98 protein-coding genes and 2 tRNA genes (1 of these 100 only partly in view) are annotated in these 113,177 nt (G+C 68.2%); 66 read left to right on the top strand and 34 right to left on the bottom strand.

Going from position 1 to position 113,177, the window contains the following annotated elements:
- Positions 1-71 precede the first annotated feature (71 nt).
- Both rho and trxA read right to left on the bottom strand, forming a co-directional pair.
- Entirely contained in the window at positions 72-1,334 is a 1,263-nt protein-coding gene (gene rho, locus ACK4ZD_RS01015; RefSeq protein ID WP_409657476.1) for a transcription termination factor Rho, read from the bottom strand.
- A 258-nt stretch (positions 1,335-1,592) separates the two neighbouring features.
- Positions 1,593-1,922 carry a thioredoxin TrxA gene (gene trxA / locus ACK4ZD_RS01020; protein ID WP_409657479.1) on the bottom strand — a complete coding sequence of 110 codons (330 nt, stop codon included), beginning with the start codon at positions 1,920-1,922 and terminating at the stop codon, positions 1,593-1,595.
- Positions 1,923-2,045: 123 nt separating this feature from the next.
- Here trxA and ACK4ZD_RS01025 point away from each other — a divergent pair, with 123 nt between their 5' ends.
- The 10 genes from ACK4ZD_RS01025 (at position 2,046) to ACK4ZD_RS01070 (ending at position 18,413) form a co-directional block, all read left to right on the top strand.
- Positions 2,046-4,667, top strand: coding sequence for a PD-(D/E)XK nuclease family protein (locus tag ACK4ZD_RS01025; protein ID WP_409657482.1), 2,622 nt, complete (start codon positions 2,046-2,048; stop codon positions 4,665-4,667).
- Positions 4,664-7,975, top strand: a complete 3,312-nt coding sequence (locus ACK4ZD_RS01030; RefSeq protein ID WP_409657485.1) for a UvrD-helicase domain-containing protein — start codon at positions 4,664-4,666, stop codon at positions 7,973-7,975. Before ACK4ZD_RS01025 ends, ACK4ZD_RS01030 begins: the two co-directional genes overlap by 4 nt.
- Positions 7,976-8,060: 85 nt before the next feature.
- Positions 8,061-10,466, top strand: a complete 2,406-nt coding sequence (locus tag ACK4ZD_RS01035) for a protein kinase domain-containing protein (protein ID WP_409657488.1) — start codon at positions 8,061-8,063, stop codon at positions 10,464-10,466.
- A gap of 116 nt (positions 10,467-10,582) precedes the next feature.
- Positions 10,583-12,865 carry a serine/threonine-protein kinase gene (locus ACK4ZD_RS01040; RefSeq protein ID WP_409657492.1) on the top strand — a complete coding sequence of 761 codons (2,283 nt, stop codon included), beginning with the start codon at positions 10,583-10,585 and terminating at the stop codon, positions 12,863-12,865.
- Positions 12,866-12,905: 40 nt separating this feature from the next.
- Positions 12,906-12,997 (top strand) — tRNA-Leu (locus ACK4ZD_RS01045).
- Positions 12,998-13,080: 83 nt separating this feature from the next.
- Positions 13,081-14,382 (top strand): MFS transporter, encoded by a 1,302-nt coding sequence (locus tag ACK4ZD_RS01050; protein WP_409657495.1) that lies wholly within the window; start codon positions 13,081-13,083, stop codon positions 14,380-14,382.
- Positions 14,383-14,411: 29 nt separating this feature from the next.
- Positions 14,412-16,250, top strand: coding sequence for a DNA polymerase III subunit gamma/tau (gene dnaX / locus ACK4ZD_RS01055; protein WP_409657498.1), 1,839 nt, complete (start codon positions 14,412-14,414; stop codon positions 16,248-16,250).
- Between the two features lie 60 nt (positions 16,251-16,310).
- Positions 16,311-16,637, top strand: a complete 327-nt coding sequence (locus ACK4ZD_RS01060) for a YbaB/EbfC family nucleoid-associated protein (RefSeq protein ID WP_409657501.1) — start codon at positions 16,311-16,313, stop codon at positions 16,635-16,637.
- An 18-nt stretch (positions 16,638-16,655) separates the two neighbouring features.
- The gene (gene recR, locus ACK4ZD_RS01065; RefSeq protein ID WP_409657504.1) at positions 16,656-17,243 is read left to right on the top strand and encodes a recombination mediator RecR; all 588 of its coding nucleotides are present in this window, start codon (positions 16,656-16,658) and stop codon (positions 17,241-17,243) included.
- 87 nt (positions 17,244-17,330) lie between these two features.
- Positions 17,331-18,413 carry an ABC transporter substrate-binding protein gene (locus ACK4ZD_RS01070; protein WP_409657507.1) on the top strand — a complete coding sequence of 361 codons (1,083 nt, stop codon included), beginning with the start codon at positions 17,331-17,333 and terminating at the stop codon, positions 18,411-18,413.
- Here ACK4ZD_RS01070 and ACK4ZD_RS01075 read toward each other — a convergent pair.
- Positions 18,394-20,013 (bottom strand): transglycosylase SLT domain-containing protein, encoded by a 1,620-nt coding sequence (locus tag ACK4ZD_RS01075; protein WP_409657510.1) that lies wholly within the window; start codon positions 20,011-20,013, stop codon positions 18,394-18,396. The two genes, ACK4ZD_RS01070 and ACK4ZD_RS01075, sit on opposite strands and share 20 nt — an antisense overlap.
- Complete coding sequence (gene gloB, locus ACK4ZD_RS01080; RefSeq protein ID WP_409657513.1) at positions 20,010-20,780, bottom strand: hydroxyacylglutathione hydrolase; 771 nt, start codon at positions 20,778-20,780, stop codon at positions 20,010-20,012. Before gloB ends, ACK4ZD_RS01075 begins: the two co-directional genes overlap by 4 nt.
- Here gloB and ACK4ZD_RS01085 point away from each other — a divergent pair.
- From ACK4ZD_RS01085 to ACK4ZD_RS01100, 4 genes are all read left to right on the top strand, one after another.
- Positions 20,779-21,645 (top strand): class I SAM-dependent methyltransferase, encoded by an 867-nt coding sequence (locus tag ACK4ZD_RS01085; RefSeq protein WP_409657516.1) that lies wholly within the window; start codon positions 20,779-20,781, stop codon positions 21,643-21,645. The genes gloB and ACK4ZD_RS01085 overlap by 2 nt on opposite strands.
- 30 nt (positions 21,646-21,675) lie before the next feature.
- The gene (rnhA, locus tag ACK4ZD_RS01090) at positions 21,676-22,128 is read left to right on the top strand and encodes a ribonuclease HI (RefSeq protein WP_409657519.1); all 453 of its coding nucleotides are present in this window, start codon (positions 21,676-21,678) and stop codon (positions 22,126-22,128) included.
- Between the two features lie 110 nt (positions 22,129-22,238).
- Positions 22,239-23,468 (top strand): efflux RND transporter periplasmic adaptor subunit, encoded by a 1,230-nt coding sequence (locus ACK4ZD_RS01095; RefSeq protein WP_409657521.1) that lies wholly within the window; start codon positions 22,239-22,241, stop codon positions 23,466-23,468.
- Positions 23,469-23,492: 24 nt separating this feature from the next.
- The gene (locus tag ACK4ZD_RS01100) at positions 23,493-26,561 is read left to right on the top strand and encodes an efflux RND transporter permease subunit (RefSeq protein WP_409657524.1); all 3,069 of its coding nucleotides are present in this window, start codon (positions 23,493-23,495) and stop codon (positions 26,559-26,561) included.
- Between the two features lie 21 nt (positions 26,562-26,582).
- Here the strand turns inward: ACK4ZD_RS01100 and glp are convergent, their stop codons facing one another.
- The 6 genes from glp to ACK4ZD_RS01130 all read right to left on the bottom strand — a co-directional run bounded on the left by glp (position 26,583) and on the right by ACK4ZD_RS01130 (position 31,103).
- Positions 26,583-27,857 carry a gephyrin-like molybdotransferase Glp gene (gene glp, locus ACK4ZD_RS01105; protein ID WP_409657527.1) on the bottom strand — a complete coding sequence of 425 codons (1,275 nt, stop codon included), beginning with the start codon at positions 27,855-27,857 and terminating at the stop codon, positions 26,583-26,585.
- Positions 27,858-27,870: 13 nt separating this feature from the next.
- Positions 27,871-28,419, bottom strand: coding sequence for an N-acetyltransferase family protein (locus tag ACK4ZD_RS01110; RefSeq protein ID WP_409657530.1), 549 nt, complete (start codon positions 28,417-28,419; stop codon positions 27,871-27,873).
- Positions 28,406-28,993, bottom strand: a complete 588-nt coding sequence (gene mobA / locus ACK4ZD_RS01115) for a molybdenum cofactor guanylyltransferase MobA (protein ID WP_409657533.1) — start codon at positions 28,991-28,993, stop codon at positions 28,406-28,408. Before mobA ends, ACK4ZD_RS01110 begins: the two co-directional genes overlap by 14 nt.
- The gene (locus ACK4ZD_RS01120) at positions 28,983-29,279 is read right to left on the bottom strand and encodes a hypothetical protein (protein WP_409657536.1); all 297 of its coding nucleotides are present in this window, start codon (positions 29,277-29,279) and stop codon (positions 28,983-28,985) included. Before ACK4ZD_RS01120 ends, mobA begins: the two co-directional genes overlap by 11 nt.
- Before the next feature lie 2 nt (positions 29,280-29,281).
- On the bottom strand, positions 29,282-30,397 hold the full coding sequence (gene moaA, locus ACK4ZD_RS01125; RefSeq protein WP_409657539.1) for a GTP 3',8-cyclase MoaA: 1,116 nt from the start codon (positions 30,395-30,397) through the stop codon (positions 29,282-29,284).
- A gap of 115 nt (positions 30,398-30,512) precedes the next feature.
- Positions 30,513-31,103, bottom strand: coding sequence for a C40 family peptidase (locus ACK4ZD_RS01130; RefSeq protein ID WP_409657542.1), 591 nt, complete (start codon positions 31,101-31,103; stop codon positions 30,513-30,515).
- A gap of 373 nt (positions 31,104-31,476) precedes the next feature.
- Between ACK4ZD_RS01130 and ACK4ZD_RS01135 the strand changes: the two genes are divergently transcribed.
- The 7 genes from ACK4ZD_RS01135 (at position 31,477) to zapE (ending at position 44,315) form a co-directional block, all read left to right on the top strand.
- On the top strand, positions 31,477-33,378 hold the full coding sequence (locus ACK4ZD_RS01135) for a propionate--CoA ligase (protein ID WP_409657545.1): 1,902 nt from the start codon (positions 31,477-31,479) through the stop codon (positions 33,376-33,378).
- A 154-nt stretch (positions 33,379-33,532) separates the two neighbouring features.
- Positions 33,533-34,822, top strand: a complete 1,290-nt coding sequence (locus ACK4ZD_RS01140; protein ID WP_409657548.1) for an HD-GYP domain-containing protein — start codon at positions 33,533-33,535, stop codon at positions 34,820-34,822.
- The gene (locus tag ACK4ZD_RS01145) at positions 34,819-37,260 is read left to right on the top strand and encodes an EAL domain-containing protein (protein ID WP_409657551.1); all 2,442 of its coding nucleotides are present in this window, start codon (positions 34,819-34,821) and stop codon (positions 37,258-37,260) included. Before ACK4ZD_RS01140 ends, ACK4ZD_RS01145 begins: the two co-directional genes overlap by 4 nt.
- Positions 37,261-37,484: 224 nt before the next feature.
- Complete coding sequence (locus ACK4ZD_RS01150) at positions 37,485-40,343, top strand: 2-oxoglutarate dehydrogenase E1 component (RefSeq protein WP_409657554.1); 2,859 nt, start codon at positions 37,485-37,487, stop codon at positions 40,341-40,343.
- 105 nt (positions 40,344-40,448) lie between these two features.
- The gene (odhB, locus tag ACK4ZD_RS01155) at positions 40,449-41,708 is read left to right on the top strand and encodes a 2-oxoglutarate dehydrogenase complex dihydrolipoyllysine-residue succinyltransferase (RefSeq protein ID WP_409657557.1); all 1,260 of its coding nucleotides are present in this window, start codon (positions 40,449-40,451) and stop codon (positions 41,706-41,708) included.
- A 10-nt stretch (positions 41,709-41,718) separates the two neighbouring features.
- A complete protein-coding gene (lpdA, locus tag ACK4ZD_RS01160) occupies positions 41,719-43,146 on the top strand; it encodes a dihydrolipoyl dehydrogenase (RefSeq protein ID WP_409657560.1) in 1,428 nt (475 codons plus the stop codon).
- A gap of 68 nt (positions 43,147-43,214) precedes the next feature.
- Positions 43,215-44,315, top strand: coding sequence for a cell division protein ZapE (zapE, locus tag ACK4ZD_RS01165; RefSeq protein WP_409657563.1), 1,101 nt, complete (start codon positions 43,215-43,217; stop codon positions 44,313-44,315).
- 40 nt (positions 44,316-44,355) lie between these two features.
- Here zapE and ACK4ZD_RS01170 read toward each other — a convergent pair whose 3' ends face one another.
- The gene (locus tag ACK4ZD_RS01170) at positions 44,356-45,123 is read right to left on the bottom strand and encodes a PP2C family protein-serine/threonine phosphatase (RefSeq protein WP_409657566.1); all 768 of its coding nucleotides are present in this window, start codon (positions 45,121-45,123) and stop codon (positions 44,356-44,358) included.
- Between the two features lie 78 nt (positions 45,124-45,201).
- Between ACK4ZD_RS01170 and ACK4ZD_RS01175 the strand changes: the two genes are divergently transcribed.
- Positions 45,202-45,405: a DUF465 domain-containing protein gene (locus ACK4ZD_RS01175; protein ID WP_409657569.1), complete on the top strand. Its 204-nt coding sequence runs from the start codon at positions 45,202-45,204 to the stop codon at positions 45,403-45,405.
- Between the two features lie 42 nt (positions 45,406-45,447).
- Positions 45,448-47,448, top strand: coding sequence for an ATP-dependent DNA helicase (locus tag ACK4ZD_RS01180; protein WP_409657572.1), 2,001 nt, complete (start codon positions 45,448-45,450; stop codon positions 47,446-47,448).
- Between the two features lie 30 nt (positions 47,449-47,478).
- Here the strand turns inward: ACK4ZD_RS01180 and ACK4ZD_RS01185 are convergent, their stop codons facing one another.
- On the bottom strand, positions 47,479-48,270 hold the full coding sequence (locus ACK4ZD_RS01185) for an outer membrane protein assembly factor BamD (RefSeq protein ID WP_409657575.1): 792 nt from the start codon (positions 48,268-48,270) through the stop codon (positions 47,479-47,481).
- A 68-nt stretch (positions 48,271-48,338) separates the two neighbouring features.
- On the opposite strand from ACK4ZD_RS01185, the gene ACK4ZD_RS01190 reads away from it, so the two are divergent.
- The 20 genes from ACK4ZD_RS01190 to ACK4ZD_RS01285 all read left to right on the top strand — a co-directional run bounded on the left by ACK4ZD_RS01190 (position 48,339) and on the right by ACK4ZD_RS01285 (position 68,648).
- The gene (locus tag ACK4ZD_RS01190; protein WP_409657579.1) at positions 48,339-49,382 is read left to right on the top strand and encodes an RluA family pseudouridine synthase; all 1,044 of its coding nucleotides are present in this window, start codon (positions 48,339-48,341) and stop codon (positions 49,380-49,382) included.
- Between the two features lie 204 nt (positions 49,383-49,586).
- Positions 49,587-50,459: an SMC-Scp complex subunit ScpB gene (gene scpB, locus ACK4ZD_RS01195; protein ID WP_409657582.1), complete on the top strand. Its 873-nt coding sequence runs from the start codon at positions 49,587-49,589 to the stop codon at positions 50,457-50,459.
- Positions 50,449-52,119 (top strand): pseudouridine synthase, encoded by a 1,671-nt coding sequence (locus ACK4ZD_RS01200; RefSeq protein ID WP_409657585.1) that lies wholly within the window; start codon positions 50,449-50,451, stop codon positions 52,117-52,119. Before scpB ends, ACK4ZD_RS01200 begins: the two co-directional genes overlap by 11 nt.
- A 90-nt stretch (positions 52,120-52,209) precedes the next feature.
- On the top strand, positions 52,210-52,635 hold the full coding sequence (gene ndk, locus ACK4ZD_RS01205; protein ID WP_409657588.1) for a nucleoside-diphosphate kinase: 426 nt from the start codon (positions 52,210-52,212) through the stop codon (positions 52,633-52,635).
- 41 nt (positions 52,636-52,676) lie between these two features.
- Entirely contained in the window at positions 52,677-53,825 is a 1,149-nt protein-coding gene (gene rlmN / locus ACK4ZD_RS01210; protein ID WP_409657591.1) for a 23S rRNA (adenine(2503)-C(2))-methyltransferase RlmN, read from the top strand.
- On the top strand, positions 53,822-54,634 hold the full coding sequence (pilW, locus tag ACK4ZD_RS01215) for a type IV pilus biogenesis/stability protein PilW (protein WP_409657594.1): 813 nt from the start codon (positions 53,822-53,824) through the stop codon (positions 54,632-54,634). The genes rlmN and pilW overlap by 4 nt, the downstream gene beginning before the upstream one ends.
- A complete protein-coding gene (locus tag ACK4ZD_RS01220; RefSeq protein WP_409657597.1) occupies positions 54,627-55,472 on the top strand; it encodes a helix-turn-helix domain-containing protein in 846 nt (281 codons plus the stop codon). The genes pilW and ACK4ZD_RS01220 overlap by 8 nt, the downstream gene beginning before the upstream one ends.
- Before the next feature lie 5 nt (positions 55,473-55,477).
- A complete protein-coding gene (gene ispG / locus ACK4ZD_RS01225; protein WP_409657600.1) occupies positions 55,478-56,785 on the top strand; it encodes a flavodoxin-dependent (E)-4-hydroxy-3-methylbut-2-enyl-diphosphate synthase in 1,308 nt (435 codons plus the stop codon).
- 56 nt (positions 56,786-56,841) lie between these two features.
- Entirely contained in the window at positions 56,842-58,128 is a 1,287-nt protein-coding gene (gene hisS, locus ACK4ZD_RS01230) for a histidine--tRNA ligase (RefSeq protein WP_409657604.1), read from the top strand.
- 48 nt (positions 58,129-58,176) lie between these two features.
- Positions 58,177-58,842 (top strand): YfgM family protein, encoded by a 666-nt coding sequence (locus tag ACK4ZD_RS01235; protein WP_409657607.1) that lies wholly within the window; start codon positions 58,177-58,179, stop codon positions 58,840-58,842.
- Complete coding sequence (gene bamB / locus ACK4ZD_RS01240) at positions 58,842-59,957, top strand: outer membrane protein assembly factor BamB (protein ID WP_409657610.1); 1,116 nt, start codon at positions 58,842-58,844, stop codon at positions 59,955-59,957. Before ACK4ZD_RS01235 ends, bamB begins: the two co-directional genes overlap by 1 nt.
- Before the next feature lie 23 nt (positions 59,958-59,980).
- Positions 59,981-61,330 carry a ribosome biogenesis GTPase Der gene (der, locus tag ACK4ZD_RS01245; RefSeq protein ID WP_409657613.1) on the top strand — a complete coding sequence of 450 codons (1,350 nt, stop codon included), beginning with the start codon at positions 59,981-59,983 and terminating at the stop codon, positions 61,328-61,330.
- Between the two features lie 68 nt (positions 61,331-61,398).
- Positions 61,399-61,641 carry an RNA chaperone Hfq gene (gene hfq, locus ACK4ZD_RS01250; RefSeq protein ID WP_409657616.1) on the top strand — a complete coding sequence of 81 codons (243 nt, stop codon included), beginning with the start codon at positions 61,399-61,401 and terminating at the stop codon, positions 61,639-61,641.
- Between the two features lie 63 nt (positions 61,642-61,704).
- Positions 61,705-62,916, top strand: coding sequence for a GTPase HflX (gene hflX / locus ACK4ZD_RS01255; RefSeq protein WP_409657800.1), 1,212 nt, complete (start codon positions 61,705-61,707; stop codon positions 62,914-62,916).
- A 2-nt stretch (positions 62,917-62,918) separates the two neighbouring features.
- Positions 62,919-64,304: an FtsH protease activity modulator HflK gene (gene hflK, locus ACK4ZD_RS01260; protein WP_409657619.1), complete on the top strand. Its 1,386-nt coding sequence runs from the start codon at positions 62,919-62,921 to the stop codon at positions 64,302-64,304.
- Between the two features lie 27 nt (positions 64,305-64,331).
- Positions 64,332-65,225 (top strand): protease modulator HflC, encoded by an 894-nt coding sequence (gene hflC / locus ACK4ZD_RS01265; RefSeq protein ID WP_409657622.1) that lies wholly within the window; start codon positions 64,332-64,334, stop codon positions 65,223-65,225.
- Between the two features lie 4 nt (positions 65,226-65,229).
- The gene (locus ACK4ZD_RS01270) at positions 65,230-65,415 is read left to right on the top strand and encodes a DUF2065 domain-containing protein (protein WP_409657625.1); all 186 of its coding nucleotides are present in this window, start codon (positions 65,230-65,232) and stop codon (positions 65,413-65,415) included.
- Between the two features lie 95 nt (positions 65,416-65,510).
- Positions 65,511-66,674: an ATP phosphoribosyltransferase regulatory subunit gene (locus ACK4ZD_RS01275; protein WP_409657628.1), complete on the top strand. Its 1,164-nt coding sequence runs from the start codon at positions 65,511-65,513 to the stop codon at positions 66,672-66,674.
- Between the two features lie 49 nt (positions 66,675-66,723).
- Complete coding sequence (locus ACK4ZD_RS01280) at positions 66,724-68,055, top strand: adenylosuccinate synthase (RefSeq protein ID WP_409657631.1); 1,332 nt, start codon at positions 66,724-66,726, stop codon at positions 68,053-68,055.
- A gap of 71 nt (positions 68,056-68,126) precedes the next feature.
- Positions 68,127-68,648, top strand: a complete 522-nt coding sequence (locus ACK4ZD_RS01285; RefSeq protein WP_409657634.1) for a phosphoribosyltransferase — start codon at positions 68,127-68,129, stop codon at positions 68,646-68,648.
- Positions 68,649-68,816: 168 nt separating this feature from the next.
- Here the strand turns inward: ACK4ZD_RS01285 and ACK4ZD_RS01290 are convergent.
- A tRNA-Leu gene (locus tag ACK4ZD_RS01290) sits at positions 68,817-68,901 on the bottom strand.
- 111 nt (positions 68,902-69,012) lie between these two features.
- On the opposite strand from ACK4ZD_RS01290, the gene rnr reads away from it, so the two are divergent.
- The gene (gene rnr / locus ACK4ZD_RS01295) at positions 69,013-71,214 is read left to right on the top strand and encodes a ribonuclease R (RefSeq protein WP_409657637.1); all 2,202 of its coding nucleotides are present in this window, start codon (positions 69,013-69,015) and stop codon (positions 71,212-71,214) included.
- Positions 71,215-71,245: 31 nt separating this feature from the next.
- Here rnr and ACK4ZD_RS01300 read toward each other — a convergent pair whose 3' ends face one another.
- Both ACK4ZD_RS01300 and ACK4ZD_RS01305 read right to left on the bottom strand, forming a co-directional pair.
- Positions 71,246-72,766, bottom strand: a complete 1,521-nt coding sequence (locus tag ACK4ZD_RS01300; protein ID WP_409657640.1) for an NAD(P)H-hydrate dehydratase — start codon at positions 72,764-72,766, stop codon at positions 71,246-71,248.
- Positions 72,767-72,856: 90 nt separating this feature from the next.
- Positions 72,857-74,224 carry an amidase gene (locus ACK4ZD_RS01305; protein ID WP_409657643.1) on the bottom strand — a complete coding sequence of 456 codons (1,368 nt, stop codon included), beginning with the start codon at positions 74,222-74,224 and terminating at the stop codon, positions 72,857-72,859.
- 199 nt (positions 74,225-74,423) lie between these two features.
- On the opposite strand from ACK4ZD_RS01305, the gene rpsB reads away from it, so the two are divergent.
- The 16 genes from rpsB to ACK4ZD_RS01385 all read left to right on the top strand — a co-directional run bounded on the left by rpsB (position 74,424) and on the right by ACK4ZD_RS01385 (position 89,331).
- The gene (rpsB, locus tag ACK4ZD_RS01310) at positions 74,424-75,167 is read left to right on the top strand and encodes a 30S ribosomal protein S2 (protein WP_409657646.1); all 744 of its coding nucleotides are present in this window, start codon (positions 74,424-74,426) and stop codon (positions 75,165-75,167) included.
- 115 nt (positions 75,168-75,282) lie between these two features.
- Complete coding sequence (gene tsf / locus ACK4ZD_RS01315; protein ID WP_409657649.1) at positions 75,283-76,179, top strand: translation elongation factor Ts; 897 nt, start codon at positions 75,283-75,285, stop codon at positions 76,177-76,179.
- A gap of 60 nt (positions 76,180-76,239) precedes the next feature.
- Complete coding sequence (pyrH, locus tag ACK4ZD_RS01320) at positions 76,240-76,950, top strand: UMP kinase (protein WP_409657652.1); 711 nt, start codon at positions 76,240-76,242, stop codon at positions 76,948-76,950.
- Positions 76,951-76,964: 14 nt separating this feature from the next.
- Positions 76,965-77,525: a ribosome recycling factor gene (frr, locus tag ACK4ZD_RS01325; protein ID WP_409657655.1), complete on the top strand. Its 561-nt coding sequence runs from the start codon at positions 76,965-76,967 to the stop codon at positions 77,523-77,525.
- A gap of 58 nt (positions 77,526-77,583) precedes the next feature.
- Positions 77,584-78,294, top strand: coding sequence for a polyprenyl diphosphate synthase (uppS, locus tag ACK4ZD_RS01330; RefSeq protein ID WP_409657803.1), 711 nt, complete (start codon positions 77,584-77,586; stop codon positions 78,292-78,294).
- Positions 78,295-78,296: 2 nt separating this feature from the next.
- Complete coding sequence (locus ACK4ZD_RS01335) at positions 78,297-79,133, top strand: phosphatidate cytidylyltransferase (RefSeq protein ID WP_409657658.1); 837 nt, start codon at positions 78,297-78,299, stop codon at positions 79,131-79,133.
- 2 nt (positions 79,134-79,135) lie between these two features.
- The gene (gene ispC / locus ACK4ZD_RS01340) at positions 79,136-80,320 is read left to right on the top strand and encodes a 1-deoxy-D-xylulose-5-phosphate reductoisomerase (protein ID WP_409657662.1); all 1,185 of its coding nucleotides are present in this window, start codon (positions 79,136-79,138) and stop codon (positions 80,318-80,320) included.
- Positions 80,317-81,687 (top strand): RIP metalloprotease RseP, encoded by a 1,371-nt coding sequence (gene rseP, locus ACK4ZD_RS01345; protein ID WP_409657665.1) that lies wholly within the window; start codon positions 80,317-80,319, stop codon positions 81,685-81,687. The genes ispC and rseP overlap by 4 nt, the downstream gene beginning before the upstream one ends.
- A gap of 88 nt (positions 81,688-81,775) precedes the next feature.
- Entirely contained in the window at positions 81,776-84,016 is a 2,241-nt protein-coding gene (bamA, locus tag ACK4ZD_RS01350; protein WP_409657806.1) for an outer membrane protein assembly factor BamA, read from the top strand.
- Positions 84,016-84,531, top strand: coding sequence for an OmpH family outer membrane protein (locus tag ACK4ZD_RS01355; RefSeq protein ID WP_409657668.1), 516 nt, complete (start codon positions 84,016-84,018; stop codon positions 84,529-84,531). The genes bamA and ACK4ZD_RS01355 overlap by 1 nt, the downstream gene beginning before the upstream one ends.
- Positions 84,528-85,559 (top strand): UDP-3-O-(3-hydroxymyristoyl)glucosamine N-acyltransferase, encoded by a 1,032-nt coding sequence (gene lpxD, locus ACK4ZD_RS01360; protein ID WP_409657671.1) that lies wholly within the window; start codon positions 84,528-84,530, stop codon positions 85,557-85,559. The genes ACK4ZD_RS01355 and lpxD overlap by 4 nt, the downstream gene beginning before the upstream one ends.
- Entirely contained in the window at positions 85,556-85,999 is a 444-nt protein-coding gene (fabZ, locus tag ACK4ZD_RS01365; protein WP_409657674.1) for a 3-hydroxyacyl-ACP dehydratase FabZ, read from the top strand. The genes lpxD and fabZ overlap by 4 nt, the downstream gene beginning before the upstream one ends.
- A 15-nt stretch (positions 86,000-86,014) precedes the next feature.
- Positions 86,015-86,809 carry an acyl-ACP--UDP-N-acetylglucosamine O-acyltransferase gene (gene lpxA / locus ACK4ZD_RS01370; protein WP_409657677.1) on the top strand — a complete coding sequence of 265 codons (795 nt, stop codon included), beginning with the start codon at positions 86,015-86,017 and terminating at the stop codon, positions 86,807-86,809.
- A gap of 2 nt (positions 86,810-86,811) precedes the next feature.
- Entirely contained in the window at positions 86,812-87,963 is a 1,152-nt protein-coding gene (lpxB, locus tag ACK4ZD_RS01375) for a lipid-A-disaccharide synthase (protein WP_409657680.1), read from the top strand.
- Entirely contained in the window at positions 87,935-88,561 is a 627-nt protein-coding gene (gene rnhB / locus ACK4ZD_RS01380; RefSeq protein ID WP_409657683.1) for a ribonuclease HII, read from the top strand. Before lpxB ends, rnhB begins: the two co-directional genes overlap by 29 nt.
- On the top strand, positions 88,558-89,331 hold the full coding sequence (locus ACK4ZD_RS01385) for a TrmH family RNA methyltransferase (protein ID WP_409657686.1): 774 nt from the start codon (positions 88,558-88,560) through the stop codon (positions 89,329-89,331). The genes rnhB and ACK4ZD_RS01385 overlap by 4 nt, the downstream gene beginning before the upstream one ends.
- Here ACK4ZD_RS01385 and ACK4ZD_RS01390 read toward each other — a convergent pair.
- The 19 genes from ACK4ZD_RS01390 to ACK4ZD_RS01480 form a co-directional block, all read right to left on the bottom strand.
- Positions 89,308-90,396: a tetratricopeptide repeat protein gene (locus ACK4ZD_RS01390; RefSeq protein WP_409657689.1), complete on the bottom strand. Its 1,089-nt coding sequence runs from the start codon at positions 90,394-90,396 to the stop codon at positions 89,308-89,310. The genes ACK4ZD_RS01385 and ACK4ZD_RS01390 overlap by 24 nt on opposite strands.
- 23 nt (positions 90,397-90,419) lie before the next feature.
- A complete protein-coding gene (locus tag ACK4ZD_RS01395; RefSeq protein ID WP_409657692.1) occupies positions 90,420-91,364 on the bottom strand; it encodes a type II secretion system F family protein in 945 nt (314 codons plus the stop codon).
- Positions 91,365-91,401: 37 nt separating this feature from the next.
- The gene (locus ACK4ZD_RS01400) at positions 91,402-92,373 is read right to left on the bottom strand and encodes a type II secretion system F family protein (protein WP_409657695.1); all 972 of its coding nucleotides are present in this window, start codon (positions 92,371-92,373) and stop codon (positions 91,402-91,404) included.
- Positions 92,374-92,390: 17 nt separating this feature from the next.
- A complete protein-coding gene (locus tag ACK4ZD_RS01405; protein WP_409657809.1) occupies positions 92,391-93,722 on the bottom strand; it encodes a CpaF family protein in 1,332 nt (443 codons plus the stop codon).
- A 60-nt stretch (positions 93,723-93,782) separates the two neighbouring features.
- Positions 93,783-94,946: a CpaE family protein gene (locus ACK4ZD_RS01410; RefSeq protein WP_409657698.1), complete on the bottom strand. Its 1,164-nt coding sequence runs from the start codon at positions 94,944-94,946 to the stop codon at positions 93,783-93,785.
- Positions 94,947-94,955: 9 nt separating this feature from the next.
- Complete coding sequence (locus ACK4ZD_RS01415; protein WP_409657700.1) at positions 94,956-95,399, bottom strand: TadE/TadG family type IV pilus assembly protein; 444 nt, start codon at positions 95,397-95,399, stop codon at positions 94,956-94,958.
- Positions 95,399-95,881: a TadE/TadG family type IV pilus assembly protein gene (locus ACK4ZD_RS01420; protein ID WP_409657703.1), complete on the bottom strand. Its 483-nt coding sequence runs from the start codon at positions 95,879-95,881 to the stop codon at positions 95,399-95,401. The genes ACK4ZD_RS01415 and ACK4ZD_RS01420 overlap by 1 nt, the downstream gene beginning before the upstream one ends.
- Complete coding sequence (locus ACK4ZD_RS01425) at positions 95,878-97,158, bottom strand: pilus assembly protein TadG-related protein (protein ID WP_409657707.1); 1,281 nt, start codon at positions 97,156-97,158, stop codon at positions 95,878-95,880. The genes ACK4ZD_RS01420 and ACK4ZD_RS01425 overlap by 4 nt, the downstream gene beginning before the upstream one ends.
- Before the next feature lie 21 nt (positions 97,159-97,179).
- On the bottom strand, positions 97,180-97,473 hold the full coding sequence (locus ACK4ZD_RS01430) for a hypothetical protein (RefSeq protein ID WP_409657710.1): 294 nt from the start codon (positions 97,471-97,473) through the stop codon (positions 97,180-97,182).
- A gap of 14 nt (positions 97,474-97,487) precedes the next feature.
- Positions 97,488-99,062 (bottom strand): type II and III secretion system protein family protein, encoded by a 1,575-nt coding sequence (locus ACK4ZD_RS01435; RefSeq protein WP_409657713.1) that lies wholly within the window; start codon positions 99,060-99,062, stop codon positions 97,488-97,490.
- Positions 99,063-99,104: 42 nt separating this feature from the next.
- Entirely contained in the window at positions 99,105-99,971 is an 867-nt protein-coding gene (gene cpaB / locus ACK4ZD_RS01440) for a Flp pilus assembly protein CpaB (RefSeq protein WP_409657716.1), read from the bottom strand.
- Positions 99,972-99,983: 12 nt separating this feature from the next.
- On the bottom strand, positions 99,984-101,339 hold the full coding sequence (locus ACK4ZD_RS01445) for an ATP-binding protein (protein ID WP_409657719.1): 1,356 nt from the start codon (positions 101,337-101,339) through the stop codon (positions 99,984-99,986).
- A gap of 9 nt (positions 101,340-101,348) precedes the next feature.
- Positions 101,349-101,921, bottom strand: coding sequence for a prepilin peptidase (locus tag ACK4ZD_RS01450; RefSeq protein ID WP_409657722.1), 573 nt, complete (start codon positions 101,919-101,921; stop codon positions 101,349-101,351).
- A 38-nt stretch (positions 101,922-101,959) separates the two neighbouring features.
- A complete protein-coding gene (locus ACK4ZD_RS01455; RefSeq protein WP_409657725.1) occupies positions 101,960-102,145 on the bottom strand; it encodes a Flp family type IVb pilin in 186 nt (61 codons plus the stop codon).
- Positions 102,146-102,236: 91 nt separating this feature from the next.
- Complete coding sequence (locus ACK4ZD_RS01460; protein WP_409657727.1) at positions 102,237-102,431, bottom strand: Flp family type IVb pilin; 195 nt, start codon at positions 102,429-102,431, stop codon at positions 102,237-102,239.
- 59 nt (positions 102,432-102,490) lie between these two features.
- The gene (locus tag ACK4ZD_RS01465) at positions 102,491-102,949 is read right to left on the bottom strand and encodes a response regulator transcription factor (protein WP_409657730.1); all 459 of its coding nucleotides are present in this window, start codon (positions 102,947-102,949) and stop codon (positions 102,491-102,493) included.
- 93 nt (positions 102,950-103,042) lie between these two features.
- Positions 103,043-103,729 (bottom strand): response regulator, encoded by a 687-nt coding sequence (locus ACK4ZD_RS01470; RefSeq protein WP_409657733.1) that lies wholly within the window; start codon positions 103,727-103,729, stop codon positions 103,043-103,045.
- 19 nt (positions 103,730-103,748) lie between these two features.
- A complete protein-coding gene (locus tag ACK4ZD_RS01475; RefSeq protein WP_409657736.1) occupies positions 103,749-105,371 on the bottom strand; it encodes a sensor histidine kinase in 1,623 nt (540 codons plus the stop codon).
- Between the two features lie 361 nt (positions 105,372-105,732).
- Positions 105,733-106,554: a pyruvate, water dikinase regulatory protein gene (locus ACK4ZD_RS01480; protein WP_409657739.1), complete on the bottom strand. Its 822-nt coding sequence runs from the start codon at positions 106,552-106,554 to the stop codon at positions 105,733-105,735.
- Between the two features lie 193 nt (positions 106,555-106,747).
- Between ACK4ZD_RS01480 and ppsA the strand changes: the two genes are divergently transcribed.
- The 6 genes from ppsA to rpsF all read left to right on the top strand — a co-directional run.
- Positions 106,748-109,147 (top strand): phosphoenolpyruvate synthase, encoded by a 2,400-nt coding sequence (ppsA, locus tag ACK4ZD_RS01485; protein WP_409657742.1) that lies wholly within the window; start codon positions 106,748-106,750, stop codon positions 109,145-109,147.
- Positions 109,148-109,330: 183 nt separating this feature from the next.
- Positions 109,331-109,627, top strand: coding sequence for a hypothetical protein (locus ACK4ZD_RS01490; RefSeq protein WP_409657745.1), 297 nt, complete (start codon positions 109,331-109,333; stop codon positions 109,625-109,627).
- The gene (locus ACK4ZD_RS01495) at positions 109,624-110,205 is read left to right on the top strand and encodes a tetratricopeptide repeat protein (RefSeq protein WP_409657748.1); all 582 of its coding nucleotides are present in this window, start codon (positions 109,624-109,626) and stop codon (positions 110,203-110,205) included. Before ACK4ZD_RS01490 ends, ACK4ZD_RS01495 begins: the two co-directional genes overlap by 4 nt.
- Before the next feature lie 144 nt (positions 110,206-110,349).
- Complete coding sequence (locus ACK4ZD_RS01500; RefSeq protein ID WP_019560210.1) at positions 110,350-110,607, top strand: DUF4212 domain-containing protein; 258 nt, start codon at positions 110,350-110,352, stop codon at positions 110,605-110,607.
- 4 nt (positions 110,608-110,611) lie between these two features.
- A complete protein-coding gene (locus ACK4ZD_RS01505; RefSeq protein ID WP_409657753.1) occupies positions 110,612-112,726 on the top strand; it encodes a sodium:solute symporter family protein in 2,115 nt (704 codons plus the stop codon).
- Positions 112,727-112,922: 196 nt separating this feature from the next.
- A protein-coding gene (rpsF, locus tag ACK4ZD_RS01510; RefSeq protein WP_409657756.1) for a 30S ribosomal protein S6 crosses the window boundary here: on the top strand, positions 112,923-113,177 show its 5' portion. The gene runs 108 nt beyond the window's last position; the window shows 255 of its 363 coding nt (coding positions 1-255); it begins with the start codon at positions 112,923-112,925; its stop codon lies beyond the right edge, outside the window.

Genomic DNA, 113,177 nt, shown 5'->3' on the forward strand with positions numbered 1-113,177 from the left:
CCGCGGTCTCGCAGAGCTCGACCGGTTCGTCGGGCGCGGAACAGCCCGCAGGGGCTGTTCCTGGTCCCGACTCACCCCCCTCGACGCATCATGTCGAAGAAGTCGTGGTTGTTCTTGGTGGACTTCATCTTGTCGAGGATGAACTCCATCGCCTCGATCTCGTCCATCGGGTAGAGCAGCTTGCGCAGGATCCAGGTCTTTTGCAGGATCTCAGGCTTGAGCAGCAGCTCCTCGCGGCGGGTGCCCGATTTGTTCAGCAGGATGGAGGGGTAGACGCGTTTTTCGGCCATGCGGCGGTCCAGGTGGATCTCGCAATTGCCGGTGCCCTTGAACTCTTCGTAGATCACCTCGTCCATCCGGCTGCCGGTGTCGATGAGCGCCGTGCCAATGATGGTGAGCGAGCCGCCTTCTTCGATGTTGCGCGCCGCGCCGAAGAAGCGCTTAGGCCGCTGCAGGGCGTTGGCGTCCACGCCGCCGGTGAGTACCTTGCCTGATGAGGGCAGCACGTTGTTGTAGGCACGCGCCAGGCGGGTGATGGAGTCCAGCAGGATCACCACGTCCTTTTTCAGCTCGACCAGGCGCTTGGCCCGTTCGATGACCATCTCGGCCACTTGCACGTGGCGGGCGGCGGGCTCGTCGAAGGTGGAGCTGATGACCTCGCCGCGCACGGTGCGCTGCATTTCGGTCACCTCCTCGGGGCGCTCGTCCACGAGCAGCACGATGAGGTAGACATCGGGGTAGTTGGCCGTGATGGCGTGAGCCAGATGCTGCATCATCACCGTCTTGCCGCTCTTGGGCGGCGCCACCAGCAGGGCCCGCTGGCCTTTGCCGATCGGGGCGATGAGGTCGATGATGCGGCTGGTGATGTTCTCGTCCGACCGGATGTCGCGTTCGAGCTTGAACTGCTCTTTCGGGAAGAGCGGCGTCAAGTTCTCGAACATGATTTTGTGTTTGTTCTCCTCGGGGGTGAGACCGTTGACCCGGTCCACCTTCACCAGGGCGAAATAGCGTTCACCGTCCTTGGGTGTGCGCACCTCTCCCTCGATCATGTCGCCAGTGTGCAGGTTGAACCGGCGGATCTGGCTGGGCGAGAGGTAGATGTCGTCCGTGCTGGCCAGGAAGCTGGTCTCGGGCGAGCGCAGGAAGCCGAAGCCGTCGGGCAGCACTTCCAGTACGCCGTCGCCGAAAACCTGCTCGCCCTGCTTGGCGCGCTTTTTCATGATCGCGAACATCAGCTCCTGCTTGCGCATGCGGCTGGTGTTCTCGATCTCCAGCGACTCGGCCATCTTGATGAGCTCCGAGACGTGCAGGACTTTGAGTTCTGAAAGGTGCATGGGTGGGAACCCTGGTCGGTGTGGTGTCGAAACTGGAGGAGCCAAGGGCCCGGCGAGGCGGCTGCGATGCCGGTGGGACATGCAGTCCTGTCAGCCTGGACCGGCCATCACCCGCAACGTTCGCGGATGCTGAGTCTGGGAAGGGTGGTGAGCCGAAACTGGGCGCCGACGATTTGGCGCAGCGGCGTGTTCAGCGACCTATTGCCCGTTGAGCTGCGCCGGGCTTGTGGCTCCGGCGTCAGCCAAATTTGGCGCTGATTATAGATGCCCGTCGACGAAGGCCGTCAACTGGGCCTTGGACAGGGCGCCGACTTTGGTGCCGGCGAGTTGGCCGCCTTTGAAGAGCATCAGGGTGGGAATGCCGCGGATGCCGAACTTGGCAGGCACTTCCCGGTTCTCGTCGACGTTCATCTTGGCGATTTGCAGCCGGCCGTCGTAGTCCTTGGCCACCTCGTCCAGGATGGGGGCGATCATCTTGCATGGGCCGCACCATTCGGCCCAGTAGTCCACCAGCACAGGCTTGTCCGCCTGCAGCACGTCGGCGTCGAAGGACGCATCCGAGACGTGTTTGATCAGCTCGCTGCTCATTGTTCAATCCTCGTGTGCGCCGGGCGACGACGCCCAGCAAGGCACAATGATTTTGGCACAAAGCGTGTCGGCCCTTTTTCGAGCATGTCTTCCTCGACCTTCACTTTGTTTGAGCGGCGTTGCTTGTCGCAGCCGTCCGAGTCCTGGACGGCGGTGGCGTTGGAGTTGCAGGATTTCGTCCGCCGCCATGGTTTGGTGGCGCGTGATCTCTGGGTGATCGTGCCTTTTGCGCAACACCTGCCTCTGGCGCGCGAGGCTTGGGCTCGGCACGCAGGGGCAGGCTGGATGCCCCGTTTCGAGACCACCGAGACGCTGGCGGGCGCACTGGATCCCCTGAGGGCCGTGCCGGAGGAGGCGCCCACTGGCGACGCGGTGGTCGACCGTTTGATGGCCGCGCAGTTGCTGGCGCGGCAGGGTTGGGCGCAGCGGGTCGCTCGAGACGATCCGGCCATGTTCCGGCACTGGGTACGGCTGCTCGTGGACACCACCCATCAACTGATGGAGGGGGCTGCCCGCCTGTCTCCCGATCTGCGCGAGGCCTGGTGGGTGAAGGTGCAGGAACGGCTGGGCGTCCGGGTGGACGCCCAGGTGAGCGCCGGCGAGGTGGAGGGGGCGCTGGCCCGCGTGGCCTGGGCCTGGGCGCGTCAGCGCGATAGTGCTTCCACAGACGGGCTGTTCCGGGCGACCCCGGGGGCCTGGGCGGTGGTGCAGGCCGGTCCGGCGGATCGGCTGATGGAGTCGGTGGTGGCGCAGTTCCCCGGGCCGGTGCTGTGGCTGGACTTGAACTGCCCCCCCTCGCTGGTCGCGGACGTCTCGGCGCCTGGGGCGCCCTCTTTGACGGTTTGCCAGGACGCCGAGGAGGAGGCCCAGGTGGCCGCCGCCCGGATCTTGCGCCACGTGGCCGACGGGGAGGTGCCGGTCGCCTTGGTGGCACAGGATCGAGGGCTGGTGCGTCGTATTCGGGCCTTGCTGGATCGCGAGCAGGTGGGCATTCATGACGAGACGGGCTGGAAGCTGTCCACCACCCGGGCTGGCGCCTGTGTGATGGGGTTGCTGCGGCTGAGCGGCCCGCGCGCGGCCACCGAGGAGCTGCTGGACTGGCTCAAGAGTGGCTTCGTGGACCTGCCGGGACAGGGGGCGGTGGTGCCGGTGCTGGAGGCCGCCCTGCGCCGACAGCAGGCGGCCTGGGTGGCGCAGGTGCGGGTGCAGGCGTTGCCTGATGCGGCCCTGGCGCTGTGGCGGGCCTGGACCGAGGCCTGCAGGCCGTTGGGGCGGCTGTCGCGTGCCAGCCTGGCGCAATGGCAGCAGGCGCTCGCACAGGGACTGCGGCAATGCGGGGCCTGGGAGCGCCTGCAGCTCGATCCGGCCGGGGCCCAGCTGCTGCAGGCCTTGCGTCTGCCGGAGGGGGCTGCGGCGCCGGGGCCGTACGGCCGGCAGGCAGGGCGGCTCGAATTGGACCGGGCCGATCACTTGGCTTGGGTGGACGAGGTGCTGGAATCCGTGTCGTTTCGGCCGGCGCCGGCCGAGCCGGTGGAGGTGGTGATCGCGCCCCTGCCGCGCTGCCTGCTGCGACCCTTCGCCGCGGTGGTTCTGCCGGGCTGTGACCACACCCACCTGGGCGCCCCGGCGGCCGTCGGGGGGTGTTTGAGCGAGGCCGAACGGCGCGACTTGGGCTTGCCCACCCGCGAGGAGGCTTGGCAGCGTGAGCGCGTGGCGCTGAACCATGTGCTCTCGCATCCGCGGTTGAGCCTGTCGTGGCGGCGCAGCCACCAGGGAGAGCCGTTGCAGGTCTCGCCGCTGCTGGAGCCCGTGCGCCTGGCGCTGCGCCGCGCGGGGCGCGACTGGTCGATGGCGCCGCAGGCGCGGGTGCCGCAGGCCCTGCCGGTCTGCCCTGTGGGGCCCACGCAGCCGTCAGCGCCTGCGCTTGTGCCGGCTCAGGTGAGCGCCACGGCCTACGAGGCTTTGCGGGTCTGCCCTTATCGTTTCTTTGCCTTGCGCATGCTGGGCCTGGAGGAGGTGGAGGTGCTCGACGACGAGCCCGACCGTCGTGACCAGGGCCTCTGGCTGCACGCGGTGCTGCACGCCTTCCACACGACGCGGTCGTCGCCGGTCGGTGATCGGCAGGCCGATGTCGACTGCCTGCTGACGATCGGCCGGGCACAGCGCGAGGTGCTGGGGCTGGACGAGGCGGCCTTTCTTGCCGAGTGGCTGCAGTTCGAGCGGCTGGCGCCTGCCTATGTCGATTGGCTGCGCGACCAGGAGGTCCAGGGCTGGCGCTTCGAGCGCGCAGAGTGGCCCGTTTCGGTGCCAGGGGTGGGGGCGGTGGGCATGCGGGGGGTGCTGGACCGGGTGGACCGGCTTTCTCAGGGAGAGGGGCGCCCGGTTCGCGCCCGGCTGATCGATTACAAAACCTCCTCGGCAGAGAGTCTTCGCATGCGTGTGCGCCAGCCGCTGGAAGACACCCAACTGGCCTTTTATGCGGCGTTGTGGGAAGACGCCGGCGAGGACGCTCAAGAGTTGGAAGCCGGTTATCTGGCATTGGAGGTGCCGGTGCGATGGATCGAGCATCCACGGGTGGCTGACAGCGCAGCCGCCTTGAGGACCGGGCTGGCCGAAGATCTCGGCCGCCTGGCGCAGGGCGCACCGCTGCCGCCCTTGGGCGATGGTCCGGCGTGCATGCACTGCGCGGCAGCAGGCCTGTGCCGCAAGGATCACTGGGCCGCGGTGGCGAGGGAGGTGGCATGAACGAGGCATCGGGGCACGCCGGCGCAGCGGCCTACCGCATCGATGGGCATCTGGTCAGCCGCGAGGCGTTCTACGCCCAGGCCTGCGATCCGAGACGCAGCGTGGTCGTGGAGGCCTGTGCTGGCGCGGGCAAGACCTGGATGCTGGTGTCACGCATTTTGCGTGCGCTGCTCGAGGGCGTGCCGGCGCGCGAGATCCTGGCCATCACGTTCACGAAAAAGGCCGCTGGAGAGATGCGTGCGCGCCTGATGGAGTGGTTGGCAGACCTGGCGCTGGCCGACGACGACGCACGGGTGTCGGCGCTTGTGGAGCGGGGCTTGAGCCCGCAGGAGGCGCGCAGGCAGGCGCCGGTGCTGGCGGGGCTGTATGAGCGGTTGCTGACAGCGGGCGAGCAGGTGGAGGTGCGCACTTTCCATGCCTGGTTCGCTCAGCTCATGCGCGCCGCACCGCTGCAGGTGATCGAGCGGCTGGGCTTGGTGCCTGAGGCTCAGTTGCTGGAGGACAGCGCCGAGCTGCACGGGCCGACTTGGCGCGAATGGCTGGGCCGTGTGCATCGTGATCCGGCTTTGCGCGAGGATCTCGCTGCTCTGATGCGGGAACATCCCCGGGGGCGCGTGCGCGAGTGGCTGCTGGGGTTGATCGACAAGCGCGTGGAGTTCGAGCTGGCCGATGCCGCCGGCACCCTGGCCGCGAGCGTGCCGCCGGCTGCGCAATGGCGGTCGGTATTTGCCGGGTTGGCGCATCCGGCACAGCGTCTGCGTCATCCGGCGGTCAGCGGTGTGCTGCAGGCCGTGGCCCGTGCGCTGGGGGCTCAGGACAAGGCCACGCCGCGCAAGGCCGCTCAGGCGCTGCAAGAGGCGTTGGCGCTGCCCGACGACGAGGCCGCACTGGCGGCTGCTCGCGCGGCGCTGCTCACCCAGAAGGGCAGCTTGCGCCGACACCTCGAGGCGCCCGGCCTGGACGAGGCCGTGGCATGGCTGGACGAGATCCAGCAGGGTGTGGAGCAGGAGCGCGCTCACCAGGAGCACCAGCGGCTGGTGCGCCTAGGGCGTTTGCTGCTCGAGGCCTATCGATCGGTGAAGCGGCACCGGGGCCTGGCCGACATGGCCGACTTGGAGCGCTGCGCGCTGACCTTGCTGAGCGACGGGGGGCTGGGAGCCTGGATGCAGGAGCGCTTGGACGCGCGGGTGAGCCAGATCCTGATCGACGAGTTCCAGGACACCAACCCGCTGCAATGGCAGGCCCTGTCTCAGTGGTTGTCGTCCTATGCCGGGGCGGGCGGCGGGGCGAGCGGGCAGCGCGCGCCCGGGGTGTTCATCGTGGGCGATCCCAAGCAGAGCATCTACCGCTTCCGGCGGGCCGAGCCGCGCGTGTTCGAGGCGGCCAAGACCCTGGTGGTGCAAGGCCTGGGCGGCTCGGTGCTGGAGTGCGATCACACCCGCCGCAACGCGAGGGCCGTGATCGAGGCCCTGAATGCCGTGTTCGGGGCGGCGCAGGCCGAAGGGGCCTTCGAAGGTTTTCGGCCTCACACCACCGAGCATCGCGACGATGGGCCCACCGCAAGGGTGCGTGCGCTGCCGCGCATCGAGCGGCCCGAGCGCGAGGTTCGTGCCCCGGCGGCACCGTCGTGGCGCGACAGCCTGACGCAGCCGCGCCACGAGGAGCAGGAGCCCTGGCGGGCCCAGGAGGCGCGAGCCGTGGCCCAGGCCATCGAGCACCTGGTGCGGGTGGATGGGGTGGCGCCGGGAGACATTCAGGTGCTGGCGCGCAGGCGTGCTCCGCTGGGCTGGGTTGCTCAGGCTCTGCGAGAGCGGCAGATCGCCTGCGCCAGCCCCGAGGATCACGCGCTGATGGAGGCGCTGGAGGTGCGCGACCTCGTGGCCCTGCTCGATGTCTTGGTGTCGCCCGGCCACGCCCTGTCGCTGGCCCAGGCGCTGCGCTCGCCGCTGTTCGACGCCGGCGACGACGAGCTCGTCTGGCTGGCGCAGCGCGCCCGGGAGGTCGGGGGCTGGTGGGCGGCGCTGACCGGCGCGGCCGCGTCGGGCGAACCGCCCGGCGAGGCCTTGCGCCGGGCCCGCGCGCTCTTGCCCGGATGGGCCGAGGTGGCCCGCCATTTGCCCCCGCACGATTTGCTCGACCGCATCTACGCCGAAGGCGACGTGCTGGCGCGCTATGCGCGGCGGGTGCCGCCGCAGCTGCGCGAGTCGGTCAGAGGCCACCTGGAGGCCCTGCTGTCGTGGTCGCTCGAACTCGACGGCGGCCGTTATGCCACCCCTCACCAGTTCGTGCAGGCACTGCGCAGGCGTTCGCCCAGCGTGTCCCTGGGCAGCGCGCCCGACGCGGTGCAACTGCTCACCATCCACGGCGCCAAGGGACTGGAGGCCCGCGTGGTTTTCGTGATCGACACCGACCCGGAACGACGCAGCAGTGCCGACCGCCACGACAGCGCCACCGTGTTGGTGGACTGGCCGGCCGGCCAGGCGCGGCCGGGCTGCTTCGCCTTCGTGGCCACCGAGCGGCAGCCGGCACCCAGCCTGGAGCAAGCCATGGCCCTGGAGCGCTTGGCGCGCGCGCGCGAGGAGATGAACGGCCTGTATGTGGCGATGACACGGGCACGCGAGCAGCTCGTGGTCAGTGCCATCGAGCCTCATCTGGGGCAGGAGGGCCCGAGCTGGTGGTCGCGGCTGGCGGCGGTGTGCGAACCCTGGATGCCGCCGTCGCAGGGGGCAGGCGTGTCCGAGGCGCCTGCGGCCGAAGTGCAGATTTGGCGCCTGCCGAGGCTGCAACGCCGCGCACCGCTCGCGGCGGCGGCTGGCGCCGTCGCGCGGCCGGCCGCGGCGCGCCTGGGCGAGGTGGTGCACCGTTGTCTGGAATGGCTGGCCGGTCCGCAGGGGCCGGAGCCGGACCGCGTGGATCTGCTTGCCCAGGCCGCGGCGCAGGCGCTCGGGGCCGACGAGGCCACGGCCCGGGCAGCGGCGGACGTGGTGCGGCGCATGCTCGCCGATGCACGGATCCACGCCTTGCTGGGCGGGCAGCCGCTGGCGTGGGCTGGCAACGAGGTGCCGGTCGTGGCCGATGGGCGCCCTGGCCGTATCGACCGCCTGGTGTTGCACCAGGGTGCAGAAGGGGAGCAATGGTGGGTGCTGGACTACAAGACCGAGTTCCGGCCTGAGACCGACCCGGAGCTGGTGGCGCAACTGGAGCGCTACCGGCGTGCCGTCGAGGCGGGAGACCCGCATCGGCCGGTGCGTGCAGCCTTCATCACCGGCGACGGCCGGCTCGTGGAAGTCGCGCCTGCTGCGAAATAGGCCCGCTTTGGCGGGGTTTGTTCCCCGTTTCGGTCGGGCCATCCGGGTGTCCAATCGGGCATCGTTCGTTCACCCGCGCGCCGGCATGCCGTCTCCCGCCACCGTCCGCCCGCCGGCCCGTACCCTGGGCCGCTATGAATTGCGCCAGCTACTCGGCCAGGGGGGGCAAAGCGCCGTCTGGCGGGCTTTCGACCCACGGCTGGACCGCGACGTGGCCCTCAAGCTGCACCGGGCGCAAGCCAGCGACGGCGAGGCGCTGGCCCAGTGGCTGCACGAGGCCCGCGCGGTGGCACGCCTGACGCATCCCCACATCGTCCCCCTGTTCGAGGCCGATGTTCACGACCGCCACCCCTATCTCGTGTTCGAGCTGGTCGACGGCCCGACGCTGTCGCAGCATCTGCGCGAGCACGGCGCCATGCCAGCGGCCGAGGCGGTGCGCCTGATGCTGGGGGTACTCGACGGTCTCGAGCATGCCCATCGCGCCGGCGTCATCCATCGCGACCTCAAGCCTTCGAACATTCTCCTGGATCGCGACGGCCGCGCGCGCGTGATGGACTTCGGCATCGCGGTGAACCAGCGTCACGGCGCCGTGCAGGAGGCCCTGGTGGGCACGCCGGGTTACATGGCGCCTGAACTGGCCCAGGGCCGCCCTGCGACTGCGCAGGCCGATGTGTTTGCCGCCGGCCTGGTGCTCTACGAAATGCTCGCCGGGTGCCCCGCCGTGCGCGAGCCCGATCCGTACCGGGCCTTGCACCGGCTCACGCACGAGGACGTGGCCCTGCCGGCACAACTGCCCCACCCGGTAGACGACACCCTGCGGGCCATCGTGCACCGGGCCACCGCTCGTGACACCGCGGTGCGTTTTGCCAGCACGGGCGAGATGGCTGAAGCTCTACAGGCCTGGCAGAGCCCGAGGAACGACGGCGGCGAGGCCGCAGGCCACGCCACGCTGGAGTTCTTGATGCGCCGCATGCGCCACAAGAGCGACTTTCCGGCGCTGACAGACGCGGTGGGGCGCATCCAGCGCATCACCGCCTCGGAGCACGAGAGCCTCAACAGCCTGGCCAATGAAATCCTCAAGGATGTGGCGTTGACGAACAAGCTGCTGCGCATCGTCAACTCGGCCCACTTCCGCACGGCCGGCGGCGGCACGATCAGCACCGTGTCGCGCGCTGCCGCCCTGGTGGGCTTTGCCGGGATTCGCAATCTGGCGCTGTCGCTCGTCGTGCTGGAGCACATGCAGGACAAGGCTCATGCGGCCTCGCTGAAGGAGGAGTTCCTGCGCTCGCTGATGGCCGGCAACGTGGCGCGTGAACTGGCGGTCAACGACCGCGAGGCTGAAGAGGCCTTCATCTGCGCTCTGTTCCAGAACCTCGGGCGCACCCTGGCCCAGTTCTACTTTCCTGAGGAGGCCGAGCAGGTCCGCCGCCTCGTGCAGGTCGACCGCGGTGCGGGTCCGGGCGAGGCTCAGGCGGCCGTGCAGGTGCTGGGCCTGAGCTACGAAGCGCTGGGCATTGGCGTCGCGCGCCACTGGGGGTTGCCCGAGACGCTGCAGCGCAGCATGCGCAAGCTGGCGGCCGATGCGCCGCTGAAGAAACCCGACTCCCCGGGCGAGCGACTGCGCTTGCTGGCCTGTGCGGGCAACGATCTGGCCGATGCCGTGCTCCACACGGAGCGTGCCCACCAGGACGACGCGCTGCGGACCGTGGCCGTCCGATACGTTTCCGCGTTGGGCTTGTCGGACCGTGAGGTGCTGGGGGCCGTGCAGCGCTCGCGGGAACGCATGGCCGAGATGGTGCCGGCTATGGACATCCAGGTGCCACCAGGCAGCCGTAGCGAGCGATTGCTGCGCACTCAGGCCGGCACGGCAACGGCCGTTGGAGCCGACGTCGGCCTGGGCGAGCACGATCTCGACACGGCGGTCCTGACGCACGCCGGGGCGCGCGATGCCGCACCCGATCCGGCTGCCGACCAGGCCGCCCAAGTGCTGGCCGCCGGCATCCAGGACGTCAGCAACGCGCTCGTCGAGAACTTCAGGCTCAACGAAGTGCTGCGCATGATCTTGGAGGTGATGTACCGCTCGCTGGCCTTCCAGCGTGTGCTGCTGTGTCTGCGCGATCCCCGCAGTGCCGTGATGAGTGGGCGCTTCGGCTTGGGGCCGGATGCCCCGCAAGTCGCGGCCCAGTTCCGCATCGACCTGGCGCCGTCGGCCACCGATTTGTTCGCCCTGGTGTGCAAAAAGGGGGCCGATACGCTGATCTCCGATGCCACGGCGCCGAGCTTGTCGGCCCGGCTGCCCGACTGGTATCGCCGGCAAGTCCATGCGCCCACCTTCCTGCTGCTGCCGCTCATGCTGCGCCAAGGGGCGCTGGGTCTGATCTATGCCGACAAAGCCCAGGCCGGTGCGATCTCGATCGGCGAGCGTGAGCTCTCGTTGCTGCGCACCCTGCGTAACCAGGCGGTGATGGCGTTCAAGCAATCCTCCTCCTGATCGGGGTGAGGCGGATCGGAAGATGCAGGGCAAACCCCCGGCAGTTCTCCGGCGAGAGGAGGGGGCGACCATGTTGAAATGGGGGCCTGTCGTGCGCCCTTTTCACCTGACTTGATGTGAGCACCATCGATTCCGAGGCCGAAACCGCGTCGCTGGGGCGCTACCACCTGGTGCGCCTGATGACCAGCGACGTCGACAGCGCCTGGTGGCAGGCGCGCGAGGTGGCCGCCGAACGCGACTGGCTGCTCCAGGTCTGGCTGCACCCACCCCTGCCTCGGCTGACGCCGGCCACCTGGCGCGAAGCGACCCGGGCACAGTGTGCGCTGAGCCACCCCAACATCGTGCACGCGGTCGAAGCCCGCATCGAGGCGGACCGGGCTGTGCTCGTGTGCGCGCCGCTGGCCGGTGTGGCGCTCTCGCAATGGTTGGCCGACCACGAGACCATGCCGGTTCGTCAAGCCGTGCTGGTGGCCATTGGCGTGCTCGATGCGTTGTCCCATGCCCATGCCGCCGGTGTGGTGCACGGACATGTGCGTCCTGATGCCGTCTGGCTGGACATCACCGGCCGTGCCTTGCTCGGTGCCTTCGAACCAGACGGACGGGTCATCGATCCGACTCGGCAAGCCACCGCACGCGGGCTGTACCTGGCCCCCGAGGTGGCTGCCGGGCGGCGTGCCGACCCGCGCAGCGACGTCTACGCGGTGGGCTTGCTCCTGTATGAACTTCTCGTGGGGCGCGCGGCGGTGGCGGACCCTCAGCCGCGCCGGGCGCTCGAGATGCTGCAAGTGCAGGAGCTTCGTCTGCCGCAGCGGATCCTGGATCAACCCGCCGAGGCCGGGCTGCGTGCCATCGTGCACTCGGCCCTCGCGCGCGATCCCCTGCAACGCCCGGACAGTGCCCAGGCACTGCGTCAGGCCTTGCAGGACTGGCTCACGCCGGCCTTGCTGGACGGCAGCGGCGACACGCTGGCGCAGCGCACGGTGCAGCGCTTGCTGCTCAGCCTGGCCCATCACGGCGACCTGCCGGTGCAGGCCGAGGCGGTGCGCCGCGTGCGCCGCCTGGCCGGTGCCGAACGGGTGAACCTCGACGAGATCGCGCGGGCCGTGCTCGACGATGCTGCGCTGGCGCACAAGTTGCTGCGCATGACCAACGCCGCCTACTTCAGCTCCGTGGGAGGCGGCAGCATCACGACCGTCTCGCGCAGCATCGCCCTGCTGGGCTTCGAAGCCCTGCGCGACTTGGCAGGCACCTTGCCCCAGCTCGAAGATCTGCGCGACAGTGCCCTGCGCGAGGCACTGGCCGACGAATACGCGCGCTGTCGCGTGGCCGGCCGCATCGCGGCCCGCCTGTGCCCCACGCAGGCCGAGGAAGAGGAAAGCTACATTGCAGCGCTGATGCAGAACCTCGGGCGCGTGCTGGTGCAGCATCACCTGCCTGACGAGGCCGCCCAGGTGCGCCAGCTGGCGCGCAGCCAGGGCCAAAGCGAGGAGCAGGCCGCCCGCGCCGTGCTCGGGTTGACGTTCGAGGATCTCGGAGTGGCCGTGGGGCGCAGCTGGGGCTTGCCTGAAGAATTGCTCCGTGTGATGCGCGCGCCCCGGCCCGGCACCCCTGTGCGCGCCCCGGAGCGGCGTGGCGACTGGTTCCGCCTGCTCGGCGGCGTGGGCAACGTCGTCGCGGGCACGCGCACGCGCGATGCGGCCCGCGAGATTCCCGCCGAGACGGTGCACTGGCTCGACCAGTACGCGGCGGCGCTGGGTCTTCAGACCCAGCAGGTCTGGGACGCTGCCGGCACCGCCGCCCCACCCGTGGCCCTGGCGCGGCGCAGTCCCGCCGCGAGGCCGGCCCGGGCGGGCGCCATCCCGGCTGCCGGCGCCTCGCCGACCCATCCCCTGTCTCAGGCCATCCTCGACATGCGCACCGCGCTGCTTCGCCGCGAGGGACGCGACACTTGTCTGGACATCGCCGGCCAGGCGGTGCTGCGTCATCTCGGCTGCCGCCGTGTGGTGCTGGTGGAACTCGAGCCTGCCAGTGGCTGGTTCCTAGCTCGCAGGGTCTGGGGAGAGGGGGGCGCGTCGCTGAGCGCCCATTTCCGTTTCGCCCGCGACGATGCAGCCGATGCCTTCAGCGCCCTGTGTGCCAAGGGGGCCGACTCCCTCATCCGCGATGCCACCGTGCCCGGCCTCGCAGCCAAGCTGCCGGCCTGGTTCCGCACCCACGTGGCTGCCCCGGCCTTCATGCTATTGCCCATCAGCGATGGCCGGCACACGGCAGCCGCGCTCTATGCTGACCATGCGCAGCCCGACGGCTTCAAACTGTCCGACCGTGACCTGTCGTTGATGCGCAGCCTGCGCGACGAACTTCGCAAGCTCTACGCAGCGCTCCAGCCTCTTGGGGCATGAGCACGCCCAACGGGCCCGGTCCCGTACACTCGCCCCCGGGGCCCCGGTGGCGAAACGGGTAGACGCAGCGGACTTAAAATCCGCCGCCGTCCGAGAGGAGGCGTGCCGGTTCGAGTCCGGCCCGGGGCACCATCGACACGGTCCGTGCGGTCCACACCGCACGCCCAGGCAGGCGGCTCTGGCATCATGCCCGCCACCGTGCACAAGGAGATCCCATGGCGGCCGTGTTCCCCCAGCAAGCCTTGAATGAGGGTGTGCGCAAGCGCGAGGTGTTCGGGTGGGCGATGTACGACTTCGCCAACTCGGGTTACACCACGGTCGTCCTCACGGCCGTGTTCAATGCCTACTTCGTGGGCGTGGTGGCCGAGGGGGCGCAATGGGCCACGCTGGCCTGGACGGCCTCGCTGTCGGCCTCGTGCCTTCTGGTGATGCTCACTGCCCCCACCATCGGTGCCTACGCCGATCTGCGTGCGGCCAAGAAGCGACTGTTGGCCTTCACGACCGCCGGCTGCGTGCTGACCACTCTGGCGCTGGCGCTGGTGGGCCGCGGCGACGTGACACTGGCCGTGGTGGCCATCATCCTTTCCAACAGCTTTTATGCCTACGGCGAATCGCTGATCGCGTCCTTTCTGCCCGAACTGGCCCGCCAGCATGCGCTGGGCCGCGTTTCGGGCTGGGGCTGGAGCTTCGGCTACTTCGGCGGCATGCTCTCGCTGGGCCTGAGCCTGGCTTATGTGCTGTGGGCCCAGGCCCAGGGGCTGCCTGCCACCCACTTCGTGCCGGTCACGATGGTGATCACCGCGACGGTGTACGGTGTGGCCTCGCTGGTCACCTTCGCCTTGTTGAAGGAACGGGCCGTGCCCCAGCCTCAGGCCTTGAGGGAGCGGGGGCTGCGCGCCTCGATCGATCGCCTGTGGCAGACCTGGCATCGCGCGCGCCGTTATCGCGACTTCACCTGGTTGCTGGCGTGTACCACCAGCTACCAGGCCGGCATCGCCGTGGTGATTGCGCTGGCGGCCGTCTATGCCGAGCAGGTGCTGGGCTTCCAGCAGCAGCAGACCATGGCCCTGGTCTTTCTCGTCAACATCGCTTCGGCCCTTGGCGCTTTCGGCTTCGGCTACCTGCAAGACCGCCTGGGTCACAAAGGCTCGCTCGCGCTCACGCTGGTGGGCTGGATCGCGATGGTGGTGCTGGCCTACCTGGCCACGTCGGCCGCGTTGTTCTGGGCCGCCGCCGTCATCGCCGGCCTGTGCATGGGCTCCAGCCAGTCGGCCGGGCGTGCACTGGCCGGCCTGTTTGCGCCGCAGAAACACCTGGCGGAGTTCTTCGGCCTGTGGACCTTTGCGGTACGGTTGGCCGCCATCGTGGGGCCCATCACCTACGGTCTCGTGACGTGGTGGACGGCCGGCAACCACCGGCTGGCCATCGTCTCCACAGGGCTGTTTTTCGTGGCGGGGCTGCTGCTGCTGCGGCCGGTGGACATCGAGCGCGGCCGGGAGGCAGCCCGGCAAGGCTGAGGCCATCAGCCCCCCGTAGAATCCGCCCCATGAGTTACCTCGTCCTGGCCCGGAAGTACCGCCCACGCACCTTCGAGCAGATGGTGGGCCAGGCCCATGTGGTGCAGGCCCTGTCCAATGCGCTGACACAGCAGCGACTGCACCATGCCTATCTGTTCACCGGCACGCGCGGTGTGGGCAAGACCACGGTCTCGCGCATCCTGGCCAAGTCGCTCAATTGCATGGGCCCGGACGGGCAGGGCGGCGTGACCGCCAAGCCCTGCGGCGTGTGCCAGGCCTGCAGGGACATCGATGCGGGACGTTTCGTCGACTATGTCGAACTCGATGCGGCCTCCAATCGGGGCGTGGACGAGATCTCCCAATTGCTCGATCAAGCCGTCTACAAGCCGGTGGTGGGGCGCTTCAAGGTCTACATGATCGACGAAGTACACATGCTCTCCAACCACGCCTTCAACGCGATGCTGAAGACGCTGGAGGAGCCCCCGGAATACCTGAAGTTCGTGCTGGCCACGACCGACCCCCAAAAAGTGCCTCCCACGGTGCTGTCGCGCTGCCTGCAGTTCAACCTGCGCCCGATGGCTCCGCAGACCGTGCTGGAGCATCTGCAGCAGGTGCTCGCTGCCGAAGGCATCGAGGCCGAACCGGGCGCACTGCGTCTTCTGGCGCGGGCTGCGCGCGGCTCGATGCGCGATGCGCTGTCGCTGACCGACCAGGCCATCGCCTACGGCTCGGGCATCCTTGCTGAAGCTGGCGTGCGGCAGATGCTGGGCGCGGTCGATCGCGGCCACGTGTACCGTCTGATCGAAGCGCTGGCCGCCGGCGATGGACCGGCGCTGCTGGCGATCACCGACGGGATGCGATTGCAGGGCCTGTCACCCTCCGGCGCCCTGGAGGAGATGGCCGGGGTACTGCAGGAACTGGCGGTTCGCCAGGTGGTGCCGCAGGCGGGCACGACCGACGATCCCGACGACGCCACCTTGCAGGCCCTGGCCGCTGCCCTGCCGCCCGAAGACACTCAGTTGCTCTACAGCATCGCGCTGCAGGGGCGCCACGAGCTGGGCCTGGCCGCCGACGAGTACGGGGCCCTGACGATGGCCCTGCTGCGCATGCTGGCCTTCCGCCCCGCTGTGCCAGGTGCAGCACGACCGGCGTCGGCGCCCTTGCAGCGCAGTCCGGCCGCCACGGCACGCACCAGCGTGCCACCGCGTGCGGCACCGCTTGCCCCGAAGCCAGCTGTCCCCGCCCCGCCGCCGACACGCTCGGCACCGCCGCAAGGGCGCGCGCCCGGGGTGGCAGCGCCCCGGGTTGCGGCCGCTGCGGTGGCGCAGGCCCACGGCACGCCGCCTTGGGAGGAGGAGGTGCCGGCGGCCCTTCACCCTTCTGAGGAGGGGACACCGCCCCGGCCCGAGCGTGACGAGACCTGCGCACCCGCGGCCGCACCCGCCGCGGCGACCCCGGTGGCCACCACGCCGCTGGGAGACCGTTGGCAGTCGCTGGTGCAGCAGATGATCGACCGGGGCCTGGTGACGGCCCTGGTGCGCGAGCTGGCCCTGCAGGCGCAATGCCTCGCGGTGGACGAATCGGTTCAGCCGGCGCGCTGGCAGCTCCAAGTCGAACGCGAGACCCTCGCATCGGCCCCGGCACGCTCCCGGCTGCAAGCGGCGGTGTCGGAAGTGTTGGGCCAGGCGGTGGTGCTGGATCTGTCGGTGGGCCCCACGGAGGACACGCCCGCCCGCCGGGAGGCCCAGGCGAAGGCGATGCGCCAGCAGGCGGCCGAGGCGGCGATACTCAACGACCCGTATGTGGTGTCGCTGATGCAGGAATTCAGCACGGCGCGTGTCGTGCCCGGCTCGATCAGGCCGTTGTGACCCTTCGGCGGTGCCGGCCGGCGCCGGGCCGCCTCGTTTTCCCCAGGAAAGGACCGACCCATGCTCAAAGGACAACTCGCAGGCCTGATGAAGCAGGCTCAGGCGATGCAGGACAACCTGCGCAAAGCGCAGGAGGAACTGGCGCACACCGAGGTGGAAGGCCAGTCCGGTGCCGGCCTGGTGAAGGTGCAGATGACCTGCCGGCACGACGTGCGCCGCGTGAGCATCGACCCCAGCCTGCTGGCCGACGACAAGGACATGCTGGAAGACCTGGTGGCCGCCGCGTTCAACGATGCGGTGCGTCGGGCCGAGGAGGTGAGCCAGGAGAAGATGGGCAAGCTCACCGCCGGCATGCCGTTGCCGCCCGGCATGAAGTTCCCCTTCTGACCCGTCGTCGCGCCGGCCATGGCCACACGCGCGCTGGACGAACTGGTCGAGGCTTTGCGCCGCTTGCCCGGCGTGGGGCCGAAATCGGCTGCGCGCATGGCCTACCACCTGCTGCAGCACGACCGCGACGGTGCACACCGGCTGTCGCAGGCTCTGCGAGCCGCGATGGACGCAGTGCGCCACTGCCGGCGGTGCAACACCTTCACGGAAGACGAGATCTGCGACACCTGCCGGGATCCGCTGCGCGACGCCAGCCTGCTGTGCGTCGTCGAGACCCCTGCCGACCTGGCCGCCATCGAGCGCACGGGCAGCTACCGTGGACTGTATTTCGTGCTCCAGGGCAAGCTCAGCCCGCTTGACGGCGTGGGTCCGCGCGACATCGGCCTGTCAAAGTTGTATCAACGTGTCACCGATGGGCCGGTGAGGGAGGTCATCCTCGCCACCAACTTCACGGCCGAGGGCGAGGCCACGGCCCATGTGCTCGGCGAGGCCCTGAGGGCCCGGCATCTGACGGTAACGCGCTTGGCCCGCGGCGTGCCGGCCGGCAGCGAGCTCGAGTACGTCGACCTGGGCACGATCGCCCACGCCCTGGTCGATCGACGCTGAGGGGCCCTGGGGCCGGGTTCCCGCGGACTTTCCCTGACAGGACCCGTCCGGATGGGAGGGCGCAGCCACCTTGCCTAAGGTGGAGGCATGGCCCAGCCTCGCCTTTCTTCCTTCTGGCCTCCTGGGGTGTCCCGCCGGCGCTGGCTCGCGCGAGTGGCGGCAGGGGCTGCCTGGCTGGCCGGCCCGGCGGTCCTGGCCCAGCGGCCCCGCCAGCAGCGCCGGGTGACGATCGGACTGACGCGGGAGGAATCGCTCTTCCACCTCCCGCTCACCGTGGCCGGGCAGCTCGGCTACTTCACCGACGAGGGCTTGGACGTGCGCCTGATCGGCCTGGGCACGATGTCGGCCCTGGCCCAGGCGCTGCGACAGGGGCGTGTGGACGTGGTGTCGGCCTCGTACGTGCATCTCATCCTGCAGCGGCTTCACGAACGGCCCTGGCAGTCCTTCGTGCTGATGGGCCGGGCACCGATGGTGGCCATGGGTGTGTCGACACGGCAGTTGCCGCAGTTCGAGCATGTCTCGCAACTGCGCGGCCAGTGCATCGGCGTGGCGACCGAGGGGCCGTTGAGCCGTCTGCTGGCCCAGGCCTTGCTGGCCAAGGCCGGTCTCAGTCCGGCCGAGGTGCAATGGCTCGAACTGCCGGGCAGCGGGCCGGAGCCATTGGCTTGGCGCCAGGGCCGGATCCAGGCGCTCAGTCATGCCGATCCGATCATGACGCAGCTCGAATTGCGTGGCGAGCTGCGCCTGCTTGCCGATGCCCGGACCCTGCGGGGGGCGGCCGACGTCTTCGACGGCCCGCTGCCTTCGACCTGCCTGTTCGCGCACAGCGCCTACGTGGCATCGCGCTCGGACCTCGTGCACGGCCTCACGCAGGCCGTACTGAGGGCCTTGCGCTGGCTGCAGACGGCCGCGCCGGCGGACCTCCTGACCACCGTGCCGCCCTCGCACGCTCTGGGGGACCGCGCGCTGTACCTGGCGGCCTTCTTCCGGGTGCGCGAGGCTTATTCGCCTGACGGGTTGCTGGAGGACGAGGCGGCGCGCAATGCCTGGCGGTTGGTGCAGGGGCTGGAGGGCGTGGGGCCGCTGCCGGGCTGGGCCGGATCGATGGCCGCGACCCACACCAACGCCTTCGTGCTCCGGGCGCGGCGCGTCACTGGCGCGCCACCTTGACCGGCTGCTTGGCGCGTGGGGAGGCTTTGGCCTGCGCGGTGGGCCGCTTGGCCGCCGGGGCCTTTGCTTGTGTGCGGGTCACCGGCTTCTTGGCTGCCGTCTGCTGGACGGCACGGGTGTAAACCACCACCCGCTGGCCGCGGGTGAAGCGGCTGGTGGGGCTCACGTTGTTCCAGGCCGCCACATCGGTGGCGGACACGCGGTAGCGGCGGGCGATGCTGGCCACGCTGTCTTTGCTATTGGCCCGAATGACGATGCGCTTGCCCGGAGGGCGCACGGGCGCAAGGGCCAGAGTGGCGTTGTCGGCGATATGACCTGCCACGTCATGCCGGTGCTTGCGTTCGTTGCGCGGCACGAGCAGCGTCGAGCCGGCCTTGACCATCATGCGCGGGGGGATCTTGTTCACCGCGCGCAACTGTGCCTCGCTCATGCCCACCTCGCGTGCGATCTCGGCTGGCGACTGTGTACGTGGCGCGACCCAGGCAGTCCAACTGGCCAGCGGGCCTTCGTGCTGGGCGAGGTTGCGAATGAACCGCTTGGCATTGTCGTAGGGCAGCAGGATCTGCGGCACCCCGGCGGCCAGGATCACGGGTTTGTTGAGCTGGGGGTTCAGGGCCATGAACTCGGTGCGCTCCAGGCCGGCGAGCGAGACGGCCAGATCCACGTCGATGTCGCGCTGGATCTCCACCGTGAGGAAATAGGGGTGGTTCTCGATGGGCGTGAGCGACAGGCCGAAGGCCTCGGGGCGGGCGACGATGTTCTTGATGGCCTGCAGCTTCGGGACGTAGTAGCGCGTCTCCGTCGGCATGCGCAGGCTCTCGTAGTCGGTGGGGCGGCCTTGCTGGCGGTTGCGCGCGATCGCACGCTGCACGCTGCCTTCGCCCCAGTTGTAGGCTGCCAGGGCCAGGTGCCAGTCACCGAACATGCCGTGCAGGCGCGTCAGGTAGTCGAGCGCCGCCCGGGTGGAGGCCAGCACGTCGCGCCGTTCGTCGCGGAAGATGTTTTGCTTGAGATCGTAGTGGCGGCCCGTGGACGGGATGAACTGCCACATCCCCGAGGCGCGGGCACTCGACAGGGCCTGCGGGTTGAAGGCGCTTTCGATGAAGGGCAGCAGTGCCAGCTCGGTGGGCAGGCCGCGGCGCTGCACCTCCTCGACGATATGGAAGAGGTAGCGGCTGGCCCGCTCGGTCATGCGCTGCATGTAGTCCGGGCGGGCGGCATAGTAGCGCTCGCGGTTGCGCACCAGTTCGTTGTCCAGGTCGGGGATCGCGAAGCCTTCGCGAATGCGCTCCCACAGGTCGCGCGAGGCCACCTCGTCGGGGACGTCGCCCACGTCGGCCGCGGTGCTGGGGCCGTGGGTGTCGGGCACGATCACGGCCGCGGCGGGCTGTGGGGCCGCAACGGGCACGGACGGCAAGGGCGCCGCCGCGACCGGCACGGCCTCGGCTGGCGCCACCGAGGCCGGCGCCGCGGAGGCAAGCGCTTCGACCGGGGCCGGGGAGGGCGCGGGCAGGCTGGCGCAACCGGCCAGGCCCAGCAGGACCAGCGACACCAGCGTGCCGACGCGGCGGGGCGGGCGGAAAGGCAGTGCAGAGATCATCGGAATTCGTTCTTCCATTCGCGCAAAGCGGCTAGGACGGCCACGGCATCGTCGGCCGCGGCGTGACGGCGCCGGGCCGCGGCCACGACCTCGGGCTCGCGGCAGCGCAGGAAGGGGTTGATGGCGCGCTCGCGCGCGATGGTGCTGGGCAGGGTGGGGTGACCGCGCCCGCGCAGGGCCTCGCAGTGACGCAGGTGCTCGGCCAGCGCGGCGTTGCCCGGTTCGACGGCCTGCGCGAAGCGCAGATTGCCCAGCGTGTACTCGTGGGCGCAGCACACCCTGGTGGCGCCCGGCAGCGCTGCAAGCCGCGCCAGCGAGGCGCTCATCTGCGCGGGCGTGCCTTCGAACAGACGGCCGCATCCGGCCGAGAACAGCGTGTCGCCACAGAAGAGCAGGGGGCTGTCGCCCACGCGCGGGCTCCAGTAGGCGATGTGCCCGGCCGTGTGTCCGGGCACGTCGATCACCTCGAAGTCCAGCCCGTTCCAGTGCACCCGGGCGCCGTCGGACAGGGGGGTGTAGGGCGGCGGGATGGCCTCGCGCGCGGGGCCATAGACCGGGCCGTGCAGCACGCTACGCAAGGCCTCGATGCCGCCGACATGGTCGCCGTGGTGGTGGGTCACTAGAATGCCGCTCAGCCTCAGGCCATGGGTCTGCAGGGCCTCGATCACCGGCGTTGCTTCGCCCGGATCGACCACCAGGGCTTCGCGGCCATCGTGGAGCATCCAGATGTAGTTGTCGGCGAAGGCGGGTAAGGCAAGCAGTTTCATGAGGCAAGAAGGACGGATTATAGGTTTGGAGGAGTGGCTGCTCACCCCGGCGGGCCGGTACTTGTTGGCGTGGGAACGCGAGCAGGTCGATCGGACCGTGGCGGACCTCTTTGGGTTCCACGCCGTGCAACTGGGTTGGCCTTGTCTGGATGCGCTGCGGCACAACCGCATGCCGCACCGCTGGGTGATGCTCGATCGCCCGCCCGGCAGCGGCCAGGCCGGGCCGCAGACCCTGCTGCACGCACCGCTACCCGAAGGCGATGAGCCGTCCTCCGCGCCGCAGCCCACCGCCCACGCGGTCGTGGCCGATTTCCATGCGCTGCCGTTCGAGACTCAGAGCCTGGACCTGGTGGTGCTGCCGCACAGCCTGGAGCTGGCTGGCGATCCGCATCAGACGCTGCGCGAGGTCGAGCGAGTGCTGGTGCCCGAGGGTAAGGTGGTCATCCTGGGCTTCAACCCGGCCAGCCTGTGGGGCTTGCAGCAGCGCTGCGCGCGTATGGGCATGCGGCTGGGCCTGGGGGCGCCGCCGCTGCCCGAGATGGGCGAGTTCATTGGCTACTGGCGGCTGCGCGACTGGCTGCGGCTGCTCAACTTCGAGATCGAAGGCGGGCGCTTCGGCTGCTACCGCCCGTTGCTGCGCACCCAGTCTTGGCTGGACCGCTACCGCTGGATGGAGCCGGCCGGCGACCGCTGGTGGCCCGTGCTCGGCGCCGTCTACTTCCTGGTGGCGGTCAAGCGGGTGCGCGGCATGCGTCTGATCGGGCCCGCCTGGAAGCAGCGCCAGCGCGCCAAGCCCGCCCCGGCCGTGGTGGCGCGCCGCGAGCGACACCCTCCCTCGAACGCATCCGGTCCGGGCTCGTCCTGACCCCCCGGATGCAACAAAAGAGTCCCGTCCATGAATGCAGTGATTCCCCGCCCCCAAGTGGTCATCTACACCGATGGTGCCTGCAAGGGCAATCCCGGCCCGGGCGGCTGGGGCGCCTGGCTGGTCTCGGGCGCCCACGAAAAGGAACTGTTCGGCGGCGAGCGATCGACCACCAACAACCGCATGGAGCTCACGGCGGTGATCGAGGCCCTGGCCAGCCTCAAACGCAGCTGTGAGGTGACGATCTATACCGACAGCGAGTACGTGCGTAAAGGCATCACCGAGTGGCTGCCGGCCTGGAAAGCCCGCGGCTGGAAGACGGCCGATCGCAAACCCGTGAAGAACGTCGAGCTGTGGCAGCGGCTGGAGGCTCTGACGGCCTTGCACCGCGTGCACTGGCGCTGGGTGAAGGGCCATGCCGGCGATCCGGGCAACGAGCGTGCCGATGCGCTGGCCAATCGCGGGGCTGCCAGCGTGGTCTGACGCCGTCCTGTGCGATGTGCGATCGGCCGGTCGCCGGGACTTGTGAAGAAGTGTGAAACGGCGAGTCGGCTTGCGCGTACATTGTGGGCACCTGCGGATCACTTCGCCCCATGAAGAAGTTGCACGCCCTCGTCGCCGTGGTCGGCATTGCGCTGGCCAGTGCTGCGGCTTACTGGTACCAGCATGGCGGTTCCGGCTCGAAAACCGGCACCTTGGCGGCGGAAGCGGGCTCGCCGGCACCCGCCCCGGCGCGTGGGGCAGGGCCGTCCGGGCCCGTGGCCGTGGAGGTGGGTTTGGCGCAGTCGGTCCAGGTGGCCGAGCAAGCCCAGGCCGTGGGCACCCTGAAGTCACGTCAGGGGGTGATGCTGCGCCCCGAGGTCTCGGGTCGGGTGGCCGCGCTGGGCTTTCGCGACGGACAGCCGGTGCGCCGCGGGCAGCTGCTGGTGCAGCTCGATGACAGCGTGGTGCGCGCCCAGGTGCAGCAGGCCGAAGCCCAGCTCAGCATCGCCAGGGCCAACGATGCCCGCAACCGCGAACTGCTGGCGCAGAACTTCATCAGCCAGGCGGCGGTGGACCAGGGGGCGGCCAACCTGCAGGTGGCGCAGGCGCAGCTCGCCCTGGTGCGTGCCCAGCTCGATCGCTTGCGCATCGTGGCACCTTTCGACGGCACCGTCGGCATCCGCCTCGTCAACGTGGGCGACTACGTGCGCGAGGGGGCCGACCTGGTCAGCCTGGAAGACCTTCGAGCCCTCCATGTCGACTTTCGGCTGCCCGAGCGCTACCTGCCCCAGTTGCGCGTCGGCCAGGCCGCCCAGGTGGGCGTGGATGCCCTGCCGGGGCAGCGTTTCGAGGCCCGAGTGCGGGCGCTCGAACCCCAAGTCGATGTCAACGGCCGCTCGGTGCTGGTGCGCGCGGCCATTGACAACCCAAAGGGCTTGCTCAGGCCGGGCATGTTCGCCCGTGTCGATGCGGTGCTGTCCACGCGCGTCGACGCGGTGATGGTGCCCGAGGAGGCGGTCGTTCTGCAGGGGGGCCGACAGTATGTGATCCTCGTCGTCGAAGGGGGTGAAGGGATGCCCGCCGGCACCCGGGTGTCGCGTCGGGTCGAGGTGGTGCTCGGCCAGCGCCGCGAGGGCCGCGTGGAGGTCGTGCAGGGGGTGCCCGCAGGGGCCACGGTCGTCACGGCCGGCCACCAGCGCATCGCGCGCGACGGCACGCCGTTGCGGGTGATCGAGCTCGAAGGTGCGGCGCGTCCCGCCGACGCGGCCTCGGCGAGCGCAGCCCCCGGTGCCGCGTCCGATGCGAGCCGACCCGGCCGGCGCGCCCTGGCTGCCGGGTGATCGCGGCGATTGCGGGATCCGATCATGAGAATCTCCGAAGTCTGCGTGCGCCGGCCGGTGTTCGCCACCGTGTTGTCCCTGCTGATCCTTCTGGTGGGCTTGGTGTCCTTCGATCGGCTGCAAGTGCGCGAGTACCCCCGCATCGACGAGCCCGTGGTGACCGTGTCCACCCGCCTGGCCGGTGCGTCGTCCGAGGTGATCGAGTCCCAGGTGACCAAGCCGCTGGAAGATTCAATCGCCGGGATCGAGGGCGTGGACATCATCACCTCGATCTCGCGTCAGGAGCAAAGCCAGATCTCGGTGCGCTTCAAGCTCGACAAGAACCCCGATGACGCAGCCGCCGAGGTGCGTGACCGCGTGGCCCGCGTGCGCGGGCGGCTGCCCGACTCGGCTGACGAGCCGGTCATCTCGAAGGTGGAGGCCGACGCCTCGCCGACGATCTGGCTGGCCTTCACCACCACCACGCTGTCGCCGCTGGAGGTGACCGATCTCATCACCCGGTTGGTCAAGCCGCGGCTGCAGACGGTGAGCGGGGTGGCCGACGTGCTGGTGCGTGGCGAGCGCGAGTACGCGATGCGCGTGTGGCTCGACCCCGACCGGCTCGCCGCATATGGCGTGACCGTCCAGGATGTGGAGGATGCCCTGCGGCGCCAGAACCTTGAGGTACCGGCCGGGCGCATCGAGGGCCGCCAGCGCGAGTTCAGCGTCACTGCCCAGACCGATCTCGGCACGCCCGAGCAGTTCGGGCAGGTGGCGCTGCGCCAGGTGTTGGGCTACACGGTGCGCTTGCGCGATGTGGCGCGTGTGGAGTTGGCGGCGGCCAGCGAACGCTCCAGCGTGCGCTTGAACGGGCAGCGGTCGGTGTCGCTGGGCGTGGTGCGACAGGCCACTGCCAACCCGCTGGAGGTGGCCCAAGGCGTGCGAGAGATCCTGCCTCGCCTGCAACAAGAACTGCCCGAAGGGGTGACGGTGCAAGTGGCCAACGACAACTCGGTCTTCATCGATCGTTCGGTCAAGGCGGTCTACGCCACGATCGCCGAGGCGGTGGTGCTGGTGGCGCTGGTGGTCTTCGTCTTCCTGCGCACGCTGCGGGCCTCGATCATCCCGCTCGTGACGATTCCTGTGTGCCTGATCGGTGCCTTTGCGCTGATCGCCGCGGCGGGCTTCACGATCAACACGCTGACGCTGCTGGCGCTGGTGCTGGCCATTGGTTTGGTGGTGGATGACGCCATCGTGGTTCTGGAGAATATCTATCGCCACATCGAGGAGGGCATGGAACCCTTCGCCGCGGCCATCCAGGGGGCCAGGGAGGTCGGTTTTGCGGTGGTGGCGATGACGCTCACCCTGGCGGCCGTCTATGCGCCGCTGGCCTTCACGCCAGGGCGCACCGGGCGGCTGTTCGTCGAGTTCGCACTGACCCTGGCCGGCGCGGTGATCATCTCGGGCTTCGTGGCGCTCACGCTGTCGCCGATGATGAGCTCCAAGCTGCTGCGCCACAACCCTCGGCCGACTCGCTTCGACCGCGGCATGGAGCGCGTGCTGGTGGCCCTGACCGGTGCCTACGAGAGGGCCTTGTCTTGGACGCTCACGCATCGCTGGGTGGTGGTGCTGACCATGCTGGCCAGTGCCGGGGCCAGCGGGTGGCTGTTCACCGGCATGCGCAGCGAGTTGGCCCCGATGGAGGACCGGGGCGTCGTGCTCGTCACGGTCAATGCCCCGGACGGCTCTACCCTGGCCTACACCGAGAAGTACATGCTCGAAATCGAGCGCATCGGTGCGAGCCTTCCCGAGTTCGACCGTGTCTTCGTCGTGGCTGGCAACCCGACGGTGTCGCAGGGCATCTCGTTCATGCGCACCATCGACTGGGACGAGCGCAAGCGCAGCACCCAACAGCTCGCGCGCGAGCTTCAGCCCAAGCTGGCTGCGCTGCCTGGCGTGAGCGCCTTCCCCATCACCCCGCCCTCGCTGGGCCAGGGCTTCCGTGAACGCTCGGTGAATTACGTCATCCTCACCTCCGACAGCTACGAGAACCTCAACGAGGTGGCCCAGCAGTTCGTCGAGGCGATGAACCGCCATGGCGGCTTCGTGCAACCCGACACCGATTTGCGCCTGAACAAGCCGGAGATCTACCTCGAAGTCGACCGCGAGCGCGCCGCCGATGCCGGTGTCTCGGTCGACCAGGTCGCGCGCACGGTGGAGACCATGCTGGGCGGTCGCAACGTCACGCGCTTCAAGCGCGACGCCGAACAGTACGATGTGATCGTGCAAACCGCGGCGGACGGTCGCGCGCGTCCGAATGACATCGAGCGGCTTTTCGTGCGCGGCCGTGACGACCGCATGATCCCGCTGTCGTCGCTGGTGACGGTGCGCGAGGCCGTCTCCCCCAGGGAACTCAACCACTTCAACCAGCGTCGCTCGGTCAGTATCACGGCCAATCTGGCACCAGGCTTTGCCTTGGGCGACGCGCTGAAGTTCATGGACGAGACTGCCGAGCGGCTGCTGCCAACGGGCTACGCCACCGAACTCAACGGCGTCTCGCGCGAGTTCCGCGCCTCCAGCGGCGCGCTGGGCTTGGTGTTCGTGCTGGCGCTCCTCTTCATCTTCCTGGTGTTGGCCGCTCAGTTTGAAAGTTTCGTCGATCCTTTCGTGATCTTGCTGTCGGTGCCGTTGTCCATGGTCGGCGCCCTGGCTGCCCTGACGCTCACCGGCGGCACGCTCAACGTGTATTCGCAGATCGGCTTGATCACGCTGGTGGGGCTGATCACCAAGCACGGCATCCTGATCGTCGAATTCGCCAATCAGCAGCGCCAGCAGGGCCTGGGCTTGATGGAGGCCACGCGTCGTGCTGCGGCCCTGCGCTTGCGGCCCATCCTGATGACCACCGGCGCCATGGTGTTGGGGGCGGTTCCCCTGGCGATCGCCACGGGCGCGGGCGCCGAGAGCCGCCAACAGATCGGATGGGTGATCGTGGGAGGCATGACGGTGGGCACCGTGCTGACCATCTTCGTGGTGCCCACGATGTACACCCTGTTCGCGCGCCGCAGCACGCCCGGGCCGATCACGCGCTCCGTGGAAGAGGCGGTGGGCGCCTGATGCGCCCGACCCCTCGGACGCTCAGATCAGGCCTTCGAAGGGCAGCACGTCCACGAGTTCGCCCTCGGCGACATGGCCCTGGTCATGGTGCAGCACCACCAGTCCGTTGGCTTCCGACATCGAGCGCAGGATGCCCGAGCCCTGCGAGCCGGTGATGCGCACCTGCCAGCGTCCATCCACCTGGCGCACGATGCCGCGCTGGTATTCGGTGCGTCCCGGCTTCTTGCGCAAGGACTGCTCCGCATGCGCACGCAGCAGCGGCAGCGGTTGCGGCGTGGCTCCACCCATGGCCAGCAGGGCTTCGCGTACGAAAGCGTAGAAGGTGATCATCACCGCCACGGGGTTGCCCGGCAGCCCGAACAGCACCGCCTGGCGGCCGCGGCTCTCGATGCGGCCGAAGGCCATGGGCCGGCCCGGGCGCATCGCGATGCGCCAGAAGGCCACCTCGCCCAGCCGCGCCATCATCTGCTTGGTGAAGTCGGCCTCGCCCACGCTCACGCCGCCCGAGGTGATGATGGCATCGGCGCTCTCGGCGGCCTGCCGGAAGGCGGCTTCCAGGGCTTGCGGGTCGTCGCGCACGACCCCGAGGTCGAGCAGTTCCACGCCCAGGCGCTGCAGCATGCCGTGGATCGTGTAGCGGTTGCTGTCGTAGACGCAACCGGCCTCCAGCGGCTCGCCGATGGAGCGCAGCTCGTTGCCAGTGGAGAAGAAAGCCACCCGCAGGCGGCGTAAGACAGGCACTTCGGCCTGGCCCAGCGAAGCCAGCAGGCCCAGGTCGGCCGGGCGCAGGATCTTCCCGGCGGACAGGGCGGGCCGGCCCCGTGCGAGGTCCTCCCCTCGCAGCCGGCGGTTGTCGCCGGGGCGCACGGCGCCGGCGGGAAGGGTCACGACCTCGCCCTCGACTTGGCAGAACTCCTGCGGCACGACGGTGTCGAGCCCTTCGGGCATCACGGCGCCGGTCATGATGCGCACGCACTGGCCGGGCGCCACCCGCTGCTCGAAGGGCTGTCCGGCCAGCACAGTGCCCGCGATGCGCAGCCGCGTCGGGCCGTCGGCGCTCAGTTCGGTGCCGCGCAGCGCGTAGCCGTCCATGGCCGAGTTGTCGTGGGCTGGCACGTCGATCGGTGAGACCACGTCGGTGGCCAGCACGCGGCCCAGCGCCGCGCGCAGGGGCAGTTTCTCGACGGTCTCCACACGCGGGACGAAGCGGCGGATGAACTCCTGCGCCTTTTCCACGGGCAGGGCGTCCGGGTCGTAGCCGCTCACACAGGAAGCGATCTGTTCGAGGGAGCTCATCGGGTCGCGCAACTCACAGCATCAACACCATGTGGGCCTTGTCGAAGTACTGCACCTTGCGGCCCGTCTCGACGCGGATGGCCCGCGGCAGCAGGCCGTACATCTTGAAGCCTGCCCGCTCATACAGGCGCACGGCCCGCTCGTTGGAGGCCGTCACCGTCAGGGTCAGCATCTCCAGGCCTTGGGCCTGGCGCGCCAGATCGACGCACGCGGCAAGCAACTGGCGGCCGATGCCCAGGCGGGTGTGGGACTCTCGCACATACATGCCGACGATGTTGGCGCGATGGCGCAGCTTGCGCTTGAGTTCGCGCTCGCAGGCCACCGAGCCGGCCAGCTCGCCGTCCACCCAGGCCCCCATCAAGAAGGTGCCCCCCAGCGGCTCGCTCAAGCCCAGCCGGCCCAAATAGCTCTCGGGGCTGCGCATCCGCTCGGTCTCGGCATCCGAGGTGAAGGATTCGGGGTGGCGCTGCAATGCCTCGTCGCGCAGCAGCTTGTAGGCCGGCAGGTCCTCCGGGCCCAGGCGGCGCACCTCGATCGAGGCGGAGCGTTCAACCGCTACCACGCTCGAGCGCCACCAGCTCGTCCTGGGTGTTGGCGTTGGCAAAGGCCGACTCGTCATCGAATGGCACCTCCACGGTGTGGTGCTGGGCCGTCCAGCGGTCGATCTTGCGGCCGCCCCCCTGCGTGAAACGCACGAGGCTTTCCAGCAGCGAGGTTCGCATCAGCGTGAACACGGGCTGAACCTGGTCCCCGGTGCGCGCCATCGCCATCTCGGCGTCGTGGGCCTGCAGGGCCGCTCCCAGCCGCTGGACCAAGTCGGTCGGGAACAGCGGCGAGTCGCAGGGCACGGTGACGAGATAGGGCGTCTCGCAATGCTCCAGTCCAGCCAGGAAGCCTGCCAGCGGCCCGGCGTAGTCGGGCAGGGCGTCGGGCCAGACCGGCACGCCGAAGGATTCGTAGGCGCCGAGGTTGCGGTTTGCGTTGATCATCACGCGGCCCACCTGCGGCGACAGCCTCAGCAGCGCATGCAAGGCCAGCGGCAGGCCGCGATAGTTTTGCAGGCCCTTGTCGACCCCGCCCATGCGGCTGCCTCGGCCGCCGGCGAGGATCAGGCCGGTGATGAGATCAGGATCCATCGTTGCGGTCGTCCGGGAAGGGGTCGCCCTGGCGTCGCGGTCCTTGCATCACGGCCACCACGAGGCAGCCCACCGACACCGTGACGACCATCGCGAGCAGGAAGATCACGCCGCCGGTGACGATGTAGTCGACGAGTTGTGCCGCCCGCACCGCATCGTCGTGCAGGCCTTCCTGCAAGCCGGCCTTGATCCACGCGCCGATGAGCCAGGGGAGCGTCACGCTGGCCAGCACGGCGGCCAGCAGGCGCCGTTTGACGGCCGGGGCCAGCAGCGGGGCGGGAACCATGCTCAGCCTCCGATGTAATGCATCTCGACCTTGCGCAAGGCTGCGCCGGTGTCGGCCTGCAAGGTTGCGCGCAACTCGGAGTAGCGGTCGCCACGATCTTGCCAGATCAACCCGATGGCCGCTGCGATCTGCTCGTCGGTGCAGCCTGCGCGCAGCAGGGCCCGCAGGTCATGCCCTTGCTGGGCGAACAGGCACAGGAAAAGCTTGCCTTCGGTGGACAGGCGGGCGCGGTTGCAGTCGCGGCAGAAAGCCTGGGTGACGCTGGAGATCACGCCGATCTCGCCGCCACCGTCGCGGTAACGCCAGCGCTCGGCGGTCTCGCCGGGGTAGTTCGGGTCGATCGGCTCGAGCGGGAAGTGGGCGTTCAAGCGTTCGATCACCTTAGCCGACGGCAGCACCTCCTCCATGCGCCAGCCGTTGGTCGCCCCCACGTCCATGAACTCGATGAAGCGCAACACAATGGAGGAGCCCCGGAAATGACGGGCCATCGGCACGATCTCGTGGTCGTTGGTGCCGCGCTTGACCACCATGTTGACCTTCAGCGGCCCCAGTCCGACCTTCTGGGCGGCCTCCAGCCCCGCCAGCACGTCGGCCACAGGGAAGTCGACATCGTTCATGCGGCGAAACAGCGCATCGTCCAGCGCGTCCAGACTGACGGTCACGCGCTGCAAGCCGGCGTCTTTCAGGGCCCGTGCCTTGCGCGCCAGGACCGAGCCGTTGGTAGTGAGCGTCAGATCCAGGGGGTGGCCCTCGGGTGTGCGCAGGGCGGCGAGCATCTCGATCAGGCGTTCGAGATCCTTACGCAGCAGAGGCTCGCCACCCGTGAGCCGGATCTTGCGCACGCCGTGGGCGACGAACAGCCGGGCCAGCCGGGTGATCTCCTCGAAGCTCAGCAGCGCGCTGTGGGGCAGGAACTGATAGTGCTTGTCGAAGACGTCCTTGGGCATGCAGTAGCTGCACCGGAAGTTGCACCGGTCCGTCACCGAGATGCGCAGGTCGCGCAAGGGCCGGCCCAGGCGGTCGCTGAGCAGCCCGTCGGGCGAGCGCCACTGGTCCGGCACCCGCGGCACGGAGGCCCGGACACGGTGATCGGCCAGCGGGATCACTTTCTCTGCCATGCCCCGATTGTGCATCGGCGCGGGCCGGATGGTCCATCGGCCCGCCCGGGCGCTTGCCGCTCATCAAGGCGATCGGCAAGCGCCGCACCGGGGCCTCATCGGCAGCGGGGGCAGGTCAATGGGCGAGAGGCAATGCCGCCTCGGCGGCCTGCTGAGCCGCCGAGGCCTTATCGCCACCGCCGCGGGACGAGGCCACGAGCACCTGCGCGCGCCTGGCACCGTTGAAGCGCTGGCTCCAGTAGCTTATGCGCATGTCCTCGATGCGCACCTGGGCGCCGCTGCGCGGGGCGTGGATGAACTTGCCTTCTCCCACGTAGATGCCCACGTGGGAAAAGGCCCGGCGCAGGGTGTTGAAGAAGACCAGGTCCCCCGGCCTGAGCTCGCTGCGCGGCACCGGCACCAGACCGGGAGCCCGGGCCTGCTCCTCGGCGCGGCGCGGCAGGCCGACCCCGAGGGCCGCGTCGAACACATGGCGGGTGAAACCGCTGCAGTCGAAGCCCTCGTCGATCGAGCTGCCGCCTCGGCGGTAGTTCACACCAAGGAAGCTCATCGCCGTCACTACGGCCTGGGCCGCGGCATCCCCTGCTGCAGGCGAGGCGTCCGGCGCCTGGGGATCGCCCGCGGCCGGTCCACCCTGGAACACCGGACCGGTCGGCGGGGCTGGCGGAGGCGGCGACCATCCCCGCTCGACGAGGAAAGCGGACATCGGGTCGTCTGCGGAGGCAGCCGGACGCGGCGCCACGGAGGCGCACCCTGCCAGGCCCGCCAACAGGCAGGCCGCACCCATCAGGCGCAGGCAGGACGTTCGCATCGCCGCAACCATAGGCCAACAGAGCAGGTTTCGTCAAGAAATTTCCGATATGACAACCACTTAGCGCCAACATCTCGAAACGATCACCGATGGCCCCGGCGGCGCCTCGACTGATTCAGGGCCGGGTCAGACCTGTGGCGGCACGCCTGGCGTGCGGGCAGGATCCACGGGTGACGCCGCGCTCGGCTGTCAGGGGGCCGTCAGCGTGCCTGCCTTCAATCGGTGCTCCAAGGCGACGGGCCGCACCTACCCTGCGAGGAGACACACCATGAACTACGAAGCCTTCTACCGACGCTCGATCGAGGACCGGGACGGCTTCTGGGCCGAGCAGGCCCGCCTGATCGACTGGCAGCAGCCGCCGCAGACCATCTGCGACTACAGCCGCGCCCCCTTCGTGCGCTGGTTCGTCGGCGGCACCACCAACCTGTGCCACAACGCGGTCGACCGGCACCTCGCCCGGCGGGGCGACCAGGCCGCACTCATCCATGTGTCCACCGAGACTGGTGCCGAGCGTGTCTACAGCTTCCGCGAGTTGCATGCCGAGGTGCAGCGCATGGCGGCCGTGCTGCAGTCCCTGGGGGTGGAGCAGGGGGACCGTGTGCTGATCTACATGCCGATGATTCCCGAGGCGGTGTTCGCGATGCTGGCCTGCGTCCGGCTGGGGGCCATCCACTCGGTGGTCTTCGGCGGGTTTGCCAGCGTGAGCCTGGCCAGTCGCATCGACGATGCCGAGCCGCGCGTGGTCGTCAGTGCCGATGCCGGCTCCCGCGCTGGCAAAGTGGTGCCCTACAAGCCGCTACTGGACGAGGCGATCCGGCTGGCGCAGCACAAGCCCGAGCGCGTGCTGCTGGTCGACCGTGGGCTGGCGCCGATGGAGCGCGTGGCCGGGCGTGATGCCGACTATGCCCCCTTGCGCGAGCAGCACCTGCATGCCCAGGTGCCCTGCGTGTGGGTGGCCGCCGACCACCCGAGCTACACCCTTTACACCAGCGGCACCACCGGCAGGCCCAAAGGGGTGCAGCGCGACACCGGCGGCTATGCGGTGGCCCTGGCCGCGAGCATGAAGTACATCTTCTGCGGCCAGGCCGGAGAGACCTATTTCTCCACCAGCGACATCGGTTGGGTGGTGGGGCACAGCTACATCGTCTACGGCCCGCTGATCGCCGGCATGGCCACCATCCTCTACGAGGGGCTGCCCATCCGACCCGATGCGGGCATCTGGTGGCAGCTCGTCGAGAAGTACAGGGTCACGGTGATGTTCAGCGCCCCCACTGCGGTGCGGGTGCTCAAGAAGCACGATGCGGCTTATTTGAAGAAGCACGACCTGTCCAGCCTGCGCGCTCTATTCCTGGCCGGTGAGCCGCTGGACGAACCCACCGCGAAATGGATCGCCGAAGGCCTGGGCAAACCTGTCATCGACAACTACTGGCAGACCGAGACCGGCTGGCCCATCCTCACCATTGCCAACGGGGTCGAGCACAAGCCTGGCAAGTTCGGCTCGCCCGGTGTGCCGATGTACGGCTACCGTGTCAAGCTGCTGCACGAGGCCACCGGCGAGGAGCTGACCGGGGCTCATCAGAAGGGCGTGCTGGCCATCGAAGGCCCGCTGCCTCCGGGGTGCATGCAAACGGTCTGGCGCGACGACGAGCGCTTCGTGAAGACCTACTGGAGTGCGGTGCCCAACCGTCAGGTCTACAGCACCTTCGATTGGGCCATCCGCGACGAGGACGGCTACTACTTCATTCTCGGCCGCACCGATGACGTCATCAACGTGGCCGGCCACCGCCTGGGCACACGCGAGATCGAAGAGAGCATCGCCAGCCACCCCGCCGTGGCCGAGGTGGCCGTGGTGGGGGTGGCCGACAGCCTCAAGGGGCAGGTGGCCATGGCCTTTGCCGTGCTGAAGGATCCCACACTGGCGGCCACCGAGGCGCAGGCCCTGGCCCTCGAGGGCGAGATCATGAAGGTGGTGGATCAGCAACTTGGCGCTGTCGCACGGCCCGCACGTGTGAGGTTTGTCACGGTCCTGCCCAAAACCCGCTCGGGCAAGCTGCTGCGCCGGGCCATTCAGGCCGTGTGCGAACACCGAGACCCCGGCGACCTGACCACCATCGAGGATCCTTCGGCCCTGCAGCAGATCCGCGCGATGGTGGCCCCACCGCCGGCCTGAGCCGCACGCGAGGCCCCGCCGCGGCAGGGGCTCGGCCATCTCGGTGTCTGCCATCCCCCTTGTGGGGGATGTGCGACAGCCGGACTCAAGATCGGGGTGAAAAGGTCGAAGTCTCGAAAGCCTGGATACATTTGCGGTCCAGCGCGTTTTCCGGATGAAAGACCCTCAAGCCCCGCTCTACGTTGATGTTCACCAGCTCAAAGTCGGCATGTATGTGCATCTCGACGTGGGTTGGATGGCTCACCCCTTTGCGATGAGCAGTTTCCGCATCGCTTCGGACGACCAGATCGCCACGATCCGCGGCCTGGGTCTGCAGCAGGTGCGCTGGGATCCCTCTCGCAGTGACCCGGGGTTGCTGGCGATCGTGTCGGGCCAGGCCGGACCGCAACTGGCGGCTGGTCCGCTGCCGGCCGATCCGCAAGCGGCACTCAGAGCGCGCCGACGCGCCTTGCTGGCCTCGCAGCGGGCCCATTTGGCGGCCTGCGAGCGCGAGTTCAATCAGGCCGCCAAGGACTTTCGGCAGATCACTGAGGCCGTGCACACCCAGCCCGAGACGGCCCGCGAGCGCTCTGAAAGCCTCGTGCAGAGCTTTCTGGACAAGATCGACGGCGCCCACGACACTTGCATCCGCCTGCTCCACGAAGCCGTGGGCGACCGCGCCTCGTCTCACAGCCTCAACGTCACGGTGGTGTCGATGCTGCTGGCCCGGGCCATGGGTCTGGGTGAACAGGAGCTACGCGACGTGGGCTTGGGGGCCTTGCTGCACGACCTGGGCAAGATCGAACTGCCGGACCGGGTGCGTTGGAAGGACGAGCTTTCCACCTCGGCCGAATTGCAGTTCTATCAGGAACACGTGGCTCACGGCGTGAGCCTGGCGCGCAAGATGAAGCTCAGCCCGCAGGCCACGCTGATCGTGGCCCAGCACCACGAACAGGCCGACGGCCGGGGCTTTCCGCAGCGGCTGCCGGGCGAACGCATCAGCGCGCTCGCGCGCATCGTCGCGTTGGTCAACCGCTACGACAACCTGTGCAACCCGCTCAACCCGGCCAAGGCATTGACGCCGCATGAGGCACTGTCGCTGATCTTCGCGCAGATGAAGGCGCGCTTCGATGCGCTCACTCTCAGTGCCTTCATCAAGATGATGGGGGTGTACCCGCCGGGCTCGGTCGTCGAGCTCACCGATGGGCGCTTTGCGCTGGTCGTCTCGGTCAATTCGGCGCGTCCGCTCAAGCCCCGCGTCATCGTGCATGATCCGCGTGTTCCGGCAGAGGAAGCTTTGGTCGTCGATCTCGAGGCTGACCCGAATTTGGGCGTGCGGCGAAGCCTCAAGCCGACGCAACTGCCGCGCGCCGCTTTGGAGTATCTTTCGCCGAGACAGCGCATTTACTACTTTTTCGAGCGGGCGACCGAAGTGGTCAAGCCCGATGGCGAGGATCCGACATGATCGACTCGACAATCATGTCGGTGGCCAAGCGTCTGATCGAAGGGATGCTCGAGGCTGTCTGGTTGGTCGATCCGCTCGACCTGCACGTGGTCGCCGCCAACCAGGCGGCCCACGCCTTGCTGGGCGTCAGCGAGGGCAGCCTGGTCGGCAAGGCCGCGATCGAGCTGGCCGCCACGCCCGAGGATCTGGTGTTCTGGGAGGATGTCGCGGCGGGTCTGAGCGACCGTATCCTGTCCGACAGCCTGGTATGCCGCAGCGACGGCACCGTCGTGCCGGTCGAGCGTCGCGTGAGTCTGCTGCGCCTGGCGCCAGGCCATTCCGTGTTCCTCGTGGGTCTGCGCGACCGCAGCGAGCAGCGGCGCGTGGAGGATGAGCTCGAGCGTCTGGTGTCCGAGCTGCGCGCGACTCTCGAATCCACGGCCGACGGCATCCTCGCGGTCGACCTGCACGGAAGCATCCGCGGCTACAACCAGCGCCTGGCCGATCTCTGGGGCTTCCCACAGGCCCTGATGCTGCGTCGCGACGACCAGGCCATCTTCGCCTGGCTGCGTGAGTCTGTGGCCGATGTGCAGGCTTACGACGAGAAGCTCGACCTCATTGCCCGATCGCCCCTGCTCGAATGCACCGACCTCATTGCCTTGAGATCGGGCCGCGTGATGGAGCGGGTGACGCGGCCCCAGTACAGCCGCGGCCGGCCCATCGGTCGCGTCTACTCCTTCCGCGACATCACGCAGCAGCTCGCGCAGGAGTCTCAGCTCCAGCTCGCCGCCAAGGTGTTCGATGCCAGCCCCGACGCCGTCTTCATCACCGACGGGCAACTCAAGGTGTTGGCGGCCAATCCCGCCTGTGCGCGCCTGTGCGGCTGCGCTCGCCAGACGCTGGTGGGGCAGCGCTGGAACGAACTGGTCCACGATCCAGCCGACTCCGGGGCGATCGATCGCCTGCGCTCGGCCGTCGACGAGTGCGGCAGCGTCGAGGCCGAACTGCATTACGTGCGCGCCGACGGCAGCAGCGGACCTTGTCAGGTCTCGATGGTGCGCCTGCCGGACGATGCAGGCGGAACGCTGCACTACATCGCTTTCGTCAAGGATCTCACCGACAAGCTGGCGGCCAAGCGGCGCATCGAGGAGCTGGCCTACACCGACGCGCTGACCGCCTTGCCCAACCGCCTGGCGTTCAGCGAGCGCGTCGAATTCGCCATCGCGATGGCCCGCCGCGAGCACGGTCGCTTTGCGGTGATGTTCGTCGACCTCGACCGCTTCAAGCAGATCAACGACTCTCTGGGGCACCTCTACGGAGACCGCGTGCTGGTGGATGTGGCCGACCGGCTCAGGCGCTGTGTGCGTGAGGTCGATACCGTGGCCCGCTACGGCGGCGACGAGTTCGTGGTGTTGCTCCACCAAGCCGACGCTCGCGGTGCGGAGGCGACCGCCCGGCGCATCCTCGAGGCCCTGACCTTGCCGGTGCAGCTCGACGAACTGAGGTTCACCGTCACCGGAAGCGTTGGCATCGCGATGTATCCGGACGACGGTGCCACCGCCAATGATCTCATCAAGAACGCCGATGCGGCCATGTACCGGGTGAAAGAGCGCGGTCGCGCCAGCTTCCGCTTCTACCAGCCGCAGATGAACGTGGACCTGCTGGCGCGCATGAAGATCGACCATGCCATGCGCCAGGCCCTGCCGGCCGGCCATTTCCGGCTGGCCTACCAGCCGCAGGTGGACATCAAGACCCGCGAGGTGCTGTCCGCCGAGGCCCTGCTGCGCTGGCGGGATCCGGACCTGGGCGACGTCTCGCCGGCCCAGTTCATCCCCGTGGCCGAGGAAAGCGGCTTCATCGTCGCTCTGGGCGACTGGGTGCTGGCCCAGGCGGTGCAGCAGGCCGCGCGCTGGCAGGCCCAAGGGCGAGCGTTGCAGGTCTCGGTCAACGTCTCGGCCCTGCAGTTCCAGCAGGCCAACTTCGTCGAGCGCGTGGCCGGTGTGCTATCGGCGGCTGGGCTGGCCCCCGGCTGGCTCGAACTCGAGCTCACCGAATCCATCCTGATCCAGGATGCCGAGGAGGCGCTCAGCCGTTTGCAGCAGCTCGCACAGATCGGCGTGCGCCTGGCGATCGACGACTTCGGCACCGGCTATTCCAGCCTGGGCTACCTCAAGCGCTTCCCTATCGGCAAGCTCAAGATCGACCGCTCCTTCATCGCGGGGCTGCCGGCCGACGAGAGCGATGCCGGCATCGTGCGCGCGATCGTCAGCATGGCGCGGGCCCTGCACATCAAAGTGATCGCCGAGGGGGTCGAGACCGACTTGCAGCGGCAGTTCCTGTGTGCCGCGGGCTGCGACCAGTTCCAGGGCTACCTCTTTGCCCCGGCGGTCGACCCCGAGGCGTTCGACAGGCTACGCGACGAGGCAGGACACGCGCCGGGCCGCTGTGTCGCCGGCTGAGGCGGCGATCAGCGGCGGCCGTTGTGGGAATTGCGCACTGGTCGTCCGGGGGCAGGAATGTTAGAGTCTCGGCTTGAGACTTTCGGTCCTTCCCGTCCCCTTTGCTGGTTTCTGAGTGAATCCACAGTGAAGGCGGGTCGCAATCCGCCAACCGGTCAAGCCGTGTCGCGGAAGGTTGATCAACCAGCCAACAGCCCTGGAAACCGGGGCATGAGGTGAGCGAAATGATGCAGCAATACAGGTCCAACTCGTACCTGTTCGGGGGCAACGCCCCCTATGTCGAGGAGATGTACGAGGCCTACCTCGACAACCCCGGGTCGGTGCCCGACAACTGGCGCGCCTACTTCGATGCCCTGCAGAACGTGCCTGCCGTCGACGGCAGCGATTCGCGCGACGTGCCGCACGCGCCGGTCATCGAATCCTTCGCCCAACGCGCCAAGTCCAATGCCTTCGCGGTCAAGGCCAGCAGTGCCGACCTGGCCGTGGCGCGCAAGCAGGTGCACGTCCAGTCCCTGATCGCTGCCTATCGCTTCCTCGGCTCCCGCTGGGCCGACCTCGACCCCCTCAAGCGCCAGGAGCGTCCGCGCATCCCCGAGCTCGAGCCGGCCTTTTACGACCTCACCGAAAGTGACATGGACATCACTTTCAGTGCGACCAACACCTACTTCACCAAGGCCGAGCAAATGACCCTGCGGGAGATCCTGCAGGCGCTTCGCGAGACCTACTGCGGCACCATCGGTGCCGAGTTCATGCACATCACCGAGCCGGCCGAGAAGCGGTGGTGGCAAGAACGCCTGGAGAGCACCCGCTCCAAGCCGGTGTTCACCGGCGAGAAAAAGAAAGCCATCTTGGAGCGCCTGACGGCGGCCGAGGGCCTGGAGCGCTTCCTGCACACCAAGTATGTGGGGCAGAAGCGCTTTTCGCTGGAAGGCGGCGAGAGCTTCATCGCTGCGATGGACGAGCTCATCAAGCGCGCTGGCGAGAAGGGCGTGCAGGAGATCGTGATCGGCATGGCTCACCGTGGCCGCCTGAACGTGCTGGTCAACACCCTGGGCAAGATGCCCAAGGATTTGTTCGCTGAGTTCGAACACACGGCCAAGGAAGACCTGCCTGCCGGCGACGTGAAGTATCACCAAGGCTTCTCCAGCGACGTGTCCACGCCTGGCGGCCCGGTGCACCTGAGCCTGGCCTTCAACCCCTCGCACCTGGAGATCGTCAACCCGGTGGTGGAGGGTTCCGTCAAGGCCCGCATGGACCGCCGTGGCGACAAAGAAGGCGACCAGGTGCTGCCCGTGCTGGTCCACGGCGACGCCGCCTTCGCCGGCCAGGGGGTCGTGATGGAGACCTTGGCGCTGGCGCAAACGCGCGGCTACTACACAGGCGGCACGGTCCACATCGTCATCAACAACCAGATCGGCTTCACGACCAGCGACCCGCGCGACGCCCGCTCGACGCTGTACTGCACCGACGTCGTCAAGATGATCGAAGCGCCGGTGCTGCACGTCAACGGCGACGACCCCGAGGCGGTGGTGTTCTGTACTCAGCTGGCGCTGGACTACCGCCAGGAGTTCAACAAGGACGTCGTCGTCGACATCGTGTGCTTCCGCAAGCTGGGCCACAACGAGCAGGACACCCCCTCGCTCACCCAGCCGCTGATGTACAAGAAGATCGCCAAGCACCCCGGCACTCGCAAGCTCTATGCCGACAAACTGGTGGCCCAGGGCGTGCTGTCCGAAGACGGCCCCGAGGAGATGGTCAAGGCCTACCGTGCCGCGATGGACGCGGGCAAGCACACCGTCGACCCTGTGCTGACCAACTACAAGAGCAAGTACGCCGTCGACTGGACGCCCTTCCTCGGCAAGAAATGGACGGATGCGGCCGACACCGCGCTGCCGTTGGCCGAGATCAAGCGCTTGGCCGAGCGCATCACCACCATTCCGAGCAACTTCAAGCTCCACCCGCTGGTCGAGAAGGTCATCGCAGACCGTGCCGCCATGGGTCGCGGCGAGATCAACGTCGACTGGGGCATGGGCGAGCACCTGGCCTTCGCCTCGCTGGTGGCCAGCGGCTATCCGGTGCGCCTGTCGGGCGAGGATTGCGGGCGCGGCACCTTCACCCATCGCCATGCCGTGCTGCACGACCAAAACCGTGAGAAGTGGGACGAGGGCACCTACATCCCGCTGCAGAACGTGGCCGACAACCAGGCCCCGTTCGTCGTGATCGACTCGATCCTGTCGGAAGAGGCGGTGCTGGGCTTCGAGTACGGCTATGCCTCGGCCGACCCCAACACGCTGGTGATCTGGGAGGCCCAGTTCGGCGACTTCGCCAACGGCGCCCAGGTGGTGATCGACCAGTTCATCGCCTCCGGTGAGGTCAAGTGGGGGCGTGCCAACGGCCTGACGCTGATGCTGCCGCACGGCTACGAGGGCCAGGGCCCCGAGCACAGTTCGGCGCGCCTGGAGCGCTTCATGCAGCTCGCCGCTGACAACAACATGCAGATCTGCCAGCCGACCACGGCCAGCCAGATCTTCCATGTGCTGCGCCGCCAGATGGTGCGCATGTTCCGCAAACCGCTGGTGCTGATGACGCCCAAGTCGCTGCTGCGCAACAAGGACGCCACCTCGCCGCTGTCGGAATTCACCAAGGGCGAATTCCGTACCGTGATCGGCGAGATCAACGCCGAGATCGACGCGGCCAAGGTCAAGCGCGTGATCGCCTGCTCCGGCAAGGTCTATTACGACCTCGTCAAGAAGCGCGAGGAGAAGAAGGCGCTCGATGTGGCGATCGTTCGGGTCGAGCAGCTCTACCCCTTCCCGCACAAGGCCTTCGCTGCCGAGCTCAAGAAGTACCCCAACGCCACTGACGTCGTGTGGTGCCAGGACGAACCCCAGAATCAGGGCGCTTGGTTCTTCGTGCAGCACTACATCCACGAGAACATGCTTGAAGGCCAGAAGCTCGGCTATGCGGGCCGTCCTGCTTCGGCCTCGCCGGCCGTGGGCTATGCCCACCTCCACCAGGAGCAGCAAAAGGCCCTGCTCGAACAGGCCTTTGCCAAGCTCAAGGGGTTCGTGCTCACCAAGTAAGTCCCGGTCCCGGGCCGACGACGGCGCCGCGCCGCGTCGCCCGGACGCGTCGACAGGAGGCGCTAGCCCCTGTGCGCGGCGACTACGCATAGCGAAAGAACGATCATGGCAATCATCGAAGTCAAGGTTCCTCAACTGTCCGAATCGGTGGCCGAAGCCACCCTGCTGTCTTGGAAGAAGCGTCTGGGCGAAGCCGTCAGCGCCGACGAGATCCTCATCGAGATCGAGACCGACAAGGTCGTCCTCGAAGTGCCCGCACCGGCGGCCGGCGTGATCGTCCAGCTCGTCAAGAACGACGGCGACACGGTCGTCAGCGACGAGGTCATCGCCAAGATCGACACCGAAGGACAGGCCCAGGTCAGCCCGTTGGAGGTCAAGGCTGCGCCGGCTGCCGCCCCCGTGGCCGCGCCCGCGCCGGCGCCCGCAGCCGCCGGTGGAGCCAAGTCCGATGTGGCGATGCCGGCCGCGGCCAAACTCATGGCCGAGCACCAGCTCACGGCCGCTCAGGTCAGCGGCACCGGCAAAGACGGCCGCATCACCAAGGGTGACGTGCTCGGCGCCATCGAGGCCGGCGTAAAGCCCGCGGCGGTGCAGGCCCCTGCCGCGCCGGCCGTGGCCAAGCCGCTGCCGCAGGTCAACGCTCCCGGCGGCCTCAACCTGGGCGATCGCCCGGAACAGCGTGTGCCGATGAGCCGGCTGCGCGCCCGCATCGCCGAGCGTCTGCTGCAATCCCAGGCCACCAATGCCATCCTCACCACCTTCAACGAGGTCAACATGGCCCCGGTGATGGAGATGCGCAAGAAGTTCCAGGAGAAGTTCGAGAAGGAGCATGGCGTCAAGCTCGGCTTCATGAGCTTCTTCGTGAAGGCGGCGGTACATGCGCTCAAGAAGTACCCCATCCTGAACGCCTCGGTCGACGGCAACGACATCGTCTACCACGGCTACTTCGACATCGGCATCGCGGTGGGTTCGCCGCGCGGCCTGGTGGTGCCCATCTTGCGCAATGCTGACCAGATGACCTTTGCCGAGATCGAGAAGAAGATCGCCGAGTTCGGCCAGAAGGCCAAGGACGGCAAGCTCGGTCTGGAAGAACTCACCGGCGGCACCTTCTCCATCTCCAACGGCGGCGTGTTCGGCTCGATGCTGTCCACGCCCATCATCAACCCCCCGCAGTCGGCCATCCTGGGCGTGCATGCCACCAAGGATCGTCCGGTGGTCGAGAACGGGCAGATCGTCATCCGCCCGATCAACTACCTGGCCATGAGCTACGACCATCGCATCATCGACGGCCGCGAGGCCGTGCTCGGCCTGGTGGCGATGAAAGAAGCGCTGGAAGATCCGGCCCGCCTGCTGTTCGACATCTGAGGAAGCGACGATGAGCCAATCCTTCGACGTCATCGTCATCGGCGCCGGCCCTGGCGGCTATATCGCCGCCATCCGGGCGGCTCAACTGGGCTTCAAGGTGGCCTGTATCGACGAGTGGAAGAACGGCAAGGGCGGTCCGGCTCCGGGCGGCACCTGCACCAACGTCGGCTGCATCCCCTCCAAGGCTCTGCTGCAGTCGTCCGAGCACTACGAGCACGCGGCGCACCACTTCGCCGACCACGGCATCGGGCTGAGCAACCTCAGCATCGACGTGGCGAAGATGCTGGCGCGCAAGGACAACGTCGTGAAGCAAAACAACGACGGCATCCTCTACCTGTTCAAGAAGAACAAGGTCAGCTTCTTCCACGGGCGTGGGGCCTTCACCAAGGCCGTCGAAGGCGGCTACGAGATCCAGGTGACCGGCGAGAAGCCCGAGACGCTCACCGGCAAGCACGTCATCGTGGCCACCGGCTCCAGCGCCCGCGCGCTGCCCGGGGCGGCCTTCGATGAGGAAGCCATCCTCTCCAACGACGGTGCGCTGCGCATTCCGGCGGTGCCCAAGACGCTGGGCGTCATCGGTGCCGGAGTGATCGGCCTGGAGATGGGCTCGGTGTGGCGCCGCCTCGGCGCCCAGGTGACCATCCTCGAAGCCCTGCCCACCTTCCTGGGGGCCGCTGACGAACAGATCGCCAAGGAAGCCCGCAAGGCCTTCGACAAGCAAGGGCTGAAGATCGAGCTGGGCGTGAAGATCGGCGAGGTCCAGGCCGGCAAGAAGGGTGTGAGCGTCGCCTACACCGATGCCAAGGGCCAGGCCCAGGTGTTGCAGGTGGACAAGCTCATCGTCTCGATCGGTCGGGTGCCCAACACCACAGGACTCAACCCTGAGGCCGTGGGGCTGAAACTCGACGAGCGTGGAGCCATCGTGGTGGACGACGAGTGCCGCACCAACCTGCCCAACGTCTGGGCGGTGGGCGACGTGGTGCGCGGCCCCATGCTGGCGCACAAGGCCGAGGAAGAGGGCGTGGCCGTGGCCGAACGCATCGCCGGCCAGCATGGGCACGTCAACTTCAACACCATTCCCTGGGTCATCTACACCAGCCCCGAGATCGCCTGGGTGGGCCAGACCGAGCAGCAGCTCAAGGCCGCCGGCCGAGCCTACAAGGCCGGCACCTTCCCCTTCATGGCCAACGGCCGCGCGCGGGCCCTGGGCGACACCACCGGCATGGTCAAGTTCCTCGCCGACGCCAAGACGGACGAGATCCTGGGCGTGCACATCGTCGGTCCGTTCGCCTCTGAACTGATCGCCGAAGCCGTGGTGGCGATGGAGTTCAAGGCCAGCGCCGAGGACATCGCCCGCATCTGCCATGCGCATCCCACGTTGTCCGAGGCCACGAAGGAGGCGGCCCTCGCGGTGGACAAGCGCACCCTGAACTTCTGACATCGAAGCACAGGCATGGACCGGGGCGACGTCAACGTCGCCCTTTTTCTTGAACACGCAGGACCGCCATGACGAGCGTCACCCAGTTGTACGAAGACACTCTGAAGGCGCGCGGCTACCGCAGCGACCCGGCGCAGTTGCGCGCCGTGGCCGCCTTGCAGCGCTGTCAAGACGAATGGGCAGACTACAAGGCCCGACGCTCGAACGCCCTGACCAAATTGCTGCGTCATCCCCCCATTCCACGGGGCGTGTACATGTACGGCGGGGTGGGGCGGGGCAAGAGCTTCCTGATGGACTGCTTTTTCCAGGCCGTGCCGCTGACGCGCAAGACCCGGCTGCACTTCCACGAGTTCATGCGTGAGGTGCACCGCGAACTGCAAGACCTCAAGGGCACGGTCAACCCGCTGGACGAACTGGGGCGCCGCATCGCCCGGCGCCACCGCCTGATCTGCTTCGACGAGTTCCATGTGGCTGACGTGACCGATGCGATGATCCTGCATCGCCTGCTCGAAGCGCTCTTCAAGCACCGCGTCAGCATCGTCACCACCTCGAACTTCCACCCCGATGGGCTCTACCCCAACGGGCTGCATCGCGACCGCATTCTGCCGGCCATCGAGTTGCTCAAACAGCATCTCGAGGTCATCAACGTCGACAACGGCACCGACTACCGGCAACGTACGCTGGAGCATGTCAAGCTCTACCACTGCCCGCTGGGGGAGCAGGCCGATGCGCAGATGGCCCAGGCCTTCGAGGAGTTGGCCGAGGCGCGCGACGAGAGCCCCATTTTGCACATCGAGCAGCGCGAGATCCGCGCGCGACGGCGCGCCGGTGGGGTGGTGTGGTTCGACTTCCAGGAGCTGTGCGGCGGCCCGCGTTCACAGAACGACTACCTGGAGCTGGCCACGCAGTTCCATACCGTGCTGCTGTCCAATGTGCCGCACATGCCGGTGCGCATGGCCTCGGAAGCCCGGCGTTTCACCTGGCTGGTGGACGTGCTCTACGACCGCCGGGTGAAACTGATCATGTCAGCCGAGGTGCCGCCGGAACAACTTTACACCGAAGGCCCGCTGGCGCACGAGTTCCCGCGTACGGTCTCGCGGCTGAACGAGATGCAGTCCCGCGAATTCCTGTCGCAGCAGCGGCGCGAGGTCGACACGCGCCTGACCTGAACCTGCGACGGCGCAGCCGTGCGAGCGGGCACTGTGCGTCTCAGGTCAGCAGATCTACGCGTACCAGCGCCAGCGAGAGGTTGTCCCCGCCGCCACGGGCGCGCTGTCGAGCCTTGCTCACCAACATCTCGCTGGCCTCGCGCGGGGGCAGGGTGTTGACGATGGCCCCGAGCTCACGCGGAGTGAAGTAATGCCACAGTCCGTCGCTGCAAGCCAGCAGTGAATCGCCGATCTCGAGCCGGTCGATGTGGTGCAGCGTGATGGGCGGGTCTTGGAAGGTGCCCAGGCAGCCCGTGAGCAGGTTCGACTGCGGGTGGGTGTTGGCCTCTTCCTCGGTGATCTGCCCCTCGTCGACCAGGCGCTGCACGTAGGAATGATCCTTGGTGCGGCTGACCATGTCCGCCCCTCGGAAGTGGTAGACGCGCGAATCGCCGGCATGGATCACGTCGCACTCGCGGTTCGGGCTCACGAGGAAAGCGGCCACCGTGCTGTGCGGCTCCTCTTCGGCCGTGATGGCTGTGAGCTTGATCATCAGGTGGGATTCCAGCACGAGCTGCTTGAGCACGTCACGCGCGTCCTCCGTCGTGGGCGAATAGCGGTCGAAGAGCTGCCGGGCGGTGAGGATGACTTGATCGGAGGCCTTGCGGCCGCCGCTCTTGCCCCCCATGCCATCGGCCACCACCGCCAGCACGCAGCCGGGTACACGTGCGTGGACCAGGATGTCCACCTGATCCTGCTGGTACATGCGGTCTCCCCGGTGGATGCCGGTGGCCGCGCTCAGGCGGTATCCCTTGGAAGATGTGCTCATGGGAAAAGGGCGTGGATAGACCAAAACTATAATCCAGGCATCTCGCGTTGCGCCGAGAAATTTGACCGGTGATGAGCCATGGATGAAAACCTGCACTCGCCTCAGCGTCGGCTGATCGAGTTGCGCATGGAGCATGCCGACCTCGACAGCCTCATCGACGGCGCCGAATTCCAGACCCCCCGTGACGAACTCGCGCTGCGACGCCTCAAGAAACGCCGGCTCTTGCTGCGCGACCAGATTGCCCGCCTCGAGGCTGAACTCGACCCGCGGGAACCGGCCTGAGCCGTGGAGGGCGCATCGGGGCATCCCCCGGGAAGGGTGGCGATGAGCCTATCCGGTGCGCCCTCCGAGGATGCGCTCGTCATTGCCACCCGTGAGGCCTTCGGGCCCCAGGGGCCGCTGGCCCGCGCCGATGTTCGCTATCGCGAACGAGAAATCCAGACGCAACTGGCCGCGGCCATCGCTGAGGCCGTCTCGCACCGCCGGGTTCTGGTGGCTGAGGCCGGCACCGGGGTAGGCAAGACCTATGCCTACCTGGTGCCCGCCTTGCTGAGCGGCGGACGGGTGCTGGTGAGCACGGCCACCAAGAGCCTGCAGGATCAGCTCTTCCTGCGCGACCTGCCCCATGTGCGCGACGCCCTCGGTTTGCCGCTGCGCACGGCGCTGCTCAAAGGCCGGGGCAGCTACCTGTGCCTGCATCGGCTGCAGCAGGCCCGGCACACCGCCCAATTGCCCGACCGCGGCGCGGTACGCACCCTGGCGCGCATCGAGCAGTGGGCCCAGGGCTCGTCCACCGGCGACCTGGCTGAACTGCCCGGGCTGGACGATCGGTCGTCGGTGATTCCCCTGGTCACCTCCACCCGCGACAACTGTCTGGGCAGCGATTGCCCGAGCTACCGAAGCTGCCATGTGATGAATGCGCGCCGCCAGGCCATGGCTGCGGACGTGGTGGTCGTCAACCACCATCTGTTCTTTGCCGACCTGGCCCTGCGTGAGACGGGCATGGCCGAACTCCTGCCGACGGTGGATGTCGTGGTCTTCGATGAGGCCCATCAGTTGGGCGAGGCCGGTGTGCAGTTCCTCGGGATCACCCTGGGCACGGGAGCGCTCATCGACCTGGCCCGCGACCTGCTGGCCGCCGGCTTGCAGCATGCGCGCGGCCTGCGCGACTGGCACACCCTGGCGGGCGGGATCGAGCGTGCAGCGCGCGAATTGCGGCTGGCCGCCGCCGGGCCTCTGCACGATCTGCGGGGCCCCGTCAAGCTGCGCTGGCAGGAGCGGGCCGGGCGCGACGCCTTCACCGGGGCCCTGTACGGCCTGGCGCAGGCGGCCCACGCCGGCCACGAGGCGGTGCTGGCGGTGGCCGCTGCGGCGCCGGACTTCACACGACTGGCCGAGCGGCTGGATCTCCTTGCCGAGCGTGCGCAGGCTTTTGCACAGCCTGCACCGACCGGGCGCGTGCGCTGGATCGACCTCGGCGCCCAGCAGGTGCGGCTGGTGGAGTCGCCGCTCGACATCCGCGAGACCATGCGCGAGCAACTCGCCTCCTCGCCCAAGGCCTGGATCTTCACCTCGGCCACGCTGGGCGACGACGAGCGGCTGAGCTGGTTCACCGAACCGGCCGGCCTGGAGGAGGCGACCGTGCTGCGCGTGGGCAGTCCCTTCGACTACCCGTCCCATGCCTGCGTCTACGTGCCGCGCCGCTTTCCCCGGCCCAACGAGCCGGGGCATCCGGCGGCTGTGGCCGCACTGGCCGGACGGCTCGCCGCTGCCCTCGGCGGGCGCAGCTTCGTGCTGACGACCACCCTCAAGGCCCTGCAGCCGATCGCCGAGGCACTGCGTGCGCGGTTCGAAGCCGAGAACCGGGCCATCACCGTGTTGCGCCAGGGTGACGCTCCCAAGCGCCAGCTCATCCAGGACTTCCTGGCCCGTCCACGATCCGTGCTGGTCGGATCCCAGAGCTTCTGGGAAGGCATCGACGTACCTGGCGACGCCTTGCAATGCGTGGTGATCGACAAGCTTCCATTTCCGCCGCCGAACGATCCCCTCATCGAGGCCCGGGTGCGCCGCCTCGAGGCCGAAGGCCGCAGTGCCTTCAACGATCTGTTCGTGGCCGAGGCGGCTGTGGCGCTCAAGCAGGGGGCGGGCCGCCTGATCCGCACCGAAAGCGACCGGGGTCTGCTGGTCGTGTGTGATCCGCGCCTGTCCACCATGGCCTACGGCCGCCGGCTGCGTTCGGCCCTGCCGCCGATGCGCTGGCTGGACAGCGAAGACGATGCCCTGGCCTGGCTGACGGAGCTGGCCGCTTCGGCCCCGGCCGGCTGAGACTGTGCGCCGGGGCCGGCATGGCGGGGCTCAGTTCAGGCGGCGGGTACCGGCCTGGCCCAGATAGATGCTCTGCGGGAAGTTGCGCTGCAGCACGCGCAGCGCATCATCGCGCAGCTCGGGCAAGCCCAGGCGATCGTAGCTTTGCGCCATCAGGTGCAGGGCCTCCTCGACCGCGGGCGACTGCTGATACTCGCGCACCGCGATCTGCGCGCGGTTGGCCGCGGCCAGATAGGCGCCGCGGCGGAAGTAGTACCGCGCGACATGCACCTCATACTGGGCGAGCGAATTCACGATGAAGTTCATGCGGGCCTGGGCATCGGCGGCGTAGACCGACTCGGGATAAAGCTCGACGAGTTGGCGCAAGGCCTGGTAGGCCTCCTTCGAGGCCTGCTGGTCGCGCTCGGACAGGCTCTGCCGCGAGAAGCGGCCGAACAGGCCGAGGTTGTCGTTGAAGTTGATCAGCCCCTTGAGGTAGAGGGCATAGTCCGACGCCGGGCTGGCCGGGTAGAGTTTCATGAAACGCTCGATCGTGGCCAAGGCCTGGGCACGTTCGCCGCTGCGGTAGTAGGTGTGGGCCAGCTCGAGCAGGGCTTGTTGGGCCAGCACAGTGCCTGCGGCGCGTCCTTCGAGGCGTTCGTACAAGCGGATCGCTCGCTCGTAATTGCCGGAGGCGGCATCGGCCCGAGCCTCTGAGTACACTCGCTCAACGCTCATGCCGGCCGTCTCGTCCTTTGGGGTCGAGCTGCAAGCTGCCAGCAGGGCTGCACCGGCAAAAGCCAGCGCGCAGCGCCGGGCCAACGAGGCAAAGTGAGTGTGCATCCCGGTTCCATCCGGCGCAGGCCGCAAGCCCGCGCCCCTTCCTAATCCAGACAAGGCACGGATTCTATATGGCGCATGCCATCCCCCCGCCCGAGACGGACGCCTGTGCCGAGCGCTCGCGCGAGACGGGCCCGGCAGAACTCCCAGACGAGCTGCACGACGACGAGCGGATCGAGATCCGCGAGACCTCGATCGACGCCGCCGCCCATGGCCAGCGGCTGGACAGGCTGCTCGTGGCCTTGGCGCCGGAGTTCTCGCGCACCTGGCTGCAGCAGTTGGTAGAACAGGGGGCGGTGCAGCTCGACGGGCAGCCCGCGCGCCAGCCCAGCCGCAAGCTCAAGGCCGGCCAGCGGCTGCGGCTCGAGCTGCGCCCCACGCCGCAGAGTCAGGCCTTCCGGCCCGAGGCCATTGCCCTGTCCGTCGTCTACGAGGACGAGCACCTGCTGGTCATCGACAAGCCCGCCGGCCTGGTCGTGCACCCGGCGGCGGGCCATTGGTCTGGCACGCTGCTCAATGCCTTGCTGGCCCACCATCAGGGGGCGTCGGCTCTGCCGCGCGCGGGCATCGTGCACCGCTTGGACAAGGACACCAGTGGCCTGCTCGTGGTAGGCAAGACCCTGGAGGCCGTGACGGCGCTCACGCGGGCCATCGCTGCGCGCAACGTCCATCGCGAATACCTCGCGCTGGTGCATGGCGAGATCCGGCAGCCGCAGGCGCTGGCCACCATCGACGCGCCGATCGCGCGCGACCCACGCTCGCGCGTGCGCATGGCGGTGGTGGCCGGAGGGCGGCCTGCGCGCACCGACGTGGCCCTGGTGGCCGTGAGGGCGGGCTGTTCGGCGGTGCGCTGCACGCTGCACACCGGCCGCACCCATCAGATCCGGGTGCACCTGGCCTTTCGGGGGTTTCCGCTGGTCGCTGACAGCCTGTACGGGGGGCATGAGGCCCTGGGCCTGCGACGCCAGGCCCTGCACGCCTGGCGCCTGTGCTTGGACCACCCCGTGCTGGCCCGACCGCTGGCCTTCGAGGCGCCCGCGCCAGATGATTTCGCCCAGGCTTGGCACAGCGTGGCAGGCGGGCCACGGAACGGGCCGCTCACCGGGCTACAATAGTTCGACGCACATACCGCTGCCCGCCGCCCCGGAGCCTCCTCCAGGGGGCTGTGCCGGGCGAGGAGGGCGGCCGCGCACCCGGCGTGGCGATCCCCGCGGCGATCACATGCATGGCTGAATCCGCAGCGTCGCGGCGAGATGGCACTGCCGGCCTGCCCCATGCAGACAGACCGCCCGGTCCCGGACGAGGACGACAAACGGCCAATGAACACACAGGATGCAAAGCGCGTCCTCGAGACCGCGCTGATCTGCGCGCACCAGCCTCTGCCGCTGCGCGACATGCGTGCGCTCTTCAACGACGAGCTCGGCCCCGACACCCTGCGCATGCTGCTCGACGAACTGGCGCGCGACTGGGAAGGCCGCGGCGTGGAGTTGGTGGCGGTGTCCACGGGCTGGCGCTTCCAGAGCCGGCCCGAGATGCGCGAGTACCTGGACCGTCTGAACCCTGAGAAGCCGCCCAAATACTCTCGCGCGACGATGGAGACGCTGGCGATCATCGCCTACCGCCAGCCGGTCACGCGCGGCGACATCGAGGACATCCGGGGCGTAACAGTCAGCAGCCAGATCATCAAGCAGCTCGAGGATCGCGGCTGGATCGACACCATCGGCTACCGCGACGCGCCCGGCCGACCCGCGTTGTACGCTACCACCAAACAGTTCCTCGACGATCTGGGACTGTCCTCGCTGGACCAGTTGCCTGCACTCGACGGCGCCTCACCGAGCGCTGCGGGAGGCGAGGAGCGGCCCCAGCAGTCCTCACTGCTCGAGGCGATCGAAGCCGCTGCCGCGGGGGGCGACCCCACGGCAGAATTTGCCTCGATCGAGCCGGCGCCACCGCCCTCGCCATCGGCACCGGCCGCGCAGACTGACGCGCCCGTGCGGACCGATGCAGCCGACCCGGTCGCGCACGCTCAGAAGGACGCGGCCGAAGTCCTGATGCACGAAGCCTTCCTCCCGGGGGCGGCCGGGCAAGAGTCGGGCACTTCCTGGGAGCGCCCAGACGACATCCTGGCCTCGGCTCCGGCTGAGTCTGATTCCGAACCCGACGCTGAATCTCTGTCGCGCCATGAACCCTGAAGCCACCGAAACCCCGTCGCCCGAGTCTGCCCCGGCCGTGCCGGCCGATGCCTCGGCGCCGGCCCCCGTGACCACCGGCAAGCCCAAGCGGCGTAGCCCCCGCAAACCCAAGACCGAGGTGTCCGTCGAGACGGGCGGTGCGGCCGCTGAAAGCGGTTTGCCCGATGTGGCCGAGACCTCGGAGCCGGCGCCCAGGCCGACCCGCCGGCGCAAAAGTGCCCCGCCCTCGGCCGAAGGGCTGCCGGGCGCGCCTGACCCGGCCCGGCCCGTCGCGCCTGACGACCCAGCGCCCGCTTCCGGCTCGACCTCCCATGACCCCGAGCCGGCGGCACGGGAGGTGGTCGGCCGGCCGTCCGAGGATCCCGAGGGGCGGCCAGAAGGTGGTGGCCGCCGTCGCCGCAACCGGCGCGGCCGTCGCGGGGCAGAGCGCGCGGGCGAAGGGGTGCCCGCGGCCTCGGCTGAGGCTCGCAAGCCGTCCGAGCCTGGCAAGGCGCCCGGTCAGGACGCCCAGCGCGAAGTCGCCGAGCGTTTTGCCGACGTCGTTGCAGGCCGCTATGACGAGGCCGAGGGCGACGAAGAGCCTCTGGAGCTCGAGACGGCGGCCAAACGCGTGCTGGCGCCCGAGCCCGATGCGCCCAAGCTGCACAAGGTGTTGGCCCAGGCCGGTATTGGCTCGCGCCGCGACATGGAGCAGCTCATTCTGGAAGGCCGCATCTCGGTCAACGGCGAGCCGGCTCACATCGGCCAACGCATCTCCTACGGCGACCAGGTGCGCGTCAACGGCAAGCCCATCAAGGTGCAGATCGCGCCGCCGGCCCCGCGGGTGCTCGCCTACCACAAGCCGGCGGGCGAGGTGGTCACCCACGACGACCCGCAGAACCGTCCCACGGTATTTCGTCGCCTGCCCAAGCTCAAACAGGGCAAGTGGCAGTCGGTGGGGCGGCTGGACCTCAACACCGAAGGCCTGCTGCTGTTCACCAGCTCGGGGGAACTGGCCAACCAGCTCATGCACCCGCGCTTCGGCATCGAACGCGAGTACGCCGTGCGTGTGCTGGGCACGCTCGAGCCCGAAGCGCGCCAGAAACTGCTCGAGGGCGTGAAGATCGACGGCCAGCTCGCCAGTTTCAAATCCATCGAAGACGGCGGCGGCGAGGGGGTCAACCGCTGGTACCGCGTCGTCATCACCGAAGGCCGCAACCGGGAGGTGCGCAAGTTGTTCGACGCCGTGGGCTTGACGGTCAGCCGTCTGATCCGCATCCGCTACGGCCACATCGTGCTGCCCCGCGGGCTCAAACGCGGGGTGTGGGTGGAACTCGGCGACCAGGACGTGCGCACGATCCGCCGCCTGACCGGGACCGACCAGCCGCGGGGCTCGGCGTCCGGCGGCGGGAAGAACGGCAAGCCCGGCAAACGGCGTGGCGGCGGTGGCGCGGGCGGGCGTCCCGGCGGGGGGCGCCCGGGCATGCCTGATCCGCTGGAGCAGACCTACGACAAGCGCTTCGCGCAATCGACCAAGGCCCGTCAGGGCGCCCCGCGCCAGCCCGACCCCATGCAGACCAGCGTGGGCTACATCGGCGCCGATGCCTACCTCGGACGCGGCAAGGGCGGCCGTCACAAGGCCGGCCCCGGCGGTGGCAAGCGTGGCGGGCGCGGGCGCTGAGGCCCGGCGTATGGCCTCGCCGTATCAGTGGAAGCACTGCAAGAGTTACAATCCAAGGTTTTGCCAAGTCCTTGATTCAGGAGAAATTTCATGGCGATCGAACGCACCCTGTCGATCATCAAACCCGATGCCGTGGCCAAGAACGTGATCGGCCAGATCCTCAGCCGCTTCGAGGCGGCTGGCCTGAAGATCGTCGCGGCCAAGATGGTGCATCTGTCGCGTGGCGAGGCCGAGGCCTTCTACGCCGTGCACAAGGAGCGTCCCTTCTTCAAGGATTTGGTCGAGTTCATGATCTCGGGCCCGGTGATGGTCCAGGTTCTGGAGGGCGAGAACGCCATCGCGAAGAACCGCGAGCTGATGGGCGCCACCGACCCGAAGAAGGCCGAAAAGGGCACCATCCGCGCCGACTTCGCGGAAAGCATCGACGCCAATGCGGTGCACGGCTCGGACGCCCCTGAAACCGCCGCCGTGGAAGTGGCGTTCTTCTTCCCCGGCATGAACGTCTACAGCCGCTGAACGCGGCCGCAGACGTTCGCAACCGCGCGCAGGGCATGCCCATGGCGGTCAACCTCCTCGATTTCGATCTCGACGGGCTGGCTGCCTACTGCGAAGGGCTGGGCGAGAAGCGCTTTCGCGCCGTCCAGCTGTTCCGCTGGATCCACCAAAAGGGCGTGCGTGATTTCGCCCAGATGAGCGATCTGGCCAAGTCCTTGCGCGACAAGCTCATCGGCGCGGCAGAAGTGCGGCCGCTGCCGGTGCTGACCGAGCAGGCCTCATCCGACGGCACCATCAAGTGGTTGTTCGACGTGGGCGGCGGCGATGCCGTCGAGGCCGTCTTCATTCCTGAGGACGATCGCGGCACCCTGTGCGTGTCCTCCCAGGCGGGTTGTGCCGTGGGCTGCCGCTTCTGCTCTACCGGCCACCAAGGCTTCAGCCGCAATCTCGGCACGGGTGAGATCCTCGCCCAGCTGTGGTTTGCCGAGCACCATCTGCGCCAGCGCCTGGGCCTGCCGGCTGGGGAACGTGCCATCACCAACGTGGTCATGATGGGCATGGGTGAGCCGTTACAGAACTACCACGCCCTGGTGCCGGCGCTGCGCACCATGCTCGACGACCATGGCTACGGCCTGTCGCGGCGGCGCGTCACGGTGTCCACCTCTGGTGTGGTGCCGATGATGGACCGTCTGCGAGAGGATTGCCCTGTGGCCCTGGCCGTCTCGCTGCACGCCCCCAACGATGCCCTGCGTGACGAGCTGGTGCCCCTGAACCGCAAGTACCCGCTGGCCGAGCTGCTCGACGCCTGCCGGCGCTACCTCGATGCGGCGCCCCGGGACTTCATCACCTTTGAGTACTGCATGCTCGACGGCGTGAACGACACCGAGGCTCATGCACGCGAGTTGGTGGCGTTGGTGCGCGATCGGGTGCGTTGCAAGTTCAACCTCATTCCCTTCAACCCGTTCCCGGCCTCGGGCCTGAAGCGCTCGGGGCGCGAGCGGGTGCAGTCCTTCGCCCGCGTCCTGGCCGACGCGGGCCTGGTCACTACCGTGCGAAAGACCCGGGGTGACGACATCGACGCGGCCTGTGGGCAACTGGCCGGCGAGGTGCAAGACCGCACCAATGTCCAGCGACGCCTGACCCGCCAGCCCATCCGCATCCAAGCGCGAGCGGCACCGGGAGGCACCCCCGCGAAGGAGACCCGTTCATGAGCGTGTGCAAACGCCCCATGTGTGTCTGGCTGGCCGCGGGGCTGGCTCTGGTGCTCACGCTGGGAGGCTGTGCCTCCGCACCGCCGGCGGCCGGGGGCGGCGGCAATCCCTCCGGGCGGCTCGACGACAGTGAGATCCAGCGCCGCGCGCGCATCCGCTTCGACTTGGCCGTGGCCTATTTCGGCCAGGGCCAGCATGCCACGGCCCTCAACGAAGTGCGCCAGGCGCTGGCCTTGCAGCCCAACATGGCCGATGCCCACAACCTGGCCGGGCTGATCCATGCCGCCCTGGGGCAAGTGGCCCCGGCCGAAGAGAGCTTCCGCCGAGCCATGCAGCTCGACCCGCGCGATGGGGGGGCGGTGCACAACTACGGCTGGTTCCTGTGCCAGCAGCGGCGCTATGCCGATGCCTTTGCGCAGTTCAACCGGGTCTTGGCGATGCCGGAGTATCGCGAGATCCCGCGCACCCTGGTCGCCAAGGGCGTGTGCCAAGCCAATGCCGGCCAGGTGGCCGAGGCCGAGAAGACGCTGGCGCGGGCCTACGAACTCGACCCTGGCAATCCGGTGGCCGCGATGAACCTTGCCATGGTGCTCTATCGCGAGGGCGAGTACGAGCGTGCGCGCTTTTACGTACGGCGGGTCAATGCGGTTCCCGAACTGGTCAACGCCGAGAGCCTGTGGCTGGCCGCGCGCATCGAACACCGCCTGGGCAACCGGGGCGGCGCCAACGAATTGGGGCGTGAACTGCGCCAGCGTTTCCCCCAGTCGCGCGAGGCCGCCAACTTCGAGCGGGGGCGTTTCGATGACTGAGGAGCGATCCCCGCAGGCCTCGGCCGAGCCCAGCGCGGGCGCGATGATCCGGGCTGCGCGCCAGGCGCAGGGCGTGCACATTGCCCAGCTTGCTGCGTCCATCAAGGTCTCGGTGCGCAAGCTCGAGGCGCTCGAGGCCGACCGCCTGGACGAGTTGCCCGACGCGACCTTCGCCCGCGCCCTGGCCCAGACCGTGTGCCGCTCGCTCAAGATCGATCCGGTGCCGGTCCTGGCCCTGCTGCCTTCGCCGGGCACGCTGTCGCAGCTCGAGGAGGTGGCGCAGGGGCTGAACCAGCCCTTCCGGGATCCGGCGCAGCCGCGCGAGGGCTTTCCCGGCCTGGGCTGGCTGCGGCGCCCGGCGGCCTGGGGGGCGGCGCTCCTGGTCGCCGGCGCGATGGTGTTGTGGTGGATTCCCACGAGCACCTGGCAGGCCTGGCTCGGCCGCGATGCTGCTTCGGCCGCACCTGGTGTGGCCGTGGAGGTGGTGCCGGTGGAGCCGGCAGCCGGTCTGGAGGCACCCGCTTCCAGTGCCGATGCGGCGCCTCAGCTGCCCGCGTCCGCGCCGTCTGCTGCGTCCCAGCCCGCGACGGACACCCTTTCGACGGCGGCGGTGGTGGTGCGCACTCGGGCCGAGAGCTGGGTGGAGATCCAGGATGCCAGCGGTCGCACCCTGCTGTCCAGGCTGCTCGCCCCCGGTGAGGAAGTGGCCCTGGACGGCGTGTTCCCGATGCGCGTGCGCGTGGGCAATGCCGGTGCCACCGAACTTCGCGTGCGTGGCGAGGTCTTCGACATGACCCCCTTCCGGCGCGAGAACGTCGCCCGTTTCGACATCCGGTGAGCACGATGAGCCCCGCAAGTGAGCCGTCCTTCGACCATGAATTCCCCATCGAGGCCGCACGAGCCGCGCCGCGGCGCTCCCTGCAGGCCCGCGTGGTCTGGGGTTCGCGGGTCGTCACCGTCGGCGGGGATGCGCCGGTGCGTGTCCAGTCGATGACCAACACCGACACCGTCGATGTCATCGGTACGGCCATCCAAGTCAAGGAACTGGCCCTGGCCGGCTCCGAGATGGTGCGCATCACGGTCAATACCCCCGAGGCGGCGCAGGCCGTGCCGGCCATCCGTGAGCAACTCGACCGCATGGGCATCGACGTGCCTTTGGTTGGGGACTTTCACTACAACGGCCACAAACTGCTCACGGAGTTCCCCGGCTGCGCCGAAGCCCTGTCGAAGTACCGCATCAACCCCGGCAACGTGGGCAAGGGAGACAAGCGCGACCGCCAGTTCGCGCAGATGATCGAAGTCGCCCTGCGGCACGACCGTCCGGTGCGCATTGGCGTCAACTGGGGCAGCCTCGACCAGGAACTGCTGGCGCAGCTGATGGACGACAACGGCCGGCGTCGGCAACCCTGGGATGCACGGCAGGTGATGTACCAGGCGCTCGTGGCTTCGGCCCTGGGGTCGGCGCGCCGCGCGCAGGAATTGGGCATGCCCCGCGAGCAGATCATCCTGTCGTGCAAGGTCAGTGGGGTCCAGGATCTGATCAGCGTGTACCGGGCCCTGGCCGCCCGTTGCGACCATCCGCTGCACCTGGGCCTCACCGAGGCCGGCATGGGCACCAAGGGCACCGTGGCGTCGGCGGCGGCCCTGTCGGTGCTGCTGCAAGAAGGCATCGGCGACACGATCCGGGTGTCCCTGACGCCGCAGCCCGGTGAAGCGCGCACCCAGGAGGTGGTCGTGGCCATGGAGATCCTGCAGGCCCTGGGCCTGCGCGTCTTCGTGCCCAGCGTGACGGCCTGCCCGGGCTGCGGTCGCACCACCAGCACCGTGTTCCAGGAACTGGCCAAACAGATCGACGATTACCTGCGCTCGCAGATGCCAGTGTGGAAGGCTCGTTACCCGGGCGTGGAGGCGATGAAAGTGGCGGTGATGGGGTGCATCGTCAACGGGCCTGGCGAGAGCAAGCATGCCGACATCGGGATCAGTCTGCCCGGCACTGGCGAGGCGCCAGCCGCTCCGGTCTACATCGACGGAGAGAAAGCCCTCACCCTGCGCGGGGAAGGCATTGCGCAGGACTTCCAGCGCCTGGTCGAGGAGTACGTCGAGCGGCGCTTCGGACAGGCCTCGCGGGCCGAATCCACCCCACGAACTTGAAGCACCGCGCATGAAGGGGGCTCAGATCCCCGCACCGCATCACCCACCAAGCATCCATGGCACAAGCATTGAAGGCCATCAAAGGCATGAACGACATCCTGCCGCCGGATTCGGCGCGCTGGGAATGGCTCGAGGACAAGGTGCGCACCCTGATGGCGCGCTATGGCTATGCCAACATCCGTACGCCCATCGTGGAGCCCACCGCGTTGTTCGTGCGCGGGCTCGGAGAGGTGACCGACATCGTCGAGAAGGAGATGTACTCCTTCGAGGACCGCATGAACGGCGACCAGCTCACGCTGCGCCCGGAGAATACCGCTGGCGTGGTGCGTGCCGTGGCGGAACACTCGCTGTTGTATGACGGCGGCAAGCGCGTCTACTACATGGGCCCGATGTTCCGACACGAGCGGCCTCAGCGCGGCCGCTACCGCCAGTTCCACCAGATCGGTGCCGAGGCCCTGGGCTTTGCCGGCCCGGACGTGGATGCCGAGCTGATTCTGATGTGCCGCAGCCTGTGGCGCGACATCGGCCTGAGCGACGTGCGTCTGGAGCTCAACAGCCTCGGGCAGCCCGAGGAGCGCCGCGCCCATCGCCAGGCGCTGATCGCCTACTTCGAGCGTCATCGCGACCAGCTCGACACCGATGCGCAGCGCCGGCTGCACAGCAACCCGCTGCGCATCCTGGACACCAAGAACCCCGCCATGCAATCGCTCGTCGAAGCGGCGCCGAAGCTGATGGACTTTCTCGGCGAAGCCTCGCTCAAGCATCTCGACGCCGTGAAGGCGGTGCTCGACGCCAACGGCCTGTCCTACCGCATCAATCCGCGCTTGGTGCGCGGGATGGACTACTACAACCTCACCGTCTTCGAGTGGGTCACCGACCGACTCGGATCGCAGGGCACCGTGTGCGGCGGGGGCCGTTACGACTACCTCATCGAGCAGATCGGCGGCAAGCCGGCGCCGGCAGTGGGGTGGGCCCTGGGGGTGGAGCGAGTGCTGGAGCTGCTCAAGGAACTGGGCGTGCAGCCTGACACCCCGGCCCCTCACGCCTACGCCGTCATCCCGCAGGCCGGCGCCCTGCCGCGCGCCTTGCAGCTGATCGAGGGCCTGCGCGCTGCCGGGGTCTCCGTGCTGATGCACGCGGCCGGCAAGGAGGGGCCGGGCAGCATGAAGAGTCAGTTCAAGAAGGCCGATGCCAGCGGCGCACGTTTTGCGCTGGTCTTCGGTGAGGACGAGCTGGCGCAAGGGCAGGTGGCCGTCAAGGCCTTGCGCGATGCCCAACAACCCCAGGTGCTGCGCCCCCTGGACGATCCGGCCGCCTGGGCAGCCGAACTGCTCGACGCATAATCCCCTGTTTGGCGGCCGCTGCGGCCGCCGTTGGACCCATCCCACCCCATGGCCACCCATCTCGATCTCGAAGAACAAGAGCAAGTCGAACGACTCAAGCACTTCTGGCGCCAGTACGGCAATCTGATCACCTGGACGCTCGTCCTCGTGCTCGGGGCCTTTGCCGCCTGGAACGGCTGGAACTACTGGCAGCGCGACCAAGGTGCCAAGGCCAGCGCGCTGTACGACGCCCTGGAGCAGGCGGCCCAGACCGGCGAGATCGACAAGGTGCGGCAGGCGTTCGAGGATCTTCGCTCGCGCCATCCCCGCACGGCCTATGCCGGCCAGGCCGGGTTGGTGGCTGCCCGGGTTCTGGCCGATCGCGACCAGCTCCCGGCCGCCCGCGACATGCTGCGCTGGGTGGCCGACAAGGCCTCGGAGCCGGATCTGCGCACCATCGCCCGTCTGCGCCTGGCCGGCCTGCTGCTGGACGAGAAGGCATACGACGAGGCCCTGGCCCTGGTCAGCAAGGACATCCCCGCCGCCTACGAGGGGCTCGCGGCCGACCGCCGCGGCGACATCCTTTTGGCCCAGGGGCGCACCGACGCTGCTCGCCAGGAGTATGACAAAGCCTATCGCGCGCTCGATGCCAGCCTGGACTACCGGCGCGTGGTCGAGGCCAAGCTGACGGCACTGGGGGCCGCCCCGACGAATCCGGCTGGGGAGGTGCGCTGATGCGGCGACTGGCATCCGCTTGGGCCGTCTCGTTCCTGCTGGCAGCCTGCTCGAGCGCTCCTCAACGGCCGGACCCGACGCCGCTGGCCCAGCCTGCGCCGAACGTCGTGCGGGTGACGGTGGCTTGGCAGCAAGCGGTCGGCCCCGTTCGCATGCCGATTCGGCTTCAGGCTGCCGGTGGCATGGTGGCGGTCGCCTCGGACGATGGGGCGGTGGGCCTGCTCGATGCCGCAACGGGACAGTGGCGCTGGCGGGCCTCGCTCGACACGCCCCTGTCGGCTGGGGTAGGCAGCGATGGCCGGTACGTGGCGGTGCTCACGCGCGATAACGAGGTGGTCGCCTTGCGCGAGGGGGAGGTTCTGTGGCGCCAGCGCCTCACGGCACGTTCACTGACCGCCCCCCTGGTGGCCGGCGAACGGGTGTTCGTCTACGCCCAGGACCGCTCCGTCCATGCCTTCGATGCGGCCAGCGGAGCGCGGCTGTGGATGCAGCAGCGTCCCGGCGAACCGCTCACCCTGGCCCAGCAGGGCGTGCTGCTCCCGGTGGGCGACACCTTGCTGGTCGGGCAGGGGCCGCGGCTGGCGGGGCTGGACCCGCTGCGCGGCAGCGTGCGCTGGGAGGTGCCGGTGGCTACACCGCGCGGCACCAACGAGGTCGAACGGCTGGCCGATCTGGTCGGACCGGCGGCGCGCTCGGGCCAGACCGTGTGCGTGCGGGCCTTCCAGGCGGCCGTGGGTTGCGTGGACACGCGCCGCGCGGGATTGCTGTGGAGCAAGGCCTCCAACGGCTCGGTGGGGCTGGCCATGGACGCCGAGCAGGTCTACGGCGTGGACGGCACCGACCGCATCACCGCCTATCGGGCCCGCGACGGGGAGGTGGCCTGGACCCTGGAGGCGCTGCGCTTCCGGGGCCTGACCGCCCCGCTGGCCGCCGGTGACAGCCTGGTCGTGGGGGATGGGCAGGGGTATGTGCACTTCCTGTCACGCCGGGACGGACGGTTGGTGGGCCGTACCGCCACCGACGGCAGCGGGATTGCTGCTGTCCCCCTTCAGGTGGGCGATCGCCTGGTGGTGCTGACCCGCGCGGGCAGCCTCATCGCATTGCGTCCCGAATGAACCGCTGCGCGAGGGATCTCGTCGTGAAACCCGTGATCGCCCTGGTCGGGCGGCCCAACGTGGGCAAGTCCACGCTGTTCAACCGCCTGACGAAGTCGCGCGATGCCATCGTCGCCGACTTCGCCGGCCTGACCCGCGATCGCCACTACGGCGATGGCAAGCTCGGCGGACGGGACTACATCGTCATCGACACCGGCGGCTTCGAGCCCGATGCCGAGAGCGGTATCGTGCGCGAGATGGCCAAGCAGACCCGCCAGGCCGTGGCCGAGGCCGATGCCATCGTCTTCGTCGTCGACGTGCGAGCCGGCCTGTCAGCCCAGGACCACGACATCGCCCGCTACCTGCGCACCACCGGCAAGCCCGTGGTGCTGGCGGCGAACAAGGCCGAAGGCATGCAGGACGGCCCCCAGCTGGCCGAGTTCTTCGAGCTCGGACTGGGCGAACCGAGGCCGGTCTCCGCCGCGCACGGCCAAGGCATCCGCAGCCTGGTCGATGCGGTGTTCGATCACCTGCCGCCGCAGCCCGAGGACGATGAGGAGGCCCAGGCGCAGGAGCCGGAGGACCGCGTCATCCGTCTGGCGGTTGCGGGCCGGCCCAATGTGGGCAAATCCACGCTGATCAACACCTGGCTGGGCGAGGAGCGCCTGGTGGCCTTCGACCTGCCCGGCACGACGCGCGATGCCATCCGCGTCCCGCTGGAGCGCGACGGCCGCCGCTTCGAGATCATCGACACCGCCGGTCTGCGCCGCAAGGGGAGGGTGTTCGAGGCGATCGAGAAGTTCTCGGTGGTCAAGACCCTGCAAGCGATTTCGGAGGCCCACGTGGTGGTGCTCCTGCTCGACGCCACCCAGGGGGTGAGCGACCAGGATGCGCACATCGCCGGCTACGTCCTCGACAGCGGCCGCTCGGTGGTGATCGCGATCAATAAATGGGACGCGGTCGACGACTACCAACGCCAAATGCTCGAGCGCTCCATCGAGCAGCGGCTGGCCTTCCTGCGCTTTGCCCCACGGGTGCACATCTCTGCTCTGCGACGGCAGGGGCTGGGGCCGTTGTGGAAGGCGATCGCCCAGGCCCATGAATCGGCCTTCAAGAAGATGAGCACCCCGGTGCTGACCCGGCTGGTGCACGAGGCCGTGCAGCACCAGGCTCCCAAGCGATCCGGGATGTTCCGCCCGAAGCTGCGTTACGCGCACCAGGGGGGCATGAATCCGCCGGTGGTCGTCGTGCACGGCAATTCGCTCGAACACGTCACCGATGCCTACAAGCGCTACCTCGAAGGGCGCATCCGGGATCATTTCAAACTCGTGGGCACCCCCCTGAGGGTGGAAATGCGCTCGTCCCGCAACCCCTTCTCAGACAAGGATTCCTGACTACTCCCCGGAATGCGCACGGTGGTGTGTTAACGTGCGTCCTCCATATATCCAACACGGAGAATATCGTGAGCAACAAAGGGCAACTCCTCCAAGACCCGTTTCTGAACCTGCTTCGTAAAGAGCACGTGCCGGTCTCGATCTACCTGGTCAACGGCATCAAGCTGCAGGGCCATATTGAGTCTTTTGATCAATATGTGGTGCTCTTGCGCAACACCGTCACCCAGATGGTCTACAAGCACGCCATCTCGACGGTCGTGCCCGGTCGTGCGGTGAATTTCCATCCCAACGAGCAGACCGAATCCCACTGATGCGCGAAAGTCCGCCCGGCCTGGCCGGGCGGTGTTCGCCACCCGCCTGAGGTGACACAGACCTTGAATGCCCCGGCCTCGGATGTGCCCCAGCCCACCATCCTGGTGGGGGTGGACCTTGGCCCTGGCTCCTCGTTCGATCCGACCCTGGACGAGCTCGCCTTGCTGGCCGAGTCGGCCGGCGACGCCCCCGTGGCGCGGCTGACGGCGCGGCGCAAGGCCCCAGATGCCGCGCTGTTCGTTGGGCAGGGCAAGGCCGAGGAGATCAAGGCCCTGGTCAGCCAGCACGGGGCCGCTGGCGTGCTGTTCGATCAGGCTTTGTCCCCGGCTCAGCAGCGCAATCTCGAGCGCTTCCTCGGGGTGCCTGTGGCCGACCGCACGATGCTCATTCTGGAGATCTTCGCTCAGCGCGCGCGCAGCCACGAAGGCAAACTGCAGGTCGAACTGGCCCGGCTGCAATACCTCTCCACCCGCCTGGTGCGCCGCTGGAGTCACCTGGAGCGCCAGCGCGGCGGGGTTGGCCACCGGGGAGGGCCGGGCGAGACCCAGATCGAGCTCGACCGGCGCATGATCGGCCAGCGCATCAAGTCGCTCAAGGCCCAGCTCGACCGCGTCAAGCGCCAGCGCCAAACGCAGCGCCGCTCACGCGAGCGCAGCGGCACCTTCAAGGTCTCGCTGGTGGGGTACACCAACGCCGGCAAATCCACGCTGTTCAACGCGCTGGTCAAGGCGCGCGCCTATGCGGCCGATCAGCTCTTCGCCACGCTGGACACCACCACGCGCCAGCTTTACCTGGCCGATGCCGGCTGCGCGGTCAGCCTGTCCGACACGGTGGGCTTCATCCGCGACTTGCCTCATGGCCTGGTTGAAGCCTTCCAAGCCACGCTCCAGGAAGCGGCCGATGCCGATCTCCTGCTGCACGTCGTGGATGCGGCCAGTCCCGTCTGGCGCGAGCAGGTCGACGAGGTGCAGCGCGTGCTGGGTGAGATCGGGGCGGCGGAACTCCCTCAGATCCTGGTCTTCAACAAGCTGGACCGGCTGGAGGCCAACCAGCGTCCCCGGGAGATGGCCGATCGTTTCGAACTGGCGCCTCACCGCTCGGTGCCGCGCGTGTTCGTCAGCGCGGCCACCGGGGAGGGGCTGGACATCCTGCGCCGCGCCGTGGCCGAGTCGGCCCTTGGGGCGCAGCTGTCCATGTCGCCGGCCGCCGACTCTTCCACCGAACCCGGAGCGGTCCCGCCGGACGCTCCCCGAAACACCGTCCTTGTTGCATGAGCATGAACATTCGCTCTTTTCCCGAATCCTCTGCCGCGCGGGCCGGCGTCGTCCAGCGCCTGTCCGGTGTGGGGCTGGCGCTGTTCAGGGCCCTGCTGGCGACCGTGATACGCCCGCTGCGCGGGCTGTTCAATCTGAATGATCCGCGCTGGGGACGTCACCTCGATCCCCAGGGCAACGAGCCCACGCGCAACCAGGGGTCGGGTGGGGGAGGGGGGGGGCGCAACGATGGCCCCCCCGATCTCGACGAGCTCTGGCGCGACTTCAACCGCAAGCTCAGCGGACTGTTCGGCGGTCGGCCGGGAGGGCCGCAGCGGCCCAATGGCAACGGCTCGGGCGGCGGCTTTCAGCCGCCGGACATGAAAGGGGCGGGCATCGGTGCGGGCTTGATCGTCGGCGTGGTGGCGCTGATCTGGTTGGGCAGTGGTTTCTTCATCGTCCAGGAAGGTCAGCAGGCCGTGGTCATGACCTTTGGCCGCTATAGCCACACCGCCGAGGCCGGCTTCAAGTGGCGCCTGCCCTATCCCTTCCAGTCCCACGAGACCGTTCCGGTCACGCAGCTTCGCTCCGTGGACGTGGGCAGCATGTCGGTCGTCCAGGCCACCGGCCTTCGCGATTCGTCCATGCTGACTCAGGACGAGAACATCGTGGACATCCGCTTCACCGTGCAATACCGCCTCAAAGACGTCAAGGACTACTTGTTCGAAAACCGCCGGCCCGATGACGCCGTGGTCCAGGCGGCCGAGTCGGCCGTGCGTGAGATCGTTGGCCGCAGTGCGATGGATGCCGTGCTGTACGAGCAGCGTGACGCGATTGCGGCCGAGCTCGTCAAGTCGGTGCAGGCTCAGCTCGACCGGCTGCGCGCCGGCATCGTGATCTCCAATGTGAACATCCAGAGCGTGCAGGCGCCTGAACAGGTGCAGGCAGCCTTCGATGACGCGCTCAAGGCCAGCGCCGACCGCGAGCGCCTGAAGAACGAGGGTCAGGCCTATGCCAACGACGTGATCCCCCGCGCCCAAGGCACGGCGGCCCGCCTGCGGGAAGAGGCTGAGGCCTATCGTGCCCGCGTCATCGCGCAGGCCGAGGGTGATGCCGACCGCTTCCGCAGCGTGCTGGCCGAATACCAGAAAGCGCCGGCCGTCACACGCGACCGCCTCTATATCGAGACCATGCAGCAGATCTACAGCAACGTCAGTAAGATCATGGTCGACACACGCAATAACAGCCTGCTGTACCTGCCGCTGGACAAGCTCATGCAGGCCGGGGCGGCACCGGCACCGGCTCAGGCGGCCCCGTCGGCGGAGACTCAGACTCAGCAGCCGCTGCCCCTGTCTAGTGACAACCGCCTGCGCGACCCCCAGCGCAGCCGAGAGCGCGACGCGCGCTGACCGCCGAGCCGAGACCACGAGGATCCCATGAATCGCATCGGAATGATCGTCTCGACCCTGTTGCTGGCCGTCGTCCTGGCTGGGTCGATGCTGTTCGTCGTCGACCAGCGCCAATTCGCCGCGGTGTATGCCCTGGGTGAGATCAAGGAAGTCATCAGCGAGCCCGGCCTGAAGTTCAAGCTGCCGCCGCCCTTCCAGAACGTCGTTTTCCTGGACAAGCGCATCCAGTCCCTCGACAGCCCGGAATCTCGCCCGATCTTCACCGCGGAGAAACAGAGCCTGGTGATCGACTGGTTGGTCAAATGGCGCATCACCGATCCGCGCCAATTCATCCGCAACAACAACGGTGCAGACGTGCGCAACGCTGAGGTGCGTCTGGCCCCCATCGTGCAGGCCGCGTTCAATGAGGAGGTCACGCGGCGCACCGTGCGGGCGGTGCTCGCGACCGAACGCGACCGCGTGATGCAAGCCGTGCAGGCCCGCCTGAAGGAAGACGCCAAGAGCTTCGGCATCGAGATCGTCGACGTGCGGATCAAGCGTGTGGACTTCTCTGCCAGCATCACCGATGCCGTGTACCGTCGCATGGAGTCCGAGCGCCGCCGCGTGGCCAACGAGCGCCGCTCCACCGGTGCCGCCGAGGGCGAGAGCATCCGGGCCGATGCCGACCGCCAGCGCGAGATCATTGTCGCCGAGGCCTACCGTGAGGCCCAGAAAATCAAGGGTCAGGGCGATGCCCAGGCTTCGGCCATCTATGCCGCTGCCTTCGGGCGCGACCCGCAGTTCGCGCAGTTCTACCGCAGCCTGGAGGCGTACCGCCAGAGCTTCCGCAGCAAGTCCGACGTGATGGTCATCGACCCCAACGGCGATTTCTTCCGTGCCATGCAGGGCAGCGGCACGGGAACCACCCCGGGCCGCCGCTGAACGCATGGGGGAGGTGATCCTCGTCGCGCTGGCGCTGGTGCTGGTCTTCGAGGGCCTGCTGCCGTTCGTCAGTCCGGGCACCTGGCGCCGGGTGTTCGAGCAGGCCCTGCGACTCACCGACGGCCAGCTGCGTTTCCTGGGCTTGCTCAGTGTCGGGGCGGGCTTGTTGCTGCTCGTCCTGACGGGTTGATCCGGCAGTCGACAGCCAAAGGCTGCGCATCGCGTCGCAGGCCACGGTCGGCGACGCCGGTACAATCGCGTTTTCAATCCCCTGGCGCTTTCCCCATGTCTTCTGCTTGGCTGCTGCCCGAGCACATTGCCGATGTCTTGCCCTCGCAGGCGCGGCGCATCGAGGAGTTGCGGCGGGTCTTGCTCGACGCTGCGCGTTGCTGCGGCTACGAGCTGGTCATGCCCCCCCTGCTCGAACACCTCGAATCCCTGCTCACCGGTGCAGGCGGCGAGTTGGACCTGCGCACCTTCAAGCTCGTGGACCAGCTCAGCGGCCGCACGCTGGGCATACGGGCCGACGCCACGCCGCAGGTCGCCCGCATCGATGCCCACCTGCTCAACCGCGAGGGCGTGACGCGCCTGTGCTACTGCGCTCCGGTGCTGCACACCCGTCCAGCCGGCCTGCGCTCCACTCGCGAGCCGCTGCAGTTTGGCGCCGAAATTTACGGTCATGCGGGCCTGGAGGCCGACCTCGAGGTGCAGGAACTGGCGCTGACCGCGCTGCAACGCGTGGGCGTGCAGGGCCTGACGCTGGACCTCGCCGACGCCCGCGTCGTGCGCGCGCTGCTGGCCGGCGTGCCGGTGGATGCCGCGATGCTGGAGGAGGTCTACCGCAGCCTGGCCGCCAAGGACACGGCCACGCTGCTGCAGCTCACGGCCGGTTTCCCGGCGGAGTCCCGCGAGGGGCTGTTGGCGCTGACGCAACTCTACGGCGGGCTGGAGATCCTGGCCGAGGCCCGTCGCCGCCTGCCGCAGCGCGGGGCCATCATGGCAGCACTCGACGATTTAGTCTGGCTGACCGACCATCTCGCCCGGGCCTTCCCCGACGTGGCCCTGGGCCTGGACCTGGCCGACCTGAGCGGTTATGCGTACTACAGCGGGGCGCGCTTTGCGATCTACGCCGCCGGCCACCCCGACGCCTTGGTGCGAGGAGGACGCTACGACGAGGTCGGAGCGGTCTTCGGTCGCAACCGTCCGGCCGTGGGCTTCAGCACCGACCTCAAGGAAGTGGTGGCCCTGGCGCGCGTGGAGGGCACACGGGCGGCCGTGCGCGCGCCCTGGGGAGAGCAGGCCAGCCTGCGCGAGGCAGTGCGGCGCCTGCGCGAGCAAGGCGAGATCGTCGTGTGCGTGCTGCCTGGGCACGAGCACGAGGTGCAGGAATTCGAATGCGATCGCGAACTCGTGGCCGAGGGCGAGCGCTGGGTCGTCCGCCCGCTGTGAACGCAGTGGTGGGCGCCGACAGACATCTTTTCGATTGGGACCGTTTGACATGACTGAGCACACCCGGGGCCGCAACGTCGTTGTGGTCGGAACGCAGTGGGGCGACGAAGGCAAGGGCAAGGTGGTGGACTGGCTCACCGACCATGCCAGTGCCGTGGTGCGCTTCCAGGGCGGGCACAACGCCGGCCATACCCTGGTCATCAAGGGCAAGAAGACGGCCCTGCAACTCATTCCCTCGGGCATCATGCGCGAGGGCGTGGCCTGCTACATCGGCAACGGCGTGGTGGTCGACCCGACCCATCTGCTCTCCGAGATCGAACGCCTGGAGTCGGCCGGCCTGGAGGTGCGCTCGCGCCTGTACATCAGCGAGTCCTGCCCGCTGATCCTGCCTTTCCATGTGGAGGTGGACCGTGCCCGCGAGGCTTTGCGCGAGTCCAGCGGCGCCGGCAAGATCGGCACCACCGGCAAAGGCATCGGCCCGGCCTATGAGGACAAGGTGGCGCGCCGGGCGTTGCGCGTGCAGGATCTCAAGCATCCCGAGCGCTTCGCGGTCAAGCTGCGCGAACTGCTGGATCTGCACAACTTCGTGCTGCAGGGCTACCTCAAGTCCAGTGTACTGGCCTTCGAGCCCATCTTCGAGCATGCGATGAAGGTGGCCGAGCAGCTCAAGCCCATGATGGCCGATGTGGGGGTGCGCATCCACCAGACCAATCTGCAGGGCGGTCATGTCCTCTTCGAGGGCGCCCAGGGCACGTTGCTGGACATCGACCACGGCACCTATCCCTACGTGACCTCGAGCAACTGCGTGGCCGGCAACGCCGCTGCGGGCTCGGGCGTGGGGCCGGACAAGCTGCATTACATTTTGGGCATCACGAAGGCCTACACCACCCGCGTGGGTTCGGGCCCGTTCCCCACCGAACTGCCCATCGACGAGCCGGGCACGGTGGGCCATCACCTGTCCACCGTGGGTCAGGAGCGTGGCACCGTCACCGGCCGGGCCCGGCGCTGCGGCTGGCTGGATGCGGCCGCGCTCAAGCGCTCGGTCTTGATCAACGGCATTTCGGGTCTGTGCATCACCAAGCTCGACGTGCTCGACGGCCTGGACGAGATCAAAATCTGCGTTGGCTATGAACTCGACGGCCGGCGCATCGACATCTTGCCGCTGGATGCCGACGACATCGTCCACTGCCGGCCTCTGTATGAGACCTTGCCGGGGTGGAAGGACAGTACCGCCGGCATCACGGAGTGGGACCGCCTGCCGGCCAACGCACGGGCCTACCTCGAGCGCATGCAGGCTTGCATCGGCGCGCCCATCGACATGGTGTCCACCGGACCGGACCGGGAGCACACCATCTTGCTGCGCCACCCATACAAAGCCTGACCCCGCAGGTTGGCCCCAATCAAGATACCCACCCGCATGACCGATACGACAAGCAAGCGCAAGGAGCCTGCATGCTGACCGACGACGGCAAACACCTCTACGTGTCCTGGGACGAATACCACATGCTCATCGAGCGCTTGGCACTGAAGGTGCACAACTCGGGCTGGGCCTTCGACCAGATCCTGTGCCTGGCGCGAGGCGGAATGCGGCCTGGCGATGTGCTCTCGCGTGTCTTCGACAAGCCGTTGGCCATCATGTCCACCAGTTCGTACCGCGCCGAAGGCGGTACCATCCAGGGGCGGCTGGACATGGCCAAGTACATCACGATGCCCAAGGGCGAGTTGGCCGGCCGAGTGCTGCTGGTCGACGATCTGGCCGATTCCGGCGTGACCCTCAAGGCCGTGGTCGAACGACTGCGTGGCATGCCGGCCATCAGCGAGCTGCGCTCGGCGGTCATCTGGGTCAAGGGCGTGTCCAGTTACATGCCGGACTATCATGTGGAACTGCTGCCCACGAGCCCGTGGATCCACCAGCCTTTCGAGGAGTACGACACGCTGCGCCCCGAAGGTCTGGCGAAGAAGTACCAGGTTTGAGCGCGTCCCCTCCCTCGATCCACCCGGACCCAGGCGTCGCGGGCCGGTGGCCGCAAGGCGGCCGCTGGCCCGTTTGCCTTGGGGCCTCAAAGGGGGTGGCACACTCCCCAGTGCGCTGCGCGCGGGAAAAGAAAAAGCCCCGCATCATGGATGCGAGGCTTGTGTATTTGGTGCCCAGGAGAGGACTCGAACCTCCACGGTGTTACCCGCTAGTACCTGAAACTAGTGCGTCTACCAATTCCGCCACCTGGGCTCATGCTCTCAACTCACGTCGCGCTTTGATTGAATGAAGCGCTGGTGTGTCAGAACAGACGGAGATTCTATCATCAATAATTCAAACACTGCAAGCCCCGCCGCGACCGCGATGTTGCTCAGCGAAGTCGAGGGAACCGTCATCGGCCACCGCGACGGCCATGGCTTCGTGCGCCGTGACGACGGCCAGGCCGATATCTATCTCTCGCCGCAGGAGATGCGCGCCGTGCTGCACCGTGACCGCGTGCGCGTGCGCGTCGTGCGGCACGATCGCAAGGGCCGACCCGAAGGGCGCGTGCTCGAGATCATCGAGCGCAAGAAATCCCCCATCATCGGCCGTCTGCTGCACGAAGGAGGGGTGTGGCTGGTCGCGCCGGAGGACAAGCGCTATGGCCAGGACATCCTGATCCCGAAGAACGCCATCGCCAAAGCCCAGCCGGGGCAGGTGGTGGCGGTGGAACTGACCGAGCCGCCCTCGATGTACTCGCAGCCCGTGGGCCGCGTCACCGAGGTGCTCGGCGAGATCGACGATCCGGGCATGGAGATCGAGATCGCCGTGCGCAAGTACGAGGTGCCGCACCAGTTCTCGCCCGAGACACTGGCCCAGACGGCCAAGCTGCCCGACAAGATCCGCGCGGCCGACCGCAAGCACCGCATCGACCTGACCGATGTGCCGCTGGTGACCATCGATGGCGAGGATGCGCGTGACTTCGACGATGCCGTCTACTGCGAGCCCGCCCGCGTGGGCCGCGGCAAGGGCTGGCGCCTGGTGGTGGCGATCGCCGACGTCAGTCACTACGTCAGGCCCGGCGAGCCGCTGGATGCCGATGCCTACGAACGTGCCACCTCGGTCTATTTCCCCCGCCGCGTCATCCCGATGCTGCCGGAGAAGCTGTCCAACGGGCTGTGCTCGCTCAACCCGGATGAGGACCGGCTGGCGATGGTGTGCGACATGCTCATCAATGCCAAGGGCGAGATCCATGCCTACCAGTTCTTCCCGGCGGTGATCTGCTCGCATGCGCGGCTCACCTACACCGAGGTGGCGGCCATCCTGGCCAACACGCGCGGCCCCGAGGCGATGCGCCGGCAGGCCCTGGTGCCGCACCTGCTGCATCTGCACGAGGTCTACCGCGCGCTGCTGCGCGAGCGCACCGAGCGTGGCGCGGTGGACTTCGAAACGGTGGAGACGCAGATCGTGTGCGACGACAACGGCCGCATCGAGAAGATCGTGCCGCGTGTGCGCACCGAGGCCCACCGGCTCATCGAGGAGGCGATGCTGGCCGCCAACGTTTGCTCGGCCGACTTCATCGCGCGGGCCAACCACGCAGCGCTGTACCGTGTGCACGAGGGCCCCACGCCGGAGAAGCGCGCGATCCTGCAGAACTACCTGCGCGCGCTAGGCTTGGGGCTGACCATCGGCGACGATCCGCATCCTCGGGAGTTCCAGGCCATCGCCCAGGCCACGAAAGACCGGCCCGATGCGGCGCAAATCCACTCGATGCTGCTGCGCTCGATGCAGCAGGCCATCTATACCCCGGTGAACTCGGGGCACTTTGGATTGGCCTATGAGGCCTACACGCATTTCACGAGCCCGATCCGGCGCTATCCCGACTTGCTCGTGCACCGGGTGATCAAGGCCTTGCTGCAGGGGCAGCGCTACCGCCTGGGTGGACTGCTCGAGGAGCCAACGCCGGCCCGGCGGGGAGCACAGCGCAAGATCCCGGCGGTCGAGATGGCGCAATGGGAGGCCGCGGGCATCCATTGCAGCGCTTGCGAGCGTCGCGCCGACGAGGCTTCGCGCGACGTCGAGGCCTGGCTGAAGTGCCGTTTCATGCGTGACCACCTCGGCGAGGAATACAGCGGCACGGTCAGCGCGGTCACGAGTTTTGGTCTGTTCGTGCAACTCGATGCGCTCTATGTCGAAGGTCTGGTGCACATCACCGAGCTGGGCGGGGAGTACTACCGCTTCGACGAAGTGCGCCAGGAACTGCGCGGCGAGCGTACTGGGGTGCGCTACACGGTTGGGGCCCGCGTGCGAGTGCAGGTCATTCGGGTGGACCTGGACGGGCGCAAGATCGACTTTCGCATGGTGCACGAAACCGGCGATGAGCGCGCCGGCCCCCGTGCGGGCAAGACCGGGGGGGCGAGCCGACAGGTGCGGCTGGCCGAAGTCGAAGCGGCCGATCGCCAGGCCAAGTCCCGGGCCCGTGCGGCCAAGACCGGCGCGACCGCCAACCCTCGCGGCGCACGCGCCGGGGCGAAAAAGGCAGCCGCCAAGTCCCTCAAGCCGCGCGGCTCCCGGCGCGGCCGGTAGTCCGGCTCACCGCGGCAGCCTGCGTCGCTAGCTAGCCTTGCAAGGCCTCGACGAGCGCGCTGGCGCGCAGCGCACCGCGGTGTCCCTGAGTCACCCAACGGTCGGCTGCTGCGCCGTGCTCGTGGGCCGCCAGGGTGGCGGCGTCCCAGGCGTCCAACCCCTGGGCCCACAGGCCGGCAAGCCAGCCGGCCAGTACATCGCCGGTGCCGGCCGTGGCCAAGGCGGCGTTGCCGCTGCGGTTGATCCACGGGGCGCGCGAGGCCTGAGCAATCACGGTGCCGGATCCCTTGAGCACCACGGTGCAGCCCAGGCGCGCCGCCAAGGCCTGGGCGGCGGCCAGGCGGTCGACCTGCACCTCATGGGCCGATGCCACACCGAGCAGTCGAGCGGCTTCCAGCGGATGGGGGGTCAGCACCGTGGTCTGTCCGCGGGCCGGCCGGCGTTGCAGCTGAAGCTGCAGACCGGCGTCGGCGGCCACCGCATTGAGGGCATCGGCGTCGAGTACCAGACGGGGAGCCCGTCCGATCCACCACGGCAGTATGGCGGCAACGGCCGTTCCTGCGCCGCAGCCGCACACCACCGTCAGCGTGTCGGTGGGCAGCTGGGCGGCAGTCTCGGCCCGCCGCCCCATCAGCTCGGGATGGGTGGGGTCCAACAGGGGCGCCTGCGGGTCCAGCGGCTGGACATAGACCCTGCCTGCGCCCGCCGCCAGCGCTGCCTGCGCGGCCAACCACAGCGCGCCGGTCATGCCCGCTGCGCCGCCGATGGCCAGCACCTCGCCGAAGCTGCCCTTGTGCTGTGCGTGGCGCCGTGCGGGTCGCTGCCAGTTGCGGCTGCCGAGCCAAGCGTCTGCCGGCCCCTCGGGGGGCACCCCCAGGTCGTCGAACCACACCCGTCCCGCCAGGTCTCGTCCTTCGGCGGTAAACAGGCCCGGTTTGAGTGTCAACAGGCTCAGGGTGTGGTCGGCACGCACTGCGTCATCGGGGCCAGTGCCCAGGCAGCGGCCGGTGTCGGCGTCCAAGCCGGTGGGCAGGTCCACCGACAGCACTGGGCCGCGGTGCTGGCGCAGGGCCTGCACGGCCTGGGCGATCGGGCCTTGCGGGGCGCGGCGGCTGCCCAGCCCGAGCAAGGCGTCGATGGCCACACAGCCGGCCGGCAGGTCGGTCGGGGCCGCCAGGGCAGGCCCCGCGACCAGGGGCACCCCAGCTTGCCGGGCCTGTTCGAAGGCCCAGGCGGCGTCGGCTGGCAGGTGCTGGGGATCGGCCCAGAGGTGGACCTGCACGGCCCATCCGGCAGCCTTCAGATGGACGGCGGCTTGGAGACCGTCGCCGCCGTTGTTGCCCGGGCCTGCGGCGATCCACGCCGACGGTGCATGGGGCGCGATGGCCATGGCCAGGCGCGCCACCGAGCGGCCCGCGCGGGCCATCAGAGTGTGGGCCGGCAGGCGTGCTTGCGCGGCCGCCTCGATCTCGCGGCTGGTGGCGGCGCGGTACAGAGGCCAAGCCTGGTCACAGGACAGGACCGGCTGCGGGGCTGGCAGTGAGAAGGACAAGGTACGACGCAGAAGTGTGGAGACTGGCACGATATCGCGCCTGGGCCGACCTGCAAAGCTGGTCCATACCGACACCGACCGGCCGCCGGCTCAGGCGGGACGGCTTGCATGCTCAGGCCACAGCGTGGCTTCCACCGCCAGCGCCAGACTCAGCAGCGTGTCGTCGTGGCCGGCCGCAGCCCACAGCATCAACCCGACCGGCCAGTCGCCTGCGGGCGGGCAGGGTAACGACAGGGCACAGCCGTCCAGGAAGTTCACCACCGAAGGGTTGCGCAGCAGCAAGGCATTGACGCGGAAGAAAGCCTCGTCGTCCGCGGCGATCTGGGCGATTGGCGGAGCCACGCATGGCACGGTGGGAGAGAGCAGGGCGTCGAAGCCGGCGATGCGGGCCTGCACGCGTTCGATCCACTGGGCGCGTGCGCGCTGCAGGTCCAGATAGTCGGCCGCTCGCATGTCCTGGCCGCTGCGGATGCGGCGGGCCACGCGGGGATCGTACTGTGCTTCGTGCGCCTCGATCAGCGTGCGGTGCCAAGCCCAGCTCTCGGCGGCGGGAAAGTTGCAGCGCGTTTGCAGGACCGGCAGTTCGCTCAGCTCCGGCAGGTCGAACTCTTCGATCGGGTAGCCCGCCGCGCTCAGTCTGGACAGTGCGGCTTCGAACCGACGCGCCACCAGGGGCTCCAGCGCCTCGAGCATCAGTGTGCTCGGCACCCCCAGGCGCCAGCGCCCCGGCGGACGGGGGAGCCGCCGGACCGTGCGGTCGGCCAGAATTTCGTGCAGCAGCACCGCGTCGCGCACCGAACGGGTGATGGCACATGCCGTGTCGAGAGTGGTCGACAGTGGCAGGCAGCCGTCCAGGGGGACCAGCCGCGCCGTGCATTTGAAACCCACCAGCCCTTGCAGCGCCGCAGGGATGCGGATGGAGCCGCCGGTGTCCGACCCCAGGGCGGCCCAGGCGGCGCCGGCGGCTACCGAGACGGCCGCCCCCGACGAAGAGCCGCCGGGGATGCGGGGGGTGGCTGGGTCGAGTGCGGCTGTGGCCGGATTGGCTGGGGTGGGATGGTGCGGGTTCCAGCCCACTCCTGAGTAGGCGAACTCCGTCATGTGGGTGTGTCCGATGAGCGCCGCCCCAGCGCGACGCAAGCGGGCCACGGCGGCGGCGTCGCAGGTCGCGGGAGCTTGCTCGGCGAGCACTCGCGAGCCCGCGGTGGTGGGGTGGCCCGCCACGTCGAACAAATCTTTGATGCTCACCGGCAGCCCAGCCAGCGGCCCTGAGGGTGCGCCGGCGGCCCGGGCCTGGTCCGCAGCCCAGGCTGCCGCCCTGGCCTGGGCCTCGAAAAGGCGAAGGAACGCCGAGCGCGCCGGCCCATGGGCAGCTGTCAGCGCCGACTCGACCAGCTCGACGGCACGGCACCGGCCTTCATGCAGTTGTGAGCGCAGGGTAAAGAGGTCTTCGAACATGGCCCGTGGTGCTATACTCTTTAGGTTTACCTGCCACCAAGTGGCCAAGGCATGAAGGGCCAAGGCGTGCGGCGGCAGGGGACGAAAAACGCGAATCCGGCCATCGAACGGCCTCGAGAGATGCAAAAAGGTGTCGCCAGGGCGTGAGTCGCCCAGCGATTGGCGCCGGATTCTAGACCCAACCTTTTGGAGTGCTCACATGCCCGTCACCATGCGTGAAATGCTGGAAGCCGGCGTCCATTTCGGACACCAGACCCGCTTCTGGAACCCCAAGATGGCCCCGTACATCTTTGGCCATCGCAACAAGATCCACATCATCAACCTCGAGAAGACGCTGCCGATGTTCGAGGAGGCGATGAAGTTCATCCGCCAACTCAGCAGCCGTCGCGGGACCATTCTCATGGTGGGCACCAAGCGCCAGGCTCGTGAGATCGTCGCCCAGGAAGCCCAGCGTGCTGGCATGCCCTACGTCGACCAGCGTTGGCTGGGCGGCATGCTCACCAACTTCAAGACCGTCAAGGCTTCGCTGAAAAAGCTCAAGGACATGCAGGCCCAGGTCGAGGCCGGCCTGGACCAGCTCAGCAAGAAGGAAGCCTTGCTGTTCCAGCGCGAGTTGGCCAAGCTCGAGAAGGACATCGGCGGCATCCAGGACATGACCGCGCTGCCCGATGCGCTGTTCGTCATCGATGTGGGCTACCACAAGATCGCCGTGGCCGAGGCCAAGAAGCTGGGCATCCCGGTGATCGGCGTGGTCGACACCAACCACTCGCCGGCCGAGATCGACTATGTGATTCCCGGCAACGATGACTCCGCCAAGGCGGTGGCCCTGTATGCCCGCGCCGTGGCCGATGCCGTGCTCGAAGGCCGCGCCAATGCCGTGAGCGAGGTGGTCCAGGCCACCGCCGGCGAAGACGAGTTCGTGGAAGTCGACGAGACGGCTTGAGGCCCGCCCACGCACTCGTCCGGGGGCTGATTCAGCCCCTTTTTTTCAACGCGAAACGTACCCGACCCCGGCCGCGCAGCGTGATGTGCGCGGCCTGCGACACAGGAGAGCAAAGATGCCCGCAATTACCGCAAGCATGGTGGCCGAACTGCGTGCCAAGACCGACGCGCCGATGATGGAATGCAAGAAGGCGCTGACCGAGGCCGATGGCGACATGGTCCGCGCGGAGGAGATCCTGCGCGTCAAGCTCGGCAACAAGGCCGGCAAGGCCGCCTCGCGCGTGACCGCCGAGGGTGTGGTGGCCGCCTCGATCAATGGCTCCACCGGTGCGCTGGTGGAAGTCAACTGCGAGACGGACTTCGTGTCCAAGAACGACGCCTTCTTGGCCTTCGCCAAGGCCGTGGCCGGGTTGGTGGTCGAGCACGCCCCGGCCGACGTCGCAGCCCTGTCGGCGCTGCCGCTGTCGATGGAAGGCTTTGGACCGACCGTCGAGGACGTGCGCAAGGGTCTGATCGGCAAGATCGGCGAGAACATGTCGATCCGCCGCTTCAAGCGCTACGCAGGGGGTGGCAAGCTGGCCCACTACCTGCACGGCACCCGCATCGGCGTGATCGTCGAGTTCGACGGGGATGACGTGGCTGCCAAGGACGTGGCCATGCACGTGGCGGCGATGAAGCCGGCCGCCCTGTCGGCTGCCGAGGTGAGCGCCGAACTGGTGGACAAGGAGCGCAAGATCGCTGCCGAGAAGGCCGCCGAGAGCGGCAAGCCGGCCGACATCGTCGCCAAGATGGTCGAGGGTTCGGTGCAAAAGTTCCTCAAGGAGGTCTCGCTGCTCGACCAAGTGTTCGTCAAAGCCGCCGATGGCAAGCAGACCGTGGGCCAGTATCTCAAGGGCGCCGGTACCACCGTCAAGGGCTTCACCCTGTATGTCGTGGGTGAGGGCATCGAGAAGAAGCAGGACGACTTCGCCGCCGAGGTGGCTGCCCAGGTCGCCGCCGCCAAGGGCCAGTGAGTCCCGCCGTCCGCCGAACCGATACACTTTCCACGCGCTGCCCACGATCGGAGGATCTGCATGCCGACCTACAAACGCGTCCTGCTCAAGCTCTCGGGTGAAGCCCTGATGGGCGACGATGCGTACGGCATCAACCGCGCCACCATCGTGCGCATCGTGCGCGAGATCCAGGAGGTCACCGCCCTGGGCTGTGAGGTGGCCGTGGTGATCGGCGGCGGCAACATCTTCCGTGGCGTGGCCGGCGGCTCGGTCGGCATGGACCGGGCCACAGCGGACTACATGGGCATGCTGGCCACGGTGATGAATGCCCTGGCCCTGGCCGACACGATGCGCCAGGAGGGCATGACCGCCCGTGTGATGTCGGCCATCGGCATCGAGCAAATCGTCGAGCCCTACGTCCGCCCCAAGGCCCTGCAGTACCTCGAGGAGGGCAAGCTGGTGGTCTTTGCCGCCGGCACGGGCAATCCCTTCTTCACCACCGACACCGCTGCCGCGCTGCGCGGCGCGGAGATCGGTGCGCAGATCATGCTCAAGGCCACCAAGGTCGATGGGGTGTACACCGCCGACCCGAAGAAGGATCCCGAAGCCACGCGCTATACCAGCATCAGCTTCGACGAAGCCATCGTGAAGAACCTGCAGGTGCTGGACGCCACAGCCTTTGCGCTGTGCCGCGACCAGAAGCTGCCGATCAAGGTGTTCAGCATCTTCAAGCCCGGCGCGCTCAAGCGGGTGGTGCTGGGCGAGGACGAGGGCACTCTGGTCCATGTTTGAGGAGCACGTTTTCCATGAGCATCGCTGACATCAAGAAGACTGCCGAGCAGAAGATGGCCAAGTCGGTCGAGGCCTTCAAGCACGAGCTCGCGAAGATCCGCACCGGCCGAGCCCATCCGGGCCTGCTCGATCAGGTGCACGTCGAGTACTACGGCTCGATGGTGCCCATCAGCCAGGTGGCCAACGTCACGCTGCTGGACGCCCGCACGATCAGCGTGCAGCCCTGGGAAAAGGGCATGGGCCCCAAGATCGAGAAGGCCATCCGCGAGTCCGACCTCGGCCTGAACCCCGCGGCGCAGGGCGATCTGCTGCGCGTGCCGATGCCCCCGCTCACCGAGGAGCGCCGCAAGGAGCTGACCAAGGTCGTGCGTCATGCCGGCGAGGAGGCCAAGGTGGCCGTGCGCAACTTGCGCCGCGACGCCAACGAGCATGCCAAGAAGCTGCTCAAAGACAAACAGATCACTGAGGACGAGGAGCGCCGCTCCCAGGACGAGATCCAGAAGCTCACCGATCGCACCGTGGCCGAGATCGACAAGCTGATCGCAGCCAAGGAAGCCGAGATCATGGCCGTCTGAGGGCCCGCTTGATCGCGCGCGCTCGCTTGACCTTCGCCTGTCCGGAGCCACGACCATGATGCCGCGCCACGTGGCGATCATCATGGATGGCAATGGGCGCTGGGCCAGCCGCAGGCTGATGCCCCGCAGCATGGGTCACAAGGCCGGTGTCGATGCCCTGGTGCGCACGGTCGAGGCCTGCGCGCGCCGCGGCATTCCCTACCTGACGGTTTTCGCCTTCTCGTCCGAGAACTGGCAGCGCCCCCAGGAGGAGGTCAGTGGCCTGATGTCGTTGGTGCTCAGCACCGTGGGGCATCACCTCGGTGAGCTGGCCCGCAAGGGGGTGAGGGTGCGCATCGTCGGCGACCGCACGGCGGTGTCGGACAAGGTCAATGAGGCGTGGACGCGAGCCGAGCAGGCCACCCAGCACAATCAGGGCCTCACACTGACGGTGGCGTTCAACTACGGCGGGCGCTGGGACGTGGTGCAGGCCTGCCGCCGCGCGCTGGCTGCAGGGGTGCGCCCGGAAGACCTGGACGAGGCGGCCGTCGCGCGCCATCTATCGCTGTCCTATGCCCCGGACCCGGACCTGCTGATTCGCACCGGCGGGGAGATGCGCATCAGCAATTTCCTGCTGTGGCAGTCGGCCTACACCGAGCTGCACTTCACAGACTGCCTCTGGCCCGATTTCAACGAAGTGGAACTCGACCGCGCGCTGCAGTCCTACGCGCGGCGGGACCGGCGTTTCGGCCGTGTGTCCGAGGCTGGCAGCGCCGTTCGCGAGGCCTGATCATGCTCAAGCAACGTGTGATCACGGCCGTCGTGCTGCTGCTGCTGGCCCTGCCCGCGCTGCTGGCCTCCCATCCCGGTCCGTTCGCGCTGTTCAGCGCCGTGCTGCTGGCCGCTGCTGGCTGGGAATGGTCACGCCTGAACCTGCCGTCGACGAAGGGGGCTTACGCCACCGGCGGCCTGATGGCCCTGGGGTGTGCGGCGCTGTGGTGGGCCGGATGGCCTGTCTCGGGCCTGGCGCCGCTGTGGTGGCTGGCCTTGACGCTGTGGGTGCTGGGCGGTGCCTGGGTGCTCAAGGGGGGGGTGCCGGGCTGGTCGACCGCGCCGGCCGGCCTGCGCTGGCTGCTGGGCGTGTTATTGCTGTGGCTGGCCTGGCTGGCACTCAACCAGTCCAAGGCGGCGGGAGTCAACCATCTGCTGTCGATCCTGTGTCTGGTGTGGGTGGCCGACGTCGCCGCCTACTTCGGCGGGCGGGCCTTCGGCCGGCGTAAACTGGCTCCGGCGATCAGCCCGGGCAAGAGCTGGGAGGGCGTGTGGAGCGGGGTGGCCGCCGTGCTCGTACTGGCGGGCGCCTGGATCGTCTTCGACCGCAGCGGCCTGGCCGACGGCCCCAGCCTTTACACGTCGCTGCAGACGCGATGGGGCCTGACCGGCCTGGTGATGGTGTGTGTGTTCCTGACGGCCATGAGTGTGGTGGGGGATCTGTTCGAGTCCCTGGTCAAGCGCGCGGCGGGCGTCAAGGACAGCAGCCGCTTGCTGCCGGGCCATGGTGGCGTGCTCGACCGCATCGACGCCTTGCTGCCCGTCTTTCCGATCGCGATGGCCCTGGGGAGCCTGTGACCATGGTTCAGCGTCTTTGCATTCTGGGCTCGACCGGCTCGATCGGGACGAGCACGCTGGACGTGGTGGCCCTGCATCCCGATCGCTTCGAGGTCGTGGCGCTGACGGCGCACGCGCGCGTGCAGATCCTGCTGGAGCAATGCCTGCGCTGGAAGCCGCGTTTTGCCGTGATGACCGATGCCCTCGCGGCACGTGCCTTGCGCCAGGCGGTGCGCGAGGCGGGGCTGCGCACCGAGGTGCTCGACGGTGGCCAGGCCCTGGAGGATGTGGCGGCCCACCCGGACGTGGATGCCGTCATGGCGGCCATCGTCGGGGCGGCTGGCCTGCGCCCCTGCCTGGCCGCAGCTCGTGCGGGCAAGAAGCTGATGCTGGCGAACAAGGAGGCACTGGTCGTCGGCGGCGCGCTGTTCATGGAGGCGGTGCGTGCCGGTGGAGGTCCGCTGTTGCCGATCGACAGTGAGCACTCGGCCATCTTCCAGTGCCTGCCCGAGGACGCATCGACCTGGCCTGAAAGGATCGAGCGCATCGTGCTGACCGCTTCCGGCGGGCCCTTTCGCGAACGCGACCCGGCCACACTGGCCACCGTGACGCCGCAAGAGGCCTGCGCCCATCCGAACTGGGTGATGGGACGCAAGATCTCCGTGGATTCGGCCACGATGATGAACAAGGCGCTGGAGGTGATCGAGGCGCGCTGGCTCTTCGACCTGCCGCCCGAGCGCATCGAGGTGCTGATCCATCCGCAAAGCATCGTGCACTCGATGGTGGTGTGCAAGGACCATTCGGTGCTGGCCCAGTTGGGCACGCCCGACATGAAGGTGCCGATCGCCTACGGCTTGGCCTACCCCGAGCGCATCGCCTCGGGTGCCGACCTGTTGGACCTCACGCGCACGGCGGCGCTGAGCTTCGAGGCCCCCGATCCTCGACGCTTTCCCGGGCTGGGCCTGGCCTGGCAGGCTCTGTCGGCCCGGCATGGCACCACCGCCGTGCTCAATGCGGCCAACGAGGAGGCCGTGGCCGCCTTCCTCGACGGAACCATCCGCTTCGACCAGATTCACACGGTGAACCTGCGCACCCTCGAAACGGTGCTGCCCGACACCGGCGTGCGCGACTCGCTCGACGCCTTGCTGGCGCTGGATGCCCGGGCCCGGCGCCAGGCGCGCGGCATCGTCTCGGAGTTGTCGGCATGATCACCACCGTCTTGGCCTTTCTGGTCACGCTGGGCATCCTCATCGTGGTGCACGAGTGGGGACACTACCGCATGGCGAGGGCCTGCGGGGTGAAGGTGCTGCGCTTCTCTGTGGGGTTTGGCCGGGTTCTCTGGCGCCGCCAACGCCACCTCGATGCCACCGAGTTCGTGGTGTGTGCGCTGCCTTTCGGCGGATACGTGCGCATGCTCGACGAACGCGAGGGCGTGGTTCCGCCGGAACAGGTGCATCAAGCCTTCAACCGTCAGCCGCTCAAGGCTCGGGCGGCCATTGTCGCGGCGGGTCCGGCGGCGAATCTCGTGCTGGCCGTGCTGCTGTACGCGGCCGTCGGCTGGATCGGCACGGACGAGCCCAAGGCAGTGTTGGGGGCGCCGGCCGTCGGCAGTCTGGCCGAGCGGGCGGGCCTGCGGGCGGGCGACTGGGTGCACGGCGTGCGCAGGTCCGACGGGCAGGTCGAGCCGGTGCGCTCGTTCAGTGACCTGCGCTGGCGGATCACTGAAGCGGCCGTGGACGAGAACGATCTCGATCTCGAAGTGACCGACCCACAGGGGCGCCATCCTCGCACCGTCCGGCTGCCGCTGGCCAGCCTGGGCGCGCGCGAGGTGGATGCCCAGCTCATGACGAAGGTGGGCCTCGGGGCTCCCTACAGCGAACCCGTCCTCGGCGAGATCCTGGCCGGTGGTCCGGCCTCGCGCGCGGGTCTGCACCGGGGCGACCGCGTGCTCAGCGTGGACGGCCAGGCCATCCAGGATGCCGCGCGCCTGCGCGAGCGTATCCGGCAGGCCGTGCGCAACGGCGAACCGGTGCCGATGCAGTGGCGCATCGAGCGCGCCGGACAGGTGCTCGAACTGCAAGTGACGCCCTCGGTGCATCGCCAGGGCGATCAGGTTCTCGGACGCATCGAAGCCTTCGTGGGCCAGCCGGTCGAGTTCGTGACCGTCCGTTATGGCTTTTTCGACGGCCTGGGCTATGCGCTGGGCCGCACCTGGGAGGTCTCGGTCCTGAGCCTGCGGATGCTGGGCAAGATGGTGGTGGGCGATGCCTCGCTGAAGAACTTGAGCGGGCCGCTGACCATTGCCGACTTCGCGGGCCAATCGGTGCAGTTGGGCGTGGCCTACTATCTGGGATTCCTTGCGCTGGTGAGCGTGAGCTTGGGTGTGCTCAACCTGCTTCCCTTGCCCGTCCTCGATGGAGGGCACCTGATGTATTATCTTTTCGAAGCAGTGACGGGGCGGCCGGTCTCCGAGGTGTGGCTCGAACGGCTGCAACGCGGCGGCGTAGCCATCATGCTCATGCTGATGTCACTCGCGCTCTACAACGACGTCGCCCGTCTTCTGGGTCTGCATTGACCGCATGCTGCGCAAGAACTCCACAATATCTTTCAAGCCTCGTTTTTCTCCCCGGTTCCGCGTCCTGGCGGCGGCTGCCCTGGCCACCATGCATGGCGCGCTTGCCTGGGCTGCCGAGCCCTTCGTGCTGCGCGACATCCGTGTCGAAGGGCTGCAGCGCATCGAGCCGGGGACGATCTTCGGGTCCCTGCCGTTTCGCATCGGCGACACCTACAACGATGACAAGGGTGCGGCCGCGCTGCGTGCGCTGTTCGCCACCGGCCTGTTCAAGGACGTGCGCATCGAAGTCGAGGGCGATGTGGTCGTGGTGGTGGTCGAAGAGCGCCCGATCATCGCGGGTGTCGAGTTCGTGGGAACCAAGGAGTTCGACCGCGAGACACTCATCAAGGCCCTTCGCGAAGTGGGCATCACCGATGGCCGCCCTTATGACCAGGCATTGATCGACCGGGCCGAGCAGGAACTCAAGCGCCAGTACCTCTCGCGCAGTCTCTATGGCGTGGAGGTGATCACCACCGTGACGCCGCTGGAGCGCAACCGCGTCAATGTCACATTCACCGTGACTGAGGGCGGACAGGCCCGCATCCGTGAGATCCGCATCACCGGTAACCGAGCCTTTTCCGAGCGTGAGCTCAGAGGCCTGTTCGATCTGAACACCGGTGGCTGGATGAGCTGGTACACCAAGTCCGACCGCTACTCGCGCGCCAAGCTCAATGCTGATCTGGAGAAGCTGCGTTCCCACTACCTGAACCGCGGCTACCTGGAATTCGCGATCGAGTCGACCCAAGTGGCGATCTCGCCTGACAAGCAGGACATCACGATCACCATCAACGTGCGCGAAGGCCAGCCCTACGTGGTCACCGGCGTGCAGTTGGAGGGCGATTACCTGGGCAAGGAAGACGACTTCAAGGCCCTGGTGCGCATTCAGCCCGGCCAGCCCTATCGTGCGGAGGCAGTGGCCGAGACGGTGCGCGCCTTCACCGAGCGCTTCGGTGCCTTCGGTTATGCCTTCGCGCGCATCGAGCCGCGTACCGACATCGATCGCGCGACCGGGCGTGTGGCCATCGCGCTGGTGGCCAGCCCTCAACGCCGGGTCTATGTGCGGCGGATCAACATCAGTGGCAACGCCCGCACCCGCGACGAAGTCATCCGGCGCGAGTTCCGACAGTTCGAGTCGGCCTGGTACGACGGTGAGCGCATCCGCCTGTCGCGCGACCGTGTCGACCGTCTGGGCTTCTTCAGCGAGGTCAGCATCGATTCGGAGGAAGTGCCGGGATCGCTCGATCAGGTGGACCTGAACCTGCGCGTGGTAGAAAAGCCCACGGGCAACTTGCTGCTGGGGGCAGGCTTCTCCAGTGCCGAGAAGCTCACGCTGACGGCGGCGATCAAGCAGGAGAACATCTTCGGCACGGGTAACTACCTGGGGGTGGAGTTCAACACGGGGCGCTACAACCGCACGCTCGTGGTCAGCACGGTCGATCCGTACTTCACGATGGATGGTGTTTCGCGCTCCATCGATGTGTACTACCGAACGACCCAGCCGCTGTCCAGCCAGGGCAGCGACTACAAGCTCGTCACCCCGGGCGCCTCGGTCCGCTTCGGCATCCCGGTGACGGAGTACGACCGCGTGTTCGTCGGTATCGGCGTGGAGCGCACGGAGATCCGTGGCGAACCCGGGGCCCTGCCCAACAGCTATTTCCGCTACCGCGAACGCTTCGGCCCTGCGAGTCTGAGCGTGCCACTGACCTTGGGTTGGACGCGCGACGACCGTGATAGCGCGCTCGTGCCCACGCGAGGACGCTACCAGCGCGTCAATGCGGAATGGAGCATCGCGGGCGACACGCGCTATCTGCGAACGAACTACCAGTTCCAGCAGTACCTCTCCCTCACCCGGGATTTCACGCTGGCGTTCAACACCGAGGTGGGTTGGGGCAAGGGCCTGCAGGGGCGTCCGTTCCCGGTGTTCAAGAACTTCTACAGCGGCGGCCTAGGTACGGTGCGCGGCTTTGGCCAAGGGTCGCTCGGTCCGGTGGACGCCACCGGCGCCTATGTGGGAGGCGCCAAGCGGCTGAACCTCAACGGCGAACTCTACGTGCCGTTCCCCGGCTCGGGTAACGATCGCACGCTGCGACTGTTCGGCTTCGTCGATGCGGGCAACGTCTTCGGCGAGGACGACCGCATCCGCTTCGACGAGCTGCGCGTGTCCAGCGGCATCGGGTTGAGTTGGATCTCTCCGGTGGGCCCTTTGAAGCTGGCCTATGGCATCCCGCTGCGCAAGCAGCCGGGCGATAGAATCGAACGCATTCAATTCCAGATCGGGACCGCATTCTGATGAAGAAACTCGCATTGGCTGCCGTGACGGCCGTCCTCGTCTCCTTTGGGACGGCCTCAGTCGCGCAGGCCCAGGAACTGAAGATCGGCTATGTGAACAGTGACCGCGTGATGCGCGACTCGGCTCCGGCCAAGGCGGCCACGAGCCGGCTGGAGGCTGAGTTCACGCGGCGTGACAAGGAACTCAACGAGCTCGGCGCCCGCCTGAAGGCCAGCTCCGAGCGCCTCGAAAAGGATGCCCCGACCTTGTCCGAATCGGAGCGGGCCCGCCGTCAGCGTGAACTGGTCGAGCAGGACCGCGAGTTCCAGCGTCGCCGCCGCGAGCTGCAGGAGGACTTCAACCAGCGTCGCAACGAGGAGCTGGCGGCGATCGTCGAGCGGGCCAACCGGGTCATCAAGCAGATCGCCGAGGCAGAGAAGTACGACCTCATCGTGCAGGATGCGGTGCACTTCAGCCCGCGCGTGGACATCACCGACAAGGTGATCAAGGCCCTCAACGCCAACGGTGGCAAGTGAGCGATGTCCGACTGAGCCAGATCGTCGCCGAGCTGGGAGGGGAACTCCTCGGCTCGGGTGAGCTGCGTATCAGCCGGATCGGACCGCTCGAGGGGGCGGACTCATCCACCCTCAGCTTCCTGGCGCACGCACGCTATCAGTCGCAGTTGCAATCGACGGCGGCAGGCTGCGTGATCGTCGCGCCGGCCTTCCGTGAGGCCGCGGCCGCTCGGGGCGCGGCCATCGTCACCCCCGATCCTTACCTCTACTTCGCCCGTCTGACTCAGTGGTGGGCGGCCCGCACCCGTGCGGCCCGGCCGGCTGGACGGCACCCCACGGCTGTGGTGAGCGAGCAGGCCTGCATCGGTCAGGCGGTGCGTATCGAGGCGCATGCCGTGGTGGAGGAGGGGGCGGTGCTTGGCGACGGCGTGGTGATCGGCGCGCACTGTTTCGTTGGCGCCGGTGTCGTGATCGGGCGCGGCACGCGGCTGGCCCCGCGAGTGACGCTGATGCCGGGCACGCGGCTGGGCGAGCGCTGTGTGCTGCACAGCGGCGTCGTGATCGGTGCCGACGGTTTCGGCTTTGCACCGAACGAAGGCCGATGGGAGAAAATCGAGCAGCTCGGCGGAGTGTCCATCGGCAACGACGTGGAGATCGGCGCCAACAGTTGTGTGGACCGAGGCGCCCTGGACGACACCGTGATCGAGGACGGGGTGAAGCTGGACAATCTGGTGCAGATCGCCCACAACGTGCACATCGGGGCGCACACTGCGATGGCCGGTTGCGTAGGAGTGGCCGGCAGCGCACGCATCGGCCGGCACTGCACGGTCGGGGGCGGCGCCGGCATCCTGGGCCACCTCACGATCGCCGACCATGTGCACATCTCCTCGATGTCGCTGGTGACGCGTTCGCTGCTGCAGCCCGGGCTCTACAGCGGCGTGTTTCCCATCGATGAGAACGCCGCCTGGGAAAAGAACGCCGCGACGTTGCGCCAGCTTCATCGGCTGCGCGAGCGCGTGCGCGCCCTCGAAAAGAAGACGACACCATGATGGACATCCATTCGATCCTCAAGCAGCTTCCGCATCGCTACCCCATCCTCCTGGTGGACCGGGTGCTGGAGGTGGAGCCTGGCAAGCGCATCCTGGCGTTGAAGAACGTCAGCGCCAACGAGCCCTTCTTCCAGGGTCACTTCCCCAACCGGCCGGTGATGCCGGGCGTGCTGATGCTCGAGGCGCTGGCCCAGGCCTCGGCGCTGCTGGCTTTCACCTCGGCCTCGGTGGAACGCGATCCGCGTGCGGTCTATTATTTCGTCGGCATCGATGGGGCCCGTTTCAAGCGGCCGGTGGAGCCGGGCGACCAGTTGTTGCTCGATGTGACGATCGATCGCGCGCGTGCCGGCATCTACAAGTTCAAGTGCCAGGCCCGGGTGGGCGAGGAGGTCGCGGTGGAGGCCGAGATCATGTGCACCCAGCGCCTGGTGGATGCCTGAGAGGGCGACAACGCCATGGCCCAGATCCATCCCACCGCCCTGGTCGATCCGAAGGCCGAGCTGGCGGCCGACGTCAGCGTGGGGCCGTTCGCCGTGATCGGACCACAGGTGCGCATCGGTGAGGGCACGAGCATCGGGGCCCATTGCGTCATCGAGGGTCGCACGACGATCGGCCGCCACAATCGCATCTTCCAATTCTGCTCGTTGGGTGCGGCCCCTCAGGACAAGAAGTACGCCGGTGAGCCCACGGAACTAGTGATCGGCGACGGCAACACCATCCGCGAGTTCTGCACCTTCAACACTGGCACGGTGCAGGATGCCGGCGTGACGCGCATCGGCGACGACAACTGGATCATGGCCTATGTCCACGTGGCGCACGACTGTGTGCTGGGCAGCCACATCATCCTGGCCAACGCCGTGCAACTGGCCGGGCACGTGCATCTGGGCGACTGGGTCTTTCTGGGCGGACTGTCGGGCGTGCACCAGTTCGTGCGTGTGGGCGCGCACGCGATGACGGGCTTTCAGACTCGCCTGTCGCAGGATCTGCCGCCCTTCGTGACGGCCGCCGGAAACCCGGCACAGGCGCAAGGCATCAACCAAGAAGGCCTGCGCCGGCGGGGCTACACGCCCGAGCGCATCTCGGTCGTCAAGCAGATGCATCGCGCGCTCTATCGTAAGGGTCTGACCTTGGCCCAGGCCCGGGAGGAGCTCGAATCGATGCGGGCTTGCGCGGCTGAAGTCCAGGCCGAGGAGGATGTCCGGCTCATGCTGGAGTTCCTGGCCACCGCCGAACGCGGTATCGTGCGCTGACCATGAAGGGGGCGACGCATGCGCCCCGCCTGGCCCTGGTGGCCGGCGAGGCATCGGGGGATTTGCTGGCCGGACTGCTGATGGGCGGCTTGCGCCAGCGCTGGCCCGATCTGACCGCCCAGGGCATCGGGGGCCCGCGCATGGCCGAACAGGGGTTCACGGCCTGGTGGCCGCACCACAAGCTGGCCGTGCGGGGCTATGCCGAGGTGCTGCGGCACTACCGCGAGATCGCGGGCATCCGACGGCAGCTCGCTCGCCGCTTGCTGGACGACCGACCCGACGTCTTCATCGGTGTGGACGCCCCGGACTTCAATCTCGGGCTGGAAACCTGGCTGCGCGAGGCCGGCCTCAGGACCGTGCACTTCGTCTGCCCGTCGATCTGGGCCTGGCGCGCGAGCCGCGTCACCAAGATCGCGCGGGCGGCCGACCATGTGCTGTGCTTGTTCCCTTTCGAGCCCGAGCTGCTGGCGCGTCATGGCATCGCGGCGAGCTACGTGGGTCACCCGCTGGCCGACACGATCCCGCTGGAGGTGCCCCGCCAGGCGGCGCGCGAGGCGCTGGGGCTGGGGGCCGATGAACCCGTGGTGGCCCTGCTGCCGGGTAGCCGTCGCAGCGAGATCCAGTACATCGCTCCGCACCTGCTGGCCGCGGCGGTCTTGCTGCATCGCAGGCGCCCGGCCCTGCGCTTCGTGCTGCCCGCGGTGCCGGGGCTGCGCGAGTTGATCGACCCGCTGGTGGCTCGATGGGCCGCCGAGCTGCCCTTGCAGGTGCTGGATGGCCGCTCGCACGAGGCGCTGGCCGCCTGCGACCTGACCCTCATCGCCAGCGGGACGGCCACGCTGGAGGCGGCGCTCTTCAAGCGGCCGATGGTCATCACGTATCACATGCACTGGCTGAGCTGGCAGCTCATGAAGCGCATGGGCTACCTGCCCTGGGTGGGCCTGCCCAACATCCTGTGCCGCGACTTCGTCGTGCCCGAGCTGCTGCAGGACCGCGCCACGCCGCAGGCCCTGGCCGATGCAGCGCTGGCTTGGCTGGACGATCCGGCGCGCTGCGAGCGTGTGCAGCAGCGTTTCGTGGAACTGCACCATCTCCTGCGTCGCAACACGGCGCAGGCCGCCACCGATGCGATCGCGCAAGTCCTCGGGCATTGAACAACTCCCGCTGTGCTGGGAGGGCCCGGGCCTGGTGGCCGGGGTCGATGAGGCCGGGCGCGGCCCGCTGGCCGGGCCCGTGGTGGCCGCTGCGGTGATCCTGGACGACCAGCAGCCGGTGTCCGGCCTGGCGGATTCCAAGCAGCTCACGGCCTTGCGGCGCGAGCGCCTGTACGACGAGATCCGCGCCAAGGCGCTGTGCTGCTGCATCGCGATGGCCACGCCGGAGGAGATCGACCGGCTGAACATTCTGCAGGCCACGATGCTGGCGATGCGCCGGGCGGTCGAAGGCCTGCGGCTGCGACCGGCTCGCGTGCTGGTGGACGGCAACCGCCTGCCGGTGCTGAAGGTGCCGGCCGAAGCGATTCCGAAGGGCGATGCCAAGGTGCCGGCGATCTCGGCGGCATCGATCCTGGCCAAGGTGCACCGTGACCGCCTGTGCCTGGCGCTGGACGAGGCCCATCCGCAGTACGGGTTTGCCACGCACAAGGGCTATCCCACGCCCGAACATCTGGCGGCCCTGCGGGAACATGGGCCCTGTCCTGAGCATCGCCGCAGTTTCGCGCCAGTGCGCCAGGCCCTGGAGGGCCGGGCATGAAGGTCGAGGCCCTGCATTCCCGCGACAACCCGCTGTGCGTGAAGGTGCGCAAGCTGCTGCGCGACCCGGGGGCCTACCGCAAGCTGGGCTGCGTGTGGCTGGAGGGCGATCACCTGGCGGCGGCCTGGCGTGCCCGGGGCGGCATGGGGGGCGAGGCGGTGTTCACCGAGGCGGCCTGGGCCCGTCCCGAGCGGCGAGCGCTGGCACAGGGGGCCGCGCGGGTGGCTGTGGTGACTGACGTCCTGATGCGCGAACTCAGCGCTCTCGAGTCCCCGCCGGATTGCGGCTTCGTGGTTCCTTGGCCGGGGCCCGGCGAGGGCCGTCCGGGGATCAACACCGTGGTGCTCGACCGCCTGCAAGATGCCGGCAACGTGGGGGCCATCCTTCGCAGTGCCGCGGCCCTGGGCGTGGGCCAGGTGGTGGCTTTGAAGGGCACGGCGGCGCTGTGGTCGCCCAAGGTGCTGCGTGCCGGCATGGGCGCGCATTTCGCGCTGCATCTGGTGGAGATGGCCGCTCACCAGGGGCTGGAGGCGCTGGGCGTGCCCCTGGTGGGCACCAGCTCGCACACGGCGCTGGAACTGCATCGTTGCCGGCTCCCGTCGCCGGTGGCCTGGGTCTTCGGCCACGAGGGCCAGGGCATGGATCCGGCCCTGGCCTCGCGCTGCGAGCTCGTGGTGCGCATCCCCCAGCCGGGTGGCGAGGAGTCGCTCAACGTTGCAGCGGCGGCGTCGATCTGCCTGTACGAGTCACTGCGGCAGCGACTCGCCTGAGGTGACGGCCACGGCCGGCGGTGGGCAGCGCCGCGTGTCCAGGCAGGCGGCCTGCGCACGGAAGTCATGGCCGATCACCACGCGCAGGTCGGCACGCGGGTCGAGGTCGTTGCGGGCTTCGACGAGGGCCGGCAGGGGCAACTGACGGGCCAGTTCGCGGGCCTGGGTTTCGTAGCCCTCGCGGTACTGCACCAGGGTGTGGGCCTCGCGGTAGGGCCGGTGGTTGGTGAGGCGATCGACTTTCACACCCAGCCAGGCGAGCCAGCCGCGCACCCGCGAGGCGAAGCCTCTCGCCCCATTGCCGTTGGACAGCTCGATCCGTGCGGCAGGCACCGGGACCGACGGGGGTGAAGCCGCGGCCGCCGTGGGCGCAGGCTCGGCTGCATCATCCCTTGGGCCGCGCGGCTCGCCCACCTGCAGCGGCAGGGCTGGTACCGTGGGGGACTGCAGGACCAGCGGCGCAGGGGCGGCGGTCGACAGCGGCAGGGGCGGCGGGGCCGGGGTGAGGGCTTGGGTGTGGACGGCACCGGACGTCACCGCGCGGGCCTCGACCTGGCCGGCCGGTGTCGGTGTGGCGGCGCCGGCGACGGCGGCCAGCACCGCTTCGAGGTTGCGCCGGGCAGTGAGGCTGTGTGGGTCGAGCGCCAGGGCCCGGTGCAGCGTGGCCGCGGCCGCCTCGCGTTGACCGGCGCGCCATTGCAGGTAGCCCAGGTTGTTCAACAGGTGGGCGGCCTGCGGGTCGAGCGCCAGCCCCTGTTCCAGGGCCGCGATGGCCGCGCTCAGGCGGCCTTGCTCGGCCAGCACCAGCGCCAGGCGGTTGTGCGCTTCCACATGGGTGGGCTGCAGTTCCAGGGCACGGCGATAGGCCTGCTCGGCCGGGGCCCAGCGCTGCTGCCCTTCGAGGTAGCGGCCCGAGGCGTAGTGTCCGTCGAACTGGGCCTGCGCGTGCTGGATGCGGTAGACCGGCTGGACCCGCCAGGCCCGCGGATCGGGCCCGTGGGTGGCGCAGGCCCCCAGGCCGGCGGCGGCCAGCAGCGCGAGCACGTGCATGCGGGGCGGGGTCATGGTTGCGCTCCTTTCGGCAGGGGTCATGGTGAGCCGGCCATGGTGGGCAGCAGCACGCGGTAGATCTGGATCATCGCCGGGCCCATCAGCACCAGCATCAGCGAGGGGAAGATGCAGAAGATCAGTGGGAAGAGCAGCTTCAGGGCGATCTTCGCGGCGGCTTCCTCGGCCTTCTGGCGCCGGCGCGTGCGCAGCATGTCGGCGTGGATGCGCAGCGACTGGGCGATGCTGGTGCCGAAGCGCTCGGCCTGGATGATCATCGAGACGAAGCCGTCGACCTCCTCCACGCCGGTGCGGATGGCGAGATTGCGCAAGGCCCGCTCGCGCGGTGCGCCGGCCCGCAGTTCCAGCGTGACCAGATGCAGCTCCTCGCTGAGCGCGCGGCTCTTGAGCTGCATGTCCTCGGCCACGCGGTGGAGTGCGGCTTCGGTGCCCAGCCCGGCCTCCATGCACACGGTCATCAGGTCGAGCGCGTCAGGGAAGGTTTCGAAGATCTCGCGCTGGCGCACGAAGACCAGGCGCGACAGCACGGCGTTGGGCAGGTAGTAGCCGATGGCGGCCACGGCCAGCAGCACCACGAGCAGGCCGTGGCCCTTGATCGGGGCCTTGGCCACGGTGAAGACCGCAAAGGCCAGGAAGGGCAGTGCCAGTGCGAGCACGGTCTTGGCCCCGAAATATGCCACCGGGGCGGCCGGGTTGCGGATGCCGGCATGCACGAAGCGGGTCTTGAGGGCCGACTGCTCGTAGCCCTCCTCGGGCATGGACAGCTTGCCCAGGGGGCGGGTCAGCCGTGCGACGCGGTCGACCCAACGGTCGGCAGCGGCCCCCGACGTGGGCGCGGCCTCACCGACCATCTTGCGCAGCCGCTGGTCGGCGGCCGTGGGAGACAGCCGGCCCAGGGCCCACAGCACCAGGGCGAAGGTGGCGATGAAGACCAGGGTCAGGAAGGCGATCTGCAGCACGGTCATGGCGGTCTCCTCGCGTCGGTCTTTGGGGCGTGCCGGTTCAGACCCGGATGCGGATAATGCGGCGCATCCACCACACGCCGAAGATCATCATCAACAGGGCCGCCCCCACCAGCCGGATGCCGACCGGATCGGTCCACAGCACGTTCATGAACTTCGGGTTGATGACCTGCACGACCGCAGCCACGCCGAAGGGCAGGACTCCGAGGATCCAAGCCGACAGGCGGCCCTCGGCCGACAGCGTCCGGATCTCGCCCAGCAGCTTCAGCCGGGCCCGCACGATGCCCGCGATGTTGTCCAGCAGTTCGGCCAGGTTGCCGCCGGTCTCGCGCTGGATCGTCACCGCGATGACGAAATAGCTCAGGTCGGTGATCGGCACCCGCTCGGCCAAGCGGACCAGCGCCTCGTTCTGTGGGACGCCGTAGTTGGTCTCGTCGAAGAGGATGCGGAACTCGCGTGCGATCGGGTCGGCCATCTCCTCGCCGACCATCTTGACGGCCGTCGGGAAGGCATGGCCGGCGCGCAGCGCGCGGGCCATGAGGTCCAGGGCCTCTGGAATCTGGCGCTCCAGCAGGCGCAAGCGCTGCGTGCGCGCGCGCGACACGCGCAGCCAGGGGATGGACCCTGCCAGCACGGCGCCGGCCGCCGAGAAGGTCCAGGGCTGGCCGAGCAGCGCGGGCGCGATGGCACCGCCCAGCGCCAGCGCAGCGCTGGTCAGGAAGACCTGGCCGGCGGTGGTCTCCACGCCCGAGGTGCGCACGAACTCGGACAGGGCCTCTCCGGTGGGCACCCGGCCGACCAGACGGTCCAGCCAGGGCCAGCGGCCTTGCGGCGTGCGCCGCTCGATGGACAGCGGCACATCCTGGAGGACGGATTCAAGGCTTTGCAGCCGCGCGCTGATGCGCCGAGCCTGCGCGCTGCGCTTGGAAGCCCAGACGAGGTAGAGGCCTTCCAGGCCCAGCACGACGGCGATGAACACCGCCAGCGCAAAAAGGAGGTAGGTCATGTCCATGGCGGGCTCCTGGCGGTTCACTCCATGCGGCGGCCGGGATCGAAGAGGTGGTCGGCCACGTGGATGCCGCGCGAGCGCAGCCGCTCCTGGAAGCGCGGGCGCACGCCGCTGGCCTGGAAGTACCCCTGAACGGTGCCGTCGTCGGCCACCCCCGTCTGGCGGAAGCTGAAGATCTCCTGCAGTGTGATGACCTCGCCTTCCATGCCGGTGATCTCCTGGATGCTGGTGATCTTGCGGCGTCCGTCGGTGAGGCGGTTGGCCTGGATGATCACGCCGATGGCCGAGCTGATCTGATGGCGAGCCACCTTGGTGGGCAGGTTCATGCCGCCCATGGCCAGCATGTTCTCCAGGCGGCTGAGGGCGTCGCGCGGGCTGTTGGCATGGATGGTGGTCATCGAGCCTTCGTGGCCGGTGTTCATGGCCTGCAGCATGTCCATGGCCTCGGCGCCGCGCACTTCGCCGAGGATGATGTGGTCGGGGCGCATGCGCAAGGCATTGCGCACCAGCGCGCGCTGGGTGATCTCGCCGCGGCCCTCGATGTTGGGCGGCCGTGTCTCCAGGCGCACCACATGGGGCTGCTGGAGCTGCAGCTCGGCGGCATCCTCGATGGTGACGATGCGTTCGGCATGATCGATGTAGCCTGACAGGATGTTGAGCAAGGTGGTCTTGCCGCTGCCGGTGCCACCGGAGATGAGCAGGTTCACCTCGGCGCGCGCCAGGGCCGACAGCACCTCGGCCATCTCGGCGGTGAGGGTGTGGTAGTCGATGAGGTTGGTCATCGTCAGCGGCACGGCGGCGAAGCGTCGGATGGACATCACCGGGCCGTCTAGCGCCAGCGGCGGGATGATGACGTTGACGCGGGAGCCGTCGGGCAGGCGGGCGTCGGCCATGGGACTGGATTCGTCCACGCGCCGACCCACGCGCGAGACGATCTTGTCGATGATCTTCATCAGATGGTCGTCGTCGACGAAGCTCACGTCGGTGCGCACCAGCCGGCCGCGGCGTTCGACATACACCTGCTGGGACCCGTTGACGAGGATGTCGGAGATGCTGGCATCGGCCAGCAGGGGCTCCAGGGGGCCCAGTCCCAGCATCTCGTGCTGGATGTCGCGCACGAGGTTGCGCCGCTCGGCCGCGTTGACGACGAGGTTCTCCTCGGCCAGCAGCCGCTCGACCATCAGGCCCAGCTCCTCGCGCAGGCGCTCGTCGCTGAGGTTCTCCATCGCCTCCAGGTCGATGCGCGACAGCAGCAACTGGTGCACCTGCATCTTCAGGCTCTGGTAGGCGCGGCTGTGGCGCTCGGTCTGGGCCGTGGTCTCGGGGGGCAGGGCGTCGAGGTCGCCCGGCATGGTCAGTCGTTCGCGCAGCAGGTTCATGGTCGATCTCCGGGCAGGGATGCGGATGGCGGCTCAGCGTCCCCCGAACAGGCCGAGCCAGCGTTCCTTGTGGGCCGCCGCGGCCGGCGGGGGGGCGAGTTGGCGGGCGATGTCCTGCAGGGCCTTGGTCACGGGGCTGTGGCGTGCCAGCTGGTCGATCGGGATGCCTTGGTTCACGGCGGCGGCCACCGCGTCGTAGTGGTTCGGAATCGCCTTGAAGACGCCGGCCCCCAAAGTGGCCTCGAGCGCCTCGATGGTGATCTCGCCGCCCTTCTCGTGGCGGTTGACAAGCCAGTGGATCTTGCTGGCGGGATAGTCGAGCGAGCGGAACAGGTCGCGCAGCCGCTTGGCGTCGCGGATGTAGGGCAGGGTGAGCTGCACCACTGGGAAGATCCGGTCGGCCTGGTCCAGGGCCTGCAGTGTCAGGGCATCCATCGAGCGTCCCACGTCGATGACGACGAAGTCGAAGCCCGCGCGGGCCTGCTTGATGATGGCCCCCACGTGCGCCGCCTTCACCTCGAAGGCATGGGCCAGGTCGTCCGGGGAGGGCAGCACCATGAGGTTGTCGCGCACCGGCAGCATGGCCGAGCGCAGCAGGTCGGCATCCAGCCGCGCCATGTTGCGAGCCACCTCGGCCACGTTGCTGGCGGGCCGCGTGTCGGACAGGAACAGCGCGGCGTCGCCGAACTGCAGGTTCAGGTCGATGACGGCCACCTGCAGGTCACCGCGGGCGGCCAGGCAGCTCGCCAGGCTGGTGGCCAGGAAGGTCGCGCCGCTGCCGCCCTTGCTGGCCACGAAGGCCAGGACCTGTCCCAGGCGTGCCTGGGCCGGGGCGGCGCGCTTGCGGGCGATGCGTCGCACGGCAGCCTGCACGGCCTGGGCATTGATCGGCGCGGGCAGCACCTCGCGCACGCCTGCGCGCATGGCCTGCAGCAAGAAAGCGGCAGAGGCGTCGTCGGAGATGATGATGGTGTCCACGTCCGGATGGCTGAGCGCAAGCCGCTCGATCACCTCCAACCCGGCCAGGTCCACACCATCGACCACAAGCAGGCCGGGCCGGCTGCCGTTGACCACCAGCGGCAGCTCGCCCAGCGTGCCGCTGGTGCTCACGACGTCCAGGCCGGGATCGCTTTGCCGCACCAGTTCGGCCAGGGACTCGGCCTGCTGGGGGTGGGAGGAGACGACCTTGATCTTCATGGCAGGCCTTCAGGCGGCGCTACAGACCGGGTTGTTCGTACTGGACATGCTTTCGCGCGGTAGCCTCGTGGAGAAGGGCGGCAGGGCCAGGGTCATCGGCACGAAGGGGATCACTAGGGTGTGCTGGTAGCCCACGATGCTGACCGTCACGGACTGGCAGTTCGCCACCGTGCAGCCGCTCGGGACGTAGGCGATGGACACATTGCCCGCGGGGAGTCCGGGCAGCATGCGCTGCATGCGCGCGACGATGTCGGCATCGCCGGGGTCGCATACCACGGCCAGCCGCGCCCCCAGCCGGGTGGCCTCGGCTGCGGCGTTCCAGGTCCACAGCAGCCGGCCCATCTCCATCGCACCGATCAGCAGCATCAGGAAGACCGCGGCGATGATGGCGAACTCCACGGCCGTGGCGCCCCGCTGGCGCCAGGGCAGGACGGGGCGGACGGGAGCAGTCATCACAGCACCTGTCGCATGGTGACCCGGATCGTGCCGAAGCTCTGGAAGCTGTCGGGCACGACGAAAGGCACCACCGTCTGGAAGGGCGCACCCTCGATCGAGACGGTGACGAGATTGATCACGCCCAGGCCGGTGGCCTGGTTCTGATGCGTGTCTGCGCACGACACCGCGTCGCAGACCTGGACCATCGCCGGGGTGAGCCCCGGCACCAGGGCGGGGCCGGTGCACGAGGGGTTGCCGTGCACGGCCAGGCAGGTTGCGGCGGCGATCTCGTCGCTGTCGCCGGCGGCATGCTGGGACAAGTGGCGCGTGGCGTCGCGCACCGCCTTGGCCAGGGTGTTGTACTGCACCATGGCCCGGCCGTACTCGGCGATGCCGAAGGTGAGCAGGGCCAGCGGAATCACCAGGAAGCCGAGTTCGACCGCCGCGACGCCGCGCAGGCGGCGCTCGCTGGTCGGGGGCCGGTGGGCGAGGGTCTTCATTGCACGAGGGCCGGCACCAGGGGGCCGACGCTGCCGGGCCCGCCCACCGAGCCGCTGGTGGCGCAGGGGCTGGCGGGGTCGCTGGACAGGCCGAGGTATTCCATGTAGACGATGTCGCTGGGATGACCGATGGGATGCAGCATCAGCACGCAGGCCCAGGCGCGGATGGGCACCGTGTTGCTGCCGGCCCATTCGCCGCAGTTCACGATCGGCGCGGTGACCAGGCGCCGGTCGGCCCCGGAGGCGAGATGCTGCGCCGGCGTGGTGGTGGGGTTGTAGGCATTGCTGATCGACAGGCCGGTGAGCGTGTTGCCGGCCTGCACGGTGCTGCCGTAGTTGTCGCCCGTGGCGCGGCGGGACAGGAAGTCGCCCAGCGCATTGCCGGCCGCCGCATCCCAGTTGACGTTGGTGTAGGCATAGCCGGTGCGGTCCGGGGGGGCCGTGTTCAGGTTGGTCGGGCCGCTCTGGTACAGGCCGAAGCGCGAGTTCCAGGCCCGCGCGGCGGCGTTGCCCAGCACGCCGGTCTGGCCCACCGGATTGGGCACGTTCATGTTGCACACCCCTGAGCCGGTGAGCAGGGCCGCCAGCTCGCTCTGGCCGCCGGCCGGAGGGGTGAAGTCGATCCAGTTGAAGTTGCCGGTGAGGCCTCCCCCCGCGTCGAAACGCCCGTCGTACCAGCGGCCAGGCACCAGCCCGAAAGGCGGCGAGGCGGTGGCCGGCCCCTGCGAGCACATGGCCAGCGGGATGCCGCAGTTGGTCTGCGCTGGCGCCAGCGTGGCCACGGCATGGGCGCCTACGGTCTGCGCGCCCAAGCCCAGCACCTGCATGAACCAGGGCAGCAGGCCCTCTTGGCGCGCGATGCACATCACGTAGCGCGAGGCCGGATCGGCGCCCTCGGCGATGGAGCGGTAGGCCTCATTCGGCGCGAGCTCGGTGTGGAAGCGCACGTCCGCTGGCGCGATCGCCACCGTATTGCGCTGAAAGTCGTTGACGTTGCGGGCCGCCACCGCGATGCCGGCTGCCTGAGCGGCTTCCAGGTGCGAGGTGCCGCAGGACGCCACCGCCGGGTCGCAGGTCAGTTCGCGCGAGGCGGCCAGCGCGCAGGCATCGGCGGCGTTTTGCAGCTCGGTCTTGTTGATGTACAGGCGACCGCCATCGAGCGCGAGGCCGGCGAAGCCCAGCAGCACGGCGATGGCCAGGCCGACGATGATGGCCACGACGCCGCGCTGGCGGGCGGGGCGTCGTGCGAATCCAGGAGGGGCGTGTCGATGGCGCATGGCGGCCTCTTCGCAGCACGTCTAGCGGTTGCCACCACCCGTGGCGCTGCTGCCCACACCGATGTTGATCACGTTCTGGGGCGCCGGTGCCTTGAAACTGTCCACGTAGCGCTGGTTGGCTTCCTGGGCGGCCTTGCCATCCATCCGGGGGGAGGCCGTGTTCTGCGCGGGCGCATCCGGGTGGAGGGTCTGCAACGCCCGGGTCTGGCGGACCGCATCCCCCATCCGGCGTTCCCAGTTCGGTGCCAGGGAGGAACAGGCCGCAAGGGTCACCAGCGCGCCCAGAGGCAGCGAGATCTTGAGCAGGAGACGCATCGCAAACTCCTCGGTCAGCGTGTGATGAAGCCGCCGCTGCCCGCTGGCGGGGGCGCGGATGCGGGCCCTTCGGTCGCAGGGGCCTCGGAGGGCGCGGGTGGCCGGCCTTCGAGTCGCCCGTTGAGGAAGAGATCCACCCGGTTGGGTTCGATGTAATGGTCCGTCGGCAAGGTGTAGTTCGCAGGCAGGGGCTTGACCAGGCGCGGGGTGACGACGAAGACCAGCTCGGAGCGGTCGGCCTGGAAGTCTGAACTGCGGAACAGCGCACCGATGATGGGCAGCTCGCCCAGGATGGGGAAGGCCCGGATGTTGGCCACCGAGTTGTTCTTGATCAGTCCGCCGATCGCGAAGCTCTGGCCATCCATCAACTGCACCGTGGTGGCGGCCCGCCGGGTGGTGAACGACGGCAGGATGGCCTGCTGGGTCGAGCCCGACAGCGAGATGCCGATGCCCTCGCGGTTCAGTTCCGAGACTTCGGGGGCCACCTTGAGATTGATGCGGCCTCCGTCCAGCACCGTGGGGGTGAACTTCAGCGCAACGCCGAACTCCTTTTCTTCCAGCGTGATCGTGGTGCGGCCGCTCTGGTTGTCCTGGGCCACCGGGATGAAGACCTTGCCACCGGCCAGGAAGCTGCCCTCCTGCCCGCTGATGGCCATCACGTTGGGCTCGGCCAGGATCTTCACCATGCCATCGCGCTTTTCCGCATCCAGCGTGGCCTGGAACGATCCGGTGCGCCGCCCGCCCGTGAGCGCGCCGGCGCTGCCGGTCAAGAAGTTGGCCAGCAGCGAGTAGGTGTAGCCCCCGTTGGTTTGGGGCGCCAGGACGCCTTGCGCCCCGAGCTTGTCCAGCAGCGTCTTGGATACCTCGGCCACCTTCACCTCCAGCATCACCTGCTGCGGGGCGCCGACGGCGAGCATGTTCACGATACGCGGGTTGCGCTGGGCCGAGGCACTGCCGCCCCCGCCCGTGCCGCGCACGTAGGCGGTGGCCAGGTCCGTGATGCGGCCGAGCGCGCCGCTGTCGGTGACCGTGCCGGTCAACACGATCGAGTCGAACGCCGACGTGACCTTGATGTCCTTTTCATCGGGCAGCAACTGCTGCAGCACCGTCTGCAGCGCTGTCGTGTCCATGCCCACCACGACATCGAAAGCGGTGCAAGCGCCGTTGCGGTCGAGCATCACCACGTTGGTCGAGCCGATGGTTTTGCCCAGCAGGTAGATCTCGTTCGGGCTGAGCAGCAGCACGTCCACGTCGGCCACGCCCGGGCGCATGCGGTCGTTCACATCGCTATCGTCCTCGTCGCGCCGGGGCTTGCCGTCGTCCTTCTCGGCGGGCCGCGCGGCGCGCGCCCGTTCGGGGTTGCCCAGCAGGATGCGCGTGACGGCCGTGGCCGGCTTGATCACCGTGGACTTGCCCACCGGGATCTGCACCACCGGAGCGATGTCGACGCGTCCGCAGGGGGCGGCAGCCATCACAGGTGCGGCGGCTGCAGGGGGGGCTGCGCCAGTCTGGGCCGTAGCGGCCCAGGGGGCCATCATGGCCAGCGCCAGGGCTGCAGGCCGGGCGCGCAGTAACAGGGGATGACGCATGGGGCCTCCTGGTGGGGTTGTTCTGAGCTGGGGCGGGGTCTGTCAGAAGCACTCGGTGACCTTGATCACGCCCTTGATCACTTCGACACAACTGCGGGGTTCCGTGGGAGCCGCCGCCACGGTGGCCACCGGCGCGGCAGGCTTGCCGCGGCGAACCACCGTGCGCGCGGCTGGCTTGGGTGCCGGTGCGGGCGGCGCGACGGCCACCCCGTTGAGCAGGCTGGTCTTGGTGGCGCCCTCGGTCTCGGCCATCTTCGGGTCGATCTGGTTGCGCAGCACCAGCGACAAGCTGCCCACGCTGCGCGCCAGGTCGAGCTTCTCGGCCTCCTCGGGCGTCACCTCCAGGGTGACGGCATTGACGACCCGGGGCTTGGTGGTGTCGCGGTTGGCCTCCTGCGCCACGGCCAGCACGAGGATGCGCTCGAGCACGATCTTGCTGATCGCCCGGTCGCGGTCGCTGCGGTTGGCGCCTTCCTCCTGCGTGTTGACCATGATGTCCACGTAGTTGCCCGGCAGCGCGAACCCGGCCACCCCCACGACGTCGTTGACCCGCACGGTCATGGCCCGCTTGCCCTCGGCCACCACGGCAGACAGGCCGCCCTTGGTCCCTTCGGGCGCGAGTTTCGATTCCAGCACCGGTTCGCCGCGCTGCAGCGAGGTCTTGACCACCCGCCCTTCCAGGAGCTTCAGGTCCAGGAAGGCACCGGGAGGCACGCTGCCGGCAGGCCAGTCGACCATGCGCAACATCTCGGGCGAGAGCCGCGAACCGAGTTCGAGGTCGGTGCCCGCCACGGCGATCTTGCCGTCGCCTGCCGCCTGGGCCTGCACCCAGCGTGTGGCGAACACGACGGCACCCAGGCCGGCCAAGCCAGCGATCAGCAGCATCAGCAAACCCTTGGAACTTCTCATGGCGGTTCTCCTTCAGTCGTGCGCTGCTGCTGGGTGCAGCGAATGCGAGGCGAAATAGTTGTGCCAGGCCCAGTGCAGCATCTGCGGCGTGAACTCGGGCCGGCGGCCGTGGTAGGCGGCGAAGTCGGCGATCTGGTTGATGAGGTCGCGCGGATAGCACGCCAGCAGCGGACGCTGATGAGGCACGTGGTAGTCGGCCAGCAGGCGTTCGAAGGTGGCTTCGTCGAAGGCCACGCCCTGGTCGGCGCACACATCGCGCAGAATCTGGCGATAGTCGTCGCGGCCCACCGGGCCGACGAAGATCTTGTAGCCGATGCGCCGCAGGAAGGCCTCGTCGGCCACGTCGGCCGGGGCGAGGTTGGTCGAGAAGACCAACATTACATCGAAGGGGATGCAGAACTTGCCCCCGTTGCGCAGCATGAGGTAGTCGTGGCGGCGCTCCATCGGCACGATCCAGCGGTTCATCAACTGACGCGGCGTGACGATCTGGCGACCCAGGTCGTCCACGAGGAACAGTCCGTTGTTGGCCTTCACATGCGGCGGGGCCTGGTAGTAGCCCGCACGCGGGTCGAAGACCAGGTCGAGCATCTCCATCGTCAATTCCCCCCCCGACACCACCATTGGTCGTTCGCACAGCACCCAGCGGGCATCGCTGCGGCCCCGGTTGTCCAGGCTGCGCGGACCGTCGGGGTCTTCGTCGGCAGCGTGGTGCACCAGCGGGTCGAACACGCGCACGATTTCCCCATCGACCCAGATCGCGTGCGGAATGGCCACGTGGCCGTGCAGTAGGCGTCCCATCTGCTCGGCGATGAAAGTCTTGCCCGAGCCGGCGGGCCCGTAGAGCATGATCGCGCGTCGCGAATTCATCGCTGCGCCGAGCTGCTCGCGGATGCTCTGCCCAAGAACCACACCCTGCAGCCCTTGCGCCAGCCGGGTCTCGGTGATCCCCATGTCGAAGACGGACTGCGCCTGCACCTGGGCCACATAGGCTGGCAACGTCACCGGGGCGGGGCCCGTGTAGAGGTTGCGCTCCAGCGCCTCGTGGGCGCGCTTGCGGCCCGCCTGTGTGAGGGCGAAGGAGACGTCACCGTCGGTGGCGCCGCGGCGCAGCACCTCTACCAGCGTCTCCTTGCGCAGGAAGAGGAAGATCGCCTCCAGCACCGAAGGTGACAGCCGCAGGTGCAGCGACAGTTCTGTCAGGTGGGCCAGCCCGTGCTGGAGCATGACCTTGAGCGCCAGTTCGGCCAGCGCCGTGGGCGGCAGCCCCGTGGCCTGCGGCGTTCTCGGTGCATGCGGCAGCACGCCGGCGCGAGGCCGCTCTGACATCTCCTCCTGCAGGAGAGGAAAGTCGAGGACGCGCGGGTTCATGATCACTCCTCAGAGAGGATGGGTCGTGAACATCACGACCAATTGGGTGGCCGTACCAGCCGCAATGGCCACGGCGTAGGGCAGCCGACCGTTCGTCCGGGGCATTGGGCGAGCGGACAGTGCAGGGGATTCACGCGATCCAGGTACGGGCACCGCGGTACGGGCAAGAATCATCCCCAGCACGTTGCGGAGCACCTGTCGCACGGTGCCTGTCCAACAGGCCGTGACGACCGCCAAGACACCGCCCGCCAGGACGATGTACACCGCCGCTTGCAAGGTGGCCGCGGGGCCGAGCCAGGTGCCCACCATCGCCATCAACTTCACGTCTCCGGCGCCGAGAACGCGCAGCGCATGGAAAGGCAAGAAGATGAACAAGCCGGTGAGCAGCCCGAGCACGGCAGACCCAGGGCCTACCATCGACGAGACGGTTGCACCGCTGGCCATGAGACCCACCGGCCAAGACAATCCAATGAGGATTCCCGCCGCCACGAGGCGGTTGGGAATCCGTCGGGTGGACAGATCGAAACGCATGGCCATGCCCAGAAGCACGGCAAGGGCGACGGCGGTGAGAAGCAGGCTCATCCCAACTCCAACCTGTCCTGGATCCCCTGAAATGCTGGTTACGGTGCCAGAGCACCCCCCAGTTCACCGGCGATGAAGTTGAACACCGCATCGAGGTTGGTTCCAACCAGCTGAAGCGATCCAATGATGACCACCGCAATCAACGCTGCGATGAGCCCGTACTCGATCGCCGTCACACCGTCCTCTTCCCGCAGGAAGTCCTTGAAGTACTGAACCACTTGCATGCTCTTCTCCTTGACACAATGCAATGCCGTTGCCGGCTCCCAAACATCAGCAAGGCCGGGGCCCTGCTGAATCCTTCGCTGGTCCACCCCATCACCCGCCGCCCAGGGCAGCGACGACGGTTTGGGTCCAGAACTCATAGATCTCGGTCAGGCTCGTGCCCGTCGCGCCGAAGGCCCCGATGCAGGTCACCACGATCAACGCTGCCAGCAAGCCGTACTCGATGGCCGTCACGCCCTGTTCGTCGCGCCACCAGGCGCTCATCCATTCGCGAAGCTGCTTGTGCATCGGGGGCCTCTCGAGCCGGGATCTTGAGTTCACTGTAGAAAGCGCGACGCCGGCTGAGATCAGCGCATGCGACTGTCCTGACGGGGCGCTTCCTCCCGGGAGGGCTGGGACATTTGTCCTGCCTCATCGTTTACGGGGGGGTGCTCACGTGCTGCCTCGATGCGGTCGAGCAGAACCTGCGCCGGTGCCGTCTTGTGCACATGGGCGCAGGCTCCCAACGCCAGGGCCATGCGTTCCACCGCCGGGTCGCTCAGGCTGGTGAGCACCACCACGTGGCAGGGGGCCAGCCGGCGCAGAGCCGGAATGAGCACCAGGCCATCTTCGCCGGCCAGGTTCACGTCCAGTACCACCACGTCAGGCTGCAGGTGCTCCACGCTTTCCAGGGCCTCGTCGGCCGTGGCGGCGCAGCCCACCGCACGCATGCGAGGGGCCTCACCGTCGATGAGGCGGCTGATGCCGGTGCGGATGGACGCGTGGTCGTCCACCACCAGCACGCGCACGGGAGGTCGGTCGTTCATGAACCCATGCTAGGCCGCACCTGCGCCCTTGAGACGGGACGATGCAGTGACATCGGCTAGGAGGAATGTCACGGGCCACTTGGCCCGAGGCACTCAGTGCACCAAGCCGTGTTCGGTGGCGTACAGGTACAACTCCAGCCGGCCGTGCACACCGAGCTTGTCGTAGATGGTGGTCAGGTGGTTGCGCAGAGTGTGCTCGCTGATGTGCAGCTCATCGGCCACCACGAAGTTCTTGGCACCCCGATGGCGCACCACGGCGCTCACGATCTCGCGTTCCTTCGGCGTCAGGCGAGCGATGCGTTCGGCATGGGCATCCCTTGCAGGCCGGCGGTCGCCGACCAGATGGCCCAGCACCGAGGCCACGAGGCTGCGCTCCAGCCAGATCTCGCCCTCATGCACCTTTTCGATGGCGTTGAGGATGACGTCGGCGGGCTGCGACTTGTGCACGACCCCGCACGCGCCCCGCAGCACGGCCTGTCGATGATGCTCACGGTCGCCATCGCCGGTGAGCACCAGCACACGGGCCTGGCATTCGCGCACGAGATCGGGCATCGCGTCGGCCCCGCTATCGTCACCCAGATCCAGGTCGAGCACGATGACGTCGGCCTCTGCGATGGCCTTGTGGGCCATCAGCTCGCGGCGGGAGCGGGCCGTGCCGCACACCGCCATGCGCGGATGCGCGCTCTCGATGAGACGCTCCAGCCCCCACAAGGTCAGGCGGTGGTCGTCGACCAGGAGCACGCGGATCGGCGACACGTCAGATGAGCGGTGGCACGGCATGGCGACTTCCTCCAAAGTGTCAGTCCATCGGGGCGTTGTGGTCCAGGGGCACGGTGATCACGACGTCGGTCTGCCCCGGCCGTTCGTGCACCTCCACACGGCCGCCGAGGGCCTGTGCACGCTCCGACAGCGAACGGGGATGAAAGCGGCGAGGAGCCGCCGGGACCGCTCCATGGTCGTTGCATACGCTCAGGCGCAAGTGCCCGTCGATCACCCGCAGATCGATCTCCACATGCCGCGCCTGCGTGTGTCGGCGAGCATTGTTCAAGGCCTCGTTGACCATGTGGAACAGCGCTTGGGCGAGTGACCGCCTGAGCGCCGGAACCTCGGCCACACGCACCGCCACGTCGATCCCGAACAGCGTGCGCAGCCGTCGCGCCTGTCGCTCCAGCGCCGGCCGCAGGGGATCTTCGCCATCGCAGGGCCGATGACCGCTGCGCAATCCGCTCACCAATTGGCGAAGGCCCTCGAGTTCGGCGCTGGCCATCTCCAGCAGGCCGCGCACGTCAGCCGCCACCGGGTTGTCGGGCGCAGTGCGGCGCAGCAGCGCCTCGATGCCGTACTTCAGGCCCAGGTAGGGCTGCACGGCACTGTCGTGCAGATCCCGGCCGATGCGGACCCGTTCATGGGCCGCCGCCTCATTCTCCAATTGCTCGAGCAGGTCCGCCCGCTCCACCAGCGGCAGCGCCTCCTGGGCCATCGCCTGCCACTGGCGCCACATCGCCACCGAGTGCCGACGCTTCAATCCACCCACGACCAAATGGCCATGGGCCTGACCATAGCTGACGAGTGGGAGCACGACGGCCCCTGGGCCGACGGACCGCCGCAATTGGCGGGCTACCTCCGGTGTCAGCACCAGCGCGCCCCCCGCCGGCCCGCCGTCCAGGGCCAGGGCTCGAGTCTCCAGTCCTGTAGGAGAGGCCAGTCGCAGCCACGCGGCCTGACCAGACGGAAGGGTGCGCAGCCATGACCGCAGCGCGTCTGCCTCCGCGGGCGGCAAGGCTTGGACACCCGATTTGTTCGCCCAACGCACAAACACTCGGGGCTGCGGTCCCGACAGGCTCAGTAGCAACGTGCCGCAGCGCGCATGCGCTGCAAACACCTCGAGCAGGACATCGACCGTGGCGGCCAGCCCATGACGGGGGGGCGTGCGGCGGGCCAGCTCGTCCAGGAGCGCTCGGCGCTGTCGCTGTGCCTGCTCGGGGCGCACCAACATCGCAGCGGCTGGCCCTAGCGCCAGCAACCCAGCCGGAAAGACGAGCGTCTGCCATGACAAGCCGGCCGCCGCCTGGCCTTGGCCAGTGATCCATAGCAGAGCCAGGCCGCTGGCGCCGGCCAGCGTGACACCATGGGCGATGCCCTGTTGCAGGCTTGCCATCACCACCGGGACGACCAGCAGCACCGTGAACAGGGATGGTGCCGGCAGATCGAGTTGGCCCAACCACAACAGTAGCGCCGAGTCGACCCAGTGCCACAGGCTGGAACCGGAGCCTGGCGCGCCCCGGGTCACCATCCACAGCAGGCCTGCCGCGTACAGGCTGGCCACGAGTAGCGCGGCCGAAAGATCCGTGGCCAGCGGGGCACCGACAGAGAACAGGCGCAGCATGCACATGAGCACCAGCAAAGCTCTCAAGCCGGCCATGCATCGCAGCAGATCCTCTTGGGCCGCCGGTGCGGGCGCGGGGCTGGGCGCTGCGGGTGGGGCTGGCGTGCGCGGCGGAGGCGAAAGAGTCCCTTCCCACGCCGGACGATGGGACGCCCCCGCCGCTCCTGGGTCGCCCGTTTGCAGGATGAACCCTTTCTGACGCGTCGTCGCTAGGATGCGCTGCGGTTCGGAAACGGCACTGTTCAGGGGAAACATGATCGACGAGCGACCGAAATGGAATGCTTTCCCTTTTACAGTTCGTCACAGATCCCGACATCCCCCAAAAGAAGGGGGATGGGGGCGGCACCGCGTTGCACGACAGACCGTGCGACTCTGTCCGCCCAGGCAGGGCCGGAGCTCAATACACCAGTCGGTCCGGTCGGATGTCGCGCAGGATGGTCGTGGCGATCTCCTCGATGGACTTGTGCGTCGAGGACAACCAGGCGATCCCCTCGCGGCGCATCATGGCTTCGGCTTCGGCCACCTCGTAGCGGCAGTTCTCCAGGCTGGCGTACTTGCTGTTCGGACGGCGCTCGTTGCGGATCTCGCTCAGCCGCTCGGGGGCGATGGTCAGGCCGAAGCACTTGTTCTTGTGAGGCACCAGGCTGGAGGGCAGGGTGCGCCGTTCGAAGTCCTCCGGGATCAGGGGGTAATTGGCCGCTTTGATGCCGTGCTGCATGGCCAGGTACAGCGAGGTAGGCGTCTTGCCGCTGCGGCTCACCCCGATCAGGATCACGTCGGCCTCTGCCAGGTTGCGGGCCGACTGACCATCGTCATGGGCCAGCGAAAAGTTGATGGCCTCGATGCGGTCGTGATACTGCTGGCTGGCCGCCACATCCGAGAACCGCCCGATGCGGTGGTTGGACTTCATGCCCAGTTCGGTCTCCAACGGCTCGACGAAGGTCGAGAACATATCCAGCACCAGCGCCCGGCAGCCTTGCTTGACGATGGCCAGCACCTCCTCGTTGACCAGGGTGGTGAAGACGATCGGCCGCTTGCCCTCGATCTCAGCCGTGTGGTTGATCTCGCGTACCACCTGATGGGCCTTGTCCTCGGTGTCGATGAAGGGGCGGCGCACATGCCGCGGCTGCAGAGCGAACTGCTTCAAGATGGAGTTGCCGAAGGTCTCGGCGGTGATGCCGGTGCCATCGGAGATGAAAAAGACGGTTCGATTGGACATGAGGCGTGCAGGTCGGGGGGCGAAAGCGCGGCCAAAGCGCCGTAAAATCCTCGCCAATATCGCTTGCCCGCGCCCGCATGTCCACCCCACCGCACGAACCAGAATCCACAAAGTGGTGGGGCGCAGCCTGCCCCGATTCGTCCAGGGGCGCCGGCAGGGGAGCACCGGTTTCTCAACATCACGGAGCTTTCCCATGTCTTCATCCCATCTGGCGACCGCCCTGGTCGTGCCGTTCGAACAACTAAGGATGACCGACGTCGAGGTGGTGGGCGGCAAGAACGCCTCCCTCGGCGAAATGATCAGCCAGTTGTCCGCCTCGGGGGTGCGGGTGCCCGGTGGCTTTGCCACCACGGCGCACGCCTTCCGTGAGTTCCTGAAGCACGGCGGGCTGGTCGAGCGCATCAACGCACGCTTGGCCGCGTTGGACACCGACGACGTGCGCGCCTTGGCGCAGGCCGGCGCCGAGATTCGTGCGTGGGTGCAGGGCACGCCTTTTCCGCCGGCGCTGGAGGCGGCCATCCGCGCCGAGTTCGAGAAGCTGACGGCGGACCACCCCGGCGCCTCGTTCGCCGTGCGCTCCTCGGCCACGGCCGAGGATCTGCCTGATGCCTCCTTCGCCGGTCAGCAGGAGACCTTCCTCAACGTCGTGGGCATCGACGAGGTGCTGCACAAGATGAAGGAGGTCTTCGCCTCGCTCTACAACGACCGCGCGATCAGCTACCGCGTGCACAAGGGCTTCGCCCACAGCGACGTCGCCCTGTCGGCCGGCGTGCAGCGCATGGTGCGTTCCGACCTCGGCGCCGCCGGTGTGATGTTCACCATCGACACCGAATCGGGCTTTCCCGACGTGGTCTTCATCACCTCCAGCTATGGCCTGGGCGAGACCGTGGTGCAAGGCGCCGTCAACCCCGACGAGTTCTACGTCCACAAGCCTGCGCTGAAGAACGGCAAGTTCCCGATCATCCGCCGCAACCTGGGCTCCAAGCTCATCAAGATGGAGTTCGCCACCCCGGCGGAGAAGCAGGCCAGCGGCAAGCTGGTCAAGACGGTGGACACCGCGCCCGAGCAGCGCAACCGCTACTCCCTGACCGATGCCGACGTCGTCGAACTGGCGCGCTACGCCCTCATCATCGAGGAGCACTACGGCCGCCCGATGGACATCGAGTGGGGCAAGGACGGCCAGGACGGCCGCCTCTACATCCTGCAGGCCCGCCCCGAGACGGTGAAGAGCCAGGGCGAGGGCAAGGTCGAGCACCGCTACAAGCTCAAGGGTCACAGCACGGTGCTGGCCGAAGGTCGCGCGATCGGTCAGAAGATCGGTACCGGCCCGGTGCGCATCGTCCACTCCATTGCCGAGATGGACAAGGTGCAGCCCGGCGACGTGCTCGTCACCGACATGACCGACCCCAACTGGGAGCCGGTGATGAAGCGCGCCAGCGCCATCGTCACCAACCGCGGCGGGCGCACCTGCCACGCGGCCATCATCGCGCGCGAGCTGGGTATTCCCGCCGTGGTGGGCTGCGGCAACGCCACCGAGGTGCTCAAGGACGGCGCGCTGGTGACCGTGGCTTGCTCCGAGGGCGACACCGGCTACATCTACGACGGCCTGCTGGAGACCGAGGTCACCGAGGTCGAGCGTGGCGAGATGCCGTATTCGCCGGTCAAGATCATGATGAACGTGGGCAATCCTCAGCTCGCCTTCGACTTCGCCCAGATGCCCAACGCTGGGGTGGGGCTGGCTCGGCTGGAGTTCATCATCAACAACAACATCGGCGTGCACCCCAAGGCCATCCTCGACTACCCCAATGTCGATTCCGACCTGAAAAAGGCCGTCGAGTCGGTCGCACGCGGTCATGCCAGCCCGCGGGCCTTCTACGTGGACAAGCTCGCCGAAGGCGTGGCGACGATCGCCGCAGCCTTTTGGCCCAAGCCGGTGATCGTGCGCTTGTCCGACTTCAAGTCCAACGAGTACCGCAAGCTCATCGGCGGCTCGCGCTACGAGCCCGAGGAAGAGAACCCCATGCTCGGCTTCCGCGGCGCTTCGCGCTACGTGAGCGAAGCCTTTGGCGAGGCCTTCGCGATGGAATGCGAGGCCCTCAAGCGCGTGCGCAACGACATGGGCCTGACCAATGTCGAGATCATGGTGCCTTTCGTGCGCACCTTGGCCCAGGCCGAGAAGGTCAACGCCATGCTGGCCGAGCGGGGCCTCAAGCGCGGCCAAGACGGGCTGCGCGTCATCATGATGTGCGAGATCCCGAGCAATGCCATCTTGGCCGAGCAGTTCCTCGAGCACTTCGACGGCATGTCCATCGGCTCCAACGACCTGACCCAGCTCACGCTGGGCCTGGATCGCGACTCCGGCCTGGAACTTCTGGCGCACGACTTCGACGAGCGCGACCCGGCCGTCAAGGCCCTGATCTCGCGGGCGATCGCCGCTTGCCGCGCCCATGGCAAATACATCGGCATTTGCGGCCAGGGGCCCAGCGACCATCCCGACTTCGCACAATGGCTCGCGCAAGAAGGCATCGTCTCGATCTCGCTGAACCCCGACACCGTGATCGACACCTGGAAGCTGCTGGCCGCGCGAGGCTGAGCCTCCCCCCCATGTCGCACTGCCGCATCGCGGCATCTCCGAACGGCCCTGCGGGGCCGTTCTTCATGGAGCCTCCGCCGGGGCAGGGTAAGCCCTGATCGGACTTACGAGCAGGCTGCCCCCCGTGTCAGAAACGCGTAAGCCGCGGGCCAAGAATGGGGCCATCGACTTTCACCACCGGCCATGCTGCTGTTCGTCACCATCGTCCAGACCGTATCGGCCATCGCGCTGTTGTCACTGCTGGGGCAGTGGGTGCTCGGCTTGCTGGCCGGCGCGGGGCGCGACAGCAATCTTTTCTACCAGCTTCTGGGCATCCTGACCCGACCCTTCACCCGCCTGACCCGGCTGATCACGCCGCGCGTCGTGCTGGACCGGCACATTCCGTTGGCCACCTTCGCGCTGCTGGTGATGGCCTACGTCGCCTCCACCGTGGCGCGCATCGCCATCTGCGTCGAGATCGGGGTGCACCTGTGCCGATGAACCCGAGCGCCCGCAGATCCCTGACCTACCGCTGGCTGCGCTGGCGTGCTCAGGCCATGATCCTGTTCGGGCGGCACGCTGCAGCCCTGGCCGTGTTCGACGAGATGCTGGCGCGCCACCCGGGCGATGCCTATGCCCTGGCCAGCCGGGCCCACTTGCGTGCCCAACTGGGCCAGCCTGAAGCGGCGCGGGCCGACTATCGCCAGCTGCTGGACACGCACCCCGATCACGCGGCCGCCTCGTGGTTCAACTACGGCTACCTGCTGGAAGAAGCGGGCGAACATGCTCAAGCCGAGCAGGCCTTCCGGCGCGCCCTGGCGCTCGACCCCCGGCTCGATCGCGCCTGGTACGGGCTGGGCCTCGTGCTGATCAAGACACACCGCTTCGACGAGGCCGTCGAAGCCCTCAAGCGCAACACAGAATTGCAGCCCATGAGTCCGTACGGCTGGTACCAGCTCGCGCGGGTGCATGTGGATCGTCACGAGCCCGAAGAGGCGCGGCGGATCATCCGCCACCTCAAGGGCTTCGAGCCCAAGGTCGCCGCTCAACTCGAGCGCGAAACCGGCTTGGCCGTGTGACGGTGGCGGCGTAGGGCTCGGACGGCCGGGCCTGCGCCAGGGGGACAGCCTAGGCTGCAAGCCTGCCTTTGGAGACGGGCGGGAGGCTGTCGTTTCGCGCTGTCGGGGAGGGCCCCGGGGCGCAGCAACGAGGAGACCACTGCCATGCAGTTGACGCGCAAGCACGAGGAGTACTGGCGCAAGAACCTGCGGATCACCAGCATCCTGCTGGCGATCTGGTTCTTCGTCACCTTCGTCATCGGGTATTTCGCCCGGGACCTGAGTTTCAATTTCTTCGGATGGCCTTTCAGCTTCTGGGTGGGGGCGCAAGGCGCCCTCATCGTCTACGTGGCCATCATCTGGTACTACGCCCGGTACATGAACCGGCTGGACCAGGAGCACGACGTCGCGGAGGAGGAGTAACACCATGGCGGGATTCACCCCTGCGTCCGGCACGTCCGGCGCCGCCGCCAATGCGGCCTTCAAGAAGCAGCTCAACAAGGTGTACGGCTGGTACACCGGCGGCTTCATCATCTTCATCCTCGTGCTGGGCTTGCTCGAGCAGATGGGCCTGCCGCCCAGCTGGATCGGCCTGATCTTCCTGCTCGCCACCGTGGCCTTGTACGCCGGAATCGGCATCATGAGCCGCACCACCGATGCGGCCGAGTACTACGTGGCGGGTCGGCGCGTGCCGGCCATTTACAACGGCATGGCCACCGGCGCCGACTGGATGTCGGCCGCGTCGTTCATCGGCATGGCCGGCACGCTGTACCTCACCGGTTACGGTGGTCTGGCCTTCATCATGGGCTGGACGGGCGGCTACTGCCTGGTCGCACTCTTCCTGGCGCCTTACCTGCGCAAGTTCGGCCAGTTCACCATCCCCGACTTTCTGGGCGCCCGCTACGGTGGCAACCTGGCGCGCCTGATCGGCATCCTGGCTGCGATCCTGTGCTCCTTCACGTACGTGGTGGCACAGATCTACGGCGTGGGTCTGATCACTTCGCGCCTGTCGGGTCTGGCCTTCGAGATCGGCATCTTCGTGGGTCTGGGCGGCATCCTCGTGTGCTCCTTCCTCGGGGGCATGCGCGCGGTGACCTGGACCCAGGTGGCCCAGTACATCATCCTGATCATCGCCTACCTGATCCCTGTGGTCTGGCTGTCGGTCAAGCAGACCGGCGTGCCCATCCCGCAGGTCATCTACGGCTCGCAACTGGAGAAGGTGACAGCCAAGGAAAAGGAGCTGCGCAACGATCCGAAGGAGCTCGAGGTCATCGAGATCTTCAAGAAGCGCGCGGCCGAGGCTGACGCCAAACTCAAGGACGTACCCGCGGCCATGGCGGCCGACAAGGCAGCGGCCGAGCAGAAGATCGCCGACCTGAAGGCCCGCAACGCCCCGCTGGCTGAGATCCAGGCCGCCGAGAAGGCCCTGGCCGCCTTGCCGGCCACCGAGGCTGACGCTCGCAAGGCTTACGCGGCAGCCAAGGCCGCCAACGAAGCGCGCGCCAAACCGCTGGCCGGCATGCCTGCACACGCCCAGATCTTCGCCGGCGACCCCAATGGCGACGAGGCGGCCAAGAAGGCCTTCGACACCTCCAGGCGTAACTTCCTGGCGCTGATCTTCTGCCTGATGGTGGGCACGGCAGCGCTGCCGCACATCCTGATGCGTTACTACACCACGCCCTCGGTGAAGGAGGCGCGCGAGTCGGTGTTCTGGTCGCTGTTCTTCATCTTCCTGCTGTACTTCACCGCACCGGCCCTGGCTGTGCTGGTCAAATACGAGGTGATGACGGTGCTGGTGGGCACGCCGTTCGATCAGCTCCCAGGATGGATCGCGGCCTGGAACCGGGTCGATCCGGCGTTGCTGACGGTGCAGGACATCAACGGTGACGGCATCTTCCAGCTCGGCGAGATGCGTATCGGCGGGGACATCATCGTGCTGGCCACTCCGGCCATCGCGGGCCTGCCATACGTGATCTCGGGCATGGTGGCCGCCGGTGGCCTGGCTGCGGCGCTGTCCACGGCTGACGGCCTGCTGCTGACCATCGCCAACGCGCTGTCGCACGACCTGTACTACAAGATGATCGACCCCAACGCGCCCACCTCGCGCCGGGTGATGATCTCGAAGTCCCTGCTGCTGATCGTGGCCCTCTTGGCGGCCTACGTCGCGGCCCAGAAACCGGCGGACATCCTCTTCTTGGTGTCGGCGGCCTTCTCGTTCGCGGCAGCGGCCTTCTTCCCGGCCCTCGTGCTCGGGATCTTCTGGAAGCGTGCGTCGAGCATCGGTGCCGTGTGCGGCATGATCGCAGGCCTGGGCCTGACCTTCTACTACATGGCCACCACCCAGCCCTGGCTGCGCGGCGTCTTCGGCGTGACCTCGCCGGTGCAGCTCTGGTGGGACATCCAGCCCATCTCGGCCGGCCTGTTCGGTGTGCCGGTGGGCTTTGCGGTCATCATCCTGGTCAGCCTGATCACGCCGGCCCCCAAGAAGGAAGTGCAGGAACTCGTCGAGCACGTGCGCTATCCGAACCTGAAGTCGGCCTGATCGACTGCGATCGGCCCGGGGGCCGCTGGGCGGCTCCCACCCGGGGCCCCGCTGTCAAGCGGGGCCTTTTCGCTTTTTCGGCTACAATCTTGCGCTTTCCTTCCTTGCCGCACCCGTGGGCCGGCTCGTCAGAGCCAGCCTTGACGCCCGGGGCGGCTTACCCACCCATCCCGATGGGAATCCACAAGGAGTGTCAATGCGTCACTATGAAATCGTCCTGTTGATCCATCCGGATCAAAGCGAGCAGGTCAATGCCATGCTCGAGCGCTACAAGGGCATGGTCACCGCCGCCGGTGGCAAGGTCCACCGCGTCGAGGACTGGGGCCGCCGCCAGCTGGCCTACATGATCCAGAAGCTCGCGAAGGCCCACTATCTGTGCCTGAACATCGAGTGCAGCAAGGAAACCCTGGCCGAGCTGGAGACGGGCTTCCGCTTCAACGACGCCGTGCTG

It is taken from the genome of Caldimonas sp. (assembly GCF_046291045.1).
GTDB lineage: Bacteria > Pseudomonadota > Gammaproteobacteria > Burkholderiales > Burkholderiaceae_C > Caldimonas.

What these genes read in the sequence shown, in the direction of transcription:
- rho (WP_409657476.1), bottom strand. Translation starts at nt 1,334, where the DNA reads ATGCACCTTTCAGAACTCAAAGTCCTGCACGTCTCGGAGCTCATCAAG.
- trxA (WP_409657479.1), bottom strand. Translation starts at nt 1,922, where the DNA reads ATGAGCAGCGAGCTGATCAAACACGTCTCGGATGCGTCCTTCGACGCC.
- ACK4ZD_RS01030 (WP_409657485.1), top strand. Translation starts at nt 4,664, where the DNA reads ATGAACGAGGCATCGGGGCACGCCGGCGCAGCGGCCTACCGCATCGAT.
- ACK4ZD_RS01035 (WP_409657488.1), top strand. Translation starts at nt 8,061, where the DNA reads ATGCCGTCTCCCGCCACCGTCCGCCCGCCGGCCCGTACCCTGGGCCGC.
- ACK4ZD_RS01050 (WP_409657495.1), top strand. Translation starts at nt 13,081, where the DNA reads ATGGCGGCCGTGTTCCCCCAGCAAGCCTTGAATGAGGGTGTGCGCAAG.
- dnaX (WP_409657498.1), top strand. Translation starts at nt 14,412, where the DNA reads ATGAGTTACCTCGTCCTGGCCCGGAAGTACCGCCCACGCACCTTCGAG.
- ACK4ZD_RS01060 (WP_409657501.1), top strand. Translation starts at nt 16,311, where the DNA reads ATGCTCAAAGGACAACTCGCAGGCCTGATGAAGCAGGCTCAGGCGATG.
- recR (WP_409657504.1), top strand. Translation starts at nt 16,656, where the DNA reads ATGGCCACACGCGCGCTGGACGAACTGGTCGAGGCTTTGCGCCGCTTG.
- ACK4ZD_RS01070 (WP_409657507.1), top strand. Translation starts at nt 17,331, where the DNA reads ATGGCCCAGCCTCGCCTTTCTTCCTTCTGGCCTCCTGGGGTGTCCCGC.
- ACK4ZD_RS01075 (WP_409657510.1), bottom strand. Translation starts at nt 20,013, where the DNA reads ATGATCTCTGCACTGCCTTTCCGCCCGCCCCGCCGCGTCGGCACGCTG.
- ACK4ZD_RS01085 (WP_409657516.1), top strand. Translation starts at nt 20,779, where the DNA reads ATGAGGCAAGAAGGACGGATTATAGGTTTGGAGGAGTGGCTGCTCACC.
- gloB (WP_409657513.1), bottom strand. Translation starts at nt 20,780, where the DNA reads ATGAAACTGCTTGCCTTACCCGCCTTCGCCGACAACTACATCTGGATG.
- rnhA (WP_409657519.1), top strand. Translation starts at nt 21,676, where the DNA reads ATGAATGCAGTGATTCCCCGCCCCCAAGTGGTCATCTACACCGATGGT.
- ACK4ZD_RS01095 (WP_409657521.1), top strand. Translation starts at nt 22,239, where the DNA reads ATGAAGAAGTTGCACGCCCTCGTCGCCGTGGTCGGCATTGCGCTGGCC.
- ACK4ZD_RS01100 (WP_409657524.1), top strand. Translation starts at nt 23,493, where the DNA reads ATGAGAATCTCCGAAGTCTGCGTGCGCCGGCCGGTGTTCGCCACCGTG.
- glp (WP_409657527.1), bottom strand. Translation starts at nt 27,857, where the DNA reads ATGAGCTCCCTCGAACAGATCGCTTCCTGTGTGAGCGGCTACGACCCG.
- mobA (WP_409657533.1), bottom strand. Translation starts at nt 28,993, where the DNA reads ATGGATCCTGATCTCATCACCGGCCTGATCCTCGCCGGCGGCCGAGGC.
- ACK4ZD_RS01120 (WP_409657536.1), bottom strand. Translation starts at nt 29,279, where the DNA reads ATGGTTCCCGCCCCGCTGCTGGCCCCGGCCGTCAAACGGCGCCTGCTG.
- moaA (WP_409657539.1), bottom strand. Translation starts at nt 30,397, where the DNA reads ATGGCAGAGAAAGTGATCCCGCTGGCCGATCACCGTGTCCGGGCCTCC.
- ACK4ZD_RS01130 (WP_409657542.1), bottom strand. Translation starts at nt 31,103, where the DNA reads ATGTCCGCTTTCCTCGTCGAGCGGGGATGGTCGCCGCCTCCGCCAGCC.
- ACK4ZD_RS01135 (WP_409657545.1), top strand. Translation starts at nt 31,477, where the DNA reads ATGAACTACGAAGCCTTCTACCGACGCTCGATCGAGGACCGGGACGGC.
- ACK4ZD_RS01140 (WP_409657548.1), top strand. Translation starts at nt 33,533, where the DNA reads ATGAAAGACCCTCAAGCCCCGCTCTACGTTGATGTTCACCAGCTCAAA.
- ACK4ZD_RS01145 (WP_409657551.1), top strand. Translation starts at nt 34,819, where the DNA reads ATGATCGACTCGACAATCATGTCGGTGGCCAAGCGTCTGATCGAAGGG.
- ACK4ZD_RS01150 (WP_409657554.1), top strand. Translation starts at nt 37,485, where the DNA reads ATGATGCAGCAATACAGGTCCAACTCGTACCTGTTCGGGGGCAACGCC.
- odhB (WP_409657557.1), top strand. Translation starts at nt 40,449, where the DNA reads ATGGCAATCATCGAAGTCAAGGTTCCTCAACTGTCCGAATCGGTGGCC.
- lpdA (WP_409657560.1), top strand. Translation starts at nt 41,719, where the DNA reads ATGAGCCAATCCTTCGACGTCATCGTCATCGGCGCCGGCCCTGGCGGC.
- zapE (WP_409657563.1), top strand. Translation starts at nt 43,215, where the DNA reads ATGACGAGCGTCACCCAGTTGTACGAAGACACTCTGAAGGCGCGCGGC.
- ACK4ZD_RS01170 (WP_409657566.1), bottom strand. Translation starts at nt 45,123, where the DNA reads ATGAGCACATCTTCCAAGGGATACCGCCTGAGCGCGGCCACCGGCATC.
- ACK4ZD_RS01175 (WP_409657569.1), top strand. Translation starts at nt 45,202, where the DNA reads ATGGATGAAAACCTGCACTCGCCTCAGCGTCGGCTGATCGAGTTGCGC.
- ACK4ZD_RS01180 (WP_409657572.1), top strand. Translation starts at nt 45,448, where the DNA reads ATGAGCCTATCCGGTGCGCCCTCCGAGGATGCGCTCGTCATTGCCACC.
- ACK4ZD_RS01185 (WP_409657575.1), bottom strand. Translation starts at nt 48,270, where the DNA reads ATGCACACTCACTTTGCCTCGTTGGCCCGGCGCTGCGCGCTGGCTTTT.
- ACK4ZD_RS01190 (WP_409657579.1), top strand. Translation starts at nt 48,339, where the DNA reads ATGGCGCATGCCATCCCCCCGCCCGAGACGGACGCCTGTGCCGAGCGC.
- scpB (WP_409657582.1), top strand. Translation starts at nt 49,587, where the DNA reads ATGAACACACAGGATGCAAAGCGCGTCCTCGAGACCGCGCTGATCTGC.
- ACK4ZD_RS01200 (WP_409657585.1), top strand. Translation starts at nt 50,449, where the DNA reads ATGAACCCTGAAGCCACCGAAACCCCGTCGCCCGAGTCTGCCCCGGCC.
- ndk (WP_409657588.1), top strand. Translation starts at nt 52,210, where the DNA reads ATGGCGATCGAACGCACCCTGTCGATCATCAAACCCGATGCCGTGGCC.
- rlmN (WP_409657591.1), top strand. Translation starts at nt 52,677, where the DNA reads ATGGCGGTCAACCTCCTCGATTTCGATCTCGACGGGCTGGCTGCCTAC.
- pilW (WP_409657594.1), top strand. Translation starts at nt 53,822, where the DNA reads ATGAGCGTGTGCAAACGCCCCATGTGTGTCTGGCTGGCCGCGGGGCTG.
- ACK4ZD_RS01220 (WP_409657597.1), top strand. Translation starts at nt 54,627, where the DNA reads ATGACTGAGGAGCGATCCCCGCAGGCCTCGGCCGAGCCCAGCGCGGGC.
- ispG (WP_409657600.1), top strand. Translation starts at nt 55,478, where the DNA reads ATGAGCCCCGCAAGTGAGCCGTCCTTCGACCATGAATTCCCCATCGAG.
- hisS (WP_409657604.1), top strand. Translation starts at nt 56,842, where the DNA reads ATGGCACAAGCATTGAAGGCCATCAAAGGCATGAACGACATCCTGCCG.
- ACK4ZD_RS01235 (WP_409657607.1), top strand. Translation starts at nt 58,177, where the DNA reads ATGGCCACCCATCTCGATCTCGAAGAACAAGAGCAAGTCGAACGACTC.
- bamB (WP_409657610.1), top strand. Translation starts at nt 58,842, where the DNA reads ATGCGGCGACTGGCATCCGCTTGGGCCGTCTCGTTCCTGCTGGCAGCC.
- hflK (WP_409657619.1), top strand. Translation starts at nt 62,919, where the DNA reads ATGAACATTCGCTCTTTTCCCGAATCCTCTGCCGCGCGGGCCGGCGTC.
- hflC (WP_409657622.1), top strand. Translation starts at nt 64,332, where the DNA reads ATGAATCGCATCGGAATGATCGTCTCGACCCTGTTGCTGGCCGTCGTC.
- ACK4ZD_RS01270 (WP_409657625.1), top strand. Translation starts at nt 65,230, where the DNA reads ATGGGGGAGGTGATCCTCGTCGCGCTGGCGCTGGTGCTGGTCTTCGAG.
- ACK4ZD_RS01275 (WP_409657628.1), top strand. Translation starts at nt 65,511, where the DNA reads ATGTCTTCTGCTTGGCTGCTGCCCGAGCACATTGCCGATGTCTTGCCC.
- ACK4ZD_RS01280 (WP_409657631.1), top strand. Translation starts at nt 66,724, where the DNA reads ATGACTGAGCACACCCGGGGCCGCAACGTCGTTGTGGTCGGAACGCAG.
- ACK4ZD_RS01285 (WP_409657634.1), top strand. Translation starts at nt 68,127, where the DNA reads ATGCTGACCGACGACGGCAAACACCTCTACGTGTCCTGGGACGAATAC.
- rnr (WP_409657637.1), top strand. Translation starts at nt 69,013, where the DNA reads ATGTTGCTCAGCGAAGTCGAGGGAACCGTCATCGGCCACCGCGACGGC.
- ACK4ZD_RS01305 (WP_409657643.1), bottom strand. Translation starts at nt 74,224, where the DNA reads ATGTTCGAAGACCTCTTTACCCTGCGCTCACAACTGCATGAAGGCCGG.
- rpsB (WP_409657646.1), top strand. Translation starts at nt 74,424, where the DNA reads ATGCCCGTCACCATGCGTGAAATGCTGGAAGCCGGCGTCCATTTCGGA.
- tsf (WP_409657649.1), top strand. Translation starts at nt 75,283, where the DNA reads ATGCCCGCAATTACCGCAAGCATGGTGGCCGAACTGCGTGCCAAGACC.
- pyrH (WP_409657652.1), top strand. Translation starts at nt 76,240, where the DNA reads ATGCCGACCTACAAACGCGTCCTGCTCAAGCTCTCGGGTGAAGCCCTG.
- frr (WP_409657655.1), top strand. Translation starts at nt 76,965, where the DNA reads ATGAGCATCGCTGACATCAAGAAGACTGCCGAGCAGAAGATGGCCAAG.
- uppS (WP_409657803.1), top strand. Translation starts at nt 77,584, where the DNA reads ATGCCGCGCCACGTGGCGATCATCATGGATGGCAATGGGCGCTGGGCC.
- ACK4ZD_RS01335 (WP_409657658.1), top strand. Translation starts at nt 78,297, where the DNA reads ATGCTCAAGCAACGTGTGATCACGGCCGTCGTGCTGCTGCTGCTGGCC.
- ispC (WP_409657662.1), top strand. Translation starts at nt 79,136, where the DNA reads ATGGTTCAGCGTCTTTGCATTCTGGGCTCGACCGGCTCGATCGGGACG.
- rseP (WP_409657665.1), top strand. Translation starts at nt 80,317, where the DNA reads ATGATCACCACCGTCTTGGCCTTTCTGGTCACGCTGGGCATCCTCATC.
- bamA (WP_409657806.1), top strand. Translation starts at nt 81,776, where the DNA reads ATGCATGGCGCGCTTGCCTGGGCTGCCGAGCCCTTCGTGCTGCGCGAC.
- ACK4ZD_RS01355 (WP_409657668.1), top strand. Translation starts at nt 84,016, where the DNA reads ATGAAGAAACTCGCATTGGCTGCCGTGACGGCCGTCCTCGTCTCCTTT.
- fabZ (WP_409657674.1), top strand. Translation starts at nt 85,556, where the DNA reads ATGATGGACATCCATTCGATCCTCAAGCAGCTTCCGCATCGCTACCCC.
- lpxA (WP_409657677.1), top strand. Translation starts at nt 86,015, where the DNA reads ATGGCCCAGATCCATCCCACCGCCCTGGTCGATCCGAAGGCCGAGCTG.
- lpxB (WP_409657680.1), top strand. Translation starts at nt 86,812, where the DNA reads ATGAAGGGGGCGACGCATGCGCCCCGCCTGGCCCTGGTGGCCGGCGAG.
- rnhB (WP_409657683.1), top strand. Translation starts at nt 87,935, where the DNA reads ATGCGATCGCGCAAGTCCTCGGGCATTGAACAACTCCCGCTGTGCTGG.
- ACK4ZD_RS01385 (WP_409657686.1), top strand. Translation starts at nt 88,558, where the DNA reads ATGAAGGTCGAGGCCCTGCATTCCCGCGACAACCCGCTGTGCGTGAAG.
- ACK4ZD_RS01390 (WP_409657689.1), bottom strand. Translation starts at nt 90,396, where the DNA reads ATGACCCCGCCCCGCATGCACGTGCTCGCGCTGCTGGCCGCCGCCGGC.
- ACK4ZD_RS01395 (WP_409657692.1), bottom strand. Translation starts at nt 91,364, where the DNA reads ATGACCGTGCTGCAGATCGCCTTCCTGACCCTGGTCTTCATCGCCACC.
- ACK4ZD_RS01400 (WP_409657695.1), bottom strand. Translation starts at nt 92,373, where the DNA reads ATGGACATGACCTACCTCCTTTTTGCGCTGGCGGTGTTCATCGCCGTC.
- ACK4ZD_RS01405 (WP_409657809.1), bottom strand. Translation starts at nt 93,722, where the DNA reads ATGCCGGGCGACCTCGACGCCCTGCCCCCCGAGACCACGGCCCAGACC.
- ACK4ZD_RS01410 (WP_409657698.1), bottom strand. Translation starts at nt 94,946, where the DNA reads ATGAAGATCAAGGTCGTCTCCTCCCACCCCCAGCAGGCCGAGTCCCTG.
- ACK4ZD_RS01415 (WP_409657700.1), bottom strand. Translation starts at nt 95,399, where the DNA reads ATGACTGCTCCCGTCCGCCCCGTCCTGCCCTGGCGCCAGCGGGGCGCC.
- ACK4ZD_RS01420 (WP_409657703.1), bottom strand. Translation starts at nt 95,881, where the DNA reads ATGAAGACCCTCGCCCACCGGCCCCCGACCAGCGAGCGCCGCCTGCGC.
- ACK4ZD_RS01425 (WP_409657707.1), bottom strand. Translation starts at nt 97,158, where the DNA reads ATGCGCCATCGACACGCCCCTCCTGGATTCGCACGACGCCCCGCCCGC.
- ACK4ZD_RS01430 (WP_409657710.1), bottom strand. Translation starts at nt 97,473, where the DNA reads ATGCGTCTCCTGCTCAAGATCTCGCTGCCTCTGGGCGCGCTGGTGACC.
- ACK4ZD_RS01435 (WP_409657713.1), bottom strand. Translation starts at nt 99,062, where the DNA reads ATGCGTCATCCCCTGTTACTGCGCGCCCGGCCTGCAGCCCTGGCGCTG.
- cpaB (WP_409657716.1), bottom strand. Translation starts at nt 99,971, where the DNA reads ATGAGAAGTTCCAAGGGTTTGCTGATGCTGCTGATCGCTGGCTTGGCC.
- ACK4ZD_RS01445 (WP_409657719.1), bottom strand. Translation starts at nt 101,339, where the DNA reads ATGAACCCGCGCGTCCTCGACTTTCCTCTCCTGCAGGAGGAGATGTCA.
- ACK4ZD_RS01450 (WP_409657722.1), bottom strand. Translation starts at nt 101,921, where the DNA reads ATGAGCCTGCTTCTCACCGCCGTCGCCCTTGCCGTGCTTCTGGGCATG.
- ACK4ZD_RS01455 (WP_409657725.1), bottom strand. Translation starts at nt 102,145, where the DNA reads ATGCAAGTGGTTCAGTACTTCAAGGACTTCCTGCGGGAAGAGGACGGT.
- ACK4ZD_RS01460 (WP_409657727.1), bottom strand. Translation starts at nt 102,431, where the DNA reads ATGCACAAGCAGCTTCGCGAATGGATGAGCGCCTGGTGGCGCGACGAA.
- ACK4ZD_RS01465 (WP_409657730.1), bottom strand. Translation starts at nt 102,949, where the DNA reads ATGAACGACCGACCTCCCGTGCGCGTGCTGGTGGTGGACGACCACGCG.
- ACK4ZD_RS01470 (WP_409657733.1), bottom strand. Translation starts at nt 103,729, where the DNA reads ATGCCGTGCCACCGCTCATCTGACGTGTCGCCGATCCGCGTGCTCCTG.
- ACK4ZD_RS01475 (WP_409657736.1), bottom strand. Translation starts at nt 105,371, where the DNA reads ATGGCCGGCTTGAGAGCTTTGCTGGTGCTCATGTGCATGCTGCGCCTG.
- ACK4ZD_RS01480 (WP_409657739.1), bottom strand. Translation starts at nt 106,554, where the DNA reads ATGTCCAATCGAACCGTCTTTTTCATCTCCGATGGCACCGGCATCACC.
- ppsA (WP_409657742.1), top strand. Translation starts at nt 106,748, where the DNA reads ATGTCTTCATCCCATCTGGCGACCGCCCTGGTCGTGCCGTTCGAACAA.
- ACK4ZD_RS01490 (WP_409657745.1), top strand. Translation starts at nt 109,331, where the DNA reads ATGCTGCTGTTCGTCACCATCGTCCAGACCGTATCGGCCATCGCGCTG.
- ACK4ZD_RS01495 (WP_409657748.1), top strand. Translation starts at nt 109,624, where the DNA reads ATGAACCCGAGCGCCCGCAGATCCCTGACCTACCGCTGGCTGCGCTGG.
- ACK4ZD_RS01500 (WP_019560210.1), top strand. Translation starts at nt 110,350, where the DNA reads ATGCAGTTGACGCGCAAGCACGAGGAGTACTGGCGCAAGAACCTGCGG.
- ACK4ZD_RS01505 (WP_409657753.1), top strand. Translation starts at nt 110,612, where the DNA reads ATGGCGGGATTCACCCCTGCGTCCGGCACGTCCGGCGCCGCCGCCAAT.